Origin of the sequence: Pseudomonas oryzihabitans (assembly GCF_032027545.1) — a bacterium.
Classification (GTDB): Bacteria; Pseudomonadota; Gammaproteobacteria; order Pseudomonadales; family Pseudomonadaceae; genus Chryseomonas; species Chryseomonas oryzihabitans_F.
Genome location: NZ_JAVSJB010000001.1, coordinates 228,763 through 344,105, shown reverse-complemented (window position 1 = coordinate 344,105; position 115,343 = coordinate 228,763). Strand labels below are relative to the sequence as shown.

99 protein-coding genes and 1 pseudogene (2 of these 100 only partly in view) are annotated in these 115,343 nt (G+C 66.5%); 69 read left to right on the top strand and 31 right to left on the bottom strand.

The window, feature by feature from the left end; all coding sequences use genetic code 11:
- The 3 genes from RND78_RS01480 to RND78_RS01470 all read right to left on the bottom strand — a co-directional run.
- Positions 1-441, bottom strand: the start of a protein-coding gene (locus tag RND78_RS01480; RefSeq protein WP_312725432.1) for an efflux RND transporter permease subunit. It extends 2,628 nt beyond the left edge of the window; only the first 441 of its 3,069 coding nucleotides appear in the window; it begins with the start codon at positions 439-441; its stop codon lies off the left edge, out of view.
- Positions 438-1,553 (bottom strand): efflux RND transporter periplasmic adaptor subunit, encoded by a 1,116-nt coding sequence (locus tag RND78_RS01475; RefSeq protein ID WP_312725431.1) that lies wholly within the window; start codon positions 1,551-1,553, stop codon positions 438-440. Before RND78_RS01475 ends, RND78_RS01480 begins: the two co-directional genes overlap by 4 nt.
- 76 nt (positions 1,554-1,629) lie before the next feature.
- Positions 1,630-2,247 (bottom strand): TetR/AcrR family transcriptional regulator, encoded by a 618-nt coding sequence (locus RND78_RS01470; protein ID WP_312725430.1) that lies wholly within the window; start codon positions 2,245-2,247, stop codon positions 1,630-1,632.
- Positions 2,248-2,344: 97 nt separating this feature from the next.
- Between RND78_RS01470 and RND78_RS01465 the strand changes: the two genes are divergently transcribed.
- Positions 2,345-3,796: an efflux transporter outer membrane subunit gene (locus RND78_RS01465; protein WP_312725428.1), complete on the top strand. Its 1,452-nt coding sequence runs from the start codon at positions 2,345-2,347 to the stop codon at positions 3,794-3,796.
- Positions 3,797-3,995: 199 nt separating this feature from the next.
- Here the strand turns inward: RND78_RS01465 and RND78_RS01460 are convergent, their stop codons facing one another.
- A complete protein-coding gene (locus RND78_RS01460) occupies positions 3,996-4,637 on the bottom strand; it encodes a TetR/AcrR family transcriptional regulator (protein ID WP_312725427.1) in 642 nt (213 codons plus the stop codon).
- Positions 4,638-4,762: 125 nt separating this feature from the next.
- Between RND78_RS01460 and RND78_RS01455 the strand changes: the two genes are divergently transcribed.
- From RND78_RS01455 to RND78_RS01425, 7 genes are all read left to right on the top strand, one after another.
- Positions 4,763-6,799, top strand: a complete 2,037-nt coding sequence (locus tag RND78_RS01455) for an NADH:flavin oxidoreductase (RefSeq protein WP_312725425.1) — start codon at positions 4,763-4,765, stop codon at positions 6,797-6,799.
- Between the two features lie 104 nt (positions 6,800-6,903).
- On the top strand, positions 6,904-8,211 hold the full coding sequence (locus tag RND78_RS01450; protein WP_312725424.1) for a Xaa-Pro peptidase family protein: 1,308 nt from the start codon (positions 6,904-6,906) through the stop codon (positions 8,209-8,211).
- A 50-nt stretch (positions 8,212-8,261) separates the two neighbouring features.
- On the top strand, positions 8,262-9,059 hold the full coding sequence (locus tag RND78_RS01445) for an amino acid ABC transporter ATP-binding protein (protein WP_312725786.1): 798 nt from the start codon (positions 8,262-8,264) through the stop codon (positions 9,057-9,059).
- Positions 9,059-9,700 carry an amino acid ABC transporter permease gene (locus RND78_RS01440; protein WP_312725423.1) on the top strand — a complete coding sequence of 214 codons (642 nt, stop codon included), beginning with the start codon at positions 9,059-9,061 and terminating at the stop codon, positions 9,698-9,700. The genes RND78_RS01445 and RND78_RS01440 overlap by 1 nt, the downstream gene beginning before the upstream one ends.
- Entirely contained in the window at positions 9,697-10,356 is a 660-nt protein-coding gene (locus tag RND78_RS01435; protein WP_312725422.1) for an amino acid ABC transporter permease, read from the top strand. Before RND78_RS01440 ends, RND78_RS01435 begins: the two co-directional genes overlap by 4 nt.
- Before the next feature lie 38 nt (positions 10,357-10,394).
- The gene (locus RND78_RS01430; protein WP_312725421.1) at positions 10,395-11,228 is read left to right on the top strand and encodes a transporter substrate-binding domain-containing protein; all 834 of its coding nucleotides are present in this window, start codon (positions 10,395-10,397) and stop codon (positions 11,226-11,228) included.
- A gap of 13 nt (positions 11,229-11,241) precedes the next feature.
- Positions 11,242-12,237, top strand: a complete 996-nt coding sequence (locus RND78_RS01425; RefSeq protein ID WP_312725419.1) for an Ldh family oxidoreductase — start codon at positions 11,242-11,244, stop codon at positions 12,235-12,237.
- 41 nt (positions 12,238-12,278) lie between these two features.
- On the opposite strand, the gene RND78_RS01420 is transcribed toward RND78_RS01425, so the two are convergent.
- Positions 12,279-14,834, bottom strand: coding sequence for an EAL domain-containing protein (locus RND78_RS01420; protein WP_312725418.1), 2,556 nt, complete (start codon positions 14,832-14,834; stop codon positions 12,279-12,281).
- Positions 14,835-15,147: 313 nt separating this feature from the next.
- On the opposite strand from RND78_RS01420, the gene xdhA reads away from it, so the two are divergent.
- From xdhA to guaD, 4 genes are read left to right on the top strand one after another with little or no spacing between them, the layout of a single operon-like run.
- Positions 15,148-16,587, top strand: coding sequence for a xanthine dehydrogenase small subunit (gene xdhA, locus RND78_RS01415; RefSeq protein ID WP_312725417.1), 1,440 nt, complete (start codon positions 15,148-15,150; stop codon positions 16,585-16,587).
- Positions 16,580-18,979: a xanthine dehydrogenase molybdopterin binding subunit gene (gene xdhB / locus RND78_RS01410; RefSeq protein WP_312725416.1), complete on the top strand. Its 2,400-nt coding sequence runs from the start codon at positions 16,580-16,582 to the stop codon at positions 18,977-18,979. Before xdhA ends, xdhB begins: the two co-directional genes overlap by 8 nt.
- Positions 18,976-19,800 carry a xanthine dehydrogenase accessory protein XdhC gene (gene xdhC / locus RND78_RS01405; RefSeq protein WP_312725415.1) on the top strand — a complete coding sequence of 275 codons (825 nt, stop codon included), beginning with the start codon at positions 18,976-18,978 and terminating at the stop codon, positions 19,798-19,800. The genes xdhB and xdhC overlap by 4 nt, the downstream gene beginning before the upstream one ends.
- A gap of 23 nt (positions 19,801-19,823) precedes the next feature.
- Complete coding sequence (gene guaD, locus RND78_RS01400; protein WP_409457003.1) at positions 19,824-21,128, top strand: guanine deaminase; 1,305 nt, start codon at positions 19,824-19,826, stop codon at positions 21,126-21,128.
- 232 nt (positions 21,129-21,360) lie between these two features.
- Here guaD and RND78_RS01395 read toward each other — a convergent pair whose 3' ends face one another.
- On the bottom strand, positions 21,361-22,524 hold the full coding sequence (locus tag RND78_RS01395; RefSeq protein WP_312725414.1) for a pyridoxal phosphate-dependent aminotransferase: 1,164 nt from the start codon (positions 22,522-22,524) through the stop codon (positions 21,361-21,363).
- 234 nt (positions 22,525-22,758) lie between these two features.
- Here RND78_RS01395 and RND78_RS01390 point away from each other — a divergent pair, with 234 nt between their 5' ends.
- Entirely contained in the window at positions 22,759-24,096 is a 1,338-nt protein-coding gene (locus tag RND78_RS01390) for a YjgN family protein (RefSeq protein ID WP_312725413.1), read from the top strand.
- Positions 24,093-25,148: a M48 family metallopeptidase gene (locus tag RND78_RS01385; protein WP_312725412.1), complete on the top strand. Its 1,056-nt coding sequence runs from the start codon at positions 24,093-24,095 to the stop codon at positions 25,146-25,148. The genes RND78_RS01390 and RND78_RS01385 overlap by 4 nt, the downstream gene beginning before the upstream one ends.
- 426 nt (positions 25,149-25,574) lie before the next feature.
- On the opposite strand, the pseudogene RND78_RS01380 reads toward RND78_RS01385, so the two are convergent.
- Positions 25,575-26,677, bottom strand: a pseudogene (locus tag RND78_RS01380) (NADH:flavin oxidoreductase/NADH oxidase).
- Between the two features lie 92 nt (positions 26,678-26,769).
- On the opposite strand from RND78_RS01380, the gene RND78_RS01375 reads away from it, so the two are divergent.
- Together RND78_RS01375 and RND78_RS01370 are read left to right on the top strand one after the other, a co-directional pair.
- Entirely contained in the window at positions 26,770-27,093 is a 324-nt protein-coding gene (locus RND78_RS01375) for a helix-turn-helix transcriptional regulator (protein WP_312725411.1), read from the top strand.
- A gap of 439 nt (positions 27,094-27,532) precedes the next feature.
- Positions 27,533-28,561, top strand: coding sequence for an SGNH/GDSL hydrolase family protein (locus RND78_RS01370; RefSeq protein ID WP_312725410.1), 1,029 nt, complete (start codon positions 27,533-27,535; stop codon positions 28,559-28,561).
- 220 nt (positions 28,562-28,781) lie between these two features.
- Here the strand turns inward: RND78_RS01370 and uraH are convergent, their stop codons facing one another.
- Entirely contained in the window at positions 28,782-29,153 is a 372-nt protein-coding gene (uraH, locus tag RND78_RS01365; RefSeq protein WP_312725408.1) for a hydroxyisourate hydrolase, read from the bottom strand.
- Between the two features lie 217 nt (positions 29,154-29,370).
- On the opposite strand from uraH, the gene puuE reads away from it, so the two are divergent.
- The 4 genes from puuE to RND78_RS01345 are packed head-to-tail and all read left to right on the top strand — an operon-like array spanning position 29,371 to position 32,317.
- Complete coding sequence (gene puuE / locus RND78_RS01360) at positions 29,371-30,279, top strand: allantoinase PuuE (RefSeq protein ID WP_312725405.1); 909 nt, start codon at positions 29,371-29,373, stop codon at positions 30,277-30,279.
- The gene (uraD, locus tag RND78_RS01355) at positions 30,276-30,788 is read left to right on the top strand and encodes a 2-oxo-4-hydroxy-4-carboxy-5-ureidoimidazoline decarboxylase (RefSeq protein ID WP_312725404.1); all 513 of its coding nucleotides are present in this window, start codon (positions 30,276-30,278) and stop codon (positions 30,786-30,788) included. The genes puuE and uraD overlap by 4 nt, the downstream gene beginning before the upstream one ends.
- A 24-nt stretch (positions 30,789-30,812) precedes the next feature.
- Complete coding sequence (gene alc, locus RND78_RS01350; protein WP_312725401.1) at positions 30,813-31,820, top strand: allantoicase; 1,008 nt, start codon at positions 30,813-30,815, stop codon at positions 31,818-31,820.
- Positions 31,817-32,317 carry an ureidoglycolate lyase gene (locus RND78_RS01345; protein WP_312725400.1) on the top strand — a complete coding sequence of 167 codons (501 nt, stop codon included), beginning with the start codon at positions 31,817-31,819 and terminating at the stop codon, positions 32,315-32,317. The genes alc and RND78_RS01345 overlap by 4 nt, the downstream gene beginning before the upstream one ends.
- Here the strand turns inward: RND78_RS01345 and rarD are convergent.
- The 3 genes from rarD to RND78_RS01330 all read right to left on the bottom strand — a co-directional run bounded on the left by rarD (position 32,314) and on the right by RND78_RS01330 (position 34,728).
- The gene (gene rarD / locus RND78_RS01340) at positions 32,314-33,222 is read right to left on the bottom strand and encodes an EamA family transporter RarD (RefSeq protein WP_312725399.1); all 909 of its coding nucleotides are present in this window, start codon (positions 33,220-33,222) and stop codon (positions 32,314-32,316) included. The genes RND78_RS01345 and rarD overlap by 4 nt on opposite strands.
- Complete coding sequence (locus RND78_RS01335; RefSeq protein ID WP_312725397.1) at positions 33,219-34,070, bottom strand: EamA family transporter; 852 nt, start codon at positions 34,068-34,070, stop codon at positions 33,219-33,221. The genes rarD and RND78_RS01335 overlap by 4 nt, the downstream gene beginning before the upstream one ends.
- A gap of 73 nt (positions 34,071-34,143) precedes the next feature.
- On the bottom strand, positions 34,144-34,728 hold the full coding sequence (locus RND78_RS01330; protein ID WP_312725396.1) for a DUF3060 domain-containing protein: 585 nt from the start codon (positions 34,726-34,728) through the stop codon (positions 34,144-34,146).
- Between the two features lie 173 nt (positions 34,729-34,901).
- On the opposite strand from RND78_RS01330, the gene RND78_RS01325 reads away from it, so the two are divergent.
- The 3 genes from RND78_RS01325 to RND78_RS01315 all read left to right on the top strand — a co-directional run bounded on the left by RND78_RS01325 (position 34,902) and on the right by RND78_RS01315 (position 38,377).
- A complete protein-coding gene (locus RND78_RS01325; RefSeq protein WP_295461106.1) occupies positions 34,902-35,792 on the top strand; it encodes a LysR family transcriptional regulator in 891 nt (296 codons plus the stop codon).
- A gap of 66 nt (positions 35,793-35,858) precedes the next feature.
- Positions 35,859-36,410 carry a peptidylprolyl isomerase gene (locus RND78_RS01320; protein ID WP_059226218.1) on the top strand — a complete coding sequence of 184 codons (552 nt, stop codon included), beginning with the start codon at positions 35,859-35,861 and terminating at the stop codon, positions 36,408-36,410.
- Positions 36,411-36,505: 95 nt separating this feature from the next.
- Positions 36,506-38,377, top strand: coding sequence for an ABC transporter ATP-binding protein (locus RND78_RS01315; protein ID WP_312725394.1), 1,872 nt, complete (start codon positions 36,506-36,508; stop codon positions 38,375-38,377).
- Here RND78_RS01315 and RND78_RS01310 read toward each other — a convergent pair.
- A complete protein-coding gene (locus RND78_RS01310; protein ID WP_312725391.1) occupies positions 38,332-38,949 on the bottom strand; it encodes a hypothetical protein in 618 nt (205 codons plus the stop codon). The two genes, RND78_RS01315 and RND78_RS01310, sit on opposite strands and share 46 nt — an antisense overlap.
- Before the next feature lie 119 nt (positions 38,950-39,068).
- On the opposite strand from RND78_RS01310, the gene RND78_RS01305 reads away from it, so the two are divergent.
- From RND78_RS01305 to RND78_RS01290, 4 genes are all read left to right on the top strand, one after another.
- Positions 39,069-39,326: a hypothetical protein gene (locus RND78_RS01305; RefSeq protein WP_312725389.1), complete on the top strand. Its 258-nt coding sequence runs from the start codon at positions 39,069-39,071 to the stop codon at positions 39,324-39,326.
- A 106-nt stretch (positions 39,327-39,432) separates the two neighbouring features.
- Complete coding sequence (queD, locus tag RND78_RS01300; RefSeq protein WP_295461098.1) at positions 39,433-39,789, top strand: 6-carboxytetrahydropterin synthase QueD; 357 nt, start codon at positions 39,433-39,435, stop codon at positions 39,787-39,789.
- A gap of 227 nt (positions 39,790-40,016) precedes the next feature.
- Positions 40,017-41,483: an inorganic phosphate transporter gene (locus RND78_RS01295; protein WP_312725383.1), complete on the top strand. Its 1,467-nt coding sequence runs from the start codon at positions 40,017-40,019 to the stop codon at positions 41,481-41,483.
- A gap of 137 nt (positions 41,484-41,620) precedes the next feature.
- Entirely contained in the window at positions 41,621-41,803 is a 183-nt protein-coding gene (locus RND78_RS01290) for a hypothetical protein (RefSeq protein ID WP_312725382.1), read from the top strand.
- Between the two features lie 110 nt (positions 41,804-41,913).
- Here RND78_RS01290 and RND78_RS01285 read toward each other — a convergent pair whose 3' ends face one another.
- Entirely contained in the window at positions 41,914-42,123 is a 210-nt protein-coding gene (locus tag RND78_RS01285; RefSeq protein ID WP_312725381.1) for a hypothetical protein, read from the bottom strand.
- Between the two features lie 421 nt (positions 42,124-42,544).
- Here RND78_RS01285 and RND78_RS01280 point away from each other — a divergent pair, with 421 nt between their 5' ends.
- The 28 genes from RND78_RS01280 (at position 42,545) to cobA (ending at position 75,969) form a co-directional block, all read left to right on the top strand.
- Positions 42,545-44,776 carry an NADP-dependent isocitrate dehydrogenase gene (locus RND78_RS01280; protein WP_312725378.1) on the top strand — a complete coding sequence of 744 codons (2,232 nt, stop codon included), beginning with the start codon at positions 42,545-42,547 and terminating at the stop codon, positions 44,774-44,776.
- A 129-nt stretch (positions 44,777-44,905) separates the two neighbouring features.
- On the top strand, positions 44,906-45,358 hold the full coding sequence (locus tag RND78_RS01275; RefSeq protein ID WP_312725376.1) for an NUDIX hydrolase: 453 nt from the start codon (positions 44,906-44,908) through the stop codon (positions 45,356-45,358).
- A gap of 1 nt (position 45,359) precedes the next feature.
- Complete coding sequence (gene mnmA / locus RND78_RS01270; protein ID WP_312725375.1) at positions 45,360-46,469, top strand: tRNA 2-thiouridine(34) synthase MnmA; 1,110 nt, start codon at positions 45,360-45,362, stop codon at positions 46,467-46,469.
- The gene (gene hflD / locus RND78_RS01265; RefSeq protein ID WP_312725372.1) at positions 46,466-47,086 is read left to right on the top strand and encodes a high frequency lysogenization protein HflD; all 621 of its coding nucleotides are present in this window, start codon (positions 46,466-46,468) and stop codon (positions 47,084-47,086) included. Before mnmA ends, hflD begins: the two co-directional genes overlap by 4 nt.
- A gap of 87 nt (positions 47,087-47,173) precedes the next feature.
- On the top strand, positions 47,174-48,544 hold the full coding sequence (gene purB / locus RND78_RS01260) for an adenylosuccinate lyase (protein ID WP_058786030.1): 1,371 nt from the start codon (positions 47,174-47,176) through the stop codon (positions 48,542-48,544).
- A 201-nt stretch (positions 48,545-48,745) separates the two neighbouring features.
- Positions 48,746-49,921, top strand: a complete 1,176-nt coding sequence (locus tag RND78_RS01255) for a cupin domain-containing protein (RefSeq protein ID WP_312725366.1) — start codon at positions 48,746-48,748, stop codon at positions 49,919-49,921.
- Positions 49,922-49,932: 11 nt separating this feature from the next.
- Positions 49,933-50,463 carry a histone acetyltransferase HPA2 gene (locus RND78_RS01250; RefSeq protein WP_312725364.1) on the top strand — a complete coding sequence of 177 codons (531 nt, stop codon included), beginning with the start codon at positions 49,933-49,935 and terminating at the stop codon, positions 50,461-50,463.
- Positions 50,460-51,221, top strand: a complete 762-nt coding sequence (locus RND78_RS01245) for a secretin N-terminal domain-containing protein (RefSeq protein ID WP_312725362.1) — start codon at positions 50,460-50,462, stop codon at positions 51,219-51,221. The genes RND78_RS01250 and RND78_RS01245 overlap by 4 nt, the downstream gene beginning before the upstream one ends.
- A 258-nt stretch (positions 51,222-51,479) precedes the next feature.
- On the top strand, positions 51,480-51,893 hold the full coding sequence (locus RND78_RS01240) for an NADH-quinone oxidoreductase subunit A (RefSeq protein ID WP_059226203.1): 414 nt from the start codon (positions 51,480-51,482) through the stop codon (positions 51,891-51,893).
- Positions 51,894-51,903: 10 nt separating this feature from the next.
- Positions 51,904-52,578 (top strand): NuoB/complex I 20 kDa subunit family protein, encoded by a 675-nt coding sequence (locus RND78_RS01235; RefSeq protein WP_059226202.1) that lies wholly within the window; start codon positions 51,904-51,906, stop codon positions 52,576-52,578.
- A 49-nt stretch (positions 52,579-52,627) separates the two neighbouring features.
- Complete coding sequence (gene nuoC / locus RND78_RS01230; RefSeq protein ID WP_312725358.1) at positions 52,628-54,412, top strand: NADH-quinone oxidoreductase subunit C/D; 1,785 nt, start codon at positions 52,628-52,630, stop codon at positions 54,410-54,412.
- Between the two features lie 2 nt (positions 54,413-54,414).
- A complete protein-coding gene (nuoE, locus tag RND78_RS01225) occupies positions 54,415-54,915 on the top strand; it encodes an NADH-quinone oxidoreductase subunit NuoE (protein ID WP_312725355.1) in 501 nt (166 codons plus the stop codon).
- Positions 54,912-56,261 carry an NADH-quinone oxidoreductase subunit NuoF gene (gene nuoF, locus RND78_RS01220; RefSeq protein ID WP_312725352.1) on the top strand — a complete coding sequence of 450 codons (1,350 nt, stop codon included), beginning with the start codon at positions 54,912-54,914 and terminating at the stop codon, positions 56,259-56,261. The genes nuoE and nuoF overlap by 4 nt, the downstream gene beginning before the upstream one ends.
- Before the next feature lie 138 nt (positions 56,262-56,399).
- A complete protein-coding gene (gene nuoG, locus RND78_RS01215) occupies positions 56,400-59,117 on the top strand; it encodes an NADH-quinone oxidoreductase subunit NuoG (protein WP_312725350.1) in 2,718 nt (905 codons plus the stop codon).
- Entirely contained in the window at positions 59,114-60,124 is a 1,011-nt protein-coding gene (gene nuoH / locus RND78_RS01210; RefSeq protein WP_312725349.1) for an NADH-quinone oxidoreductase subunit NuoH, read from the top strand. Before nuoG ends, nuoH begins: the two co-directional genes overlap by 4 nt.
- 10 nt (positions 60,125-60,134) lie before the next feature.
- The gene (gene nuoI, locus RND78_RS01205) at positions 60,135-60,683 is read left to right on the top strand and encodes an NADH-quinone oxidoreductase subunit NuoI (RefSeq protein WP_058793297.1); all 549 of its coding nucleotides are present in this window, start codon (positions 60,135-60,137) and stop codon (positions 60,681-60,683) included.
- Between the two features lie 9 nt (positions 60,684-60,692).
- Entirely contained in the window at positions 60,693-61,205 is a 513-nt protein-coding gene (gene nuoJ / locus RND78_RS01200; protein ID WP_312725346.1) for an NADH-quinone oxidoreductase subunit J, read from the top strand.
- A gap of 25 nt (positions 61,206-61,230) precedes the next feature.
- Entirely contained in the window at positions 61,231-61,539 is a 309-nt protein-coding gene (nuoK, locus tag RND78_RS01195) for an NADH-quinone oxidoreductase subunit NuoK (RefSeq protein ID WP_059226196.1), read from the top strand.
- Complete coding sequence (nuoL, locus tag RND78_RS01190) at positions 61,536-63,383, top strand: NADH-quinone oxidoreductase subunit L (RefSeq protein WP_312725342.1); 1,848 nt, start codon at positions 61,536-61,538, stop codon at positions 63,381-63,383. Before nuoK ends, nuoL begins: the two co-directional genes overlap by 4 nt.
- A gap of 27 nt (positions 63,384-63,410) precedes the next feature.
- The gene (nuoM, locus tag RND78_RS01185) at positions 63,411-64,943 is read left to right on the top strand and encodes an NADH-quinone oxidoreductase subunit M (protein ID WP_312725340.1); all 1,533 of its coding nucleotides are present in this window, start codon (positions 63,411-63,413) and stop codon (positions 64,941-64,943) included.
- Positions 64,944-64,950: 7 nt separating this feature from the next.
- Positions 64,951-66,402 (top strand): NADH-quinone oxidoreductase subunit NuoN, encoded by a 1,452-nt coding sequence (nuoN, locus tag RND78_RS01180; protein WP_312725337.1) that lies wholly within the window; start codon positions 64,951-64,953, stop codon positions 66,400-66,402.
- Between the two features lie 201 nt (positions 66,403-66,603).
- Entirely contained in the window at positions 66,604-68,637 is a 2,034-nt protein-coding gene (locus tag RND78_RS01175) for a M13 family metallopeptidase (RefSeq protein ID WP_312725335.1), read from the top strand.
- A gap of 73 nt (positions 68,638-68,710) precedes the next feature.
- The gene (locus tag RND78_RS01170) at positions 68,711-70,381 is read left to right on the top strand and encodes a bifunctional protein-serine/threonine kinase/phosphatase (RefSeq protein WP_312725334.1); all 1,671 of its coding nucleotides are present in this window, start codon (positions 68,711-68,713) and stop codon (positions 70,379-70,381) included.
- Between the two features lie 63 nt (positions 70,382-70,444).
- Positions 70,445-71,689 carry a nitrate- and nitrite sensing domain-containing protein gene (locus RND78_RS01165; RefSeq protein WP_312725333.1) on the top strand — a complete coding sequence of 415 codons (1,245 nt, stop codon included), beginning with the start codon at positions 70,445-70,447 and terminating at the stop codon, positions 71,687-71,689.
- Positions 71,690-71,965: 276 nt separating this feature from the next.
- Positions 71,966-73,291: a CmpA/NrtA family ABC transporter substrate-binding protein gene (locus tag RND78_RS01160; RefSeq protein ID WP_312725332.1), complete on the top strand. Its 1,326-nt coding sequence runs from the start codon at positions 71,966-71,968 to the stop codon at positions 73,289-73,291.
- Positions 73,292-73,319: 28 nt separating this feature from the next.
- Complete coding sequence (gene ntrB, locus RND78_RS01155) at positions 73,320-74,165, top strand: nitrate ABC transporter permease (RefSeq protein ID WP_312725331.1); 846 nt, start codon at positions 73,320-73,322, stop codon at positions 74,163-74,165.
- A gap of 11 nt (positions 74,166-74,176) precedes the next feature.
- Positions 74,177-74,977 (top strand): ABC transporter ATP-binding protein, encoded by an 801-nt coding sequence (locus RND78_RS01150; protein WP_312725330.1) that lies wholly within the window; start codon positions 74,177-74,179, stop codon positions 74,975-74,977.
- Positions 74,978-75,216: 239 nt separating this feature from the next.
- Complete coding sequence (cobA, locus tag RND78_RS01145) at positions 75,217-75,969, top strand: uroporphyrinogen-III C-methyltransferase (RefSeq protein WP_312725329.1); 753 nt, start codon at positions 75,217-75,219, stop codon at positions 75,967-75,969.
- 4 nt (positions 75,970-75,973) lie between these two features.
- Here the strand turns inward: cobA and RND78_RS01140 are convergent, their stop codons facing one another.
- The 11 genes from RND78_RS01140 to RND78_RS01090 form a co-directional block, all read right to left on the bottom strand.
- The gene (locus RND78_RS01140; RefSeq protein ID WP_312725328.1) at positions 75,974-77,386 is read right to left on the bottom strand and encodes a lipid II flippase MurJ; all 1,413 of its coding nucleotides are present in this window, start codon (positions 77,384-77,386) and stop codon (positions 75,974-75,976) included.
- An 8-nt stretch (positions 77,387-77,394) separates the two neighbouring features.
- Positions 77,395-78,216: an acyltransferase gene (locus RND78_RS01135; protein ID WP_312725327.1), complete on the bottom strand. Its 822-nt coding sequence runs from the start codon at positions 78,214-78,216 to the stop codon at positions 77,395-77,397.
- Positions 78,213-79,613 (bottom strand): O-antigen ligase family protein, encoded by a 1,401-nt coding sequence (locus RND78_RS01130; protein ID WP_312725326.1) that lies wholly within the window; start codon positions 79,611-79,613, stop codon positions 78,213-78,215. The genes RND78_RS01135 and RND78_RS01130 overlap by 4 nt, the downstream gene beginning before the upstream one ends.
- Positions 79,610-80,698, bottom strand: coding sequence for a glycosyltransferase family 1 protein (locus RND78_RS01125; RefSeq protein WP_312725324.1), 1,089 nt, complete (start codon positions 80,696-80,698; stop codon positions 79,610-79,612). Before RND78_RS01125 ends, RND78_RS01130 begins: the two co-directional genes overlap by 4 nt.
- Positions 80,689-81,924 (bottom strand): glycosyltransferase family 4 protein, encoded by a 1,236-nt coding sequence (locus tag RND78_RS01120; RefSeq protein ID WP_312725322.1) that lies wholly within the window; start codon positions 81,922-81,924, stop codon positions 80,689-80,691. The genes RND78_RS01125 and RND78_RS01120 overlap by 10 nt, the downstream gene beginning before the upstream one ends.
- A gap of 7 nt (positions 81,925-81,931) precedes the next feature.
- Positions 81,932-83,245, bottom strand: coding sequence for a beta-xylosidase (locus tag RND78_RS01115; protein WP_312725320.1), 1,314 nt, complete (start codon positions 83,243-83,245; stop codon positions 81,932-81,934).
- Positions 83,232-84,422: a glycosyltransferase gene (locus RND78_RS01110; protein ID WP_312725318.1), complete on the bottom strand. Its 1,191-nt coding sequence runs from the start codon at positions 84,420-84,422 to the stop codon at positions 83,232-83,234. The genes RND78_RS01115 and RND78_RS01110 overlap by 14 nt, the downstream gene beginning before the upstream one ends.
- Before the next feature lie 2 nt (positions 84,423-84,424).
- A complete protein-coding gene (locus tag RND78_RS01105) occupies positions 84,425-86,428 on the bottom strand; it encodes a lipopolysaccharide biosynthesis protein (RefSeq protein WP_312725316.1) in 2,004 nt (667 codons plus the stop codon).
- The gene (locus tag RND78_RS01100) at positions 86,425-87,237 is read right to left on the bottom strand and encodes a polysaccharide biosynthesis/export family protein (protein ID WP_312725314.1); all 813 of its coding nucleotides are present in this window, start codon (positions 87,235-87,237) and stop codon (positions 86,425-86,427) included. Before RND78_RS01100 ends, RND78_RS01105 begins: the two co-directional genes overlap by 4 nt.
- A gap of 6 nt (positions 87,238-87,243) precedes the next feature.
- The gene (locus RND78_RS01095; RefSeq protein ID WP_312725312.1) at positions 87,244-88,155 is read right to left on the bottom strand and encodes a glycosyltransferase family A protein; all 912 of its coding nucleotides are present in this window, start codon (positions 88,153-88,155) and stop codon (positions 87,244-87,246) included.
- A 71-nt stretch (positions 88,156-88,226) separates the two neighbouring features.
- Positions 88,227-89,666, bottom strand: coding sequence for an undecaprenyl-phosphate glucose phosphotransferase (locus RND78_RS01090; RefSeq protein ID WP_312725310.1), 1,440 nt, complete (start codon positions 89,664-89,666; stop codon positions 88,227-88,229).
- 273 nt (positions 89,667-89,939) lie between these two features.
- Here RND78_RS01090 and RND78_RS01085 point away from each other — a divergent pair, with 273 nt between their 5' ends.
- The 3 genes from RND78_RS01085 to RND78_RS01075 are packed head-to-tail and all read left to right on the top strand — an operon-like array spanning position 89,940 to position 93,775.
- Positions 89,940-90,959 (top strand): ligase-associated DNA damage response exonuclease, encoded by a 1,020-nt coding sequence (locus tag RND78_RS01085; protein ID WP_312725308.1) that lies wholly within the window; start codon positions 89,940-89,942, stop codon positions 90,957-90,959.
- Positions 90,956-92,677: an ATP-dependent DNA ligase gene (locus RND78_RS01080; RefSeq protein ID WP_312725306.1), complete on the top strand. Its 1,722-nt coding sequence runs from the start codon at positions 90,956-90,958 to the stop codon at positions 92,675-92,677. Before RND78_RS01085 ends, RND78_RS01080 begins: the two co-directional genes overlap by 4 nt.
- A gap of 3 nt (positions 92,678-92,680) precedes the next feature.
- Complete coding sequence (locus tag RND78_RS01075) at positions 92,681-93,775, top strand: FUSC family protein (protein WP_312725304.1); 1,095 nt, start codon at positions 92,681-92,683, stop codon at positions 93,773-93,775.
- Here the strand turns inward: RND78_RS01075 and RND78_RS01070 are convergent.
- Complete coding sequence (locus RND78_RS01070; RefSeq protein WP_312725301.1) at positions 93,715-94,179, bottom strand: hypothetical protein; 465 nt, start codon at positions 94,177-94,179, stop codon at positions 93,715-93,717. The genes RND78_RS01075 and RND78_RS01070 overlap by 61 nt on opposite strands.
- 35 nt (positions 94,180-94,214) lie before the next feature.
- Entirely contained in the window at positions 94,215-94,658 is a 444-nt protein-coding gene (locus tag RND78_RS01065; protein ID WP_312725299.1) for a GNAT family N-acetyltransferase, read from the bottom strand.
- 351 nt (positions 94,659-95,009) lie between these two features.
- Here RND78_RS01065 and RND78_RS01060 point away from each other — a divergent pair, with 351 nt between their 5' ends.
- From RND78_RS01060 to RND78_RS01040, 5 genes are all read left to right on the top strand, one after another.
- Positions 95,010-95,789: a transporter substrate-binding domain-containing protein gene (locus tag RND78_RS01060; protein WP_059226172.1), complete on the top strand. Its 780-nt coding sequence runs from the start codon at positions 95,010-95,012 to the stop codon at positions 95,787-95,789.
- Between the two features lie 99 nt (positions 95,790-95,888).
- Entirely contained in the window at positions 95,889-96,626 is a 738-nt protein-coding gene (locus tag RND78_RS01055; protein WP_059226171.1) for an ABC transporter permease, read from the top strand.
- On the top strand, positions 96,623-97,333 hold the full coding sequence (locus RND78_RS01050; protein WP_312725294.1) for an ABC transporter permease: 711 nt from the start codon (positions 96,623-96,625) through the stop codon (positions 97,331-97,333). Before RND78_RS01055 ends, RND78_RS01050 begins: the two co-directional genes overlap by 4 nt.
- Positions 97,334-97,370: 37 nt before the next feature.
- Positions 97,371-98,483, top strand: coding sequence for a M14 family metallopeptidase (locus tag RND78_RS01045; protein WP_312725293.1), 1,113 nt, complete (start codon positions 97,371-97,373; stop codon positions 98,481-98,483).
- A gap of 34 nt (positions 98,484-98,517) precedes the next feature.
- The gene (locus RND78_RS01040) at positions 98,518-99,282 is read left to right on the top strand and encodes an ATP-binding cassette domain-containing protein (RefSeq protein ID WP_312725292.1); all 765 of its coding nucleotides are present in this window, start codon (positions 98,518-98,520) and stop codon (positions 99,280-99,282) included.
- Positions 99,283-99,367: 85 nt separating this feature from the next.
- Here the strand turns inward: RND78_RS01040 and RND78_RS01035 are convergent, their stop codons facing one another.
- On the bottom strand, positions 99,368-99,496 hold the full coding sequence (locus RND78_RS01035) for a hypothetical protein (RefSeq protein ID WP_269085513.1): 129 nt from the start codon (positions 99,494-99,496) through the stop codon (positions 99,368-99,370).
- 473 nt (positions 99,497-99,969) lie between these two features.
- On the opposite strand from RND78_RS01035, the gene RND78_RS01030 reads away from it, so the two are divergent.
- Together RND78_RS01030 and RND78_RS01025 are read left to right on the top strand one after the other, a co-directional pair.
- The gene (locus tag RND78_RS01030; RefSeq protein WP_312725287.1) at positions 99,970-100,695 is read left to right on the top strand and encodes a TorF family putative porin; all 726 of its coding nucleotides are present in this window, start codon (positions 99,970-99,972) and stop codon (positions 100,693-100,695) included.
- Between the two features lie 364 nt (positions 100,696-101,059).
- Positions 101,060-102,277, top strand: a complete 1,218-nt coding sequence (locus RND78_RS01025) for an EAL domain-containing protein (RefSeq protein WP_312725286.1) — start codon at positions 101,060-101,062, stop codon at positions 102,275-102,277.
- A 15-nt stretch (positions 102,278-102,292) separates the two neighbouring features.
- Here the strand turns inward: RND78_RS01025 and RND78_RS01020 are convergent, their stop codons facing one another.
- On the bottom strand, positions 102,293-106,654 hold the full coding sequence (locus RND78_RS01020) for a DEAD/DEAH box helicase (protein WP_312725285.1): 4,362 nt from the start codon (positions 106,652-106,654) through the stop codon (positions 102,293-102,295).
- 69 nt (positions 106,655-106,723) lie between these two features.
- Positions 106,724-107,668, bottom strand: a complete 945-nt coding sequence (locus tag RND78_RS01015; RefSeq protein ID WP_312725284.1) for an NAD(P)-dependent oxidoreductase — start codon at positions 107,666-107,668, stop codon at positions 106,724-106,726.
- Positions 107,669-107,875: 207 nt separating this feature from the next.
- On the opposite strand from RND78_RS01015, the gene RND78_RS01010 reads away from it, so the two are divergent.
- From RND78_RS01010 to RND78_RS00995, 4 genes are all read left to right on the top strand, one after another.
- On the top strand, positions 107,876-109,105 hold the full coding sequence (locus RND78_RS01010) for a carbohydrate porin (protein WP_312725282.1): 1,230 nt from the start codon (positions 107,876-107,878) through the stop codon (positions 109,103-109,105).
- Positions 109,106-109,203: 98 nt separating this feature from the next.
- Positions 109,204-110,487: an ergothioneine biosynthesis protein EgtB gene (gene egtB / locus RND78_RS01005; protein WP_312725280.1), complete on the top strand. Its 1,284-nt coding sequence runs from the start codon at positions 109,204-109,206 to the stop codon at positions 110,485-110,487.
- Positions 110,488-110,490: 3 nt separating this feature from the next.
- Entirely contained in the window at positions 110,491-111,453 is a 963-nt protein-coding gene (gene egtD / locus RND78_RS01000; protein ID WP_312725278.1) for an L-histidine N(alpha)-methyltransferase, read from the top strand.
- A gap of 104 nt (positions 111,454-111,557) precedes the next feature.
- Positions 111,558-113,390 carry a putative bifunctional diguanylate cyclase/phosphodiesterase gene (locus RND78_RS00995; RefSeq protein ID WP_312725277.1) on the top strand — a complete coding sequence of 611 codons (1,833 nt, stop codon included), beginning with the start codon at positions 111,558-111,560 and terminating at the stop codon, positions 113,388-113,390.
- Positions 113,391-113,403: 13 nt separating this feature from the next.
- Here RND78_RS00995 and RND78_RS00990 read toward each other — a convergent pair whose 3' ends face one another.
- A complete protein-coding gene (locus RND78_RS00990; RefSeq protein WP_312725274.1) occupies positions 113,404-114,717 on the bottom strand; it encodes a DEAD/DEAH box helicase in 1,314 nt (437 codons plus the stop codon).
- A gap of 48 nt (positions 114,718-114,765) precedes the next feature.
- Positions 114,766-115,343, bottom strand: partial view of a 50S ribosomal protein L3 N(5)-glutamine methyltransferase gene (gene prmB, locus RND78_RS00985; RefSeq protein ID WP_312725272.1) — the 3' portion only. Its footprint extends 337 nt past the window's final position; the window shows 578 of its 915 coding nt (coding positions 338-915); its start codon lies off the right edge, out of view — the gene reads right to left on this strand; its stop codon occupies positions 114,766-114,768.

The window sequence follows — 115,343 nt, the reverse complement described above, 5'->3', positions numbered from 1 at the left end:
GAGCGCGAAGGTGACGTCGGCGTATTCGTCGTTGACCATCGGCCCGATCACCCCGGCGGGCAAGGTCTTGGCCTCGTCGCTGATCTTCTTGCGCGCCTGATAGAACTCCTCCGGTACCTCGGCCGGGGGCGTGCTGTCGAGCAGCGTCAGGGTGGTGAAGGCCAGGCCAGGACGGGTGTAGGTTTCCGCGCGGTCGTACCAGCGCAACTCCTGCAGGCGCTTTTCCAGCTTTTCGGCGACCTGATCCTGCATCTCCTGCGCCGTGGCGCCTGGCCAGGCGGTGACGATGGTCATGACCTTGACCGTGAAGGCCGGATCTTCCGCCCGGCCCAGCTTGAAGAACGACAGTACCCCGCCGACCGAGACCAGCAGGATCAGAAACAGGGTAATCGAGCGCTCACGGACGGCGAGCGCCGACAGATTGAACCGGCTCTCGCTCACGGCTGCTTTCCTTCCAGGGCATCCTTGGCATTCGTGGCCACCCGGATCGCCTCGCCTTCATGGAGCAGATGAGCGCCAAGGGCCACGATCCTGTCACCCTGCTGGAGCGCCCCATCTACCACGGCGGTGTCGTCCGACAGCTGACGAACCTGCACGGGTACCCAGGCAACCTGCTCGGGCGAGCTCTGGATCCGCCAGACTCCGGCGCCCCTGCCTTCGTCATGCAGGGCACCCAGAGGCACCTTCAAGGCATTCCCCCGCTCCACTCCCCCTTCCGGAATACGCAGTGTCACCGTAGTGCCCAGGGGAGCGTTGGCCAGCGCCCCTTCGAGCACATAGCGCGCCTCGAAGGTACGCGTCTCGCGGTCGGTACTATCCGACAACTGCCGCAGCCGTGCCGGTACCGGCTGTTGCGCACTGTCCAGGCGGCTGGCTTGCGCAATGGAACCAAGCGGCGGACGCAGGGTTTCCGGCAGTTGGACAGCGACCTCCCGGGCACCTGCACGAGCCAGGCGCAACACGATCTGTCCAGCGGCCACTACCTGCCCGGTCTCCGCCAGCGTATCGACCACCGTGCCGTCTGCATCGGCTACCAGCACGGCATAACGACTGGCGTTGAGCGCCACCTCGGCCTGGGCTTCGGCCGCCCTGAGCTGCGCCCTGGCGGTATCCGCCGCGGCCTTGATCTGGTCATAGCCGGATACCGAGATCGCCCCGGTCCCGCGCAGGTCCCGGTAACGCGCCTCGTCATCCGCCGCCTGCCGGGCACGTGCCTGGGCGGCCGCGACGGCTTCCCGCTGCGCCTGCAGGGCCAGTTGCAGATCGATGGGATCGAGCCTCAGCAGCGGCTGGCCGCGCTTGACGACCTCGCCAGTGTCCACCAGCCGCTCGGCGATCTTGCCCGCCACGCGAAAGCCAAGATCGCTCTGAACCCGCGCCGCGACGATGCCAGTGAAGGTCCGGCTGGCACTCCCGGCCGACTCCACCGCCGCAGCGCGCACCAGGGGCGGTTGCGTACGCGGATCGACCTGAGTGGGGGCATTGCACCCGGCGAGAGCCAGCGGCACGAGTAAAGTGACCAAGGCCGGGGAAAGCGAGCGGCGCGCGAACATGGAAGCTCCGAGTGGATACCATCAGAGCCCGCAATTTGATACGAGTGACCAAATTAGTCAATAGTCACCCAATATTTTAGGGGGAAAGGCTGCGCAGTACCAGGTTGGCCAGTTGGGTAGGAGCGACCTCGAGCTGCTCGAAGCTGTACTGCAGCATCAGCGGATTCAGATAGGGGCGCAGCACCAGGTAGGTGGCGATCATCACGTCGTCGAGCGGCGTCTTGCGCTCGAATTGGCCCTCGGCGCGTCCCTGGACGAGGATCTCCCTGAGCAGCTCCTTCAGCCGAGCTTCGTGGGTGACGGTGGCGGGCCAACGACCCGAGGAGGCGGAGATGGCGATTTCGTAGAGCTTGCGGTCCTCGGAGAACAGCTTCAGCGTCGCACTTGGAAGGCTCTGGAACAGCTTTCTCAGCTTGTCTGGCGCGCTGCTGGCCGAGGCTACCGCCGCCCTCGCCTCGGCCTCGATTCCCTCCAGGCAATCCATGCAGATGGCCTCGCCTATGGCCTGCTTGGAGTCGAAGAACTTGTAGATGTAGGCCTTGGAGAAACCGATGCTCCGGGCAAGTTCGGACACCGTCGTCTTCTCGTATCCGTAGCGGCTGAAGTGCTCCCTGGCCGCCACGATGATCTGGTGACGGACATCGTGTTCGGCCGGTCCACGGGACGGGCCGGATGAAGCGGATTCGGTAGTCATGAGCAGGTGGCATTCCGGCAGTTGCAAAGGAAACGATGAGTGACCAATATACACAACGGTCACTAAACTCGTTAGGCGTCGCTCAGGATAAAAGCCCATGCGCTCCAGATTCCAGATCATTCTGCTCACCGGCGCCGCCCTGGCGAGCGGCTGTACCGTCGGTCCCGACTACCAGGCCCCGACGCTGCCGCTGCCGACGAGCTACCAGCGGCAACCCCAGACGGCGCCCTTGAGCGATCAGGCGCTGGAGGCCTGGTGGGCACGCTTCGACGATCCGCTGCTGAGCCAGCTGGTGGAGCAGGCCCTGGCGCAGAATCTCGACCTGGCCCAGGCCGACGCCCGCCTCGCCCAGGCGCGCGCGAGTCTCGCCATGGCCCGGGCGGCGCTGCGCCCGAGCGGGGATCTGGAGGGTACGGCCGGGCGCGCCCACCAGTCCCTGGAGACGCCTCTCGGGCGCGTCCTCGCGGCGACCCCTGGCTACGACAGGAACGGGTCATCCTATGAAACCAATCTCGGTGCCAGCTGGGAGCTCGACCTATTCGGCGGCCTGCGACGCGACCGCGAAGCCGCGCGGGCCGACTACCAGGCCACGGCGGCCAGCGCCGACGCCGTGCGCCTCGCCGTGGCCGCCGAGACAGCCGATCTCTACCTGGACATCCGTGGCCTGCAGACCCGCCTGGCCATCGCCCGTCGCCAGGTCGAGACCCAGCAGGGGCTGCTGTCCATGGTCAGGCTGCTCAACGACAAGGGGCTGGCGACCGAACGGGAGCTGCACCAAGCCGAAGGGGCACTGGCGGAGGTCCAGGCCACGGTGCCCGTACTGCAGTCTTCGCTGGAAGTGACCCTGAACGCGCTGGACGTCATGCTGGCAGCGCCGCCCGGCACCTACCGCGGCAGGCTGGCGCAGATGACCCCCATTCCCATGCCGCCGCGCATCGAAACCGCCGGCGATCCCGCGGACCTGCTCAGACGCCGTCCCGACCTGATCGTCGCGGAGCGCCAGCTGGCCGCGGCCAACGCCCGGATCGGCGTGGCCATCGCCGAGTATTATCCCAAGTTCTCCCTGAGCGCCCTGCTCGGCAGCGCCACCACCCTCTCCGCCAGTCATCTCTTCGACCAGGATGCCAAGCAGGCGCTGGCTGCCGTGGGCGTGCGTTGGCGATTGTTCGATTTCGGCCGCATCGATGCGCAGATCCAGGCAGCCAGGGGGCGTGATGCGGAGCTGCTGGCGGCCTATCGACTCGCCGTCCTGCGGGCGACGGAAGACGTCGAAGGCGCCCTTGCCGGCCAGTTGCGCCGCGAAGAGCAAGCCAGCCTGCTGGCCGCCAGCGAACGCGCCTTCACCCAGGCCCGCCAATCCGCGGCCCTCGCCTATGGCAGGGGGGTGGTGCCCCTGATCGACGTCCTGCAGGCCGACGAGCGCCTGCTGCGCACCGCCGATGCGCGGGCTCAGGCACAGACCGCCGCCGCGCGCGCGGCGGTCGCGACCTTCAAGGCACTCGGCGGCGGTTGGCAGCCCTCCTCCGCCAGCGTACTGAGCCTGCGCTAGGCGAGGACGGAGCAGGCCTGAAGCAGCCCCATCCGTGCCGCCGTTCGAAGCGGGGATGTCGGTTCGGCGCGGCACCCCACGCACCGCCGGCCTCACCGAGCGGGCGGTCCACTGGCCGTCGCCCCGGCCGCTCGGTGAGGCTACTCGTCAGGCCCGGGGCGTGGCGACAACGCAGCACGTCCATTCCGGGCAGGCTCGATCAGCCCGCAGGGCGCACCAGTTGGTGCCGGCTGAAGAACCGCTCCAACTCGCGGGGCTCCGGCTCCAGGCCGGTGAAGATCTTCAGGTACTCGGGAATGAAGACGAGCCGGCGCTCCAGAGGCTCGACGGTCTTCATGCTGATGTAGCCGATCTGGGTCAGGTAGATGGAGCGAGCGCGGGTCTCGGCCGCGCGGTCCTCGAAGCCGAAGCGGTCGAACATGACCTTGAGCGCGGCGATGCGCAGGGCGTCGGCCTCGGCGATGTCCTGCGCCACCTCGGCGGACTGCAGCGCCCAGCTGCGCATGGCGAACTCGAACTGGGAATCGAACAGCCGGGTATCCAGCCAGCAGTCGAAGACGTTGAGGATGGCCTCGGTGATGGACTCGGCGTAGGCCTCGGTGCGGGCCACCAGATTGCCGGTGTTCTTGTTCTTCCACTGGTCGATCAGCGCCCTGAGCAGCGCCTCCCGATCCTCGAAGAACCAGTAGAAGCTGGTGCGCGACAGCTTGAGCTTCTTCGCCAGCGGCTGGATGCGCACGGCATCCACCCCGGCGTCCTTGAGGCTTTCATAGGCCGCATTGAGCCAACTCTCCAAGGAGCCGCGCGAGGGTTCGATAACAGCAGGGGCAGGTGCATTCATGGGGCGATGGTACAGCGCACCCTAACTCTCAACAAGCCAAAATGTTCACCACTGTCTTTTTAATTGACACCTATGTACAGAGGGTTTTAAGGTCTCTCCACCTGATGAGCGCTGGTGGACCGGACATGAAGAACGACCCCTTGCTGCAGCCCTATCGACTCAAGCACCTGACCTTGCGCAACCGCGTCATCATCACCGCCCACGAACCCGCCTATCCCGAAGACGGCATGCCCAAGGCGCTCTATCGCGCCTACCACGTGGAGCGGGCCAAGGCCGGCGTGGCCATGACCATGACGGCGGGCTCGGCGGCCATCTCGCGAGACAGTCCGCCGGTGTTCAACAATGTGCTGGCCTACAAGGACGAGGTGGTCGGCTGGCTCAAGGACCTCACCGACGAGTGCCACGAGCACGGCGCGGCGGTGATGATCCAGCTGACCCACCTGGGTCGCCGCACCCGCTGGGACAAGGGCGACTGGCTGCCGGTGGTGTCCTCTTCCCACAGCCGCGAGCCGGCCCACCGCGCCTTTCCCAAGCGCCTGGAAAGCTGGGACATCGAGCGCATCGTCAAGGACTATGCCGACGCCGCCGAGCGCATGGTCGCCGCCGGCATGGACGGCATCGAGCTGCAAGCCTACGGCCACCTGATGGACCAGTTCTGGTCTCCGCTGACCAACGACCTGGACGAGCCCTACGGCGGCTCGCTGCGCAATCGGCTGACCTTCACCTTCGAGGTGCTCAAGGCCATTCGCGCCCGGGTCGGCGACCAGTTCATCGTCGGCCTGCGCTACACCGCCGACGAGGTGGCCAAGGGCGGCCTGACCCAGGAAGACGGCCTGACCATCACCCAGCTGCTCAAGGACAGCGGGATGATCGACTTCCTCAACGTCATCCGCGGCAACATCGCCACCGACGCCGCCCTCACCGACATCATCCCGGTGCAGGGCATGCGCAACGCGCCGCACCTGGATTTCGCCGGCGAGATCCGCTCGCGTACCGGCTTCCCCACCTTTCACGCCGCCAAGATCCCCGATGTCGCCACCGCCCGCCACGCCATCGCCGCCGGCCTGGTGGACATGGTCGGCATGACCCGGGCGCACATGACCGATCCGCACCTGGTGCGCAAGCTGATCGAAGGCCGCGAAGACGACATCCGTCCCTGCGTCGGTGCCAACTACTGCCTGGACCGCATCTACAACGGCGGCGCGGCCTACTGCATCCACAACGCCGCCACCGGCCGCGAGACCAGCATGCCCCACACCCTCGCCAAGGCTGCGATCCGCCGCAAGGTGGTAGTGGTCGGTGCCGGTCCCGGCGGGCTGGAGGCGGCCCGGGTGGCTGGCGAGCGCGGTCACCAGGTGGTGGTGCTGGAACTGGCCGAGCAGGCCGGCGGCCAGGTGCGCCTTACCGCCCAGTCGGAGCGACGCAAGGAGATGCAGAGCATCATCGACTGGCGCCTGGCCCAGTGCGACCGCCTCGGCGTGCAATTCCACTTCAACACCTGGGCGGATGCCGAGCGGGTGCTGGCGGAAGACCCGGACGTGGTGATCGTCGCCACCGGTGGCCTGCCCCACACCGAGGTGCTCGAACGCGGCAATGACCTGGTGGTGTCCAGCTGGGACATCATCGCCGGCGACGTCAAGCCCGGGCGCAACGTGCTGGTCTACGACGATGCCGGCGACCATGCCGGGCTGCAGGCCGCCGAATTCATCGCCCGCAGCGGGGCGCGCACCGAGATCATGACGCCCGACCGCAGCTTCGCCCCCGAGGTGATGGGCATGAACCTGGTGCCCTACATGAGATCCCTGCAAGGGCTCGATACCCACTTCACCGTCACCTACCGCCTGAAGGCGGTAGAGCGCGACGGCGACCGGCTCAAGGCCATCGTCGGTACCGACTACAGCGCCCTGGAAAAGGTCTTCCACTACGACCAGGTGGTGGTCAACCACGGCACCCTGCCCCTGGACGAGCTCTACTTCGAACTCAAGCCGCTGGCGAGCAACGAAGGCGCGGTGGAGTACCAGGCCCTGATCGTCGGCCAGCCGCAGCAGCTCGCCAGCAATCCCGCCGGCCGTTTCCAGCTGTTCCGCATCGGCGATGCGGTGTCTTCGCGCAATACCCACGCCGCCATCTACGACGCGCTGCGCCTGGTGAAAGACCTCTAAGAAGGTCGGCTCGCCTGCGCGGCGAGCCTGTCGTACCCCTTTGCCACTGCCTCTTCGACGTCTCACAAGAACATGCCAGCCCCGGCTGGCCAGACGAGGTCTTTATGCATCATCCAGAGTCCCTTGCCGGCTTCGATCCGGCGGCCGACGCCCGCCTGAGCTTCCGCCAGGACAGTCGCGTCAGCGAGCACCAACTCGCCCCGCTGGACCAGGAGCTGTTGCACGCCCACGCGGCCATCAACCGCCGCGCCCTGCGTCGCTATCGCCTGGCGCGCATTCGCGCGCAGTTGGTGGAGCACGACTACGCCGGCGTGCTGCTGGCCGATCCGATCAACATCCGCTACGCCACCGACACCAACAACCTGGGGCTGTGGGTGATGCACTCACCCAGCCGTTATGTACTGGTGACCACCAGTGGCCCGGTGATCCTGTTCGACTTCACCAGCAGCAAGCACAACAGCGAACACATCGAGACGATCGACGAGATCCGCCCGGCTACGCCCTGGCTGTACTTCCTGGCCGGCCCGCGGGTCGAGGAAAAGGCCAATAGCTGGGCTCAGGAGGTTGCCGAGCTGGTGCTGCACCACGGCAGCGGCAACCGGCGCCTGGCGGTGGATCGCTGCGATCCCTGGGGCGCCACCAAGCTGGTCGACCTGGGCCTGAGCCTGCACGACGCCCAGCCGATGATGGAGCAGGCCCGGTTGATCAAGTCGGCCGAGGAGCTGGCCAGTCACCGGGTGTCCATGGGCGTCTGCGACCTTGCCATCGCCCGGATGCGCGCCAGCCTGCAGCCTGGCATCACCGAGAACCAGCTGTGGAGCATCCTGCACGGCACCAACGTGGCCCACGGCGGTGAATGGGCCGAGAGCCGCCTGCTCAGCTCCGGCCAGCGCACCAATCCCTGGTTCCAGGACGCCACCGACAAGCCCATCAGGGCCGGGGAAATGGTCTGCTTCGATACCGACATGGTCGGCCCCGGCGGCTACCTGTCGGACATCTCGCGCAGCTTCGTCTGCCCCGGCCAGCCGGCCACGGCGCGCCAGCGCGACCTCTTGCAGACCGCGGCCGAGCAACTGACGCAGAACATCAACCTGCTGCGCCCGGGCCTGGGCTTCCGGGAATTCGCCGAGCGCTGCTGGCCGGTGCCGGAAAAATACCGGCACAACCGCTACATGATGATGCTGCACGGCGTCGGCCTGGTGGACGAGTACCCCAGCGTGGCCTACGCCACCGACTTCGCCGACTGGGGCTACGACGGCACCTTCGCCGAGCACATGGTGGTCTCGGTGGAGAGCTTCATCGGCGAACAGGGCGGCCCCGAGGGGGTGAAGCTGGAAGAACAGGTGGTGATCACGGCGGCGGGGGCGGTGAAGCTGTCGCGCACGCCGCTACTGGACCCCGACCTGCACTGATGGCCCCGCCTCCCCGTGGAGGCGCCCTCGAGGAGAGCGAGATGAACCCGATGAGTATCGTCAGAACCCCCGTGTCGTCGGTGCCGGAGCACCCCCAGCAGCGTTCGGCATTCCTGCGCCTGGAAGGCATCGGCAAGAGCTTCGGGCCCTATGAGGTCCTGCAGGACGTGTCCCTGGACATGGCCAAGGGCGAAGTCCTGGCCATCATCGGCCCCAGCGGCTCGGGCAAGAGCACCCTGCTGCGCTGCATCAACCAGTTGGAGCCGCCCACTCGCGGCACCGTGACCCTGGAAGGCCTGAGCCTGCAGGCCGGCCAGGTCTCCCGCCAACAGTTGGTGGCGCTGCGGCGGCGCATCGGCATGGTGTTCCAGTCCTTCAACCTGTTCCCGCACCTGACCGTGCTGCAGAACGTCAGCCTGGCCCAGGTACGCAGCCTGGGGCGCAGTCGCCAGGAGGCGGAGCGGCGCTCGCTGCAGTTGCTGGAGCGCGTCGGCCTGGCCGCCAAGGCCAAGGCCTATCCCAGCCAGTGCTCCGGTGGCCAGCAGCAGCGGGTGGCCATCGCCCGCGCCCTGGCCCTGGACCCGGAACTGATGCTGTTCGACGAACCCACCTCGGCGCTGGACCCGGAGTTGGGCATGGAGGTGCTCAAGGTGATGCAGGAGCTGGCCCAGGACGGCATGTCGATGATCATGGTCACCCACGAGATGCACTTCGCCGAGACCGTCTCCGACCGCGTGGTGGTGATGGCCGACGGGCGCCTCATCGAACAGGGGCCGAGTGCCCAGGTCATGCGCAATCCGCAGCACGAGCGGGTCAAGCGCTTCCTGGCCGCGGTGAGGAATCGCTGATGGGCACCATCCTGCTCGCCCTGCTGCAGGGCATTCCCTGGACCCTGGCGGTGACCGCGACGGCCTTCGCCATCGGTGCCCTGCTGGGCTTTCCACTGTGTGGCCTGCGGGTGTGCCGGAGCAAACCCCTGCGCCTGCTGGCCGCTGCCGTGATCCTCATCCTGCGCGCCATCCCGCCCATCGTCTGGCTGTTCTTCCTCTTCTTCGGCCTGGGCGGCGGCTGGCTGACCCTGTCGCCCTTCGCCGCCGCCACCCTTGGCCTGGGGCTGATCACCGCCGCCCATATGGCCGAGGTCTATCGCGGCGCCCTCACCGGCATTCCCACCGGCCAGTACGAAGCGGCGCTGGTGCTCAATCTCAGCGCCCGACAGCGCTTCCTTGACGTCATCCTGCCGCAACTGGTGCGCATCACCATCCCGGCCGCGGCCACCTATGCCATCGGCCTGCTCAAGGACTCGGCCATCGCCTCGACCCTGGGCGTTACCGACATCAGCGCCGCCGCCTACCAGCAGACCCAGCAGACCTTCCAGGGCCTGCCGGTGTACAGCCTGGCCGCCCTGCTCTACATAGGCCTGAGCGTACCCGTGGCGCTGCTGGCCCGGCGCCTGGGCGATAACCTCGGGCGGAGGCTGCAGCGATGACCGAACTGCTCGCCAACTGGGCCGAATGGTTTCCCGATCTCTGGCACGGCCTGCTGCTGTCGCTGCAGGTGACCGCCCTGGCGCTGCTCATCGGCATCCCGCTGGGCCTGCTGTTCGCCCTCGGCGTGTCCAGCCGGACGCTGCCGCTGCGCTGGCTGACCGTGGTGGTGGTCGAGCTGGGCCGCGGCGCACCGGCGCTGATCCTGTTGCAGTACTTCTACTTCGGCCTGCCCTCGGCGCACATCACCCTCACCGCCTACAGCGCCGCCGCCCTCGCCCTGGCCTACTGCACCGGCGCCTACACCAGCGAGATCCTCAGGGGCGGCCTGGATGCCGTCGCCCAGGGCCAGCGCGAGGCGGCCGAGGTGATCGGCCTCAGTCCATTGGACGCCCTGCGCTTCGTCATCCTGCCCCAGGCCCTGCGCATCGCCATCCCGGCGCTGCTGGGCTTCTCCATCATGATTTTCCAGGCCTCGTCGCTGTGCTTCACCATCGCCTTGCCGGAGCTGGTGAGCCGCGCCTCGATGATCGGCTCCAGTACCTTCCAATACATGCCCGTGCTGGTCCTGGCGGGTTTGCTGTACGCGGCCCTGTGCATTCCCGCAGCCTTGCTGGTGGGACACCTGGAACGCCGCCTGGCCCCGGAACGGGCCTGACTTAGCCCCTGCCGATCATCATCCCGAGGACGACCGCCATGCCTGACGCCATCACCCTGCTCCAGCGCCTCACCCTCGCTACCCTTCTGCTCTGCGGCAGCACCGCCGCCCAGGCCGACTGCAAGCCCGCGCATACCTTCGACACCCTGGAAAAGGGCGTGCTCAAGGTGGCCACCTACGTCTTCCCGCCCTATGCCATTCCCGGCCCCGACGGCCAGGTTGGCGGCGTGGAGGGCGACATCCTCAAGAGCTTCGCCACCGCCGAATGCCTGACCGTGCGCGCCACCACGGTGGACACCGCGGCAGTCGTGCAATCGGTGATCACCCGGCGTGCCGACGTCGGTATCGGCGACTGGTATCGCACCGCCGAGCGAGCCAAGGTACTGGGGCTTTCCGCCCCCACCTTCCTCGACGTCATGGGCATCATCTCCAAGGACAACCTGAGCCGCATCGACCAGCTCGAAGGCAAGCGCGTGGGGACGGTGCAGGGCTACCTCTGGGTGGCCGACCTGAAGAAGGTGCTGGGCGACAACCTGGTGCTCTACCCCAATCCCGTGGCCATGGCCCAGGATCTGGCCTCGGGTCGCCTGGACGTCGCCACCGACAGCTTCGCGGTGGCCAAGACCGCCCAGCAGAAAGGTGCCTATCCGGGGGCCAGCATCAACGTCGCCGTTGGCGATCCGCGGGTCAAGGCCTCGCAGCAGCCCGGCCAGGCCGCCATCCTCTTCGCCAAGCAGAACGAAGCCCTCGGTCAGGCGTTGTCGGCGCATATCCAGCACATGCATGAGGACGGCAGCCTGCGCCAGATCGTCGCCCGCTACGGCCTCGAAGAGAAGATCACCGACGTCGGCGCGCCGCGGCTGATCGAATGAGGCTTCGCCAACCATGAGTCCGTCGCGCCACCATTCGCTGACGAAGCTTGAAGCCGAAACCCTGGTGCGGGCCTGTTGCCTGCGCCAGGGCGCCAGCCAGGCGGTGGCCGACGCCCTCACTGCCGCCACGCTGGCCGCGGAGCGTCATGGCAGGCCTACCCTCGGCTTCGCCCACCTGCTGGATTACCTGGATGGCTTTCGCCAGGGCCGGATCGATCCCTCCGCCGAGCCCGTGCTGACGCGCCCGGCTCCCGCGCTGATCCAGAGCGATGCCCGCCGCGGCATCGCTCAACTCGGTTTCGACCGGGCCTTCGCGGACCTCCAGGCAACGGCCAGCAGCTTCGGCCTGGCCCTGTTCGCCCAGCGGGAGGCCTTCACCTGCGGCGAACTCGGCTACTACACCCGTCGTCTCGCCGAACGTGACCTGGTGGCCCTGGCCTTCACCAATGGATCACCGCTGCTAGCACCTCAGGGCAGTCGCCGGGCGCTCTACTCGACCAATCCGCTGGCTTTCGCCGCCCTGGCCGATGACGGTCGCCTGCTGGCCATCGACCAGGCCTGCAGCGCGACGGCCTTCGTCAACCTGCTGCGTGCCGCCAGAGCCGACGAGCCCATCCCGGAAGGCTGGGCGCTGGATGAGAGCGGCCAGCCCACCCGCAACGCCCGCGCTGCCGTGCGCGGCACCCTGCTGGCCTTCGGCGGTGCCCGCGGCGCCAATATCGCCCTGATGGTGGAGGTCTTGGCCGCCGGACTCACAGGGGCGAACTGGTCACTGGATGCCGGCGATTTTCGCCAGGGTTCATGCAGCCCCGGCGCCGGGCTGCTGGTGGTGGCCATCGCCCCACGCCTGCTGGACGACCGCTTTCCCCAGCGCCTCGGCGCGCAGCTGACCCGCCTCGCCGATCAGGGCGTCCATCTGCCGGGCATCACCCGGGGGCGGGACCGGGCAGCAGAAGTCGCCATCCGCCTACCCGCCGATCTCCACAGTCAGCTCAGCGCCCTGGCCTGAAGCTCGGGCCCCGCGCGCTGCGTGTCTCTTGGTGTCTGCCGCTAGGCTCCATCGACTGCCAAGCCAACCCCCGAGCGTGCCATCGCCCGCTGCCGCAGTTCGGCAAAACTCGCCTGCGACAACGGCCGTTGCAAATGGAAGCCCTGGGCCTGGTCGCACTTGAGATCGGCGATCCGCGCCAGCTGGCCAGCGGTCTCGATGCCCTCGGCCACCACCGTCAGCGACAGCGCCCGGCCCAGGTTGACGATGGCCTCGACGATGGCCGCGTTGCTGGCGCTCTCCTCCATTTGAGCGACGAAGCTGCGATCGACCTTCAGGCAATCGAAGGGATAGGTACGCAGGTAGTTGAGCGAGGAATAGCCGGTACCGAAGTCGTCCATGGACAGGCGCACGCCCAAGGCCTTGAGCTGGGTCATCAACTCCAGGGCGCCGGCGGCATCGCCCAGCAGGACCGTCTCCGTCAGCTCCAGCTCGACCCGGGCCGGGGCGATGCCGGTGCGCTCCAGCACTCCCTGGATGCGAGCGACCAGGTCGTCGCGCTGGAACTCCAGTGGCGACAGATTGATGGACACCACCAGGTGCGGCGCCCAGCTCACCGCCTGGCTGCAGGCGTCCTGCAACACCCAGTCGCTGAGCGCCAGGATCATGCCGGTCTCTTCCGCCATGGCAATGAAGTGCGCCGGTGCCAGTCGGCCGCGCAGCGGATGATTCCAGCGTACCAGGGCTTCGGCGCCCAGCAGGCGCCGGCCGCTGGCATCGAAGCGCGGCTGGAACTCCAGCTCGAACTCCTGGCGCTGCAGTGCCTGGCGCAGCTCGGTCTCCAGTTGTCGCCGCGCCAGGATGCGCTGGTTCATGGTCGGCTCATAGAATCTCAGGGTGTTGCGCCCGGCCGCCTTGGCCTCGTACAGGGCGATGTCGGCATAGCGCAGCAGATCCTCGGCGGAGGTACCGTGCAGCGGCGCCGTGGCGATGCCGATGCTGGCGCCGATGGTGACATCGTGGCCGTTGATCGCCATCGAGCGGCCGATGCCCGCGAGAATCCGCTGGCACAGCCCACTGACCTGATCGGTACCGAGCGCGCCGTTCACCGCGATGACGAATTCGTCACCGCCGATGCGAGCGACCAGATCACCGTCGCGCACGCTGTGGCGGAGCACCCGGGCGACCTGGCCGAGCACCTGGTCGCCCGCCGCATGACCGAGAGCGTCGTTGACCGGCTTGAAGCGATCCAGGTCGATGGCCAGCAGGTGCAGCGGCGGGCAGTCGGTGAAGCCCTCGGCGAAGCGACGCTCCAGATAACGCTGCAGGTGGCGACGATTGGCCAGTCCGGTCAGGGTATCGTGCTGGCTGATGTGCTCGATGCGGGCCTTGGCCTGGATCTCTTCGGTGACGTCGCACACGGTGCCACGAAAGCCGACCAGCCGTTCTTCCCGGAAGATCGCCTGGGCCGACAGCTGGCAATAACGTTGGTTGTCCCGGGCGTCGCGCATCTCGCAGCGCAGGGTCCGCCGCGCCCGTTGCAGGAAGGCCGGCGCCTGGGCCAGCTCGGTCGCCCGTGCCGGCTCGTAGTCGAGCAGCTCGTAGAGCGGCCGGCCCAGCCACAGCTGCGGATGCAGGCCGGTCACGTCGACGAAGCGTTCCGACAGATATACCAGGCGCTGCTCGGCGTCCGTCTCCCAGATCCAGTCCGACGCCGCCTCCGACACCGAGCGGAAGCGCTGCTCGCTCTGCCGCAGGGCCTGCTCGGTCTCCTGCATGTGCCAGGCGGCCCGGGCGATACGCCGGCGCAGATACCAGACCAGCAGCAAGGCGGCACCACAGAGCACCACCAGCAACGGTAGGAAAGTCGCGCGCAGCTCGGCGCCCAAGGCCTGGAAGCGCCATTGCAGCAGCAGTGTGGTACCGAGCTCCGAGCGGACCACCAGACTGGGCGCCGTGGCGCTGGCGTCGTTGGCGGCCGTTATCCGCAGCTCCTGCAAATCGAAGGTCTCGCCCAGCGCCTTCGCCTTGGAGGGCGTGAGCACATCCACGAACACCAGGTACGACAGGCGCTTGAAATCCTGGTAGGACGCCTCCGGGCGGATGACGGCAGCCATCACCAGCGCGGGCTTGCCGTTCACCAGGAAATAGCCTTGGGCATAGCCATTCTGCGGCGAACGGGCGCGGGCCAGGGCGAGCAGCGGTGCCTGGTCGTCACCCAGCCAGCCTTCGAGTTCCAGGGCACTGCGGGCACCCTCGACCACGGCGTAGCGGGTGCCGCCGGTGGGGCCGACGATGAAGGCACCTTCCAAGCCATAGCCGCTGTACAGCGAGGGGCCTATGTTGTCTTCGTCATAGGCCCAGGTGAGGTCGACCCGCTTGTCGGTCCGCACATAGCCTTCGAGCCAGAAGGCGTAGTCGGCCAACACGCTGCCGAGGGTGGTCTGGCGGATGACCAGGGCGCGTTGCGCATCGCTCGCACTGTGCTGGCGCTGCTGTTCGTCGATACGCGCGCAGAGGGTGACCAGCATCAAACTCGCGGCAGCGAAGACCACGGCGATCAGCGCGAAGAAACCCGAAGACGCCTGACCGGCGAAATGATTCAACTTGGCAGACACGACGGAAATCCACGCTGAGGGAGGGGAAAAAGCAGGGCCAGCAGCTGGCCACACCCTTAGCTCTGGATATCGGCAATCGCACTAACGGCTTGATCGTAAAAGTATGCCTTTCGTCGACGCCGAACTGTAGTCTGTTTTGCACTACCGGCGTGCACGTCGCCAATCTCTGCTCCAAGCTGAGCAGGCGATACATCCCCTCCCCGACAGCCTTGCCCAAAAACGACAATTGGCGTCCACTCGCCCGGGGATTTGTTGACCTATCGGTCAGCTTTACTCACCATCGAAGCAACCAAACCTCAAGTGGAGAGCGGCCGTGATCAGGTTTCTGCTGGACCAGGAGCTGCGCGTCGAAGAGCAGCTCGATCCCAATCTCACCGTGCTCCAGTACCTGCGCGAGCGTTGTGGCAAGACCGGTACCAAGGAAGGCTGCGCCTCCGGCGACTGCGGGGCCTGCACCGTGGTCCTCGCCGAACCGGATGGCGACCAGCTGCGCTATCGCACCGTCAACAGCTGCCTGACCTTCGTCGCGGCGCTGGACGGCAAGCAACTGATCAGCGTGGAAGACCTCAAGCACCAGGGCCGCCTGCACAGCGTGCAGCAGGCCATGGTCGACTGCCATGGCTCCCAGTGCGGCTACTGCACGCCGGGTTTCGTCATGTCGCTGTTCGCCCTGCAGAAGAACGTCGCGGCGCCGGACAGCGCCGCCACCCATGAGGCCCTGGCCGGCAATCTCTGCCGCTGCACCGGCTACCGGCCGATCCTGGCCGCCGCCGAACAGGCCTGCACCCAGCGCCAGCCGGACCAGTTCGATGCCCGCGAGCGCCAGACCCTGGAGCGCCTGCAAGCCCTGGCGTCCCTGCCCGAGACCCATCTCGAGGGTGCTGGTCGGCGCAGTCATAGCCCCACCACCCTGGGCGAACTGGCGGCCCTCTACCAGGCGCATCCCGCGGCCCGGCTGCTGGCCGGCGGTACCGACCTGGCCCTGGAAGTGACCCAGAACCATCGTCGCCTGGATACTCTCATCTACCTGGGCAATCTGCCCGAGCTACGCGGCGTGACCGTCAGCGACGACCTGATCGAGATCGGCGCCGCCACCCCGTTGGCCGACTGCGCCGCCGCCCTGGCCGCCGACTACCCGGACTTCGGCGCCCTGTTGCAGCGCTTCGCCTCCCTGCAGATCCGCAACCAGGGCACCCTGGGCGGCAACATCGGCAACGCCTCGCCCATTGGCGACAGTCCGCCGCCGCTGCTGGCGCTCGGTGCCAGCGTCCTGTTGCGCCAGGGCGAGCGCCTGCGTGAGCTGGCCTTGGACGACTTCTTCCTCGACTACCGCAAGACCGCCCTGGAGCCGGGCGAATTCATCCAGGCGGTACGGGTGCCGCGGACGCGCGAGGGCCTCGTCTTCCGTGCCTTCAAGGTGTCCAAGCGCCTGGACGACGACATCTCCGCGGTCTGTGCCGCCTTCGCCCTGGAACTCGACCAGGGGCGGGTCGCGGCGGTGCGTATCGCCTACGGTGGCATGGCGGCCACGCCCAGGCGCGCGGCTCACTGCGAGCAGGCGCTGCTGGGCCAACCCTGGAACGCCGCTACCGTCGAGCACGCCGCCCAGGCCCTGGCCGCGGACTTCGCCCCGCTGTCGGATTTTCGCGCCAGTCGCGAGTACCGCCTGCTGACGGCGCAGAACCTGCTGCGCAAATGTCATCTGGAGACCACCCAGCCCACGCTCGCCACGAGGGTCACCGCCCATGTCTAGCCACCTCCCCGTCCGCACCCCCGAGGAAATGGCCACCGCCTTCGCCGCGGGCCTGGCCACCGGCGTCGGCAAGCCACTCAAGCACGAGAGCGCCGACAAGCATGTGAGCGGCGAGGCGCTCTACATCGATGACCGTCTCGAATTCCCCAACCAGTTGCACGTCTATGCGCGGATGAGCGAGCACGCCCATGCACGCATCAAGCACATCGATCTTTCGCCCTGCTACGGGATACCCGGGGTGGCCCTGGCCATCACCGCCGCCGACGTGCCCGGCCAGCTGGACATCGGCGCCGTGCTGCCGGGTGATCCGCTGCTGGCCGATGGCGAGGTGCAGTACCTCGGCCAGCCGGTGCTGGCGGTCGCCGCCAGCAGCCTGGACGCCGCCCGCCGCGCAGCCCAGGCGGCCATCGTCGAATACGAGCCACTGGAGGCCATCCTCGACGTCAGGGAAGCGCTCAGACGCGAACACTTCATCTCGCCCAGCCACAGCCACCACATCGGCGACGCGGCCGTCGCCCTGGCTGCTGCGCCCCATCGCCTGCAGGGCGAGCTGGCCATCGGCGGCCAGGAACACTTCTACCTGGAAACCCAGGTGGCCTCGGTAATGCCTACCGAAGACGGTGGCATGCTGGTCTATTCCTCCACCCAGAATCCCACCGAGGTGCAGAAGCAGGTGGCCGAGGTGCTGGGCGTCTCGATGAACAAGGTCACCGTCGACATGAGGCGCATGGGCGGCGGCTTCGGCGGCAAGGAGAGCCAGGCCGGCATGCCGGCGGCGCTCTGCGCGGTCTTCGCCCGCCTCACCGGGCGCCCGGTGAAGATGCGCCTGCCACGCTTCGAGGACATGCACATGACCGGCAAGCGCCACCCCTTCCACGTCGAGTACGACGTCGGCTTCGACGATGACGGCCGGCTGCTGGGCATCCGCTTCGAACTGGCGGGCAACTGTGGCTACTCGCCGGACCTGTCCAACGCCATCATCGACCGCGCCATGTTCCATGCCGACAACGCCTACTTCCTTGGCAACGCCCAGGTCACCGGCCACCGTTGCAAGACCCACCTGGCCTCCAACACCGCCTACCGCGGCTTCGGCGGCCCCCAGGGCATGCTGGCCATCGAGAACGTCATGGACGCCATCGCCCGCCACCGCGGCCTCGACCCGCTCGAGGTGCGCCGCCGCAACTACTACGGCAAGGAGACCCGCAACGTCACCCACTACCACCAGGTGGTGGAAGACAACCTGCTCGACGAGATGACCGCGGACCTGGCGGCCAGCAGCGACTACCGGGCGCGCCGCGAGGCCATCCGCGACTTCAACCGGAGCAGCCCGGTGCTGAAGAAGGGCCTGGCGCTGACCCCGGTGAAATTCGGCATCTCCTTCACCTCCTCCTTCCTCAACCAGGGCGGCGCCCTGGTCAACGTCTACACCGACGGCAGCATCCACCTGAACCACGGTGGCACCGAGATGGGCCAGGGACTCAACACCAAGGTCGCCCAGGTGGTGGCCGAGGTCTTCCAGATCGATATCGGCCGCATCCAGATCACCGCCACCAACACCGACAAGGTACCCAATACCTCGCCCACCGCCGCCTCCAGCGGCACCGACCTCAATGGCAAGGCCGCGCAGAACGCCGCCCAGACCATCAAGGATCGGCTGATCGATTTCGCCAGCCGGCACTTCCATGTCGGTGCCGAGGAGGTCGACTTCCGCAATGGCCACGTCAAGGTACGCGACCGCCTGCTCACCTTCGAGGAACTGATCCAACTGGCCTACGTCGGCCAGGTGTCGCTCTCCAGCACCGGCTACTACCGCACGCCGAAGATCCACTATGACCGCGACCAGGCCCGTGGCCGGCCCTTCTACTACTTCGCCTTCGGCGCCGCCTGCTCCGAGGTACTGATCGATACCCTCACCGGCGAGTACCGGCTGTTGCGCACCGACATCCTCCACGACGTCGGCGCCTCCCTGAATCCGGCCATCGACATCGGCCAGGTCGAAGGCGGCTTCGTCCAGGGCCTGGGCTGGCTGACCATGGAAGAGCTGGTGTGGAACGACGCGGGCAAGCTGCTCACCGCCGGTCCCTCCACCTACAAGATCCCGGCGGTGAGCGACGTGCCACCGGACCTGCGGGTACGCCTGGTGGAAAATCGCAAGAACCCCGAGGCCACGGTGTTCCACTCCAAGGCCGTGGGCGAGCCGCCCTTCATGCTCGGCATCTCGGTGTGGTGCGCCCTGCAGGACGCCGTGGCCAGCGTGGCCGACTACCGCTTCCACCCGGCGCTGGATGCACCCGCCACTCCCGAGCGGGTGCTCTGGGGCGTGGAACGGATGCGCCGCCTGGCCGCCGAGGCCCAGGCCGCCGCGGTCCCCGCCACGGAGGAACCGGCATGAACAGCAAACGCGGCTGGCTGGCCCTGCTCGCCGACTTCGAGGCACGGGGCGAGCCTTGCGTGCTGGTCACCGTGGCCGATGAACAGGGCTCCACCCCGCGTGATGCCGGCACCAAGATGCTGGTGGGTCGCCAGGAGCAGCACCTGACCATCGGCGGTGGTCACCTGGAATACCGCGCCGTGGAGATCGCCCGGGAATTGCTCGCCGCCGGCACCCGCCAGCCGCGCCTGGAGCGCTTCTCCCTGGCCGCCAGCCTCGGCCAGTGCTGCGGCGGCGTCACCACCCTGCTGTTCGAACCGCTGCTGGCCCAGGACGTGCCGGTGGTGGTCTTTGGTGCCGGCCATGTCGCCCGGGCGCTGGTGCCACTGCTGGCCGGCCTGCCTTGTGCCGTGCGCTGGGTCGATTCGCGGCCCCAGGAGTTTCCCGAGCCGTTGCCCGCCGGCGTGGAAAAGATCGTCACCGACGAGCCGGTCGACGAGATCGCACTCATGCCGGCCGGCGCCTATTACATCGTCATGACCCACAATCACCCCCTGGACCTGGAGCTGACCGATGCCATCCTCGCCCGTGGCGACCATGGCTATTTCGGCCTGATCGGCTCCAAGACCAAGTGGGCCAAGTTCCGCCACCGCCTCGCGGCGCGCGGCCACAGCGCCGACCGCCTGGCCACGGTGCGCTGCCCCCTGGGCCTGCCCGAAGTCCAGGGCAAGTTGCCCCTGGAGATCGCCATCGCCGTAGCCGGCGAGGTCATCGCCCACTACGGCCGCCAGGCCCAGCAGGCGGACACGCCGCTGCGCCTGGTCACCGCCACCCCCAGTTAGTCGTTCACCCATCCGAGATCGTTATGACCGCCATCGCCCATCGCGCTGCCCTGCTCCACAGCCTCGCCGACCCAGCCGAGGTCGGGCTGGACGCCTCCTACGAATACCATGCCGACGGCCTGCTGCTGGTCGACGACGGCCGCATCCAGGCCATGGGTTCGGCTGCCGACTTGCTGCCCACCCTGCCCGCCGGCACCCAGGTCATCGAGCATCGCGACGCCCTGATCACCCCCGGTTTCATCGACACCCATATCCACTATCCCCAGACCGGCATGATCGCCAGCTACGCCGAGCAGCTGCTGGACTGGCTGGACACCTACACCTTTCCTACCGAGGGCGCCTTCGCCGATCCGGCCAAGGCCGCCGAGGTGGCGGAGATCTTCGTCGGCGAATTGCTGCGTAACGGCACCACCACCGCTCTGGTGTTCGGCAGCGTCCATCCACAGTCGGTGGATGCCTTCTTCCAGGTCGTCGAACGCCTCGACCTGCGCATGATCGCCGGCAAGGTCATGATGGACCGCAACGCCCCGGACTATCTGCAGGACACCGCCGAGTCCGCCTATGCCGATAGCAAGGCGCTGATCGAACGCTGGCATGGCAAGGGCCGGTTGCACTATGCGGTCACCCCGCGCTTCGCGCCGACCAGTACCCCCGAGCAGTTGGAAGCCGCCGGACGCCTCTTGGCCGAATACCCGGACGTCTATCTGCACACCCACCTCTCCGAGAACCTCAAGGAGATCGACTGGGTGACGGCGCTGTTCCCGGAGCGTGCCAACTACCTGGACGTCTATGACCACTTCCAGTTGCTCGGCCCGCGCTCGGTGTTCGCCCACGGCATCCACCTCTGCGACGCCGAATGCCAGCGCCTGCACGACACCGGCTCGGCGGTGGCGCACTGCCCCACCTCCAACCTCTTCCTCGGCAGCGGCCTGTTCGACCTCCAGAAGATGGAGGCCTTCAAGGTCAACGTCGGCCTCGGCACCGACGTCGGCGCCGGCACCAGCTTCTCCCTGCTGCAAACCCTCGGCGAGGCCTACAAGGTGCAGCAGCTGCGCGGTAACCGCCTGCACCCCTTCAAGTCGCTCTACCTCGCCACCCTCGGCGGTGCCCGCGCCTTGCGCCTGGAAGATCGTATCGGCAGCCTGGCCCCCGGCCACGACGCCGACTTCGTGGTCCTCGACCTCAAGGCCACCCCACTGCTGGACTACCGCCTGCAGCAGTCCAAGAGCCTGGAGGAAACCCTCTTCGTCCTCGCCACCCTCGCCGACGACCGCGTGGTACGCGAGACCCATGCTGCCGGTCGCCGGGTACACCACCGCGACGCCTGAACCTGTTGGGCTTCGACATGGAGCCGCCTCAACCCAACCTACCGGTAACCGTAGGTTGGGTTGAGCAAAGCGAAGCCCCACAATCCTAAGTAACTGTGCAATCAAGCCTCAATCCCGTAGCGTGGAAAACCGCGCAGCGTTTTCCACTGTGTAGCCCAGAACGCAAGGCAAAGGTGGATAAGGCAGCGCCGTTATCCACGCTACCAACGCTATTAGCGGCGCGTTCGGCGGATCAGGCGAGCTGCACCAGCTGACCTCCCCGACGTTCCAGGGGCGCGAGCCCGGCCAGCGCTGCCGGATCCTTGAGCACCGCGACGAAGGCTTCGCGGAAGGCCTTCATCTCCTGCGGCAGCCCGACGCTGACCCGCACCCAGGTCGGCCACGCCGGCCAGGTGCGGCCGATGACGATGTTGCGTTTGGCCAGCGCCGCAATTACCTGCTGGCCCGGATGGCCGGTATCGACCATGAAGCAGTTGCCCTGGGAGGCCGTACAGGCGAAGCCCCGTTGGCGCAGCCAGGCCAGGGTCTCGTCACGCGTGGCGGCGTTCTCCTTGCGGCGCTGCGCCACCAGCTGGCGATCCTCCAGGCTGGCGATACCGCCCAGCATGGCGGCGACCGGAATGGCGTTCTCTCCACCGAATACCTCCAACTTGGCCAACAACTCCGGTTTACCCACGGCGAAGCCCAGTCGTGCGCCGGCCATGCCATAGAGCTTGGAGAAGGTCTGCAGGACCAGGACGTCGTCATGCTGGACGGCGAGATCCAGGCAACTCTTTTCATTGCTCAGATGGATGTAGGCCTCATCGATCATCACCACGCTGCCCTTGGGACGATTGGCGACCGCGAATTCGATGCGCTCGCGCGCCGTGACGGTACCGGTGGGGTTGTTCGGATTGCAGATGTAGATGAGCCCGGCCTGGCTGTCGGCCGCGAGCATCGCGGGAATGTCATGGGCGTGGGTGGCATCCAGCGGTACCTCGTGCACCCTAGCCCCCTTGGCTTTGGCGGCCACCATGGCCGCTTCGTAACTGGGGTTGGCCAGTACCAGGCTGCGGGGACCGGTAAAGGCCATCACCGCATACTGAAGAGGTTCGCTGGAGCCGCAAAAGGCATGAACGTGGTCCTTGGGCAGGCCGTGCTGGCTGGCGAACAGCTCGATCAGTTGCTCCTGGTACTCGAAGTGATAACGACCACTCATGGCCGCGCCCCGCTGCATGGCGGCCACGGCCTTGGGCGAAGGCCCAAGGGGATTCTCGTTGTAGTTGATCAGCACCTTCTCCCGCACGGGCGACGCGGACGTATCCGCGGCAGCCAGGCGGGACCAGCCGACCAGCGGAACCGCGGCGGAGGCCAGCGTGGCCAGGCTGACGAAGGAGCGACGAGACATCTCTGACATGGCTATTTCCTTGTATGACGATAACGCTGCGATGGATCGCCTTGCCGTCATGCAAGGTGCGGGCCTAACGATTAGCCAGCTACGCGATTAGCTGCTGGCATCGATAGCATCGCCCGCCCGGGAGGATCAGCCGTCCGGCAACCCGGGACGACCGCATATCTTCTGCGGATGTCACCCCGGGCAAGCACCCTGGCTATAGTCCCGGTACCCAAACCCCTACGAAAGGATGCGTAGATGCCCAGCCCTACCTATAGCGTGGTGTTTTCCGGTCAGATCGCCGAAGGCTTCGATCTGGAACAGGTCAAGCGGCGTTTCGCCGACGCCTACGGCCTGAGCACCGAGCGTCTGGAGCACCTGTTCAGCGCCAAGCCGGTCGTCATCAAGCGCGACATGGGCCGCAGGGAAGCCGAAGGCTACCTGCAGCGCCTCACTCAGATCGGTGCCCTGGCGCGCCTGGAAAGCTCGACGGGCGACGTCGTGGAATCTCCTGCCGGCGCCCTGTCGGTGGCTACCCCCAGCGCCCCGCTAACCCTCGTGCCCCAGCAACCACCTGCAGCGCCGATCCAGGCCAGACCGCAGGTAGGGGACGACGAGCCCCGCCGGCTCCCCCTCGAATTCCACGGCCAGGGCGGTGAGTTCTTCCGCATCTGGATCGTCAACCTGGTCCTCAGCGTCCTGACCCTTGGTATCTACTCGGCCTGGGCCAAGGTCCGTACCCTCAGATACTTCTATGGCAACACCCGGCTGGACGGCAACGCCTTCGAGTACCTGGCCGATCCACGCGCCATCCTCAAGGGTCGCCTGCTGATGGTCGCCGTCCTGGCGGGCTACTATGTGCTCAGCCTCTATGCCCCCCTGGTCAAGCTCTTCGCGGGTCTGATGCTACTGGCCGTCACCCCCTGGATCGTGGTTCGCGCCCTGAGCTTCCATCATCACAACTCCGCCTGGCGCGGCGTGCGCTTCGGCTTCGAGGCGCGCCTGGGCGAAGCCATCAAGGTGTTCATCGGCTGGCCGCTGCTCGGCGTGGTTACCCTCGGCATCCTCTATCCCGTCGCGGTACAACGGCAGCAAGCCTTCATCGCCAGCCACAGCCGCTTCGGCACCCAGGGCTTCAGCTTCCAGGCCGGCGTCGGGCCCTACTACCGCATGGTCCTGGGCATCATCGCCCTGGTCGTGCTCGGCATGATCGCTAATGTCGCCCTCTCGCTGACCGGCTCGCCCAGCGCGTCGATCATCGTGCTGCTGCTGACCTACCAGCTGATCTTCGCCTATGTGAAGGTCACCCTGACCAATCTGTACTTCCGCAGCGCCCGCGCCGGCGTGGTCCGCCTGGGCGCCCACTACGGCCTGGCCTCCTACAGCCTGCTGGTCCTGACCAACCTCATTGGCATGCTGCTGACCCTGGGCCTGTTCTACCCCTGGGCCCGGGTCCGCACGGCGCGCTATGCCGCCGAGCACATCACCCTGGAGGCCGAGGGCGACGTCGAGGCCTTCATCGCCGATCAGCGCGATGGCGCCTCGGCCACCGGCGGCGAAGCGGCCGAGCTGTTCGGTGTGGACCTGGGGCTGTGACGCCCGCCCTGACAGGCTGGTTCTTCGACGGCAGTACCTCCCGGCGCGTCCCCGCGCGCCTGGAGGTGGACGCCGGCCAGTGGGCCGTGACCGCGGACGATGGACAGCGCCTGGCCGGCCCCAGTCCGGTGACGGCGATCACACTCTCCTCCCGGCTGGGCAACACGCCACGCTTTCTCGACTTTCCCGGCGTCGGCCGCTTCGAGACCTCGCACAACGATGCCATCGACGACCTACTGCGGGGCAGCGACGCGTACCAGGGCTTGGCCTATCGCCTGGAGTCCAGCTGGCGCCTGGTCCTGCTGGCGCTGGTCCTGGCGATCGCCTTCGCCTGGGGCGGTATCCGCTACGGTATTCCGGCCCTGGCCGAGACGCTGGCCTTCCGCCTGCCCGCCAGCGTCGGCACCCACCTGGGCGACGGCACCCTGGCCCTGCTCGACCGCGCGGCGCTCAAGCCATCCACCCTGCCCGCTGCCCGTCAGCAAGCCTTGCGTGCACGCTTCCTGGCCCTCGCCCAGGCGACCGACCCCAGCCTCAAGGTGGACATCCAGTTCCGCGACGCCGCCCGCAGCCTGGGCGCCAATGCCCTGGCCCTGCCTTCGGGGACCCTGGTCTTCACCGATCAATTGGTGAAACTCGCCGAGCACGACGACGAGTTGCTCGCCGTACTGGCCCACGAACTCGGCCACCTCGCACGCCGTCATGCCCTACGCCACGTGTTGCAGAGCTCAGGGCTGGGGCTGGTCATCCTGGTGGTCACCGGCGATGTCTCTTCGATCAGCGCCAGTGTCTCGGCCATCCCGGTCGTGCTCGCCGAGCTGGGTTACTCCCGGGCCTTCGAATACGAGGCGGATCGCTACGCCGCCCAGGCGCTGGCGGTGCAGAACATCCCGGCCAGCCGACTGACCGCCCTGCTCGAACGCCTCGAGCGGGCCAGCGACTGTCACGGTAAAGAAGACCAAGAATGTACCGAAGCCTCGCCCGACGGTCGCTGGGCCGGCTACCTCTCCACCCACCCCAGCACCGCGGAGCGCCAACAGGCCTTGCAGTGAGCCACGAAAAAGCCGCCCCAACGGGCCATGGCCTCGACTTCGGTATTTGGGGATGATGGACGCTATTCTTACGGCGATGCTCTGACGGTAGGGGCAACTGGCTTATCGCTGCCATGCCAGTGCGCCGTAGCGACCGCTCTGACTTGGACTATCGCGGCCATGGGCCGCTCCTACAGGGGTTGATGCTGTTGTAGGAGCGGCCCATGGCCGCGATAAAGCAGCAACGACAGAGGACCAAGTTGCGGCCCTGAACAGCCCGACCTTGGCCCCAGGCCGATCAGTTAAGGAAAAACGCCGCGTTCTCGTGAAGAGAACGCGGCGTTTTTTGTGCTCAGCCGGGCGGCTGGACGTGTGAAGGCTGCGCTCAGCACCTCGACTGACGGCTACTCCCCTGAAGGATAGCGTCTCGTCTTGGCAGGAGCCGACTCAGCTGCTGCGATAACGCTCCAGCCAATGGGCATAGGGCGCCGGCAGTACCCAGGACGGCTTGTCGACGCCCAGGGCCTTGGCCGCATGGTAGGGCCAGTGCGGATCGGCCAGGTGAGCGCGACCCACCATCACCAGATCCAGCTGCTCGTCGGCCACTACCTGGTTGGCCAGGGCCGGGGTATCGATGTTCCAGGCCGAGGCCACCTTCAGACCGGTCGCCTTGCGCACCTGCTCGGTGACGGGCGCCAGCAGGCCCGAGCCCCAGGGGATGTTGGCGGTCGGGGTGGAGAAGCCGATGCTGACGCTCAGCAGGTCGAGACCTTCGCGCTTGAAGCCTTGCGCCAGCTCGATGGACTCGGCCAGGGTCTCTTCGTCGCGACCGTCGTACTCGATCACACCGAACCGGGCGGTCAGCGGCAGGTGCTCCGGCCAGACCTTGCGCACCTCGGCCAGGGTTTCCAGCAGGAAGCGACTACGGCCGGCCAGGTCGCCACCGTACTGGTCGTCGCGCTGGTTGGAATGTACCGAGAAGAAGCTCTGCGCCAGGTAGCCATGGGCGAAGTGCAGTTCCAGCCACTCGAAGCCGGCCTCGTAGGCGCGCTTGGCCGCGTCGACGAAGTCCTGGCGGACCCGGGCGATGTCTTCCAGGGTCATGGCCTTGGGTACCTTGGGCAGGTTGGCACCGAAGGCCACGGCGGACGGGGCGATGGTGTCCCAGCCACGGCTGTCGTCGGCGGCGATGTGGTCGTCGCCTTCCCAGGGACGGTTGGCGCTGGCCTTGCGGCCGGCGTGGGCGATCTGGATGCCCGGCACCGAACCTGCGGCCTTGATCGCCTGGACCACCGGCACGAAGGCCTGGGCATGGGCATCGGACCAGATGCCGGCGCAGCCAGGGGTGATCCGACCTTCCGGCGACACCGCCGTGGCCTCGACGATGACCACACCGGCACCGCCCCGCGCCAGGCCTGCATAGTGCACCTGATGCCAATCGTTGATCATGCCGTCGACGGCGCTGTGCTGTATTGGCACATGGGCGGAATGGCGATGCGGTTACGCAGCGTCACGTCCTTGAGGGTGAAGGGTTGGAACAATGCGGACATCTGGGTGGTCTCCAAAGGGATGACGGTTGGTTCGTTAATTCGATACTAATCGAACATAGCATGATCGCCAACCCCCGGTGTATGATTGGCCCATGCGCCCTTTCAAACACCCCAGTCCCGACGAATTCTCCCTCGAGCGCCTGTTCCACGCGCTCAGCGATCCGGTACGCCTGGATATCGTCCGCTACCTGGCCCGGGTGACCGAAGCCACCTGCGGCGAGCTGGATGGCGGTCGGCCCAAGTCAAGCATGTCCCACCATTTCCGCGTCCTGCGCGATGCTGGATTGGTGCACACCCGCAATGCCGGTACCACGCACATGAACCAGTTGCGGCGGGTGGATCTGGACAGCCGCTTCCCCGGTCTGCTCGATGCCATCCTGGCGCAGTCGTCGGTACCGGTCGGCGAGCCTGCCTGACACGAATCCCCTGACAAACCGGGCGGCCATCGCCCATAGCTGCCCGCGAACTTGAAGTCTCGCTCATTCGACCTGCCCGCACAGGTCTGGCGCAGCCTCTGCCCACCTCACTCACGACCGCAGTGTCTTGGTGCACACCCCGTCCTTTCGTCGCCTCGCGTCTGATCCACAGGCAGCTGCTGCGCCTCGTCTGGCTCGGTCGAACCCTGGCTGAAGATCCGCGCCAATCCAGCGTCACCGGGCCTTCTACGACAATCCTTTCACCCCTGGCGACAGCGCCGGCTCGCACGCTTGTCATCACCCGGAAACTGCTCTATTACAAGGCTGAGGGAACTCTCGACGGCATTTTCCCCTCTTCCCGGTATGAAGGTTGCAAAAGTCGTTGGCAGCGCCCATCCAGGGTGCTGCCGGGAGGTGGACTATGCACAGGAATTGGGGATTGGCGAGTGCCTTGGTCAGCGTCGCGGCGCTGCTCGCCCTGGTACCCAGCCCGGAACCCATCGCCGAAGCACGAGGCATCCAGCGGGTGATCGCCTTCGGTGACAGCCTCATGGACTGCGGTACCTTCGGCCACATCTACGCCACCAATCCCGGACGCACCTACCCCCAGGAAATCGCCGAAGCCTATGGCATCGAACTCGGCCCCAACCGACAGGCGGAAGGCTACGGGCATGAGGGCACGATCGATACCGATGGTCTCTGCTACGCCGAAGGCGGCGCCGTGACCGGCAGCTTCACCGAGCCGGGTTTCGACCACAACGAAGCGCCCCTCGCCTTCTCCCAGCAGATTCGCAACTTCGAGATGCAGCACGGCCGCTTCCGCCAGCAGGATCTGGTGTTGGTACAGATCGGCGGCAACGACATCATCGGGCCCTTCTATGACAAGAAGCTCAGGGCCGCCCTGATGGCCGATGCCCCGCTTCCTCCCGACATTCGCGAGCAGGTGGAAACCCGAATCCGGCATACGGCGATGAACGAGGTCAAGCTGCTGCGCTACCTGCTCAGCCTAGGCGCCCAGCGCCTGGTAGTCCTCAACAATACCGACTATGGCAAGGCGCCCTATCTCGAGCCCTGGACCGAGCAGCTCGCCCAGCGTAATCACGACCTGGTGAAGCTCTACAACGAGACCCTGCAGGCCAATCTGCCAGCCAGTGACCGTCTGCTGCTGGTGGACGCCTACCGGGTGATGGAAGAAGTCTTCGCCCATTACGGCAACTACGGCTTCACCCATGCGGAGGGCGATGCCTGCCTGCCCGGCCGGGAGTTCTGCGACCCGGACAGCTACGTCGAGCCAGGTGCCGATCAGGCCTACATCTTCGGTGCGCGGGGACATTTCGCCAGCCGCACCCACAGCATGCTGGCCCAGGTGGTGTTGGAACGCATCGCCCAGACCTGGCCCGCAAGCGCCGCCCACGACAAGCCGCTGCTGATGACTGCGCGCCTGTCGACCGAGCCGACCTACCACTGAGGCGACGCCCCAGACTGGTGCCCGCCCCGGCCTGTTCGCACCGCGGCGAGGCGGAATCTAGTGTGGTGTTTCAGAAGTTCGCGCAAGAATTGGCGAATGATTTTTGTTCGTGGGCTAGGCGCCGCGACGAGTCACAGCAGGGCTATGGCGAGGAGTGGCAACAACGTCCATGGACAAAAAGCGCCGCCAAAATTGTGTAGTTAACTTCTGAAACACCACACTAACTTCCGCGGTAGGTCGAGTAGCTGTAGGGCGAAACCAGCAGGGGCACGTGATAGTGCGCAGTCGCATCGGCGATACCGAAGCGCAGGATCACCGTGTCGAGAAAGGCCGGCTCGTCCAGGGCCACGCCACGCTGTCGATAGTAATCCCCTACGTCGAACTCCAGCTCGTATTGGCCAGGCTGGAAGGTCTCGCCCTGTAGCAAAGGCGCGTCGCTGCGGCCATCGGCATTGGTGCGCAGTTCCCCTAGCGCCTGGCGAGGACCTTCGGCCAGGCGATACAGACGCACGACGATACCCGCACCCGGGCAGCCCGCCGCGGTATCGAGGACATGGGTCGTCAGGTAACCGGAAGAAGAGGAAACGGACATCGGCAGGCTCCTGCAGGAAAAGATGGCCCAGCCTAGCAGCTTTCTCGCCACCGATTGTATACAGCCCGATCTGCTAGCAACCTGCCCCATCGCGCCGATGCAAAGCCTGCCGCCCGATCAGACCGGTCTGACCAGTTAGGCAAGATTCTTGCTGGGACTCGGCAAAGGTCTCCAAACATTGTATACAAAACACCTCGACTGCCAGGATGCCCCTTCCATGACCTATCCCCGCGACCTTATCGGCTACGGCGCCCAGCCACCCCACCCCCGCTGGCCGGGTAACGCCCGTATCGCCCTGTCCTTCGTGCTCAATTACGAAGAGGGCGGCGAACGCAACATCCTGCATGGCGACAAGGAGTCCGAAGCCTTCCTCTCCGAGATGGTGGCCGCTCAGCCGCTGCAGGGCGTGCGCAACATGGCCATGGAGTCGCTCTACGAATACGGCAGCCGCGCCGGCGTCTGGCGCATCCTCGAGCTGTTCGCCAAGCACCAGGTGCCCCTCACCGTCTTCGCCGTGGCCATGGCCGCCGAGCGCCATCCCGAGGTCATCCGTGCCATGGTCCAGGCCGGCCATGAAATCTGTAGCCACGGCTATCGCTGGATCGACTACCAATACATGGACGAGGCCGAGGAGCGCGCCCATCTGCAGCGCGCCATCGAGATCCTCACCGAGCTGACCGGCGAACGCCCACTGGGCTGGTACACCGGCCGCACCGGCCCCAACACCCGGCGCCTGGTGATGGAGGAAGGCGGCTTCCTCTACGACAGCGACACCTACGACGACGACCTGCCCTACTGGGAGCCCAACACCCCGACCGGCAAACCGCACCTGGTGATCCCCTACACCCTGGACACCAACGACATGAGATTCACCCAGGTGCAGGGCTTCCATACCGCCGAGCAATTCTTCCAGTACCTCAAGGACGCCTTCGACACCCTTTACGAAGAAGGCGCCACCGCGCCCAAGATGCTCTCCATCGGCCTGCACTGCCGGCTGATCGGCCGCCCCGGCCGCCTGGTAGGTCTCAAGCGTTTCCTGGAGTACGCCCAGGGCCATGAGGGCGTCTGGTTCGCCCGCCGGGTGGACATCGCCCGCCACTGGTACCAGGAGCATTCGCCGGCATGAGCAGCTTCCAGACCCTGACCCCGAGCCAGCTGGACCGCGCCGCCTTCGTCGCGGCCTTCGGCGGCATCTACGAGCATTCCGCCTGGGTCGCCGAGCGCGCCTTCGATGAGGGCCAACCCCTGCCGGATGCCATCGAGGCCCTGCACCAGCGGCTGTCCGCCCAGGTGGCCCGCGCCAGCCATGCCGAACAACTGGCACTGATCCAGGCCCACCCGGATCTCGCCGGGCGCGCCGCCCTGGCCGGTCAGCTGACCGCCGCCAGCACCAGCGAACAGGCCGGCGCCGGCCTGGATCAGTGTAACGCCGACGAACTGGAGCGCTTCACCCGCTACAACGATGCCTACCGCGCCAAGTTCGGCTTCCCCTTCATCATGGCGGTGAAGGGCAGCAACCGACACCTGATCCTCGCCGCCTTCGAGGAGCGCCTGCCCAATACCCCGGAGCAGGAATTCCAGCGCGCCCTCGCCGAGATCGACCGTATCGCCCTCTTCCGCCTGCAGACCCTCTGACCTCAGCCCGAACACGAGTCCCCCATGAAACGCACCTACGCCGCTCCCTTCGAGAAGTACCTCAACCTCGCCGACGCCCGCCTCGGCACCCGGGTCATCAGCGTCACCGATGACTGGTTCGCCGCCGCCGACCGCATGCTCCAGCCCCATGAGCCGGAGTGGAAGGAAGGCGTCTACGACGACAACGGCAAGTGGATGGACGGCTGGGAATCGCGCCGCAAGCGTTTCGAAGGCTATGACCACGCGGTGATCCGCCTGGGCGTACCCGGCTCGATCAAGGGCGTCGACATCGACACTCGCTGGTTCACCGGCAACTATCCGCCCTCCGCCTCCCTGGAAGCCTGCTTCTGCGCCGAGGGCGATCCGGCCGAAGACGCTGCCTGGACCGAGGTGCTGCCGGCCATCGAGATGCAGGGCAATAGCCACCACTACCATGCCATCGCCGATGACCGGCCCTGGACCCATCTGCGGCTGAACATCTTTCCCGACGGCGGTGTGGCGCGCCTGCGCGTCTATGGCATTCCCCATCGCGACTGGTCGACCCAGGCCGAAGACGAGGTGCTGGATCTGGCCGCCGCGCTCAATGGCGGGCGCGCCCTGGCCTGCAACGACGAGCATTACGGGCGCATGAGCAACATCCTCAACCCAGGCCGGGCCAGCAGCATGGCCGATGGCTGGGAAACCGCCCGCCGCCGTACCCCCGGCAACGACTGGGTGATCATCGCCCTGGGCCACGCCGGCATTGTCGAGGAAATCCTGGTGGACACCCTGCACTTCAAGGGCAACTATCCGGACAGCTGCCAGATTCAGGGCGCCTATGTGCGCGGCGGCACCGACGGCCAGATCGAGACCCAGAGTCTGTTCTGGAAGGAACTGCTGCCGCCGCAAAAGCTGCAGATGCACCAGGAACACAGCTTCCGCGAGCAGGTGCGCGACCTCGGCCCCATCACCCACGTGCGCCTGAACATCTTCCCGGACGGCGGTGTGAGCCGGTTGCGGCTGTTCGGCAAGGTGGCGCGGAGCCAGGCATGAGCCGGCTGCTGCGCATTGAGCCGCTGACCGCCGAGGGCTTCGCGCCCTTCGGCGACGTCATAGAGACCGCGGGCCGCGACTGGTTTCCCATCAACAATGGCTCGACCCAGAGATTCCATGCCTTGGCCCAAGTCGAGACCGGACCGGCCGACGGCACGGCGATCATCAGCATCTTCCGCGCCCGCCGTCTGGAATACCCGCTGACCATCGCCATGCTGGAACGCCATCCCCATGGCAGCCAGGCCTTCGTGCCGCTACGCGGCGAGCCCTTCCTGGTGGTGGTGGCGCCCCCGGCGCCGCAACCGGACATCCAGGCCATCCGGGTCTTTCGCACCGATGGCCGCCAGGGCATCAACTACCATGCAGGCGTCTGGCACCACCCGGTGCTGGCCCTGCGCGACGAGGATGAATTCCTCATCGTCGACCGCGCCGGCACCCTGCCCAACTGCGACGAGTTCTTCTTCGCCACGGACCAGGCGCCGGTCCTGGAGATCTAAGGCTTGGCCGATGCGCGCCTGAGCTGCCTGCGCAGCAGGCGCGCGCTATCCAGGCAGACCCAGGCCACCGCCAGCCAGATCGGGCCGTAGGTCCAGATCGCCCCGGCGGGCAGTTGCTCGCCGAGGATGTAGAGGGCGACGAACACCAGCAGTGCCGGCTCCACATAGCTGAGGATGCCGAACAGGCTCAGCGGCAGCATACGACTGGACGCCAGCATGGCGGCGAAGGCGATGGCGCTGAGCAACCCCAGGCCCGGCAACAGCGCCCACAGCCAGGGCGCCTGCTGCAAGGCCAAGCTCGGCGAGAACCAGTGCAGGGCGAGCAGCGCGAAGGGCAGCAGGCAGCACATCTCCAGCACGAAGCCGGACAGGGCATCCACCGCCATCCACCGGCGCAAGACGAAATATGGCGGATAGCCCACCACCGGCAGCAGGCTGACCCAGGACAGTGCCCCGGTCACCCAGACCTCGTTGATCACGCCCAGCAGCGCGCAAGCCACCGCCAGGCGCTGCAAGGGGCGCAGGCGCTCGCCATAGACCAGGCGCCCGGTCAGCACGATCGCCAGGGGCAGCAGGAAGTAGCCGAGTGACATGGCCATGGCTTCGCCATTCATGGTCGCCCAGACGAACACCCACCACTGCACGCCCATCAGCAGCGCGGCCAGCGGGATGGCCAGGCACAGCCGGGGTTCCCGCACCAGCCGCCTGAGCGTCGCCCAGAGCGCCTTGCCCTCGCGCAGCACCACCACCAGCAGCAATACCATGGGCAACGACCAGACCACCCTTAGCGCCACCACCTGCAAGCCATCCAAGGGCGCCAGCCAGGCGAAGTACACCGGCATCAGCGCGAACAGCACCGACGACAGTACGGAAAGACCCAGCCCCTTGCCCGACAGCACGTTCATGCCCGGCGCCCCACACGGTTGATCATCAGCGACAACAGGATGACGCCGCCACCCAGGAACAGCCTAGGCAAGTCGGCCGGATGCTGCCAGATCAGCAGGCTGACCAGCAGGCCCGCCGGCACATGGGCCTCGTTCATGATCGCCAGGGTGCCGCCGTTGACCCGCAACGAGCCCAGCGTCCACCAGTAGAGTCCGAGCGCCGTGGCGAACACCCCCATCCAGACCAGCACGCCCCATTGCAGCGGGGTACTGGGCAGCCGCGCCGGATTGCCGAACAGCAGGAAGGACAGCGCTGCCACCAGCAGGGCACCGAGGAAGAACAGGCCGAAGTAGCGATGCAGGGCGCCCTGCCCGGCATAGGCATGCCCCAGGTACTTGCACAGTACCTGCCCGGCGGCGAAGGTCAGGTTGGCCACCTGCAGCAACAGGAAGCCCAGCAGGTAGTCGCCGGTCAGCGGCTGGAAGCGGATCAGCGCCGCGCCGCCCACCGCCACGACTGCCGCCAGCAGCGACCAGACGCGGAAGCGACGCTGCCAGGCATCGTCCAGCAACGTCACGTAAATAGGTGTGAGCACGGTGAACAGCAGCACCTCCGGCACCGTCAGCACGGCGAAGCTGCGGTACAGGCATAGGTAGGTGATACCGAACTGCAGGGCCCCAGCGGCCATCAGTCCCAGGGCGAAACGCGCTGGCACGCCGCGCCAGCGGGTAAATGGCAGGAAGAGGACGAAGGCGATAGCTACCCGCACCAGCACGGCGAAGTCGCTGTCGACGCGGCCAGCGAGGTATTCCCCGATAAGGCTGAAGGAAAAGGCCCAGATGAGGGTGACGAGCAGGAGATAAGGCATGACGGCGACGCACGAAAAAGGTGCGCGACCTTAACGCGCCCGCCGCCGGAGGAAAAGCCCCGTTCGCCACGGCTTATCGGTTGGCGTTCAGCCCCGACGGATCGCCACTGGTGATCGCCGCCATCGACTGGTTGGCCTGGAGCACGTTGTCGGCGCCGGAGACCAGCGTCTTCGGCTCGGCCACGCCCGCCGCCCGGGACCAGTACACCTGCTGGTTGGATCCGCCCACCGCGATGTCGGCCGGGCTGAGCAAGGTCAGGCGCGCCTTGGCGCCGTAGCCGTAGGCATCGACCTTGGCCAGGCCTTCGCTGCCGGCCCGCACGTTGGCCTGCACCTGCTGGTAGCCGCCACCGATACTCAGATTGGCCACCGAACCCTTGACCGTGGTGACGCTGCCCAGGCCATGGATGGCCAGCGTCTGCGCACTGTCGACCATCAGGCGATGATGGCTGCCATAGACGGCCACCTCGCCGCACAGGCCTTTCAGGGTGAGGGTATTGCCCTCGCCGGAGAGGGAAACATCCCGGCCCTGGCAATCGAGGGTACGGGTCAGGTTGAGCCCTTCGATCTCGATGGGCTCGGCGGTCCGCTCTTCGGCATGGACCAGCAGGGGAGCGACGAGCAGACAGCAACCCAGCAACGCCTTGAATGACGACATGGTGACTCCTTGTCTCGCTTGGAGTGGGAAAACTCATCGGCTAGCTTCGAACCTCGGGGGCGCGCCCCGTTTGACGAGCACTGCGGCTTTTTTCAATCCCGTGAATCACGCCGCGTTTTCCCATTCCCCGGGGAGGCTCTAACATGCCCGCTTTCGCAGCCACGACGCTCTCGATGAAGACTCCCCGCGTTTCCCTCGACCAATGGCGCACCCTGCAGGCCGTGGTGGATCATGGCGGCTATGCCCAAGCCGCCGAGGTGTTGCACCGCTCCCAATCCTCGGTCAGCTACACCGTCGCCCGCATGCAGGAGCAACTCGGCGTACCCCTGCTGCGCCTGGAAGGCCGCCGTGCGGTGCTGACCGACGCCGGTGCCGTGCTGCTACGCCGTTCGCGGCGCCTGGTGCAACAGGCCAGCCAGCTGGAGGAACTGGCCTATCACATGGAACAGGGCTGGGAGTCCGAGGTACGGCTGGTGGTGGATGCCGCCTACCCCACCCGCCAGTTGCTGCGCTGCCTGCGCGAATTCATGCCGCAGAGTCGCGGCTGCCGGGTGCGCCTGCGCGAAGAGGTGCTGTCCGGCGTGGAAGAAGCCCTGCTCGACGGCTCCGCGGACCTGGCGATCACCGGCCTGGTGATCGCCGCTCACCTGGGTGCCTCCCTCGGTACCGTGGAGTTCGTCGCCGTCGCGCATCCCGAGCACCCCCTGCACCAGCTGCAGCGCACCCTGGTGACCGCTGATCTGGAAGAGCAACTGCAGATCGTCATCCGCGACAGCGGCCGCGCCCAGCCCAGGGACGCTGGCTGGCTGGCCGCCGAGCAGCGCTGGACGGTGGGCAGCATCAGCACGGCGGCGACCTTCCTGCGCGACGGCCTGGGCTTCGCCTGGCTGCCGCGGGATGCCATCCAGAGCGATCTCGACCAGGGCCTGCTCAAGCCCCTGCCCCTGGAACAGGGCGCCCAGCGCTTCCACCCCTTCCAGCTCTACAAGACCCGCCAGCACGAGCTGGGCCCAGCTTCGCAGATCCTGATGAACCTGCTGCGCCAGCACGCCCTGCCGCGCTGACCGTGGCGGGGTGTCCGCCGGATTGCTATCGTTCGCCAGTCGTTTCCGTCCACTCAAGGATTCATCATGTTCAAAGCCCTGCTTGCCGCCTGCGCGCTGTTCGTCGCTTCCACCACCTGGGCCGCGGACAATCCGCACGTACTCATCAGCACCAACAAGGGTGACATCGAGGTCGAACTGGATGCGGCCAAGGCGCCGGTCAGCACCGAGAATTTCCTGGCCTACGTCGACAGCGGCTTCTACAAGGGCACCCTGTTCCACCGCGTGATCCCCGGCTTCATGATCCAGGGTGGCGGCTACACCCGTGACATGCAGGAAAAGCGCACCCGCGCGCCGATCAAGAACGAAGCCGACAACGGCCTGAAGAACCTGCGCGGCACCCTGGCCATGGCGCGCACCTCGGACGTCAACTCCGCCACCAGTCAGTTCTTCATCAATGTCGAGAACAATGCCTTCCTCGACCATGGCTCGCGCGACTTCGGCTACGCGGTATTCGGCAAGGTCGTACGCGGCATGGAAGTCGTCGACCAGATCGCCGGGGTCCAGACCACCCGCCAGGGCATGCTGCGCGACATTCCCCGTGAACCGGTCATGATTCTCGCTGCCAAACGGCTGTAGCCGACCCGTCCTGCCGGACGATCCGCTGGCGGTCGTCCGGTAAACCAGGCGAGGCCCCAGTGCGAGACGCCGTCTCCCCCTCACAAGGACCCCGCATGATCTTTCGCCGCTTCGAACGCATCATCGATGCGTTTCGGGATGCTCCCGACGAAATGCCGCCCACTGGCGTAGGCGCCTTCTATCTCCACTTTCTCAAGCAAGCCTGGCCGGCCTTCGCCCTTCTGTTGGTCGTAGGCCTGATCGGCGCCCTGATCGAGGTGGCGCTGTTCAATTTCATCGGCCAGATCGTCGACCTGGCCGGCAGCGCGCCCAACAGCACGGTGTTCTTCCAGGAGCACGGCGGTACCCTGATCTGGATGGCGGTGGTCACCCTGGTCTTCCGCCCACTGTTCATCAGCCTGCACGACCTGCTGGTGCACCAGACCATCACCCCCAGCCTGACCACCCTGATCCGCTGGCAGAACCACCGCTACGTGCTCAAGCAGAGCCTGGGCTTCTTCCACAGCGACTTCGCCGGGCGCATCTCCAACCGCATCATGCAGACCGGCGTCTCCCTGCGCGACTCGGCGGTGCAGGCAGTGGACGCCATCTGGCACGTACTGATCTTCGCCGTCACCTCGCTGATCCTCTTCGCCCAGGCCGATGTCTGGCTGATGGTGCCCCTGATCATCTGGATCATCGGCTACGTCATCGCCCTCTGGTACTTCGTGCCCCAGACCAAGGAGCGCTCGGCCATCGCCTCGGAATCCCGCTCGCAGCTCTCCGGGCGCATCGTCGACGGCTACACCAACATCTCCACCCTCAAGCTGTTCTCCCATTCGGCCCAGGAGGAGCAGTACGCCCGCCAGGCCATGGAAGAGCAGACCGCAAAGGCCGAGAGCGCGGCCCGGCTGATCACCGCCATGGGCGTGACCATTGCCATCCTTAGTGGCTTCCTGATTGCCGGTACCACGGGCCTTGCCCTCTGGCTATGGCACCAGGGCGTCATCAGCGTGGGCGCCATCGCCCTGGCCACAGGCCTGGTGATTCGCATCAATAGCATGTCCGGCTGGATCATGTGGGTGGTCAACGGCATCTTCGAGAACATCGGCATGGTGCAGGACGGCATGAGCACTATCGCCAAGCCACGCCAGGTCGGCGATGCGCCAGACGCCAAGCCGCTGCAGGTGACCCGCGGCGCGGTGCTGTTCGACGACATCCAGTTCCACTACGGCAAGGGCGCCGGCATCATCGACGGCCTGACCCTGGACGTGGCGCCGGGCGAGAAGATCGGCCTGGTCGGCCCTTCGGGCGCCGGCAAGTCGACGTTGATCAATGTGCTCCTACGCCTCTACGACCTGGAGGGCGGGCGCATCCTGGTCGATGGCCAGGACATCGCCCACGTCACCCAGGAAAGCCTGAGATGCCAGATCGGCGTGGTCACCCAGGACACCTCGCTGCTGCACCGCTCGATCCGCGAGAACCTGCTCTACGGCCGCCCCGAGGCCACCGACGAAGAACTGCACACGGCCCTGCGCAAGGCCAAGGCCGATGACTTCATCGCCCGCATCACCGATGCCCATGGCCGTACCGGCCTGGATGCCCAGGTCGGTGAGCGCGGCGTCAAGCTGTCGGGCGGCCAGCGCCAACGTATCGCCATCGCCCGCACCCTGCTCAAGGACGCGCCCATTCTGTTGCTGGACGAGGCCACCTCGGCGCTCGACTCCGAAGTGGAGGCGGCCATCCAGGAGAGCCTGGAAACTCTGATGGAAGGCAAGACGGTGATCGCCATCGCCCACCGGCTCTCCACCATTTCGCGCATGGACCGCCTGGTGGTCATGGAGCGTGGCCAGATCGTCGAGATGGGCTCCCATGACGAACTGCTCGCCTACAATGGCCTCTATGCCCGCCTATGGCGCCACCAGACCGGCGGCTTCGTCGGTCACGGCGTACCGGGCAGGCAGCGAGTGCGCAGCAGCTCCAGCTGACTTTCCTGGTCCAGGCCGGGATAGAAGCCTTCGATCTTCTGCAGGCCGCCGAACCAGCTGCGCCGTTCAACCACGCAGTCGAACACCGGGCAGGCCGCCTGCCCGGCCTGGCCGCAGTCGCGGTAGTAGGTCAGCAACTGGCTCTTCTGCGCCGTGCCCTGGAAGGGACCATGGCGTTCCTGGAGGAGATAGAAATCGATTTCCGCGGCGCTGCGGTGGTTTTCCCACTGGAACGCCAGGGTGCTGGGGTAGAAGAGCACCAGCAAGGTCGCCAGCATCAACCAGAGAATGGCGGCGGTCACCGGCAGGGGCAATCGCGCACGAAAGCGCCGACCGCCACGGATGACCAGGGCGGTCACCACCGTCACCAGGGCCAGGGCGATGCACAGCGCCGGCAGTCCGGTGATGACTTGCCCGGCTACGCCAATGTCCAGTCCACTGGGCGACGTCGTCGTCCGGTAGCCGATTTCCAGGCGGTCCCAGCCCACGCGGTTACCGATCAGGCCGGCCAGGCCGAAGAGGCCAGAAAGTCCGATGAGGACCCAGAAAGTACGGGAAGTGGAATTACGCATGGGAAACGAAGCCGTCCAGCCAAAGAGCGGGAGACTGCCTAAGGGAGCGGACGAAGGCAAATCAGAATTTTTCCCAACACGTATGTTCTATCGAAGGTATCAGCCCGAGGAGTCCGCCCATGTCGATCGATCTCGCCCGTGCCGTCCACATCGTCGAAAAGGCCTTTCTGCCGTTGCGCGGCGAGGTCCGTGAGGATCCTAGCGATGCCAGCTTTTCCCTGGCGGTGACCGATGGCAGCCGGATACTGGCCTCGGTCGCCCATGTCGCGCGCAGCCAGTACAGCCATGCTGGCCACCTCGCTGCCCTGATCGAACAGACCCGCCTGGAGCTCGCGCACGACGGCCACTCCCTCGAACCCTGGTCGATGCCCGGCTAGAGAGTCGCCCTTCGTCTACCGCCGCGAGGTTCGGCAAGGCGCTGTCGAGCTGGTAGACTGCCGGCCCGCAGCCGCCACACCCCGTGGCCCAACGCGAGTGGTTATCGTGGAAATCTTTAAAGAGTTCATTTTCGAAGCCGCACACTTTCTGCCCAATGTTCCAGCGGGCCACAAGTGCGGACGTCTCCATGGGCATTCCTTCAAGGTCGCCCTGCACATCGAGGGCAATCTCGATCCTCACACCGGCTGGGTACGCGACTTCGCCGACATCAAGGCCGTGTTCAAGCCGCTGTATGAGCGCCTGGATCACCATTATCTGAACGACATCCCGGGTCTCGAAAACCCTACCAGCGAGGTGCTCGCCCGCTGGATCTGGCAGCAGCTCAAGCCACTCCTGCCGGAACTCAGCCAGGTTCGTATCCACGAAACCTGCACTAGCGGCTGCATCTACCGCGGCGACTAGGCTTTGTCTGATAAGCGCCTGCGCTCGGCCATGCTGCGTTAAAAATCCATCTCGGAATGCTCATTTACCACTCGTAAACTCCGCTTCCTCGCTGGATTTTTGCCTTGCCTGACCTTCGCTCGGCTGCTTTTCAGACAAGCCTTAATTTCTTCTTCCCATTCAAGGCGGCGATGGCGGCAGTCATTTTTCTGCCATAATTCGCGCCTGCCAACTGTCGACGTATCCCCATGTTCGAACTTTTCAGCGGACTCCACGCCTGGGTCGCCATCAGCCTCGTCCTGGCCCTGGCCTTCGTGCTGGCCTTTGAATTCATCAACGGCTTCCACGACACCGCCAACGCCGTCGCCACGGTGATCTACACCAAGGCCATGCCGCCGCACCTCGCGGTGTTCTTCTCCGGCATCTTCAACTTCCTCGGGGTGCTGCTCGGCGGCGTCGGCGTGGCCTATGCCATCGTCCACCTGTTGCCGGTGGAGTTGCTGATCAACGTCAACACCGGTCATGGCCTGGCCATGGTGTTCTCGCTGCTCGCTGCGGCCATCACCTGGAACCTGGGTACCTGGTACTTCGGCATCCCCGCCTCCAGCTCCCACACCCTGATCGGCTCCATCCTCGGCGTCGGCGTAACCAATGCCCTGCTGACCGGCATCCCGATGAGCGAAGGCGTGAATTGGCAGAAGGCGATCGACATCGGCCTGTCGCTGATCTTCTCGCCGCTGGCCGGCTTCGTGGTCGCCGGCCTGCTGCTGCTCGCCCTCAAGCGCTGGCGGCCGCTGTCGAAGATGCACAAGACCCCCGAGCAGCGCCGCGAGCTGGATGCCAAGAAGCACCCGCCGTTCTGGAATCGCCTGATGCTGGTGCTCTCGGCCATGGGCATGAGCTTCGTGCACGGTTCCAACGATGGCCAGAAAGGCATCGGCCTGATCATGCTGGTGTTGATCGGCATCGTCCCGGCCAAGTTCGTCCTCGACCTGGACAGCACCACCTACCAGATCGAGCGTACCCGCGACGCTGCCATCCACCTGGGCCAGTTCTACGAACGCCAGGGCGACAACCTCAAGGACTTCCTCGCCGAAGTCCCTGGCAACCGCGACCTGCCCCAGGAATTCCGCTGCGCCCCGCACATGACCCTGCCGACGCTGCAAGCGCTGCTGGCCGATCTGGAAGGCATCACCGACTACCGCGCCATGAGCGACGACCATCGCCAGCAGGTCCGTCGCTACCTGCTGTGCCTGGACGACACCGCGAAGAAGGTCAGCAAGCTGCCGGTGCTCACCGCCCGGGACCGCGACGACCTGAGCCGTCTGCGCAAGGACCTCACCAGCACCACCGAATACGCGCCCTTCTGGGTCATCATCGCCGTGGCCCTGGCCCTGGGCATAGGCACCATGGTCGGCTGGCGCCGCGTGGTGCTGACCGTGGGTGAGAAGATCGGTCGCCAGGGCATGACCTATGCCCAGGGGGTCAGCGCCCAGGTGACGGCAGTGGCCGCCATCGGCATGGCCAACGTCTTCGCCCTGCCCGTCTCCACCACCCACGTGCTGTCGTCGGGGGTGGCCGGCACCATGGTCGCCAACCGCAGTGGCCTGCAGGGCAGCACGGTGCGCAATATCCTGATGGCCTGGGTGCTCACCCTGCCCGCCTCCATGGCACTGTCCGCCGGCCTGTTCTGGCTGGCACACCTGTTCCTTTGATCCCGAGCGCCGGGCGCTGCGCGTGTAGCGCCCGGGCGAACCCCTCGTCGGGAAGCCCCGAACAGGACAACTATTGACGAGTCTAGTGAAATGTGTCCGACAGACACTTTTCCGAGACAGCCGTACGGTGAACGTCAATGAGTCCTGCGACCTACATCCTCCTTCTTGTGCTTGGCTGGCTGGCCCTGTCGCTGGCCGTACTCTGGGCCATGCTGCGCCTGGCGCGCCACGCTCGCCCGTCCCCAACCAGCCGGCCTCGACTCACCCAGAAGATGGGTACGTCTTCGCCGGTGGCGACCCGCAAGCACCTGGCTTGCTGATCCGGTCGAACGCCGGGCACGGGGCTGCCTTCCGATACGCCCAAAGGCATGCGGATGACGGGAAAAAGGAAGATTCTTGTGATTGTTCGAGAAGCGGTGATTCGGACGAATCAGGTGAGCAGGCTGCTTTCCTGAGCACTGCGGCTCATCTGCTCGAGGATCTGGTCGCGCTGCTGCGGGGTCAGGGTGTCCCAGCAGTGATGCTTGACGAACAGGCCGACACCGAAGGCGACATACAGCGACAGGGCGACGATGACGAGCGTTTCCAGCCCGACAATGGCCCAGGAGCGGGTTTTGGACGCATTGTCCTTGGTTTTCATAACGACCTCGTGAAATTCTGAGGGGCGATAGTGTAGTCCCTTAAGCATTTTCCGTGCAGGACCGGTCGTCGATTGGTCAATCCCATTGACCCGCCCAACCGCGTGCCAGCCACTTCCCTTCCCCCTGCAGCTACAGGCGCCCGCCCGGGGAATCCGCCTGAGGCTCCACGAATGCACGCCAGGCGCCGCGCTGGTATACTCCCGCGACTGACGGGTCGCTGCAGGCCTTGCCGGTCCCGCTGCCTGTATCGGCCGACCGTGCAACTTCCGCAGCGACGCTTTGTCGCATCGCACGTCCATCGCCGCCGCGCCTGCCGCGCGGCCCGATAACGCCTTCTTGGGGCGTCTATCGACTCCAGGGTCGATCCTCGCTCGCCCGGCTTCGCGCCACAGCTGTGATAAAGAGGAGTTAAAGCAAGACATGTCCACCACGTCGAAGATCATCTACACCCTGACCGACGAAGCGCCCGCCCTGGCGACCTATTCGCTGCTCCCCATCGTCGAGGCCATCACCGCCTCTTCCGGCGTCGCCCTCGAAACCCGTGACATCTCCCTTGCCGGCCGTATCATCGCCCTCTTCCCCGAGTACCTGAAGGAAGAGCAGCGCATCTCCGACCACCTCGCCGAACTCGGCGAACTGGCTACCACTCCCGAAGCCAACATCATCAAGCTGCCCAACATCAGCGCCTCGGTCCCGCAGCTCAAGGCCGCGATCAAGGAACTGCAGGGCCAGGGCTACGCCCTGCCGGATTACCCGGACGAGCCCAAGGACGACCAGGAAAAGGACGTCAAGGCCCGCTACGACAAGGTCAAGGGTAGCGCCGTGAACCCGGTCCTGCGCGAAGGCAACTCCGACCGCCGCGCCCCTCTGTCGGTCAAGAACTACGCCCGCAAGCATCCCCACCGCATGGGTGCCTGGAGCGCCGACTCCAAGTCCCACGTGGCCCACATGGATGCCCATGACTTCTATGGCAGCGAGCGCTCGGCCACCCTCGAGAACGCCGGCAGCCTGAAGATCGAACTGATCGGCAAGGACGGCAGCAGCAAGGTCCTGAAAGAGAAGACCGCGGTCAAGGCCGGCGAGATCGTCGATGCCTCGACCCTGAGCCGCAAGGCGCTGCAGAGCTTCATCGCCGCCCAGATCGAAGACGCCAAGGCCAAGGGCGTGCTGTTCTCCGTGCACCTGAAGGCCACCATGATGAAGGTCTCCGACCCCATCATGTTCGGCATCATCGTCGGCGAGTTCTACAAGGACGTACTGGCCAAGCACGAAGCCGCCCTGAAGGAAGCCGGCTTCGACCGCAACAACGGCATCGGCGATCTGTACGCCCGCCTGTCCAGCCTGCCGGAAGCCACCCAGGCCGCCATCAAGGCCGACATCGACGCCCAGTACGCCCAACGTCCGGCGCTGGCCATGGTCAACTCCGACAAGGGCATCACCAACCTGCACGTGCCGAGCGACGTCATCGTCGACGCCTCCATGCCGGCCATGATCCGTGACTCCGGCAAGATGTGGAACGCCGAAGGCAACCTGCAGGACACCAAGGCCATCATCCCCGACCGCTGCTACGCCGGCGTCTACCAGGTGGTGATCGAGGATTGCAAGAAGCACGGCGCCTTCGATCCGAAAACCATGGGCAGCGTGCCCAATGTCGGCCTGATGGCGCAGAAGGCCGAGGAATACGGCTCCCACGACAAGACCTTCCAGATCCCTACCGACGGCACCGTGCGCGTGACCGACGACCAGGGCAAGGTGATCTTCGAGCACCCGGTCGAAGCCGGTGACATCTGGCGCATGTGCCAGGCCAAGGACGCGCCGATCCAGGACTGGGTCAAGCTCGCCGTCAATCGCGCCCGCGCCAGCAACACCCCGGCGATCTTCTGGCTGGACCAGAACCGCGCCCACGACGCCCAGGTCATCGCCAAGGTCGAGCGTTACCTCAAGGACCATGACACCAGCGGCCTGGACATTCGCATCCTGTCGCCCGAGGACGCCACCCGGGTATCCCTGGAGCGCATCCGCAAGGGCGAGGACACCATCTCGGTGACCGGCAACGTCCTGCGCGACTACCTGACCGACCTCTTCCCCATCATGGAGCTGGGCACCAGCGCCAAGATGCTGTCCATCGTCCCGCTGATGAACGGCGGCGGCCTGTTCGAGACCGGCGCCGGCGGCTCGGCGCCGAAGCACGTCCAGCAGTTCGTGCAGGAAAACCACCTGCGCTGGGATTCCCTGGGCGAATTCCTGGCCCTGGCCGAATCCCTGAATCACCTGGGCGAGACCACCGGCAACGCCAAGGCCAAGGTCCTGGCCAAGACGCTGGACCAGGCCAACGGCAAGTTCCTCGACAGCAACAAGTCGCCGTCGCGCAAGGCGGGTGAATTGGACAACCGCGGCAGCCACTTCTACCTGGCGCTGTACTGGGTCCAGGCGCTGGCCGAGCAGCACGAAGATGCCGAGCTGAAGGCCCAGTTCGAGCCGGTAGCCAAGTCGCTGACCGCCGATGAAGCCAAGGTGGTTGCAGAACTGAACGGCGTCCAGGGCCAGCCGGTGGATATCGGTGGCTACTACCATCCCGACCAGGCCAAGGCCAGCCAGGCCATGCGTCCGAGTGCCACGCTCAACGCCGCCCTGGCCCAGCTCAAGGGCTGAACCTGAGGGCTGCGCCCGCAGCCTGACTGGGTAATACCCGCGAACCCCGGCTCCGGCCGGGGTTCGCTGCATTTGGGAGCGGCAGACCTTAAGGCGTATACTGCGCGATTACCGATAGCGGAGTCCGAGATGGATTGGCACGCCCACGTCACCGTGGCCACCGTGGTGGAAGACGCTGGCCGCTTCCTGCTGGTCGAGGAAGAGAAACAGGGTCGCCTGGTGCTCAACCAGCCGGCTGGGCATCTGGAGCCGGGCGAAAGCCTGATCGAGGCCGCGCGGCGCGAGACCCTGGAAGAAACCGCCTGGCAGGTGGAAATCCTGGGTGTGGTCGGCATTGGCCTCTACACCGCGCCGAGCAATGGCGTCACCTACTACCGCACCGCCTTCCATGCCCGCCCGCTGAGGCATGAAGAGGGCCGCGCCCTGGATGCCGACATCACCCGTGCGGTCTGGCTGACGCTCGACGAGATCCGTGCCGAACAGGCACGCCTGCGCAGCCCCCTGGTGCTCGACGCCATCGAGAAATACCTGGGCGGACACCGCTATCCCCTGTCGATGATCGTAGATATGAGAGGTTTTTGAAGTGAACGGCACCCGCGTCATCGTCGGCATGTCCGGCGGAGTGGATTCCTCGGTCTCGGCCCTCTTGCTCAAGGAGCAGGGCTACCAGGTCGAGGGCCTGTTCATGAAGAACTGGGACGAGGACGACGGCACCGAGTACTGCACCGCCAAGGAAGACCTGGCCGACGCCCAGGCGGTCTGCGACCGCATCGGCATCAGGCTGCACACGGCCAACTTCGCCGCCGAGTACTGGGACCATGTCTTCGAGCACTTCCTCGCCGAATACCAGGCCGGCCGGACGCCGAATCCTGACATCCTCTGCAACCGCGAGATCAAGTTCAAGGCCTTCCTCGACTACGCCCTGGCCCTGGGCGCCGACCTGATCGCCACCGGCCACTATGTGCGCCGTCGCGACGTCGACGGCCAGACCCTGCTGCTCAAGGGCCTGGATGCCAACAAGGACCAGAGCTATTTCCTCCACGCCGTGGGCGGCGAGCAGCTGGCGCGCACGCTCTTCCCGGTGGGCGAACTGGAAAAGCCCGAGGTCCGCGCCATCGCCGAACTGCATGGCCTGGCCACAGCGCGCAAGAAGGATTCCACCGGTATCTGTTTCATTGGCGAACGCCGCTTCAGCGACTTCCTCAAACAATACCTACCGGCCCAACCGGGCGACATCGAGACCACCGAAGGCGAGATCATCGGTCGGCATCATGGCCTGATGTACCACACCATCGGCCAGCGCCAGGGTTTGGGGATCGGCGGCATGAAGGACGCCGGTGACGAGCCCTGGTACGTATTGAGCAAGGACCTGACCCGCAACGTGCTGATCGTTGGCCAGGGCAATGCCCATCCCTGGCTGTTCGCCGAAGCCCTGACCGTGGGCGAGATGTTCTGGGTCAACGAGCTGGACCTCACCCAACCACGCCGCCTCACCGCCAAGGTCCGCTATCGTCAGCAGGACCAGGCTTGCCAGATCGAGCGCCAGGGCGACGGCTACCGGGTGGTCTTCGACGAGCCCCAGCGCGCCGTCACCCCCGGTCAGTCGGTGGTCTTCTACGACGGCGACGTCTGCCTGGGCGGTGGCGTTATCGAACATTACCAACCTGCCTGCGCCGAGGCTCCCGCCGCATGAATCGCACCCAGGAACAACTCATCGCCCTGGGCGGCGTCTTCCAGGCCGCCGTGCTGGTCGACCAGCTGGCGCGCACCGGCCAGGTCCCGGAAGAATCCCTGGCCTGCCTGCTCGGCAGCCTGCTGGTGCGTGATCCAGGCAGCACCCTGGAGGTCTATGGCGGCAGCGTCGCGCCCCTGCGCGAAGGCCTTGGCGCCCTTTCCAGTACCCTGGAGCGCAATCCCAACAGCCTGCAACGCGAGCCCCTGCGCTATGCCCTGGCGATGACCGCCCTGGAGCGCAAGCTGGAGAAGCGCGGTGACCTGCTCGACCTCATCGGCCGGCGCCTCACCCAGATCCAGTCCCAGGTCGAACACTTCGGTGTGGCCCACGAGAACGTCATCGCTGCCTGCGGGGGTCTCTACGAAGACACCCTGAGTACCTTCAAGCAGCGCATCCAGGTGCACGGTGAGATGCGTTATCTGCAGCAGTCCGCCACCGCCTCGCGGGTACGCGCCCTACTGCTGGCCGGCATCCGCTCCGCGCGCCTGTGGCGGCAGCTCGGCGGGCATCGCTGGCAACTGGTGCTGAACCGCCGCAAGCTGCTCGACAACCTCTATCCCCTGCGCAACGGCTGATCCCGGACTGGCTGGCGGCGGTACTACAGCCCCGGCCTTTGCGTGTAGAATTCCGCCCCTTTCTCCCCCGCTACCAAGAGAATGCCCATGCAGCTCTCCTCGCTCACCGCCGTCTCGCCCATCGACGGCCGTTACGCCGGCAAGACCGCCGCCCTGAGACCCATCTTCAGCGAATTCGGCCTGATCCGTTTCCGCGCCCAGGTCGAGGTCCGCTGGCTGCAGCGCCTGGCCGCCCATGCCGGCATTCCCGAGGTCGCGCCCTTCTCCGCCGAGGCCAATGCCCTGCTGGACAAGCTGGCCACCGAGTTCAGCGTCGAACAGGCACAACGGGTCAAGGACATCGAGCGCACCACCAACCACGACGTCAAGGCCATCGAGTACCTGCTCAAGGAAGAAGTCGCCGGCCTACCCGAGCTGGCCGCGGTGAGCGAATTCATCCACTTCGCCTGCACCTCCGAGGACATCAACAACCTGTCCCATGCGCTGATGTTGCGTGAAGGTCGTGACCAGGTGCTGCTGCCGCTGATGCGCCAGATCGCCGGTGAGATCCGCGTGCTGGCCCATCGCTTCGCCGACGTACCCATGCTCTCGCGCACCCACGGCCAGCCCGCCTCCCCCACCAGCCTGGGCAAGGAACTGGCCAACGTGGTCTATCGCCTGGAGCGCCAGATCGAGCAGATCGCCGCCATCCGTCCGCTGGGCAAGATCAACGGCGCCGTGGGCAACTACAACGCCCACCTGTCCGCCTACCCGGACGTCGACTGGGAAGCCAATGCGCGCACCTTCATCGAAGACGACCTCGGCCTGACCTGGAACCCCTACACCACCCAGATCGAGCCGCACGACTACATCGCCGAGCTGTTCGACGCCATCGCCCGCTTCAACACCATCCTGATCGACTTCGACCGGGACGTCTGGGGCTACATCTCCCTTGGCTACTTCAAGCAGAAGACCGTGGCCGGCGAGATCGGCTCCTCGACCATGCCGCACAAGGTCAACCCCATCGACTTCGAGAACTCCGAAGGCAACCTGGGCATCGCCAACGCCATCCTCCAGCACCTAGCCAGCAAGCTGCCGATCTCCCGCTGGCAGCGTGACCTCACCGACTCCACCGTGCTGCGCAACCTGGGCACCGGCCTGGCCCACGGCGTGATCGCCTACGAAGCCACCCTCAAGGGTATCGGCAAGCTGGAACTCAATGCCGCGCGCATCGCCGAAGACCTGGACGCCTGCTGGGAAGTCCTGGCCGAGCCGGTGCAGACCGTGATGCGTCGCTACGGCGTGGCCAACCCCTACGAGAAGCTCAAGGAGCTGACCCGCGGCAAGGGCATCAGCGCCAGCGCCCTGCAGGACTTCATCGACGGCCTGGAAATCCCCGAGGCGGCCAAGGCCGAACTGCGCCAGCTGACTCCAGCCGGTTATATCGGCAATGCCGCCGAGCAGGCCCGTCGGGTCTAAGAACCTATTCACGATCTGCTGCGCGTCGGCCAAACTGCGTTGAAAAGACCTTCGGAATGCTCATTTACCACTCGTAAACTCCGCTTCCTCAGGTCTTTTCGCCTTGTTTGGCTCTAGCTCGCGAGATCGTGAACAGGTTCTGAGGCTGCTTTCTTTCTCACGCCCGGCACCGCCGGGCGTTTTTCATTGCGCGAGGTGTGCATGAACCCGGATCAACCCCTGCAACTGCTCGGCGGCCTCACCGCCCGTGAATTCCTGCGTGACTATTGGCAGCGGAAACCCCTGCTGATCCGCCAGGCCATCCCGGACTTCCAGAATCCCCTGGAACCCGACGAACTGGCCGGCCTATCGCTGGAAGAGGAAATCGAATCCCGCCTGATCATCGGCCAGGACCGTACCTGGGAGCTGCGTCGCGGCCCCCTACCGGAAGACACCTTCGCCAGCCTGCCCGAACGCGACTGGACGCTGCTGGTGCAGTCGGTCGACCAGTTCGTCCCCGAGGTGGCCGAGGTGCTGGAGCCCTTCCGCTTCCTGCCCAGCTGGCGCGTCGATGACGTCATGATCAGCTACGCCGCGCCCGGTGGCGGTGTCGGCCCGCACTACGATCACTACGACGTCTTCCTGCTGCAAGGGCACGGTCGTCGCCGCTGGCGCATCGGTCAGCCGTGCACGGCCGACAGCCCGCTGATCGACGGCTTGGAGTTGAAGATCCTCGCCGACTTCCAGCAGACCGACGAATGGGTATTGGAGCCGGGCGACATGCTTTATCTGCCGCCGGGCATCGCTCATGACGGCATCGCCGAAGACGAGTGCATGACCTACTCCATCGGCTTCCGCGCCCCCAGCGCCGGCGAGGTGCTCACCCACTTCACCGACTTCCTCGCCCAGTTCATCCCGGAGGACGAGCGCTACAGCGACGCCGGTTGCGCCCCGGCCAGCGAGCACCCGGCCGAGATTCCGCCCGAGGCCATCGAGCGCCTGCGCGGCCTGATGGAGCGCCATCTGAGCGACGATCGCCTGCTGCTGGCCTGGTTCGGCCAGCACATGACCGAGCCGCGCTACCCTGAGCGAATCGCCGGGGAGAACCTCAGCGCCAAGCAGCTGCGCAAGGAACTCAACGAAGGCGCCCTGCTGATGCGCAACCCCAGCGGCCGTATCGCCTGGAGCCGCCTGGAAGACGAGGTGATGGTCTTCGCCAGCGGCCAGAGCCGCCTGTTGCCCCTGCGGCTGCAACCGCTGCTCGACCTGCTATGCTCGGCCGACGTGCTGCACGAAGCCAATCTCACACCCTGGCTGCAGGACGAGGATGCCCTGCGCCTGATCCGCGAACTGCTCCAGCAGGGCAGCCTGATTTTCGCGGGAGAAGACGACGACTGAGAGGAGCTGCCATGGACGAGTCCTTCGCCGATCTGACTCTGGACGGCCTGCCCGAGCCCCGGCTCGGCGAGGACCTCGCCCTGCGCCTCGAAGGCCTGGACGCCTTGCGCGAGCATAGCGTCCGGCTCATCAGTCAGGCCCGCCACCAGCTCTGCATCCAGACGCCGGACCTGGAAGCGCCGCTCTACGACAACGTCGATGTCGAGGCAGCGCTCAAACGCCTGCTGCTGGGCAATCCCCGGCATCAGGTGCGCATCCTGATCAACGACAGTACCTTGGCCATGCGCCAGGGACATCGACTCATCGCCCTGGCGCAGCGCCTGACCAGCAACCTGTTGATCCGTCGTCCGCTGGCGGAGCAACGTCCGGAAGGCGCCTGCCTCATCGTCGACGACCTGGCCCTGCTGCGCCGCACCGGCAACGCACCCAACGGCTTCGTCCGCTATGGCGACCGGGCGGCGGTCAGGACCCAGCAACAGGTCTTCGACCGCCTCTGGGCCATCAGTCAGGCAGAAATGGAATTGCGAAGGATGGTGCTATGAAAAGCCTGCTGGTCCTGTTGCTGTTCCTCACCACCTGCGCCTGGGCCACGCCGAGGACAGAGGTCATTCCGCTGCAATACCGCACGGCCGACGACCTGCTGCCCACCTTGCAGTCGGTACTCGGCGCCGACGGCAAGATCAACGTCTATGGCAACCAGCTGATCGTCAACGCCGAGCCGGCGAAGATCGCCGAGATCAAGAACCTGCTGGCCCAACTGGATACCCAGCCGCGCCGCCTGCTCATCACCCTCGCCACCCGTGCGGGCAGCAGCGGTGCCGGGCAGGACTTCGGGGTGTCCGGTAACGTGCGCTCGCCCCAGGTCCGCATCATCGAAAACAGCACCGACCAACGTGAGGATGGCGCCCAGCGCGTCCAGGTCACCGAGGGCTACCCCGCCTTCATCCGCTTCGGCGAAGACGTACCGGTGACCACCTACCAGACCTCCCCCTATGGGCAGAGCTATGCCCAGACCGATTACCGCCGCCTGGAGCGCGGCTTCCAGGTCACCGCCCGCCTGAGCGGCAACCTGGTGTATCTGGACATCAACAGTGTCGACGATCGTGCCACGCCCAGGCGCCCGGGCACGGTACAGACGCAAAGCGCCGCCACCCGCATCAGCGGCCCCCTGGGCCAATGGCTGGATCTGGGTGGGTTTCGCCAGCAGGTGGAAGAGGATCGCTCGGGCCTTACCCAGTACTACTCCACCGAAGGTCGCAACGACCGTCAGTTGAGCATCCGCGCCGACCTGATCGACTGACAAAATCGGCGAGCGGTAGAACTCTCGTCACGTCGGACAATCTAGGAATCATGCTTCTGGGAAGTCTATTCGAGAATAATTCTTATATTCATTCTCAAATAAATCTTAAGTTCTGTTTAATTTGATTCAAAGCAGTCAAATAGAATCTTTTTAAGCTAATAAATTTACAGAATGAATCGATGGAGCATAAAATCTGTTCGCCTTGCGACACCGTGTCGCACTGGCTGCGCCTGATACCCATAATTAAGGATTCAAAGCATGTCTGAGTCGATCAGCCTACTGACCCACAACTGGAGCTTCGCGGTATTCCTCCTGGGCGTGGTCGGTCTGATCGGCTTCATGCTCGGAGTCTCCAGCCTCCTCGGCAGCAAGGCCGTAGGTCGCAGCAAGAACGACCCCTTCGAGTCCGGCATCGTCCCCACCGGTGGTGCCCGGCTCCGTCTCTCTGCCAAGTTCTACCTGGTCGCGATGCTCTTCGTGATCTTCGACGTCGAAGCCCTCTTTCTCTTCGCCTGGTCGGTGTCCATCCGTGAATCGGGATGGGCCGGCTTCGTGGAAGCCTCCATTTTCATAGCAATTCTGTTGGCGGGTCTTGTCTACCTGTGGCGAATCGGAGCGCTCGACTGGGCGCCTGCGAGTCGTCGCCAGCGACAGGCGAAGTCGAAACAATGAGGCTTTGGCAATGCAATACAAACTCACCCGGATCGATCCCGATGCGGCAGTAGACCGCTATCCGGCCGGCGAGCGGGAAACCGTCGCCGACCCCGTCGAAAGTCAGGTCAACCGCAGCATCTTCATGGGCAAGCTAGAAGATGTCCTGCGGGGCGCGGTCAATTGGGGACGCAAGAACTCCCTCTGGCCGTACAACTTCGGCCTGTCCTGCTGCTACGTGGAAATGACCACCGCCTTCACGGCGCCCCACGACATCGCCCGCTTCGGGGCCGAAGTCATCCGGGCCTCGCCGCGCCAGGCCGACTTCATGGTCATCGCGGGGACGCCCTTCATGAAGATGGCCCCGGTCATCCAGCGCCTGTACGAGCAGATGCTGGAGCCCAAGTGGGTGATTTCCATGGGTGCCTGTGCCAACTCCGGCGGTATGTACGACATCTACTCGGTCGTTCAGGGCGTGGACAAGTTCCTGCCCGTCGACGTCTACGTGCCTGGTTGCCCGCCTCGCCCCGAAGCCTTCCTGCAGGGGCTGATGCTCTTGCAGGATTCCATCGGCGAAGAGCGCCGCCCGCTGTCCTGGGTGGTGGGTGACCAGGGAATCTATCGCGCCGAGATGCCTTCGCAGCGCGAGCAGAACCGCGAGCGCCGCATCCAGGTTACCAACCTGCGCAGCCCAGACGAAGTGTAAGCCCCTTGCGGGCTTGCACGCTGACGACGATCGATAGCGACGGAACATCATGACCGCAGACACCGCTCTGTCCGCCTCTGCGCTCGCCCCTGCCGGCGAAGCGTCGGTGGTTGGCGAACTCCAGGGCCACTTCGGCGCAGACGCCCTGACCCTGCAAGACACCCGTACCGGCATGCCGGTGATCTGGGTGGCGCGCGAAAGAATCATCGAAGTGCTGCGCTTCCTGCGCAACCTGCCCCGCCCCTACGTCATGCTCTATGACCTGCATGGCGTGGACGAACGCCTGCGGACCCACCGCCGCGGCCTGCCCAACGCGGACTTCACCGTCTTCTACCACCTGCTGTCCATCGACCGTAACAGCGATGTGATGCTCAAGGTGGCGCTGTCGGCCAGCGACCTCCGCCTGCCGACCGCGACCGGTATCTTCCCCAATGCCAACTGGTACGAGCGGGAAGTGCTGGACATGTACGGCATCCACTTCGACGGTCACCCGCTGCCCAAGCGCATGCTGATGGCCGACAACTGGCAGGGCCACCCGCTGCGCAAGGACTATCCGGCGCGGGCCACCGAATTCGATCCCTATGCGCTGAACGCCGCCAAGCAGGATCTCGAACAGGAAACCCTGAGATTCAAGCCCGAGGAGTGGGGCATGAAGGAGCATGCGGAGAACTCCGACTTCATGTTCCTCAACCTGGGCCCCAACCACCCCTCCGCCCACGGTGCCTTCCGCATCATCCTGCAGCTGGACGGCGAAGAGATCGTCGACTGCGTGCCGGAGATCGGCTACCACCACCGCGGCGCCGAGAAGATGGCCGAGCGCCAGTCCTGGCATAGCTACATCCCCTACACCGACCGGATCGACTATCTGGGCGGGGTGATGAACAACCTGCCCTACGTCCTCTCGGTGGAGAAGCTCGCCGGCATCAAGGTGCCCTCGCGGGTCGACTTCATCCGGGTGATGATGGCGGAGTTCTTCCGGATCAACAGCCACCTGCTGTACCTGGGTACCTATATCCAGGACGTCGGTGCCATGACCCCGGTGTTCTTCACCTTCACCGATCGCCAGCGCGCCTATAAGGTCATCGAAGCCATCACCGGCTTCCGCATGCACCCGGCCTGGTTCCGTATCGGTGGCGTCGCCCATGACCTGCCGCGTGGCTGGGACAGGCTGGTCCGCGAATTCCTCGACTGGATGCCCAAGCGCCTGGACGAGTACGAAAAGGCGGCGATGAAGAACAGCATCCTCATCGGCCGGACCAGGGGCGTCGCCGCCTACAACACCAAGGAAGCCCTGGAGTGGGGTGTCACCGGCCCCAACCTGCGCGCCACCGGCCTGGACTTCGACCTGCGCAAGGCCCGCCCCTACTCCGGCTACGAGAATTTCGAATTCGAAGTGCCCATCGCCCACAACGGCGACTGCTACGACCGCGGCATGCTTCGCGTCGAGGAGATGCGCCAGAGTCTGCGCATCATCGAGCAATGCCTGCAGCACATGCCCGAAGGCCCGTACAAGGCGGATCACCCGCTCACTACGCCGCCGCCCAAGGAACGCACTCTGCAGCACATCGAGACCCTGATCACCCACTTCCTGCAAGTGTCCTGGGGTCCGGTGATGCCGGCCGGCGAAGCCTTCCAGATGATCGAGGCGACCAAGGGCGCCAACAGCTACTACCTGACGAGCGATGGCAGCACCATGAGCTACCGCACCCGCATCCGGACGCCGAGCTTCCCGCACCTGCAGCAGATCCCGGCCGTCATCCGCGGCAGCATGGTGTCCGACCTGATTGCCTACCTGGGCAGTATCGACTTCGTCATGGCCGACGTGGACCGCTGAGCATGAGCACCGAAACCCTGATCCAAACCGACCGTTTCGTCCTGAGCGACACCGAGCGCTCGGCCATCGAGCACGAGATGCATCACTACGAGGACCCGCGCGCGGCGTCCATCGAAGCCTTGAAGATCGTCCAGAAGGAACGTGGCTGGGTGCCGGATGGCGCCATCCATGCCATCGGCGAGGTGCTGGGCATTCCCGCCAGCGACGTCGAGGGCGTGGCGACCTTCTACAGCCAGATCTTCCGCGTGCCGGTCGGTCGCCACATCATCCGCGTGTGCGACAGCATGACCTGCTACATCGGCGGCCACGAATCCGTGGTCGGCGAGATCCAGCGGCAGCTGGGCATCGGCCTGGGCCAGACCACCACCGACAGCCGCTTCACCCTGCTGCCGGTCTGCTGCCTGGGCAATTGCGACAAGGCCCCGGCGCTGATGATCGACGACGATACCCATGGCGATGTCCAACCCGCGGGCGTGGCCAAACTGCTGGAGGGATACGCATGAGACTGACCTCCTTCGGGCCTGCCAACGGCATCGCCCGTACCCCCGAGACCCATCCCCTGACCTGGCGCCTGCGTGAAGACGGCGCCCCGGTCTGGCTGGAGGAATACCAGGCGAAGGACGGCTACGCCGCGGCACGCAAGGCGCTGACCGAGCTGGCGCCGGATGCCATCGTCCAGGAAGTCAAGGACTCCGGCCTCAAGGGCCGTGGCGGTGCGGGCTTCCCCACCGGCGTGAAGTGGGGCCTGATGCCCAAGGACGAATCCCTCGACATCCGCTACCTGCTGTGCAACGCGGACGAGATGGAGCCCAACACCTGGAAGGACCGCCTGCTCATGGAGCAGCTGCCCCACCTGCTGGTGGAAGGCATGCTGATCAGTGCCCGGGCACTCAAGGCCTATCGCGGCTACATCTTCCTGCGCGGCGAATACGTCGACGCCGCCGCCAACCTGCGGCGGGCGGTGGAAGAAGCCAAGGCCGCCGGCCTGCTCGGCAAGAACATCCTCGGCAGCGGCTTCGACTTCGAGCTGTTCGTCCACACCGGTGCCGGGCGCTACATCTGCGGTGAAGAGACCGCGCTGATCAACTCCCTGGAAGGCCGCCGCGCCAACCCGAGATCCAAGCCGCCCTTCCCCGCCGCCGTCGGCGTCTGGGGCAAGCCCACCTGCGTCAACAACGTCGAGACCCTGTGCAACGTGCCGGGCATCGTCGCCGGCGGGGTGGACTGGTACAAGAGCCTGGCCCGCGAAGGCAGCGAAGACATGGGTACCAAGCTCATGGGCTTCTCCGGCAAGGTGAAGAATCCCGGCGTCTGGGAACTGCCCTTCGGCATCACCGCCCAGGAGCTGTTCGAGGACTACGCCGGCGGCATGCGCGATGGCTTCAAGCTGAAATGCTGGCAGCCCGGTGGCGCCGGTACCGGCTTCCTGCTGCCCGAGCACCTCTCGGCGCAGATGTATGCCGGCGGCATCGGCAAGGTGGGCACCCGGATGGGTACCGGCCTGGCCCTGGCCGTGGACGACAGCATCAACATGGTCTCGCTGCTGCGCAACATGGAGGAGTTCTTCGCCCGCGAATCCTGCGGCTGGTGCACCCCCTGCCGCGACGGCCTGCCGTGGAGCGTCAAGCTCTTGCGCAGCCTGGAGAAGGGCGAAGGCCAGCAGGGCGACCTGGACACCCTGCTGCAGCTGGTCAACTTCCTCGGCCCGGGCAAGACCTTCTGTGCCCATGCACCAGGCGCCGTCGAGCCCCTGGGTAGTGCCATCAAGTATTTCCGCGAGGAGTTCGAGGCCGGTGTACGCAAGATGCCCAGCGAACCGCGTCCGACCGCTTCCGCGACCGTGACCTGAAGACCGGCCCTCATGGGCCGACTTCACAGCTTTCTGGCCGGGCGCGACCCGGCCGGCGCGGCCACTGGCGATCGCCAGGGCAGCGCGAACGTTTTCCCATTAGCCAGACCCGCCTTGCGCGGGTGAGAAGAAAACCCTATGGCCACTATCCATGTAGACGGCAAGACGTACGAGGTCGACGGGGCGGACAACCTCCTCGAAGCCTGCCTGTCCCTGGGGCTCGACATCCCCTATTTCTGCTGGCACCCCGCGCTGGGCAGCGTCGGCGCCTGCCGCCAGTGCGCGGTCAAGCAGTTCGCCGACGAGAACGACACCCGCGGGCGCCTGGTCATGTCCTGCATGACGCCGTCCAGCGACAAGACCTACATCTCCATCGAAGACGCCGAAGCCAAGGAATTCCGCAGCTCGGTCATCGAGTGGCTGATGACCAACCATCCCCACGACTGTCCGGTCTGCGAAGAAGGCGGCCATTGCCACCTGCAGGACATGACGGTGATGACCGGCCACAACAAGCGCCGTTATCGCTTCACCAAGCGTACCCACCAGAACCAGGACCTCGGCCCGTTCGTCGCTCACGAGATGAACCGCTGCATCGCCTGCTATCGCTGCGTGCGCTACTACAAGGACTACGCCGGCGGCACCGACCTGGGCGTCTATGGTGCCCACGACAACGTCTACTTCGGCCGCGTCGAGGACGGTGTCCTGGAGAGCGAATTCTCCGGCAACCTGACCGAGGTCTGCCCGACCGGGGTATTCACCGACAAGACCCACTCCGAGCGCTACAACCGCAAGTGGGACATGCAGTTCGCCCCGAGCATCTGCCATGGCTGTTCCTCGGGCTGCAACATCAGCCCCGGCGAGCGCTATGGCGAACTGCGCCGCATCGAGAACCGCTTCAACGGCTCGGTGAACCAGTACTTCCTCTGCGACCGTGGCCGCTTCGGCTATGGCTACGTCAATCGCAAGGATCGTCCGCGCCAGGCCTTGCTGAAGGACGGCAGCCTGGAGACCGGCATCGACGCAGCCCTGGATCGCGCCGCCCTGCTACTGCGCGGCAAGAAGGTGATCGGCATCGGTTCGCCGCGTGCCAGCCTGGAAAGCAACCACGCCCTGCGCGAGCTGGTCGGCGCCGAGAATTTCTACAGCGGCATGAGCGCCCGTGACCTGGCCAACGTCCGCCTGGTCCTGCAGGTGCTCAAGGACAGCCCCCTGCCCGTCCCCACCCTGCGCGCCATGGAGAAGCACGATGCCGTCTTCGTCCTCGGCGAGGACCTGACCCAGACCGCGGCCCGCCTGGCGCTGTCCCTGCGACAGGCGGTCAAGGGCAAGCCCGAGGCCATGGCCGCGGCGCAGAAGATCCAGCCCTGGCTGAATGCCGCCGTGCAGAACATTGGCCAGAGCGAGCGCAATCCGCTGTTCATCGCCAGCGTCGCCGCCACCCGCCTGGACGACGTCGCCGACGCCCGCCTGCATGGCTCGCCGCTGGAACTGGCCCGCTTCGGCCATGCCGTGGCCCATGCCATCGACGCCAGCGCCCCTGCTGTCGACGGCCTGAGCGACGACGTCGCCGAGCAGGCCCGCTTGCTGGCCGAAACCCTGCTGGCCGCCGAGCGCCCGCTGGTGGTGTCCGGTACCTCCCTGGGCGAGCCCGCGCTGATCGAAGCCGCCGCCAACCTGGCCAAGGCCCTGGCCGCCAAGGGCAAGGCCGGCTCCCTGAGCCTGGTGGTGCCCGAGGCCAACAGCCTGGGGCTGGCGCTCTATGGCGGCGAGTCCGTCGAAGTCGCCTTCGCTGCCCTGGAAAACGGCCAGGCCGATGCCCTGGTGGTGCTGGAGAACGATCTCTATCGCCGCGCCCCTGCCCAGCAGGTGGATCAGGCCCTGGCCCGCGCCCAGGTGCTGGTGGTGCTGGATCACCAGCGTACCGCCACCGCCCAGCGCGCCGACCTGGTGCTGCCGGCGGCGAGCTTCGCCGAAGGCGACGGTACCCTGGTCAGCCAGGAAGGTCGCGCCCAGCGCTTCTTCCAGGTCTATGAGCCGAGCTACTACGATCCTTCCAGCCTGGTCCGCGAGGGCTGGCGCTGGCTGCACGCCCTGCGCAACACCCTGGACAACCGCCCGGTGGACTGGACCCAGCTGGACCACGTCACCGACGCCGTGGCCACCGCTGCGCCGCAGCTGGAGGGCATCCGCGACGCCGCGCCCAACGCCAGCTTCCGCGTCAAGGGTCTGAAGCTCGCCCGCGAACCGCACCGCTACAGCGGCCGCACCTCCATGCGCGCCAACCTCAGCGTGCACGAGCCGCGTGCGCCCCAGGACGCCGACACCGCCTTCGCCTTCTCCATGGAAGGCTATGCCGGCAGCGTCGAGCCGCGTCAGCAGATCCCCTTCGCCTGGTCGCCGGGTTGGAACTCGCCCCAGGCCTGGAACAAGTTCCAGGACGAAGTCGGTGGTCACCTGCGTGCCGGCGATCCGGGCGTCCGCCTGATCGAGCCCCAGGGCGATCGCCTGAGCTGGTTCGCCGTCCCGGCTGCCGCCGTGCGCGGTACCGAAAGTGGCTTCCAGGCCGTGCCGCTGTACCACCTGTTCGGTAGCGAAGAGACCTCCTCCCGCGCCGAGCCGGTGCGCGAGCGTATCCCCGCGGCCTACGTCGCCCTGGCCAAGGCCGATGCCGACCGCCTGGGTGTCAACGAGGGCGCCCTGCTGCGCCTGCAGGTCGCCGGCCAGGAGCTGCGCCTGCCGCTGCAGATCAAGCCTGAGCTGTCGGCCGGCCTGGTCGGTCTGCCCGCCGGCTTCGAAGGGATTCCGGTGGACTTCGCCGGCCTGACCGTGGAAGGACTGCAGGAGGCCGCGGCATGACCTGGCTCACTCCTACCCTCATCGCCGTGGTCATCGGCATCCTCAAGGCCATCGTCATCCTCCTGGCGGTGGTGATCTGCGGCGCGCTGCTGAGCTTCGTCGAACGGCGTCTGCTGGGTCTCTGGCAAGACCGCTACGGTCCTAACCGGGTCGGCCCCTTCGGCGCCTTCCAACTCGGTGCCGACATGCTGAAGATGTTCTTCAAGGAGGACTGGACCCCGCCGTTCGCCGACAAGATGATCTTCGCCCTGGCACCGGTGATCGCCATGGGGTCGCTGCTGGTGGCCTTCTCGGTCATCCCCATCACCCCCACCTGGGGTGTGGCGGACCTGAACGTCGGCCTGCTGTTCTTCTTCGCCATGGCCGGCGTCAACGTCTACGCCGTGCTCTTCGCCGGCTGGGCGAGCAACAACAAGTTCTCCCTGCTGGGTGCCATGCGCGCCTCGGCCCAGACCCTCTCCTACGAGGTGTTCATGGGCCTGTCGGTGATGGGCATCGTCGCGGTAACGGGTTCCTTCAACATGAGGGACATCGTCGAGGCGCAGCACCAGGGCTGGTGGTTCATCGTTCCCCAGTTCTTCGGCTTCTGCACCTTCTTCATCGCCGGCATCGCGGTCACCCACCGTCATCCCTTCGATCAGCCGGAAGCCGAGCAGGAGCTCGCCGACGGTTACCACATCGAGTATGCGGGCATGAAGTGGGGCATGTTCTTCGTTGGCGAGTACATCGGCATCGTGCTGATCTCGGCGCTACTGGTGACCCTGTTCTTCGGCGGCTGGCACGGTCCCTTCCTGGACACCCTGCCCTGGCTGTCGTTCTTCTGGTTCGCCCTGAAGACCGCCTTCTTCATCATGATCTTCATCCTGCTGCGCGCCTCGGTCCCCCGCCCGCGCTACGACCAGGTAATGGCCTTCAGCTGGAAGTTCTGCCTGCCCCTGACCCTGATCAACCTGCTGGTGACCGGCGCTGTGGTGCTCTACAACGCCCAGCCGGCCATCGGCCAGTGAGGTATTCGTCATGATCAAGGAAATCCTGCACATCCTGCACGGCACCTACACCCAGTTGCGCAGCGTGGTGATGATCTTCGGTCACGCCTTCCGCAAGCGCGACACCCTGCAATACCCCGAGGAACCCGTGTACCTACCGCCGCGCTACCGTGGCCGCATCGTCCTCACCCGTGACCCCGACGGCCAGGAGCGCTGCGTGGCCTGCAACCTGTGCGCCGTGGCCTGCCCGGTCGGCTGCATCTCGCTGCAGAAGACCGAAGCCGAGGACGGTCGCTGGTACCCCGAGTTCTTCCGCATCAACTTCTCGCGCTGCATCTTCTGCGGCATGTGCGAGGAGGCCTGCCCCACCACCGCCATCCAGCTGACCCCGGACTTCGAGATGTCCGAGTTCAATCGCCAGGAGCTGGTGTACGAGAAGCAGGACCTGCTGATCTCGGGTCCGGGCAAGTATCCGGAATACAACTTCTACCGGGTGGCCGGCATGGCCATCGCGGGCAAGCCCAAGGGTGCCGCGCAGAGCGAGGCAGAGCCGATCAACGTGAAGAGCCTGCTGCCCTAAGGAGCTGTCGTGGAATTCGCCTTCTATTTCTCCGCCGGGGTGGCCGTCCTGGCTACCTTCCGGGTGATCACCAACACCAATCCGGTGCATGCCCTGCTGTACCTGATCATCTCGCTGCTGGCGGTGTCCATGGTGTTCTTCGCCCTGGGCGCACCCTTCGCCGGGGCCCTGGAGATCATCGTCTACGCCGGTGCCATCATGGTGCTGTTCGTGTTCGTGGTGATGATGCTCAACCTCGGCCCGGTGGTCTCCGAACAGGAGCGCAAGTGGCTGACGCCCAAGGTCTGGATCGGTCCGTCCATCCTCGCCGCCGCACTGCTGGTGGAACTGCTGCTGGTGCTGTCGCGCACCCCGGGTGGCGCCACCATCGGCCATACCAGCGTAGAAGCCAAGGCCGTGGGCATCAGCCTGTTCGGCCCCTATCTGCTGGCGGTCGAGCTGGCGTCAATGCTGCTCCTGGGTGCCCTGGTCGCGGCCTACCACCTGGGTCGCAGCGACGTCAAAGACGGGATCGGCGAGTGAGTCGCCAAGGACTGGAGAACAGCCAATGAACGCCATACCTCTGGAACACGGACTGGCCCTCGCCGGTGCCCTGTTCGCCCTTGGCCTGGTGGGCCTGATGGTCCGCCGCAACATCCTCTTCGTGCTCATGAGTCTGGAAATCATGATGAACGCCGCCGCGCTGGCCTTCGTGGTCGCGGGTAGCCGTTGGGGCGCGCCCGACGGCCAGGTGATGTTCATCCTGATCCTGAGCCTGGCCGCCGCCGAGGCCAGTATCGGCCTGGCGATCCTGCTGCAGCTCTATCGCCGCTTCCACACCCTCGACGTCGATGCCGCCAGCGAGATGCACGGATGAACCTGCTACCCCTCACCTTCGCCTTTCCCCTGGTCGGCTATTTCCTGCTGGCCTTCTCTCGCGGTCGGCTGTCGGAGAATCTCTCCGCGCTGATCGGCGTGGGTTCGGTGGGCCTGGCGGCGCTGGTCGCCGCCTGGGTCGGCTGGAACTTCCACGTCGCGCCGCCCGCCGACGGCCACCTGACCATCGTCCTCTGGCAGTGGATGAACGTGGAGGGCTTCGCGCCCAACATGGCCCTCTACCTGGATGGCCTGTCGCTGACCATGCTCGGCGTGGTCACCGGCGTCGGCTTCCTGATCCACCTGTTCGCTTCCTGGTACATGCGTGGTGAGGAAGGCTATTCGCGCTTCTTCGCCTACACCAACCTGTTCATCTTTAGCATGTTGCTGCTGGTCCTCGGCGACAACCTGCTGCTGCTGTACTTCGGTTGGGAAGGCGTGGGCCTGTGCAGCTACCTGCTGATCGGCTTCTACTACAGCGAGCGCGCCAACGGTAACGCGGCGCTGAAGGCCTTCATCGTCACCCGCGTCGGCGACGTCTTCATGGCCTTCGGTCTGTTCATCCTGTTCATGACCCTGGGCACCCTGGACATCCAGGAGCTGCTGCAGAAGGCGCCCGATGTCTTCGCCAGCGGTGATCCGCTGATCGTGCTGGCTACCCTGGCGCTGCTCGGCGGTGCCGTGGGCAAGTCGGCCCAGTTGCCGCTGCAGACCTGGCTGGCGGACGCCATGGCCGGTCCGACCCCGGTCTCGGCGCTGATCCACGCGGCGACCATGGTGACCGCGGGCGTCTACCTGATCGCCCGGACCCATGGCCTGTTCCTGCTGGCTCCGGAGATCCTGCACCTGGTGGGCATCGTCGGTGCCGTGACCCTGGTGCTGGCCGGTTTCGCCGCCCTGGTGCAGACCGACATCAAGCGCATCCTGGCCTATTCCACCATGAGCCAGATCGGCTACATGTTCCTGGCCCTGGGTGTGGGCGCCTGGCAGCCGGCGATCTTCCACCTGATGACCCATGCCTTCTTCAAGGCGCTGCTGTTCCTCGCCTCGGGCTCGGTGATCCTGGCCTGCCACCACGAGCAGAACATCTTCAAGATGGGCGGCCTGTGGAAGAAGATCCCCCTGGCCTATGCCAGCTTCCTAGTGGGTGGCTCGGCCCTGGCGGCGCTGCCGCTGGTCACCGCCGGTTTCTATTCCAAGGACGAGATCCTCTGGGAGGCCTTCGCCAGCGGTCATACCTACCTGCTCTACGCAGGCCTCGTGGGCGCCTTCCTGACCTCGATCTACACCTTCCGGCTGATCTTCATCACCTTCCACGGCCAGGCGCACACCGAGGCCCATGCCGGCCACGGGATCGCCCACAACCTGCCGCTGGCGGTGCTGCTGGTGCTGTCGACCTTCGTCGGCGCGCTGATCGTGCCGCCGCTGGCCGGGGTGCTGCCGGAATCGGTCGGTCATGCCGGAGGTGAAGCCAAGCATTCCCTGGAGATCACCTCGGGGGCCATCGCCATCGCCGGCATCCTGCTGGCCGCCCTGCTCTTCCTCGGCAAGCGTGCCTTCGTGAGCGGCCTGGCCAAGAGCGCACCGGGCCGCTTCTTCGGGACCTGGTGGTATCACGCCTGGGGCTTCGACTGGCTGTACGACCTGATCTTCGTCAAGCCGTACCTGCTGCTTGCCCGCCTGCTGCGCCGCGACCCCATCGACCAGGCCATCGGCCTGATCCCGCTGCTGGCGCGCGGTGGCAACCTGGCACTGAGCATCACCGAGAACGGCCGTCTGCGCTGGTACGCGGCTTCCATCGTGGGAGGCGCCGTGCTGTTGCTCGGCGCCCTGCTGCTGGCCTGACCCCCTGACTAAGGATAAGTACACGTCATGCTTCTGCCCTGGCTAATCCTGATCCCCTTCATCGGCGGCCTGTTCTGCTTCCTCACGGAGAAGACCGGCCCGCTGGTGCCCCGCTGGATCGCCCTGTTCACCATGCTGCTGGAGCTGGTGCTCGGCCTGTGGCTGTGGGCCCATGGCGACTACAGCCTGGCTCCCGCCCCTGGCGCCGAAACCGCCTGGACCGCCGAATTCCAGATGAACTGGATTCCGCGCTTCGGCATCAGCCTGCACTTCGGCCTCGATGGCCTGTCGCTGCTGATGATCCTGCTCACCGGCCTGCTCGGTGTGCTGGCGGTGACCTGCTCCTGGCGCGAAGTGCAGCGCCACGTCGGTTTCTTCCACCTCAACCTGCTGTGGATCATCGGCGGCGTGGTGGGGGTGTTCCTGGCGCTGGACCTGTTCCTGTTCTTCTTCTTCTGGGAAATGATGCTGGTACCGATGTACTTCCTGATCGCGCTGTGGGGCCATAGCTCCGCGGACGGCAAGAAGAGCCGCATCACCGCCGCCACCAAGTTCTTCATCTTCACCCAGGCCAGCGGCCTGATCATGCTGGTGGCCATCATCGCCCTGGTCCTGGTGAATTACGGTGCCACCGGCGTCCTGACCTTCGACTACGAAGACCTGCTGCAACTGCAGCTGGACCCCCGCCTGGAATACCTGCTGATGCTGGGCTTCTTCATCGCCTTCGCGGTGAAGCTGCCGGTGGTGCCGGTGCACTCCTGGCTGCCGGACGCCCACGCCCAGGCGCCCACCGCCGGTTCCGTCGACCTGGCCGGTATCCTGCTCAAGACCGCTGCCTACGGCCTCTTGCGCTTCGCCATCCCGCTGTTCCCCAACGCCTCGGCGGAATTCGCGCCGATCGCCATGTGGCTGGGCATCATCGGCATCTTCTACGGCGCCATCCTGTCGTTCGCCCAGACCGACATCAAGCGCCTGGTGGCCTACTCCAGCGTCTCGCACATGGGCTTCGTGCTGATCGGCATCTATTCCGGCAGCCCCCAGGCGCTGCAGGGCGTGGTGGTGCAGATGATCGCCCACGGCCTCTCCGCCGCCGGCCTGTTCATCCTCTGCGGCCAGCTCTACGAGCGCCTGCACACCCGTGACATGCGCCAGATGGGCGGTCTCTGGGCGCGGATGCCCTACCTGCCGGCGCTGAGCCTGTTCTTCGCCTCGGCCTCCCTGGGCCTGCCAGGTACCGGCAACTTCGTCGGCGAATTCCTGATCCTGCTGGGTGCGTTCCCGGTGGTGCCGATGATCACCGTCATCGCCACCTTCGGCCTGGTGTTCGCCTCGGTCTACTCGCTGATCATGATCCACCGCGCCTACTTCGGTCCGGCCAAGGCCGAGGGCGCACTGCATGGCCTGAATGCGCGGGAGCTATCGATGCTGCTGTTGCTTGGCGTGCTGCTGGTGCTGCTCGGCGTCTATCCGCAGCCGGTGCTGGATACCTCGGCCGCGAGCATGGCCGGTGTCCAGCAGTGGCTCGGCGAAGCCTTCTCCTCTCTCGTTTCCGCCCGGTAAGAGCGCCATGACCTTTACCTACCAACACCTCATCGCCCTCCTGCCAATCATCATCACCGGCCTCACCGCCGTGGTGGTGATGCTGGGCATCGCCTGGCGGCGGGACCACACCATCATCCCGACCCTGGGCGTGATCGGCCTCAACCTGGCCCTGCTGTCCTGCATCCCGGCCCTGGGTGTCGGCGCCATCGACGTCACCCCGCTGCTGCGCATCGACGGCTTCACCTGCTTCTACATGGCGTTGATCCTGATCGCCACCCTGGCCTGCATGACCCTGTCGCACGCCTACATGGAAGGCTATCCGGGCAACCGCGAAGAGCTGTACCTGCTGCTGCTGATCTCCGCCACCGGCGGTCTGGTGCTGGTGGCGGCGCAGAACGTCGCGGGGCTGTTCATTGGCCTGGAGCTGCTGTCGGTACCGGTCTACGGCCTGGTGGCCTACAGCTACTTCAATCGGCGCTCCCTGGAAGCCGGCATGAAGTACCTGGTGCTGTCCGCCGCCGGCTCGGCCATCCTGCTGTTCGGCATGGCCCTGCTCTATGCCCAGTCCGGCAGCCTGAACTTCGCCGACATCGGCCTGCAAATGGACGCTCCGGCCAGCACCGGCCTGCTGATGGAAATCGGCCTCGGCATGCTGATCGTCGGGCTCGGCTTCAAGCTGTCGCTGGTGCCCTTCCACCTCTGGACGCCGGACGTCTACGAAGGCTCGCCAGCGCCGGTAGGTGCCTTCCTGGCCACCGCCAGCAAGGTGGCCGTCTTCGCCGTGCTGGTGCGGGTGTTCCAGACCATGCCCATGGCCTCCCAGGATGGCTGGCTGCACGACACCATCGCCTTCATCGCCATCGCCTCCATGCTGGTGGGCAACCTGCTGGCGCTGATGCAGAGCAACCTCAAGCGCCTGCTGGGTTACTCCTCCATCTCCCACTTCGGCTACCTGCTGGTGGCGGTATCCTCGGGTGAAGGCCTGTCGATGGAAGCCGTGGCGGTTTACCTGGTGACCTATGTGTTCACCAGCCTGGGCGCCTTCGGCGTGGTTACCCTGATGTCCAGCCCGAGCAACGGCCAGCGTGACGCCGATGCGCTGTTCGAGTACCGCGGCCTGTTCTGGCGCCGTCCGTACCTGACCGCGGCGCTGACGGTGATGATGCTGTCCCTGGCTGGCATCCCGCTCACCGCCGGCTTCATCGGCAAGTTCTACGTCATCACCGTGGGCGTGGAAGCGGGTATGTGGTGGCAGACCGCGGCCATCGTGCTGGGTAGCGCCATCGGCCTGTTCTACTACCTGCGCGTGATGGTCACCCTGTACCTGACCGAGCAGGGCCTGCAGCGCCACGATGCGCCGATGAACTGGGGCCAGCGCGCCGGTGGCGTGATGCTGATCGCCATTTCCATCGCCACCTTCGTCCTCGGCGTCTATCCGCAGCCGCTGCTGCAACTGGCGCAGCTGACGGTGTTCTGATCCAGGGCGTTGGCCACGATCCCCGCTTCGGCGGGGATCGTCGTTTCTGGGCGATCCAGCGGATTTTCAACACCGCATGACCGAGCACGGGCACTTTTCAGACAAAGCCGCTTGCCCTTGGCAGGGCCATCCACGGCCCGCTACCCTGCCGACGCCCTACCCCGCTCCTCATTCGTTCTTTTTCTGGAGACGCTTTCTCCCATGCCTGCGTTGAAACCCCTCACCCTCGCCATCGGCCTGCTGCTAGGCAGCCAGGCGCTCGCCGCCCCCGTCTTCGACGTCACCGAACTGGGTGACCCGGCCACCGCCTGTACCGACCTCGACACCTTCGTCAACCAGAAATGGGTAGCGGCCAACCCGATCCCACCGGACAAGTCGCGCTGGGGATCCTTCATGGCGCTGGGTGAGAAGTCCCTCAACGACCAGCATGCCATCCTGCAGCGGGCGGCCCAGGACGCGGATCGCGCGGTCAAGGGGTCGGTGGAACAAAAGATCGGCTGGCTCTATCGCTCGGGGATGGACGAGGCCGCCATCGAGCGCGCTGGCTTTAGTCCCATCCAGCAGCAACTGGCAGCCATCGACCGGTTGCGTACCACCGCCGATGTGGTGAGCTATCTGCAGCAGAGCTTCGGCCGGGGCGACATGCAGGTGTTCTCCTTCGGCTCCGGTGCCGATTACCAGAACGCCAAGCAGCAGATCGCCTATGCCTACCAGGGCGGTCTCGGCCTGCCGACACCCGACTACTACACGGAGGCCGACTACGCCACGTTGCGCCAGGCCTACCTGGGGCACATCGCCCGGCTGCTGACCCTGACCGGCGTACCCAAGGCCCAGGCCACCGCCCAGGCCGAATTGGTACTGGCCTTCGAGAGCCGCCTGGCCCGTGCCTCGGTCAAGCCGGTGGAGCTGCGCAATCCGGAAAACCAGTATCACTACCTGAGCTTCGCCGAAGCCAACAAGGTGACGCCGCATTTCGACTGGCAGGCCTTCTTCGCCAGCCAGGGCGTCACCGGCCAGCAGGGCTTTTCGCTGTCCCAGCCGGGCTTCTTCGCCGAATTCGATCGCATGCTGGCCGACACGCCCATCGAGCAATGGCAGGCCTATCTGCGCGCCCACGTGATCGACGACGCCGCACCCTGGCTGTCCAAGCCCTTCCAGCAAGAGAGTTTCGCCTTCAACCAGAAGACCCTGAGCGGCCAGCAGCAACAGAGCGACCGCTGGAAGCGGGTGCTGCGGGCGGTCAATGGCGCCATGGGCGAAGGCCTGGGCCAACTCTATGTAAAAGAGCACTTCTCGCCCCAGGCCAAGGCTCGCGCGCAGGAGCTGGTGGACAACGTGATGCAGGCACTCAGGGCGCGCATCGAGAAGCTCGACTGGATGAGCCCGGAGACCAAGCAGAAAGCCTTGGCCAAGTGGGACAGCTTCCTGCCCAAGATCGGCTACCCGGAGCGCTGGCGCGACTGGACCGGCCTGACGCTCGCGCCCCAGGGCTTCTATGCCAACCTGGAGGCTGCCTCGCGCTTCAACTATCACCATGACCTGGCCAAGATCGGCAAGCCCACCGACCGCCAGGAATGGGGCATGTACCCGCAGACGGTCAATGCCTACTACAGCTCCACCGACAACACCATCAACTTCCCGGCCGCCATCCTGCAGCCGCCGTTCTTCTATCCGGACGGCGACGACGCCATCAACTACGGCGGCATCGGCGCGGTGATCGGTCACGAGGCCAGCCATGGCTTCGACGACCAGGGCAGCAAGTTCGACGGCGCCGGCAACCAGGTGGACTGGTGGACCCCGGCTGACCGGCAGGCCTTCGAGGCCCGTACCGGCAAGCTGGTGGAGCAATTCGACAACTATCACCCCCTGCCGGACCACCCGGAGCTGCACGTCAACGGCAAGCTCACCCTGGGCGAGAACATCGGTGACCTCGGCGGCATCAACGCCGCCTACGATGCCCTGCAACTGGCGCTGGCCAAGAAGCCGGCAGAAGCTGCCCGGAAGATCGACGGCTACACCCAGCAGCAGCGCTTCTTCCTCAATTGGGCACGGGTGTGGCGCAGCTCGGTACGCGAGGAACAGCTGCGGCTTTCGCTCAACACCGATCCCCATGCGCCCATGAGATTCCGCGCCATCGGGGCGCCGTCCAACATGCCGGCCTTCGCCCAGGCGTTCAGTTGCAAGACCGGCGACGCCATGGTCCGGCCGGAGGACAAGCGCGTGGAAATCTGGTGATGACCGGGAAAGGCCCGGGCAGCGGGTATCGCTTTTGCATTGCCCGTGCTCTCCCTTGCCCGATGCCTCCTTCATGCCCCTAGAACTCGTCACCGCTGAAGCCACCGCGACCGGCCCGCGCAAGGAAAACCAGGATGCCTTGCGCAGCGTCCAGCCCAGTGCGGCCCTGGCGGCGACCAAGGGGCATCTGTTCGCCTTGGCCGATGGTGTCAGTGGCTGCCCGGACGGTGGCCTGGCCGCCCGCGCCACCCTGCAGGCCCTGGCCCAGGATTACTATTCCACCCCGGAAACCTGGCCGGTGGCTCAGGCCCTGGAACGGCTGCTGCTGGCGCAGAATCGCTGGTTGCAGGCCGCTGGCAATGGCCAGCCGCTGCTGACCACCCTGACCGCCCTGGTGATCCGCGGACGGCGTTTTACCCTGGCCCATGTTGGCGATTGCCGTGCCTATCGCTGGCACGGCGGCAAACTGACCTGCCTCACCGTCGACCATGTCTGGCAGCAAACCGGCATGCAGCATGTGCTGACCCGTGCCCTGGGGCTGGAGACTCACCTGGTGGTGGACTTCCGCGAAGGCGAGCTGGAAGCCGGCGAGACCCTGCTGCTGGTGAGCGATGGCGTCTGGGCCGCCCTGGGCGAGGACAGCATGAGGCACATCCTCGCCGATGGCGTGAGCAACCCGGACGCCACCGCCCAGGCCCTGGTGGCCGGGGCCCTGCATGCTGGTGGCCAGGACAATGCCAGCGCCCTGCTGGTGCGCGTCGACCGGCTGCCCGACGTATCCCTGGCCGACACCCTGGCCAGCGCCGACACCTGGCCGCCGCTGCCGGCCCTCAAGCCCGGCCAGCACTTCGAAGGCTGGAAGGTACTGGAGCGGCTGGGCGAATCGCGCCAGTCGCTGCTCTACCGGGTCCAGGACGACAGCGGTCGCTCCTGGCTGCTCAAGACGCTGCCGGCCAATCTGCAGCACGACACCCTTGCCGGCCATGCCTTGCTGATGGAGGAATGGTTCCTGCGCCGCGTCGCCGGACGCGCCTTCGTCGAGGTGCATCCGCTGCCGCGACGGGCCCACCTCTACTTCGTGCAGCGGGAATACTCCGGCCGCCCCCTGGCGCAGCAGCTGCGCAGCGAAGGCCCCCTGGCGCTGGCCGACTGGCTGGACGTCGCCTCCCGCCTCTTGCGCGCCCTCGGCCAGTTGCACCGGCGCAACATCCTGCACCGCGACATCAAGCCGGACAACCTGCACCGCGGCCAGGATGGCGAGCTGCGCCTGCTGGACTTCGGCCTGGCCTACTGTCCTCAGCTATCCCAGGACCTGCAGGATACCCCCGGCACCCCGAGCTATCGGGCACCCGAGTCCTTCGAGGGAGCCACCCCGAGTCCGGCCCAGGATCTCTATGCCGCCGGCGTGACCCTCTATGAGCTGCTCACCGGCAGCTATCCCTATGGCGAGGTCGAGCCCTTCCAGCGACCGCGCTTCGCCAGCCCCGCCAGCGTGCTGCGGCGGCGCCCCGATGCGCCGACCTGGCTGGACGACTGGCTGCAGCGCGCCGTGGCGGTCGACCCCAGGGAGCGCTTCGAGACCGCCGAGGAAGCCCTGTTGCGACTGGAGCAGGGCGAGCGGCAACCTGCTGTCCGCGCCCTGCCGCTGTTGCACCGCGATCCGCTGCGGACCTGGCAGGGGGTTGCCGCCCTGTCGCTGCTCGGCAATCTGGCGCTCGTACTGGCGTGGCTCTATCGCCACTGAGGCCACCCAGCCTGGAGCAGCTTTTGCAGGCCATTGGCCAGCCTCCTGTCCGAGTCTCGCCCCATGTCCGATCACCAGATGCCCCCTGCCCTGCGTTTCATGCTGGCAGCCCGCCGTTGCGAACTGCAGCAACTGGAGGGCCTTGCCCTGACCTGCGAACTGGTGGAGGGCGCCAGCGCCCTGGTGCATGACCTGCAACGCGAACGCGGCTTCAGCAATATCCTGCTGGGGACGGGCAGCGATCGCTATTGCAGCGCCCTGGAACGGCATTCGGCGACGACGCGCGGCAGCGAGACGCGCCTGCGCGAATGCCTGGACACCCTCGACGCCAGCGTGGCCCAGGATCGCCCGCGCCTGCTCAACCGGATCGCCTGCGTCCTGCATCTGCTCGATGGCCTGCCCGGCCTGAGGCGCGGCATTCTCGACCGACGCCTGGGGATGGAAGAGGCCACTACGGCCTTCTCGCACCTGATCGGCGGCTTGCTGGCGGTCATCTTCGAGGCTGCCGACACGGCGAGCGACCCTGGCCTCAGCCGGGCCCTGGTGGCGCTGTTCAACTTCATGCAGGGCAAGGAACTGGCAGGCCAGGCCCGGGCGACCGGGGTGGTCGGCTTCGCCCAAGGCCATTTCGATGCCGTCCTGCTGGCCCGTCTCGACGACCTGGACAGTAGCCAGGCCCGTTGCTTCGCCGGCTTCCTCGATCATGCCGATCCCCAGGCCCTGGTCCTTTGGCACGAGGTGCAGGATTGTGCTTCGCGGCAGCAGATCGAACGGTTGCGCGGCGTCGCCCAGCGCACCTCGGCGAGTGCCCAGGTGGAGCCGGCGCTGGCCGAACTCTGGTTCGAACTCAATACCCGCCGCCTGGACGCCATGCAGGCCGTCGCCCAGCACCTGGTACTGGAACTCCGCGCGCGCTGCGCGAAGAGCATCGCCCAGGCCCAGACGGACCTGGACAGCCATCGCAAGCTGTCCCGGCGCCTGGCCGAACTCGACCGCGAGCCGAGCACCCCGCGGCTGTTCAGCCTGACCGCCAATCCGCTGGGTGAAGCCCGACCGGGCGAAGGCCAGCCCGGCATCCTCGAGTTGCTGCACGAGCAGACCCGCCGCCTGCACGAGGTGGAGGCGGAACTCCAGGAAACCCGCCGTTCCCTGGTCGAGCGCAAGCTGCTGGAGCGGGCCAAGCAGCAACTCATGCAACAGCTGCAGTTGCCGGAGGCAGGTGCCCACCAGCACCTGCAGCAACTGGCGATGCGTAGCGGCCGACCTTTGCCCGAGGTGGTCCGGCAGCTACTCGGCCACGAGCTGTAGGTCGGCACTGGCCATCATTCAGCATTAGCCAGAGTTCGGCGCTATCCATGCGCCGCCAGGGCGCACCCAGGGGTCAGAACGCCCCGCGACTGTGCGCCCGAGACCGGTAAAAGGTGCGGATCGGCCGGGATTTCGGGCTTGGCACAGTCCCTGCAAAAGTCCTGTCGAGCGCCTGGCGCTCCCACAGCAATCCCCGGACGAAGGTGTCCACGCTCGCAGCCAAGGCCTGCCGAGAGTGGATGCCTTTTTTTGTGCCCGAGAAATAAGGATAGGACGATGGACGACAGCTCCCGTAACGATGACCAGGCCGGTCGCGGACTCCCCCGCCGCAGTTTTCTCAAGCAGTCGCTCGGCGTACTGGGCGCTGGCGCCGCGCTCACGCTGCTGCCGGCTGGCCTGAGGTCCGCCGCCTGGGCAGCCGGCAGCGATGCCGTGGAGACGCCCAAGGCCAAGCTCGGCTTCATCGCCCTCACCGATGCCGCGCCACTGTTCGTCGCCGATGAGCTGGGGCTGTTCGCCAAGTACGGCATGACCGAGGTGGAGGTGCTCAAGCAGTCTTCCTGGGGCACCACCCGCGACAACCTGGTGCTGGGCTCGGCGGCCAATGGCATCGACGGCGCGCACATCCTCACGCCCATGGTCTATCAGTTGGCCGCGGGCAAGATCACGCCCAATGGCCAGCCATTGCCCATGGCGCTGCTGGCACGGCTGAACGTCGACGGCCAGGGGATCTCCCTGTCCAACGACTACAAGGAACAGAAGATCGGCCTCGATGCCAACGGCTTCAAGAGCGCCCTGGCCGCACGCCAGGCCAGCGGCAAGAAGACCTCGGCCGCCATGACCTTCCCCGGCGGCACCCACGACCTCTGGATTCGCTATTGGATGGCGGCCAACGGCATCGATCCGAACAAGGACATCACCACCATGGTGGTGCCCCCGGCGCAGATGGTGGCCAACATGAAGGTGGGCAACATGGACACCTTCTGCGTCGGCGAGCCCTGGAACGCCCAGCTGATCAAGCAGAACATCGGCTACAGCGCCCTGACCACCGGCGAGCTCTGGGCCAATCACCCGGAGAAGGCCCTGGCCCTGCGCGGCGACTACGTCCAGGCCAATCCCAAGGCTACCGTGGCGCTGCTCAAGGCGGTGCTGGAAGCCCAGCAATACTGCGACGTGGCGGCGAACAAGGCGAAGGTCGCCGAGATCTGCGCCAAGCGTCGCTGGATCGGCGCGCCCGCCGAGGACGTGGTCGGCCGCCTGCAGGGCACCTTCGACTACGGCACCGGCCGGGTGGTACAGAACAGTCCGCACCTGATGAAGTTCTGGAACGAACATGCCTCCTTCCCCTACCAGAGCCACGACCTCTGGTTCATCACCGAGAACCAGCGTTGGGGCTATCTGCCCGGTGACCTGGATGCCCAGGGCCTGATCGCCAAGGTCAACCGCTCCGATCTCTGGCGTGAAGCGGCGGCGGCCATCGGCGTCCCGGCCGGCGACATCCCCAGCGGCAACTCGCGCGGCAAGGAAACCTTCTTCGACGGCAAGGTGTTCGATCCCGCCGACCCCAAGGCCTATCTCGCCAGCCTGACGCTCAAGGCCTGACGTCCCCATCCCCCTAGGAGTGCCGCCCATGAACGCCCACACCCGGCCACCCAAGGCCCTCGCGACCTTTCGCCCGCACACCCGTCTGCGTCGCTTCGGCCAGCAGGTGCTGCGCAACGGCCTGCCCCCGCTGGTGGTGGGCGCCCTGCTGCTGATCGTCTGGCAACTGTTGTGCAGTCGCCCCGGCGCGGCCCTGCCGCCTCCGAGCCAGGTGGTCAGCGACACCTGGGAGCTGATCACCCAGCCCTTCTACGACAACGGCGGCAACGACGTGGGCATGGCCTGGCAACTGCTGGCCAGCCTCGAGCGCGTCGCCTACGGCTACCTGATGGCCGCCGTGGCCGGCATCGCCCTGGGCGTGCTGGTGGGCCAGTCGGCCTGGGCCATGCGCGGCCTCGACCCGCTGTTCCAGGTACTGCGCACCGTGCCGCCGCTGGCCTGGCTGCCGCTGTCCCTGGCCGGCTTCAAGGACAGCCACCCCTCGGCGCTGTTCGTCATCTTCATCACCGCCATCTGGCCAATCATCATCAATACCTCGGTAGGCATCCGCAACATCCCCGAGGATTACCGCAACGTGGCACGGGTCCTGCGCCTGAACGGCTGGGAATACTTCCAGAAGATCATGCTGCCAGCGGCGGCGCCCTACATCTTCTCCGGCCTGCGGATCGGCGTCGGTCTGTCGTGGCTGGCCATCATCGCTGCCGAGATGCTGATCGGTGGCGTGGGCATCGGCTTCTTCATCTGGGATGCCTGGAACGCCTCGCGCATCAGCGACATCATCCTGGCGCTGGTCTACGTGGGCGTCATCGGCTTCCTGCTCGACCGGCTGGTGGCCCTCATCGGCCGCCTGGTCACCCGCGGCACCGCGAACTAGAGGAATTCCCCATGGCCCAGCCTTATCTCAGCATCGAGCAGGTCGACAAGAGCTTCACCCGCAACGGCATGACCTCCACGGTGCTGCGCGACGTCAACCTCAAGATCGAACGCGGCGAGTACATTTCCATCATCGGCCACTCCGGCTGCGGCAAGTCGACGGTGCTCAACATCGTCGCCGGCCTGATCGAACCCACCTCAGGCTCGATCCTGCTGGAGAACCGCGAGGTCCGCGGTCCCGGCCCGGAGCGCAGTCTGGTGTTCCAGAACCACTCGCTGCTGCCCTGGCTGACGGTCTACGAGAACGTCGCCCTGGCGGTGGACAAGGTGTTCAAGGGCACCAAGAGCAAGGCAGAGCGCCAGGCCTGGACGCTGCACAACCTGGAAATGGTCAACATGAGCCATGCCCTGCACAAGCGGCCCAGCGAGATTTCCGGTGGCATGAAGCAGCGGGTCGGCATCGCCCGCGCCCTGGCCATGGAGCCCAAGGTGCTGCTGCTGGACGAGCCCTTCGGCGCCCTGGACGCCCTCACCCGGGCGCATTTGCAGGACGAGGTGATGCGCATCCAGAGCGAACTGCGCAACACCGTCATGATGATCACCCATGACGTGGACGAGGCGGTGCTGCTCTCGGATCGCATCGTGATGATGACCAACGGCCCGGCGGCCACCATCGGCGAGATCCTCACCATAGACCTGCCGCGGCCACGGGATCGCATCACCCTGGTGGACGATCCGCGCTACAACGGCTATCGCCACGCGGTGCTGAGCTTCCTCTACGAGAAGCACAGCCACCCCGGCGCCGTGGCCTGAACTTCGCCCCCTTTTGAGGCGTCTTGCCTCGAAAGGGGGCATCTACAGGCCGCCCCCATCCCTCTAGCCCGCGAAAGACGGGGTTATGGCGACTGGCACGAAGTCTGCAAATCCCCAGACAAGATAGGTCTTTCTTCAACGGCGAGGAAAGGCGCTCCAGGACAAAGGCGTCCCAGCTGCTTGCAGCGGGGCGCCTTTTTTTTACCTTGGAATTCTGCTGAACACGAGAGGTGGTTTGGATGAGCGGAAAAGTCTGGTTGATCGGCGCCGGCCCTGGCGATCCCGAACTGCTCACCCTCAAGGCCGTGCGCGCCCTGGGCGAGGCCGAGGTGGTGATGATCGACGACCTGGTCAATCCGGCTGTCCTCGAGCATTGCCCGGGTGCCCGGGTGATTCGCGTGGGCAAGCGCGGCGGCTGCCGCTCCACACCCCAGGCCTTCATCCATCGGCTGATGCTGCGCTACGCCCGCCAGGGTCGCTGCGTGGCCCGGCTCAAGGGTGGCGATCCCTGCATCTTCGGCCGTGCCGGCGAAGAAGCCGAGTGGCTCGCCGCCCGTGGCGTGCACAGTGAGATCGTCAACGGCATCACCGCCGGCCTCGCCGGTGCCACCGCTTGCGGCATCTCTCTGACCCTGAGGGGCGTGGCCCGCGGCGTGACCCTGGTCACCGCCCACACCCAGGACGACAGCGCACCCAACTGGCCCGCCCTGGCGGCCACCGGCACCACCCTGGTGGTCTACATGGGCGTCGCCCGCCTGATCGAAATCCAGCAGGGCCTGCTGGAGGGCGGCCTGGCCCTGACCACCCCGGTGGCCATGATCGAGAACGCTTCCCTGCCCAGCCAGCGCGAATGCCGTTCGACGCTGCAGGACCTGCAGGTGGACGCCGCACTGTTCCAGCTCAAGAGCCCGGCGATCCTGGTGATCGGCGAGGTGGTGGGCCAGGCGGCGCTGCAGCAGGCGCTGAACTTCGCCGACCAGGCCAGCGCCTGAAGTCTCAGGCGCGCCAGGGCTTCCAGCGCCAGGCCAGGGCGCCCAGCAGGACCGCCCCGGCCAGGATGCCGAGCGCCAGCAGAGGCAGGCTGGGCAAGGCGCGCCACCAGTCCCCCAGCAACAGCGCCATGCAGAAACTGCAGAAGGCCAGCAACCCCTGATCGCGCCAGGCTACCTCGCCGAACAGTTCGAGCCGCCGCAGCAGACAGGCGGTAGTGGTCAACAACCCGAACAGCGCCGCCACGGCGATGCCCGCCGTGCCCAGGACACTGGGCAGCACCAGCAGCGCCAGGGCGTTGACCAGATTGCCCGCCAGCTCGCAGCGTAGCGGCAGACGGGTATCGCCGCCGGCATAGGCATAGCGGGCCAGCATGGCATTCCAGGCACCCACCGCCAGGGGCGCCGAAAACCACACCAGCAACAGGGCCAGGCGTTCGCTGCCGGCCTGCGTCGGCAGCAACAGGGCCACCAACGCCGGCGCCGTGGTGACGATACCGACCATGGCCGGCACCGTCAGCAGCACGGCGCACTGCAGCCCCACCCGCAGCAGAGCCAGGCGCGCATCCCAGACACGGCCGCTCATCAGCGCCATGAGAATCTGGTTGAGGCTCATCAGGGCCACCAGCGGCAGGTTGATGAGCTTGCGCGCCAGGTTGACCCAGGTCACCACGCCTTCCCCCAGCCAGGACGCCACCATCCGCTCCAACAGCGCCAGGCCATTGCTGGCCAGGGCGCTGGCCAGCAATGGCCCCAGGCGTGTCGCCAGCTCGCGACCGACGGCACCGGGATCCGGCCAGCGCCAGGGCCGCCAGCCTTCGCGCCAGGCCGTGGGCAGCAGCGACAGCGGCATCAGCAGACTGCCGGCCACGCAGCTCCAGGCCAGCTCCTCGACCGAGACGGCACTGCCGCGCAGCAGCAGGCAGGCCACCGGCGGCAGGTTGAACAGCAGCGAGCCGCAACCGGTGAGGAGGTAGCGTTCGCGGGTGAGCGCTGCCACGCCGAACAGGCCATGCAGCAGCAGTCCCGGCAGGCACCAGGCGAGGATCTTCAGCGCCTCGCCGGCCAGTTCGCCACCCGTCTCGCTGAGACCGGCGCCCACCACGCCGGTCCAGGCGCCGGCGCCCAGAGTCAGCAGCAGGGCCAGACCGGCACCCAGCAACAGCATGCTCGGGGCCAGGGCCTCCAGCCACCGCGCGCGGTCGGTCCCGAGGCGCTGCTGGTAGAGCGGCAGCGCGGCGTTGCTCAGCAGTCCCGCCGCCAGGGCGGTGCGCACCGCCTCGGGCAGGAACAGGGCGACCAGGAAGGCGTCGCTGGTCAGGCCCGCGCCCCAGGCGTGTACCAGCAGCCACTCCCGGGCGAAACCCAGGACCAGCCCGGCCAGGGTGGCCAGCGTCAACCAGAGCGTGGAGCCGAACATGGCGATCCTCAGTGCAGGAAGGTGAACAGGCCCTTGCCACCCACCCGATAATTCAATTCGTGGGGCCGCTCCCCCATCACCTTGGCACCGCTGCCGCCGACGATCTTGTAGGGCGGCACCACCTTGGCCACCACGGTATTGGCGGTGACCACGGCGCCACGGCCGATGTGGGAGCCATGGCCGACCAGGGCACGGGAGGCGATCCAGGCGTAGTCATCGATGCGAATGGGTGCCGACACCGACCAGAACTCCGGCGCGGCCAGGTCGTGGCTGCCGGCGATGATCAGCACATGGGAAGCGATGGCGACGTGATCGCCAATGATCAGCCCGGCGCGGGCGTCCACCTGGCAGTGCCAGGCGATGACGCTGTCCTCGCCCATGCGTAGGTTCTCGATGCCGAGCACCTCGGTGTTGCGCCAGATGGAAGAGCCCTTGCCGATCTTGGCGCCACCCAGGCGCAACCAGGCCAGGCGCAGCGTGTGGCTGGGAAGCTTGTTGATGAAGATGTTGTAGAGCTGCTCCCAGACCCGCAGGGCGCGATCACGCAGGGTAGCCAGGTTGTAGCCATAGAGCGGCACGAAACTGGCGGGCACCAGACGCTTGAGGCGCGCGAACCAGCGTTGCGCCAGGGGATGGGCGATGCGTGGCTCGATGTCCACCGAGCAGATCGAGTAGCGACGGGCCTGGCCCTCGCCTTCCTCGAAGGCCACGTCGTTCGCCAGCATCCACGCCAGCGCCTCGGCCAGCTGGGCTTCGTCCACGCCCAGCGCGCGGGCTTCCTGCGCCAGCTCGGCACGCAGATCCAGGGGTATGGCGACACGATGCTTCATGGTGGGGTCGTCCGTGGCGGGGTCTCGGGGCCGGCGAATTCCGGATGGGCGCGGGCCTGCTGCAGGCTCAGGGCGAGCAGCAGCCAGAACAGCGCGATCAGCACGTTGGTGAAGCTGAAATAGTGATCGAAGAGGCCGGTGAGCAGGGCCGCCGCTACCCCGCAACTGCTGCCCAGCCAGAGGGCATTGTCCCGGGTGACCGCGGGAATGGGCCCGCGCGGCCGGCACTCGCGCCACCAGCGCAGGGTCACCAAGACGAACAGCAGCATGCCGGGAATGCCCATCTTGTAGATGAAGTTGAGCCAGAGGTTGGAGATGCCCAGCAGGCCGCTGCCCGGCACCGGCGGGTCGACCTTGAAGCCGATGCCCAGCGGATAACGGGTCATGACCTCGGGGAAATGGGTGTATTCATCCATCCGCACCTCGGTACTGGCGTTGGTCGCGGAGAACATGGTCGCCAACCGCTCCTGCAGCGGCGGATAGGCGGCCACCAACAGCACGCCGACCAGGATCGCCAGGCCGATGATGCGACCGCTGTAGGGCACCTTGCGCGAGCTCAGCCAGAGCAACACCAGCGCCAGGGCCAGGATGGCGCCTCGCGAGATGCTCAGCAGCAGGCCGGCGCAGCCCAGCAGTGCCACGGCGAAGCCCAGCCAGCGCCGCCAGCCGGTCTGCGTCCAGCCATAGAACAGTGCCAGGGGAATGAACAGCGCCAGGGCGCCGCCGGTGAGGTTGGGATGGACCCAGGGCGAGGCCATGCGCGTGTAGTTGCCGGAGAAGATGTCCTTGACCGCCTCGGGATGGGCGTACTTCAGGGAGGTGAGCAGCGGCAGCATGCCCATGGCGTTGCGATCCTTGAGGAAATAGCCGATGGAGACCACCAGCATCAGCAGGTTGCCCAGCAACAGGGCCACCAGCAGGCGATCGCGGGCGCGCTCGTCGGGCAGCAGCAGGGGCACCAGGAACAGCACCGACAGATTCAGCAGCCAGCGCACCCAGTTGACCGGCCCGCTGCCGGGGGCGGCGATGATCACCTGCCCCACCACGAAGGGCACGGCACTGAACAGCATCAGCGCCAGCAGGGCCCGCTCGGTCGACAGCCAGCGCCACTGCCGGTCGTAGCGGCCGAGAAAGGCCTGCCACGCCACCCCGAGCCAGGTCATGCCCAACAGCGCCTCGCTCACCGTGGTGCGCACCCCCACTTCCACCGTGGTGTAGGGGATCGCGGTGGCCGTCACGGCGAACAGCAGCAGCCCCAGCAAGGGGTGCTGCAACAGCACCAGCAGCAGGACGAACCCGGCGGCGACGATGACGACCTTGGCCACCGGCAAGAAACACAGCAAGGCGCCGAACAACACGCCGAAGACCAGGGCGACCAGGGCGCCGAGCCGACTCACTGCAGCAATTCCTGCAGCGCCTCGGCCAGGCGTGTGGCGTAGGCCGGACCGGCGAAGCGCGCGAACCAGGCCGGCCCTTGCTCGTCACGGGGCGCCGGCGTAGCCAGCTCCACCATCAGGCGGCTCAGGGCCGGTAGGTCGAAGGCATCGAAGCGCGGTGCCCAGGGTGGCGTCACTTCGTCCAGCGACGAGCCCCAGGCGCAGGCCACCGGCGTGCCCATGGCCAGGGCTTCCACCACCGGCAGGCCGAAGCCCTCGGCGTAGGAAGGTTGCCATAGGCGATCGGCGTTGCGGTAGAGGCCCTTGAGCTGGCCTTCGTCGAGGCCGTCCAGGCAGATCAGTCCGGGCAGCCCGCGCAGCTCGGGCGGCAGGTCGACCGCCTGGCCGAGCAGTACCAGGTCCGGCACGGCGGCGACGGCGCGCGCCGCCTGCCAGGCCGCCACCAGCCGGGCGATGTTCTTGCGCGGCTCCCGGGTGCCCACCGCCAGCCAGTAGCCCGGCACCAGTCCGGGGACGTCTGCAGCGGGCTCCGAGGACAGTTCGACCAGATTGGGCAGCAGGCGGATTCGTTGGCTAACCCGTGGAAAAAGCGCGGCGACGTCTGCCGCGGTGAAGGCCGAGGGGGTCCAGATACGGGTCGCCCTAGCCAGTGAATAGGCGATGGAAGACCGGTCGATCAGGCGATAGGCCTTGGCGCGCCAGGCCGAGGCGTGGCGATTGACCTGGGTCAACTGGAAGAGATCATGGATCAGCACTACCTGGCGCACACCGGGTACGCGCCCCAATGGCAGTCCCATGTTGGCGGTCGCGATGTAGACGTCGGGTTTGAGCTCCCGCAGGCGTCCGGGCAGAAAACCCGCCTCGAAGACCAGGCGCTGCCGCGGTCGGTGCTGACCCAGCAGGGGCATGTCCTGGACCGGAGTCTCCACCTGGCCGCGCAGGGGATGACCCACCGGCAGGCAGCCGAAACGGCGCACCGCCACGCCCGGCAACTGCTCCAGGTAGGTTTCCAGCGCCCGGACCTGGCGGCCGATGCCGGAATGGGGCGCGATCAGCGCCGGACGATAATCCAGACCTACGAGCACCTTGCCTTCTCCCATTGCGTCAGGACGTCCGCATAGACGGTTTCCAGCTGGGTGGCCGCGGTTTGCCAGTCGTGCCGGGCACGGGCATAGGTCCGTCCGGCCTCACCCAGGGCCGCCGCTCTGTTCGGCTGGTCGAGCAGGTCCGCCAGGGCCGCGGCCAGGCCGGCCGCGTCGTCCGCCAGCAGCAGCTCCCGTCCCGGATGAACCCCGAGACCAGAGGCGCCCTGCCGAGTACTGACCACCGCCAGCCCCGCGGCCAGGGCCTCGATCACCTTGAGCTTGGAGCCACCACCCTGGCGCAACGGCGCCAGGAAGATCGCCGCCTGCCCCTGGGCCTCGCGCAGATCCGGAACGAAGCCGGACCACTCCAGGCGCAGATCGCTGAAGGTCTGCGGCCAGTGTTCGGGCATGGCATGACCGCAGATCTGCAGGCGCGCCTGCGGAAAGCGCTGCCAGAGCCGCGGCATGATCTCGCGCACCGCCCACTCCACCGCATCCAGATTGGGGGCGTACTCGAAGTTGCCGACGAAGAGTAGGCGCTGGCTGCCGAAATCGGGACTCACGCTGGCGAAGCGGGCGGTGTCCACGGCATTGACCACCACCGGTACCGAACGCCCGGTCACCTGCTCCAGCAACCGCGCATCGTCGTCGGTCACCGCCACCACCTGGTCGGCGGCGCCCAGTACGCGGCGTTCCCACCGCCGGTAGCGCCACTGGTCGTAGTGCACGAAGCCGGCGAGTGCCCGCGGCAGCTGGCCGTAGGTGGCCCCGCCCAGGGCGGATTCCAGGTTGTGCTCCATGAGCACCCAGGGCTGGGTGCGGCTATCGAGCAGCGGCAGATAAGGCTCGCAGCTGTAGCTATGATCGATGTGGACGAGATCCCACGACTCTTCCAGCAACTCGCCGAAGGTCTTCCGGGTGGCCATGGAGAAGCCATTGACGCTCGCCAAGAGCGGACAGGACGACAACAGGATGGCGGCCAGCGTCTGCGGATGGCGCAAGGGGCGTCGCGGCAGGATCACCAGGCGCTCCAGCCAGGGTTCGAGGGCGGCGCGGGCCGTGGCGTCCGGCGGGGTCTTGCTCTGCGCCAACAGGGTGATGCGATGCCCGCGCTGGGCCAGGGCCCGCAGCAAATGGTAGACACGGGTCTTGCCGCCACTGGATAGCGGCCAGGGCAGATAGGGCAGTACCCAGAGAAGGCGTAACTCGCGACAGGCGAAGGTCATGGCAGCCTCATTTCCACGTCAGCAGCTGCAAACTGCCCTTGGCCTGGACGTCGATGCCGGCGGGTCCGCTCAGCTCGCGGCTTTCGCCGGTCAGGGGATCGTGCAAAGTCGCCTGGGTGATTCCCGGCAGATGGACTCGCTCCTGACCGGCCGACCAGAACAGCCAGATACGGCTGCCGTCGTCGCGGCGCCAGGCGATGCTGTAGAGGTCATCGGGCGCTCCGACCAGAACGGGCGGCGTCTCGGGGAGCAGCCGCGACCCGGTGAGGGTCAGGAACCGCTGCAGGGCCTGGTACACCGGCTTGGGGCTGCCATCCAGACGCAGCAGGCCGTAGTGCTGGTCGCGGGCGCTGGCGCGGCTGTCCAGGTCGCTCAGGGCGAAGAGGAAGATACGGTCGTAGTCCAGGGCGCTCATCAACGCCAGGCGGCGCAGGACGAAGTCCGCCTGCCCCTGTTCGCCGATGATGTCCTGCTCTTCCTTGGGCCCGGGATAGCTCGACCAGCCCCACTCGTCCGCCCAGATCGCCGGCGGCTGGATAGCGCGCAACCGGGCATTGAGCAACTGAGCGCGCTCGACGAAGTCGCGAGCCTTGGGATCGTCGCCTTCGGGGTACTGCGAGTACGGGTGGTAGGCGATGACCGTGCCCAGCTGGGCCACCCCGAGCTTGCCCAGAGCCTCGAGCATCAGGCCACCCCGTATCGGCATCTGACTGTAGTAGGCCATGCCACCCATCACCACCTGGCGGCCAGGCGCCTCGGCGCGCAGCGCGGCGGCACTGACCTGCAGTAAGCGGGCATAACGCTCCGGATCCTCGAAGGGTTGCCAGAAGCTGGGCAGGTTGGGTTCGTTCCACACCTGCCAGGCCTGCACCGAGGGATAGCGCTGGGCGAACTTCACCAGGCTCGCGGCATAGAGCGTCGGGTCCCGGGGGGGATAGGCGCCGCGATTGGTGATGCCGAACGGACCGCTGCTGGCGAAGTCCGGGCTACCCACCAGGTACATTTCCGTCTTCAACTTGCGGGCGCTCATGACCTGGGTCAGTTGATCCAGCTCCGCGGTACGCAGGCGGCCCTGCTCCGGCTCCATGATGTCCCAGTGCAGGTCGACGCGGGTCCATTCCAGGCCGAGGTCCTGCAGACGGTCCATCTGCCGCTGGTACTGCTCCGGGCTGAACCAGAGAAAGTGCGCGTTGACGCCGAGGAAATCCCGCCAGACCACCGGCCGTGGCCCCTGCAGCCGTTGCTCGGCCAGTACCTGGGTGGCGCCGAGCAGTGCGAGCACCCAGGCTGCCGCCAAACCACCCCTTTTAATGACGTGCATTGGTGTGCCCTCGACTGGCCTGCTCGAATATCTGGCGGAAACGCTGGGCGGTGAACCGCCACTGGCGCTCATGACCCAACCGCGCGGCCTGCTCCGCCCAGGCGTCCAGGCATGCGGGTTGGTCGACCAGCTCGCACAGGCACCGCGTCAGGGCGGCCACGTCGCCCTGGGGATAGGTGACGCCGTTGCCATGGGACAGCTCCTCGGCGAAGGCACGGGCGTCGGAGGCGATCACCCCCCGGCCGCAGGCCAGGGCCCAGGACAGCACCCCACTGGTGCCCCGCTGGGCGCCGAGGATCGCCAGCTTGCGCGACTCCCGGTAGGGCAGCACCAGCAGGTGATGGGCCTGGATGGTCGGGACGATGGCCTCCTCCGGCACGTCCAACTGCCAGTCCAGGCAATCGTCCAGGCCGCGGCGACTGGCGCGCTCGCGCAGCTCGCCCAGGTAATCGCTCTGGGCGGCGAAGGTGATCTCCGGCGCGGTCCCCCCGGCCAGGGTGAGACGGATGCGACCGCGCCAGTCGGGGCGTTGGGTCAGCAGCGTGGCGAAGGCGTCCAGCAGATCCTCGATGCCCTTACCGCGATAGATGAAGCCGAAGTAGAGCAGCCGCAGGGGCTCGCGGGGTGGCAACGGGACCCAGGGCAGAGCCACGTTGCCATGGGGCACCCGGGAGACCTTGGTCGACGCCAGGCGTAGGCGGCGACGCAGCGCCTCGGCGCCGGTCTCGGTGAGGGTCACCAGTTGCGTCAGACTCGCCGCCAGCGCCCGCTCCTCCCGTAGGGTGAAGGGATCGCCCAGGACGGTGGCCACCTGTGGCCAGGGCGAACGCTGCTGCATCAGCAGGTTCAGCGGCCAGGGCTGTTGCCGGCGCCGCCACACCAGGCGTTCCGGATCGTGCACGGTGACGGTGATGGGTAGCCGCGGATAGCGCTGGCGCAACCGCAGCAGGGTCTCGTACTCCCGTACCCGGCCGCCGCCCAGCTCAGCGTGGACCACGTCCACGCTGAGCCAGTCGAAATCGGTCAGCCGCCGTGCGGGGCGGCCGCCCTGCTCGGGATGGCGCAGTGGGATGAGCACCTCCATCCCCTCCTCCTCCAGGGCCCGCCGGAAGTGCACGGCATAGTCGGCGATGCCGTTGCGCTCCTGCGGAAGGGGCGCCAATAGCGCTATTCGCATGCTTACCCCCGGGTCCGGTGCAGGAAGTCGAGGAGCCGCGACGGCACCTCGAAGCGGCGGAAGTTGACGATGATGCCGTCGGTGCGCTTGAAGGCGGTGTCGAGCATCGCCAGGGTGCTTTCCAACATCGGCACGGTACCCGAGCGCGCCCGCACCACCAGGGCGATGAGGTCGGCCTGGTGCAGATAGAGGAAGGCCTGACTGTTGGCGGCGAGGGCCGAGGCCACCAGCAGCACGACCTCGCCCGGCTGCGGCGCCACGACCTCCGGCGGCGCGTCCTGGGCACTGTCGAGCAGGCGGACGCTGAAGCCCTGGTCACGCAGCAGGGCGGCCAGCTGCTCGGCGACGAAGCTGCAACCTTCACCATGCCGCGCCGAGGTCAGCCCGAGCCTGAGCCCCTGCTCGCGGATCCGCTCCAGCGGCAGTTGACTCAGCAGCCGATAGAGACTGGCGGTGAAGGCCGGGTCGTCGCGCCCTGGATCATCCAGCTCCTGCAGCGTGGTCCACAGCGGTATTCCGAAGCGGGCCTGCAACCGCCCGCCATCGTGGATGCGCTGATCGAGCAGGTAGCACAGGTAGATCACCAGCAGGCCGACCGCGAGGCCCGCCGGGATGCACAGCAGGATGATCAGCAGGCTCTTGGGAAATACCCGGCTGGGATTGAAGGTAGGCTGCTCGATGATGGCGATGTTGCTAATGCGGCTGCTGTCCAGCGCCCGGTCGATCCGCGCCTTTTCCAGGTTGTCGGCATAGAGCAGGAAATTCTGCTGGGCGACCTGCAGTTCGCGCATGACCCGGCTGATCTCCGGCTCCTCGGCCATCACCTTCTCCAGCTCGGTACGCACGCCGTTGATCTGCAGGTCCTGCTGGGCCAGCTGGGCCTTGAGGCTGGCCAGGCGTACGGTGCCGTCGGCCAATTGCTGCCTGAGATTGACCACGATGCTGTTGGGTGCCCGGTTGGTGCTGCTCTTGACGTGCTCCGCCTGCTGGTTCACCTGCTGTCGGAGCTCGGCGATGTTCTGGTCGATCTGCCTGAGCGGCTCGGTACCCGGCAGGAACACCCGCAGCAGGCGCTCGCGCTCGACGATCAGGCCATTGAGCTGCCGCTGCAGGTCCAGGCGATCCGGGTTGAGAGTGCTGGATTCCTCGGTGATCACCTGCTGCGGCAGGGCGGCGATCTGCTGCCGGGCGCTGTTCAGGGAGGTCGAGAGACTGGCGATCTCGGCACTGGTCTGGAAGCGCTCCGCGGTCATGCGCTGCAGGGCGTTGCTCTGGTCATGCAGGTAGTCCTGCACGCTGCTGCTGCCGATCCGGCCCAGGTAGCCGGCGAGCTGCACCTTGAGCTGCTCCACTCGGCTTCCGGTGCTGGCGGTCTGCTCCTGGTAGAAGGCATACAGGCTCTTGCGCTCCAGACTGGCCGTCCGGGATTCGAGGTAGGCATCCACCCACACCTGGAGCAGCCGCTGCGCCACCGCCGGATCGTCCCAGCGCAGGCTGGCGACCATCACCGAGGAACCCGGCTCGTGGGTGACGTTCAGGCGCTTGATCAGCTCGCCTGCCAGTCGCTCCGCGGGACTCTGGGCCTCGGCCAGCCCGAGGCTCTGCAGGACGGCGCGCAGGCCGTCCTTCACCTCATTGAAAGCCTGCTTGAGCTGCCACTTGATGGTCTTCCACAGGCCGTCGGGCCGGGCGCCGGCACTCAGTTGCAGATAGCTCTCGGCCACCTTGAGGGCGATGGGCCGGCCGGTGAAGAGCTGCTCCTCGTCGAGGATGGGATCGCGCTGGGTGCTGGGCGCCACCAGCGTCTGCCGGTCGCTGGCCTCGATCGGCAAGGTATTGTTCAGGCCCGGTTTGACCAGCAGGCGGGCACTGGATTCGTACTGCCGCGGCAACAGGAAGGCACCGAGGATGGCCACCACCACGGTGACGAAGAAGGCCAGGCGGAATTCGCGACGGAAGATGAAGAACAGGCGCAGCAGGTCGCGCAGGGAACGGATCTCGATCATTGGCAGCTCGCTCCCGGACTGCACACCGTCCGGATGTTGGTATTGCCGCTGTTGCTGATGTCACGCTGATTGAGGTCGTAGTTGAGGCCCACACCGATGCCTTTGTTGATGGGAATCAGGCGGGTGAAGTACATGTCCACCGCCTCGACCGCATTGCCGATGCCCGACTTGGGCACGAAGATCAGATCGCCCCGCTGCAGCGCCACCGGCGGCAGGTTGCCGCTGAGCAGGTCGCTGAAGGCGAAGAAATAGCGCCGGTAGTGCCCGCTGGCGTCCCGCCGGACCAGGGCGATGTTGCCGCTGTCGGCGCTGGGCAACAGGCCGCCGGCGCCGATCAGGGCCTGTTCCACCGAGGCGTCGCCATTGAGCTCGTAGACCGAGGGGTTGTGCACCTCGCCACCGACGAAGATGCGGTTGCTCGGCGCCACGGCGATGTTCACCGTGACCCGGGGTTCGCGGTAGAGCTGGGCGCCCGCCACGGTCAGCCGCTGGGAGACCTGGTCCGGGGTCAGCCCGGCCACCGCCAGGCGACCGACGTAGGGATAGTGGATGTAGCCGTCCGGCTGCACCACGAACAGCGTCTGGCGATCCTCTTCAGCCGGACTGCGGGCGTCGCGGGAGATGCGCAGGGTATCGCCCGGCTGCACCAGCACCGGCGGCGCTGGCTGCAGGGCGAGTTGCGCATAGGCGGCATGCCCGGCGTCCAGGGTGCGGGCATCGGGCAGAGCGATCTTGGCCGGGGTGCCGCAGGCGCTCAGCAGCAGGAGCAACGGCCCGAGCAACAGGCCGTGGAGGAAACGACAATTCATGAGAGATCAGGCCCAGTAGGTGGAGAACATGCTGATGCGCCGCTTCACCGCATTGGGCAGCAGTCGTTCCCGATGACCGAGGCGATAGCCGAGCAGCTTGCAGGCGCTGCGCAGCAGGACCTCGGGAATCCGCCAGGGCTTGCCGGCGGCGCGCAGGGCGCGGATCTCCGCCTCGACGAAGCGCCGCCCCTCGCCCGCCGCCCCGCCGAAGGCGGAGGCGATCCAGTCTTCGCGGCCGTAGAAGACGCCGATGTCGAAGTAGCGGCGGAATTCCTCCAGCAACCGGTAGTCGTGGGAATGCCGCACCTGGGCTTCGGCCACATAGTGCACCGCCCAGCCGCGCAGCAGCATGCGCGCCGCGGTATAGGCGTCCTCGCTGCCGATCACGTCGGTGGGAAAGCCGCCGGCATCCTTGAGCGCACTGCGGCGATAGGCGGAAAAGGAGTTGGAGCTGAAGCAGGTCTTGACCTTCAGCTGGGGCGCATCGCTGAGGCGCTTGATGCGGCTCTCGACGGGATAGTTGAAGGTGCGCGCCTGGGCGCCGAGGATACCGGCGTCCAGGTGCGGCAACTGGCGTCCATAAGCGACGCCGATGTCCGGCGCGGCGAACAGCCCGTCCCGTAGATTGGCCAGGCAGTCCGGGTCGGCGGGAATGGCATCCTGGGTGAGGAAGATCAGCACCTCGGCATCCACCTGCCGGCTGGCCCAGCGCCGCGTACCGCCATGATTGAACTGCTGCGGCTGGATCACCTCGACGCGCGCGCCGAAAGCGCGGAAACGCTCTGCCGTGGCATCCTGGGACTGGGTGTCGACCACCAGCAGTTCATCGGGTTGCAGGGTCTGGGCGGCCAGGGCCGGCAACAGGCGGTCGAGATAACGCTCGGCATTGCGAGTCGGGATGATCAGCGCGGTCTTCATCAAGGCACTCCAGTGCGATACGACGATGAAACAACGATCCGGATAATGGGTTGGCGAGGCTGAGGATTGGCTTAATAGGCCGTTCGGCTCCAGAGCAGCGAGAACGGTGTGCGACAGAGGATGTACAGGTCCAGCCAGAGCGACCATTCCTCGATGTAGCGCAGGTCGTACTCGGTGCGGCGCTCGATCTTGTCCAGGGTGTCGGTTTCGCCGCGCAGCCCATTGACCTGTGCCCAGCCGGTCATGCCGGGCTTCACCCGGTGGCGGGCCGAATACTCCATGACCGCCTCCTCGAACCTGAGGCCGGCTGCCTGGGTCGCCGTGGCATGGGGACGCGGCCCGACCAGCGACATGCTGCCGCCCAGCACGTTGAGCAGCTGCGGCAATTCGTCGAGGCTCAACCGCCGCAGCCAGCGGCCCACCCGTGTCACCCGCGGATCGTCCGGGGTGGTCTGGCGCGCGGCCTCCTGGTCAGCCTGGCAGGCGAACATGGTGCGAAACTTCCAGACCTCGATGAGGCGGTCGTTGTAGCCGTAGCGCTTCTGGCGAAAGAGGATCGGGCCCGGTGAATCCAGCTTGATGGCGAGGGCGATCAGCAGCATGGGCAAGGCCACGACGGGCAGGACCAGGCCTGCCAGCAGCAGGTCCTCGCAACGCTTGAACAACGGTGCCCAGCCGCTCAGCGCCTGGCGCGAGACCCGGAAGAGATGAACGCCGGCGATCTCCGCCAGGGGTGACTGGGCATAGCGCAGAGCCACCAGGTCCGGCACCAGCAGCACGTTCACGGGCAGGCGCTTGAGCACCCGGGTCACCTCGTCGATGCGGCGCTCCGCGGTCCATGGCAGGGCGATGAACACCGTATCCAGCCGCAGCGCCTCGATGAGCACGCGCAGGTCCCGGGTACCGCCCAGCCAGGGCAGTCCGGCCAGGTGTTCCGGCAGGCGGTTCACCGAGCGATCGTCGACGATGCCCACCAGCCCGCAGCGGAAGTCCTGGCGGACCAGCAGGTGGTTGGCCAGCCGCAGGCCATTCTCGGTGGCACCGAGGATCACCGCTCGCTGCAGGTAGATACCGCGCTGGGCGAGCCAGTGGTAGGAAGAAAGAATCAGCAGCCGCATCAGCAGCAGTGACAGCAGGGCGCCGAAGAACCACCTCAGCAGCGGCGCGCGCTGTTCTTCCAGGGAAAAGGGATGGATCTGCTGCAACACGAACAGGCAGAGCACGAAGGCAGTCAGCCAGGCCAGGGTCAGCCGCCGGAAGCGCAGCAGGTTGCTGAACAGCAGATCCCCATACAGCCCGGCGGCCTGGAACACCACCAGCACCAGCAGCACCAGCAGCCCATGGGCCTTCCAGTGCTCGCCGACGGGATAGCAGAAGGCACCCACGCCAACCACCACCAGCGCCTGGAGTATCCGGGTAATCAGTACCAGGTAGGCCGCGCGTCCAGCGCAGCCATACCACAGCCGCTGGAAGGCTCCATCCTTGGCACAGGTCGATTCGACACCGTCCATGCTCGCTCCAGAAAATCCTTGCCAACTGGCAGTCCCACGTCGAACGAACCGGGCGTTTACGCCACCGGTCCAAACAGACGACACCAGAAACCGCTATCACCCGGAACGGGAATAACCGATTCACCTCACGCTCAAATTGTGAACCAGTTCCGATATCAAAGCACTATCACGACCGGGTTATTCGTCAGCTATTTGCCGCCTTCTGCCATGAAGCCCCGAAAAGGACGGCAATTTGGCGCCAATTTACCCATACCTCCCTGAGGACGTTTGCCCATGGATCTCGTCATCGCCCGCCCAGACGGCCTCTATTGCCCGCCGGGCGACTTCTACATAGATCCCTGGCATCCCGTGGAGCGCGCAGTCATCACCCATGGTCATGGCGATCATGCCCGGATGGGCAACGGTCATTACCTGGCGACGTCGGGCAGTGCCGGCATCCTGCGCGCCCGGCTGGGTGCCGACATCAACCTTCAGACCCTGGAGTACGGCGAGGTCATCGACCACCACGGGGTGAAGCTGAGCTTCCATCCCGCCGGCCACGTACTGGGTTCCGCCCAGGTGCGCCTGGAATATCGTGGCGAGGTCTGGGTGGCCTCGGGTGACTACAAGGTGGAGCCCGATGGCACCTGCACCCCCTTCGAACCGGTGCGCTGCCATACCTTCATCACCGAATCCACCTTTGGCCTGCCGATCTATCACTGGCGGCCCCAGGCGGAGATCTTCGCCGAGGTGAATGCCTGGTGGCGGGCCAACCAGACCCAGGGGCTGGCCAGCGTCCTCTACAGCTATGCCTTCGGCAAGGCGCAGCGCCTGCTGCACGGCCTCGATCCCGCAATCGGCCCGATCCTCGCCCATGGCGCGGTGGAGCCGCTCAACCGGGTCTATCGCGAGGCTGGAATCCGCATTCCGGAAACCCACTATGCTGGAGACTTCAAGAAGAGCGATCCGCTGCTGCGCCAGGCCCTGATCATCGCCCCACCCTCCGCTGGTGGCAGTACCTGGATCCGCCGTTTCGGCGAGCACAGCGACGCCTTCGCCAGTGGCTGGATGATGCTGCGCGGCACCCGCCGTCGGCGCGGGGTGGATCGCGGCTTCGTGCTCTCCGACCATGCCGACTGGCCGGGCTTGCTGTGGGCCATCGAGCAGACCGGTGCCGAACGGGTGATGGTCACCCACGGTTCGGTCGCCATCCTGGTGCGCTACCTGCGTGATCAGGGCCTGGATGCCCAGGGCTTCACCACCGAATACGGTGAGGAAGACGATACGCCGGTTACCGCGGAGGCCCAGGCATGAAGGCCTTCGCCGAGCTCTATGGCCGTCTCGACGCCACCACCTCCAGCAACGCCAAGCTGGCCGCCCTGGTGGACTACTTCGGCAGTGCCCCGGCCGCGGACGCCGCCTGGGCGGTCTACTTCCTCGCCGGCGGACGCCCGCGCCGCCTGGTGCCGACCCGCCAGTTGCGCGAATTGACCATGGCCCTCTCCGGCCTGCCCGAATGGCTGTTCGAGGAGAGCTACCAGGCGGTGGGCGACCTGGCCGAGACCATGTCGCTGCTGATTCCCACCGCCGATGCCGGCAATGCCGAGGGCCTGGCTTTCTGGCTGGAGGAGTACCTGTTGCCGCTGCGCGGCCTGCCGCCGGAGGAACTCGCCGAGCGCCTGCCGCCGTTATGGGCGCAACTGGACCGGCAGAGCCTGATGGTCTGCATCAAGCTGATCACCGGCGAATTCCGCGTTGGCGTCTCCAAGCTGCTGGTGACCCGGGCCCTGGCGACCCTGGCCGACCTCGATCCCAAGCGGGTCGCCCAGCGCCTGGTGGGCTACACGGACCTTTCCCATCGCCCCACGGCCGAGGGCTACGCCCGCCTGGTCGCCCCGGAGAGCCCCGACGAACATGCCCAGCGCGGCGGCCAGCCCTACCCCTTCTTTCTCGCCCACGCCCTGCAACTGCCGGTGGAGCAATTCGAGGCGCAACTCGGCCCGGCAGCGGACTGGCAGGTGGAATGGAAGTGGGACGGCATCCGCGCCCAGTTGGTCAAGCGCGATGGCCGCCTGTGGCTCTGGTCGCGGGGCGAAGACCTGGTCACCGACCGCTTTCCCGAATTGCAGCCCCTGGCAGCCCTGCTACCCGACGGTACCGTGATCGACGGCGAGATCGTGGTCTGGAAGGAAGACGCCGCCCCCGACACCCTGCTCAGCAGCGAGGAAGTCAGCGAACACCAGGACCAACGCGATCCGGCCGCGCCCATGCCCTTCGGCGTGCAGCCCTTCGCCCTGCTGCAACAACGCATCGGTCGCAAGACCCTGGGCAAGAAGATCCTCGAGGACGTACCGGTCATCCTGCTCGCCTACGACCTGCTGGAATGGCAGGGCCACGACCTGCGCAGCCAGCCACAACGGCAGCGCCGCCGCCAGCTGGAACAGGTGGTGACCGGCTGTGCCAGCCCGTTGCTGCGCCCCTCGCCGCTGCTGCACGGTCGCGATTGGCAGGATCTCGCCCGCCAGCGCGAGGCTTCGCGCACCCTGGGCGTGGAAGGCATGATGCTCAAGGCGCAGGACTCGCTCTACGGCGTCGGCCGCACCAAGGACATGGGCACCTGGTGGAAATGGAAGGTCGATCCCTTCTCGGTAGACGCCGTGCTCATCTATGCCCAGCGCGGCCACGGGCGGCGCGCCAGCCTCTATTCCGACTACACCTTCGCGGTGTGGGACGGTCCGCCGGACAGCTCGGAGCGCACCCTGGTGCCCTTCGCCAAGGCCTACTCGGGCCTGACCGACGAAGAGATGCGCAAGGTCGACGCCATCGTCCGGCGCACCACCGTGGAGAAATTCGGCCCGGTGCGCAGCGTCGAGCCGACCCTGGTGTTCGAGCTGGGCTTCGAGGGCATCGCCCTGTCCAAGCGCCACAAGAGCGGCGTCGCCGTGCGCTTCCCGCGCATGTTGCGCTGGCGCCACGACAAGCCGGTGGCCGAGGCCGACACCCTCGACATCCTGCAGAACCTGTTGCTCTAGGCGATGGGTGACGACGCCCCCGCCGCCGGCGCACCCGGCGCGCCCCGGGAACCCCGCTGGACGCTGGCGCTCGCCTGCCTGCCCGCCCTGGCGGCGATCCTGCTGCTCGGGCTGCTGACCCAGGCCTGGCTGCCCTGCGTGGTGGCCCTGGGCGGCGCCTATACCGTCGGCTTCGGCGCCTACAAGAGCTTCGCCGACGAGCCCCTGGCCCCCATGCTGGTGGCCGCGCTGGGCATGGCCTTTTCCGCCGTGGTGGGCTCGCTGCTGGGCCACTACCTGCCCGCCCTGGTCCTGGCCGGCGCGCTCTGGGCCGCCTGCTGCGCCTGGTTGTTCGCGGTCGGCAACGGCCCCTGGTGGATCACCCAGCAGTGGACCGTGGCCCTGCTGGTGGCCGGCGGCTTTCCGGGGGATGGACAGCAGGCACTGCTGCGCGGCGGCCTGGTGCTCGCCGGGGGCCTGCTGCAGCTGCTGCTCTTCGCCCTGCTGCAGAAGGCGCTCTACCGCTCCCAATGGCGCCTGCACAGCGGATCGCTCAGGAGGCATCTGCACGCCGTCGTGGTGCTGTTCGAAGACAGATTTCGCCTGGGCCGCTACGGTTTCTACGCCGCCGCGGTGGTCGCCCTCTGCCAGATCCTCAGCAGCGTGCTCGACTACGGCCACGGCTATTGGGCACCGATGACCGCCCTGCTGGTGCTCAAGCCACGCCTGGACGATACCTGGCGCCGAGGACTGGGGCGTCTGGGCGGCACCCTGGCCGGCTGCCTGCTGGCGGGCACGGTGGTCTGGATCGACGCCACGCCTGCCGTGCTGGCCGCGGCCTGCCTGGTCTGCGCCCTGGGGGCCTACCTGCTGCAGGACGGCCGCTATTCGCTGCAGACCCTGTTCATCACCGGTACCACGGTCCTGATGGTGGCCCTGGCGGGCGCTCCCGAGGCCAGCGTCGCCCGCGAACGCCTGGGCAGTACCCTGCTCGGTGGTGGGGTCGCCCTGGCCTTCCTCGCCCTCGAGGGCGGCATCGAACGCCGGCTCTCGCGCCTTCAGCGCTGGCGACGGCTGCGCCAGAAGAAGGCCAGCAGACCGGCCAGGGCACCCAGGTAACTGCCGTCATGCATCCAGGCCGCCAACAGAAAGCCGCGGGCGTCCTGGACGCAGGCCGGCACGCGTTGCGCGCTGCCGACGTCCAGGGCCAGCCCGCCGAGCGCCAGGCCGAGGGTCGCCAGGATCACCGCGCCCAGCACTACCCAGGCGGCGCCCTGCCAGAGCAGGCCACCCCCGCCGTTCCGGCGCCGCACCCACCACGAAAGTGCCAGCCCCAGGGGTAGACCTGCCGCCGCCCCTGCCAGCAGGCCGACCTGGGCCACTCGCCAACGCGGCGCGATGGATTCGTCGAGCAGGCCGAACTGCGGAAATTTTAGGCAGGTGAAGTACTCCGGACCGATGGCATAACTCAGTTGGTCGTGCAAGGCACCATAGAGCGCGGCCAGGGCCACCAGCGCGACCAACCGCCTCGCTCGAACGCCCCACGCCCGCCCCGGCATCAGCTCAATTCCCTGTAGAAACTGTGCAAGCCGGTCCCTAGCGGTCGCGGCAGGTAGCCGCAGTGTCGATAGCCGCAACGCTCATAGAAAGCTGCCGCGTGCGCCGTACGCAGATAGGCCACCCTGGCGCCCAAGACTCGTGCATCGGCTTCCGCCCGCTGCAATAGACGCTGGCCTAGTCCGCGACAGCGATGGGCATCGGCCACCCAAAGCACCTCGATTTCCAGCCCTTCCCAGAACACCCTGCCAAGCAGACCGGCAATGACTCCGGTCGCCTCGGTAATGACCAGACGGATGGGCAGGTCGGCTGACTCGTCCGCCAGCCCCGGATGCTGGGCGCTCACGAAGGCCGCAAAGCCTCTCGTCACCGCCTCCGCGTGGATCGAGGTCGCTATGCAAATGTCATTAGCCGTGTCCGCTGTGCCACCTTCTCTGAGCTTCATCTTCCCCCTGTCCCGTTTCCTTTGCACCCAGCCCCCGTGGCCATTGCTACCGGCCAGGTCGGACGTCTCGCTTACATCTTCGGTTTTGCTACCTTTTTGCCCAACCCGCGAGGAATCGCATCTTTTTAGACCCAAAGCAGTGCGTTCGTCCGCACCATGCAGGAAAGCCGCATCCTTCCGGTGCATAATGCGCGCCGCGCTCCACCCCCACCTGCTACTAGATGTAACCAGCGCGGCAACTGCGTACAGATTTGGGACGATTTTCCCCGGCTGGTAAGCTTATTGCTCCCGCGAGGGCACGGGCGCCGTACTGGCGTCATGATTTCATCCACATTCGCACTAGGATCCGACATGAAAAAAAGCTGGCTGACTCTCTCCGCGCTCGCTCTATGCCTGGCCGCCGGTTCGGCGATGGCCAAGGAATGGAAAGAGATCCGCTTCGGTGTGGACACCACCTACCCGCCCTTCGAATCCCAGGCCGCCGACGGCAGCTTCGTCGGCTTCGACATCGAGCTGGGCGAGGCCATCTGCCAGAAGCTGGACGTGAAGTGCAAGTGGGTGGTGAGTGACTTCGACGGCCTGATCCCCGGCCTGCGCGCGCGCAAGTTCGACGGCATCCTGTCCTCGCTGACCAAGACCCCGGCCCGTGCCGAGCAGATCGACTTCTCCGACCTGCTGTGGTCCGGTCCTTCCTCAATGGTCACCAAGGAAGGCGCCAACCTGCAGGCCACTCCGGAAAGCCTGAAAGGCAAGACCGTGGGCGTCCAGCAGGGCACCATCCAGGAGACCTTCGCCAAGCAGAAGCTGGCGCCCAATGGCGTCAACGTCCAGAGCTACCAGAACCAGGACCAGGTCTATGCCGACCTGGTATCGGGCCGTATCGACGTCGCCATGCAGGACATGCTGCAGGCCGAAGGTGGCTTCATGAAGTCGCCCCAGGGCAAGGGCTACGTGAACACCGCCATCCACGACGAGCTGCTGCCGGCCGATACCGCCATCGGTATCCGCAAGGGCAACGACGAGTTCAAGACCTTCGTCAACAAGGGCATCGCGGCCATCCACGCCGACGGCACCTACGACAAGATCCAGAAGAAGTACTTCGGCGACCTGAACCTCTACGATCCCAAGTAAGGTCTGCACGGTCGACGCCCCCGGTGCCACCGGGGGCGTTCTACGTATGGCCACCGGCGCTCGCCGCCCGCGGTCTCACCAGGCGATTCTCCTAGACGCATGCAGAATTCCTTCGACTCCTTCTTGCAGTCCATCGGCTTGGGCGCGTTCAGCCTGCACGGCTACGGCCCCCTGATCCTGGAAGGCACCCTGACGACCCTCAAGCTCGCCGGCTTCGCGCTGGTGGTAGCCGTCATCCTCGGCCTGCTCGGCGCCTCCGCCAAGCTGTCGCGCTTCACGCCCCTGCGCTTCGTTGCCCAGAGCTACACCACCCTGATCCGTGGCGTACCCGACCTGGTGCTGATGCTGCTGATCTTCTACAGCCTGCAGAACTGGCTGGGCGCCCTTACCGACTACATGGGCTGGGACTACATAGACATCGATCCCATGGCAGCCGGCATTGCCACCCTGGGCTTCATCTATGGCGCCTATTTCACCGAAACCTTCCGCGGCGCCATCCTCGCCGTGCCGCGCGGCCAGGGGGAGGCAGCCCTGGCCTACGGCCTGAGCCGCTGGCAGACCTTCACCCTCATCACCTTCCCGCAGATGATGAGATTCGCCCTGCCCGGCATCGGCAACAACTGGCAGGTGCTGCTCAAGGCCACCGCCCTGGTCTCCATCATCGGTCTGGCCGACCTGGTGCGCGCCTCCCAGGAAGCCGGCAAGGGTACCTTCAAGCTGTTCTACTTCCTGATTGTCGCCGGCGTCATCTATCTGCTCATCACCGCCGTGACCAACGCCATCCTCGGCGCGCTGGAACGGCGCTATCACGTCGGCGTGCGGGAGGCCAAGCGATGATCGAACTCCTGCAGCAATACTGGAAACCCCTGCTGTGGACCGATGGCTACCACATCACCGGCCTGGCCATGACCCTCTGGCTGCTGGTGGCCTCGGTGGTGATCGGCTTCATCGTCTCGGTGCCGCTGTCGGTGGCCCGGGTCTCGGAGCGCCGCTGGCTGCGCTGGCCGATCGGCTTCTACACCTACGTCTTCCGTGGCACCCCGCTCTATCTGCAGCTGCTGATCTGCTACACCGGCATCTACAGCCTGGGCTTCGTGCGTGACCAGCCAATGCTGGGCAGCTTCTTCCGCGACGGCCTGAACTGCACCATCCTGGCCTTCGCCCTGAACACCTGCGCCTACACCACCGAGATCTTCGCCGGGGCCATTCGCAACACCCCCCACGGCGAAGTCGAGGCGGCCAAGGCCTACGGCCTGGATGGCTGGCGCCTGTACGTGCACGTGATCCTGCCCTCGGCACTGCGCCGTTCGCTGCCCTTCTACAGCAACGAAGTGATCATGATGCTGCATTCGACCACCCTGGCCTTCACCGCCACGGTGCCGGACCTGCTCAAGGTCGCCCGCGACGCCAACACCGCGACCTTCCTGACCTTCCAGGCCTTCGGCCTCGCCGCGTTGCTGTACCTGGCGGTGTCCTTCATCCTGATCGGTCTGTTCCGCCTGGCGGAGCGCCGCTGGCTGGCCTTCCTCGGCCCGACCCACTGACCCAAGCGGCCGCGCCTGGCGCGGCCCCGGAGTTATCATGCGCCATCTCACCCATCCGCTGGTCGCCCCGGTCCCGGGCACCGAGCGCTGCATCCACAGCTTCCACTTCGGTCCCGCCGACAGTGGCCGCAAGGTCTATATCCAGGCCTCGCTGCATGCCGACGAATTGCCCGGCATGCTCACCGCCTGGCACCTCAAGCAGCGCCTCCGGGCGCTGGAAGCCGCCGGTGAACTCCTGGCGGAGGTGGTCCTGGTACCGGTGGCCAACCCCATCGGTCAGGACCAGCAGGTCGCCGACGTCCACCTCGGTCGCTACGAGCTGGAAAGCGGGCAGAACTTCAATCGCCGCTTCCGCGACATGACCGCCCAGGTGGAGGCCGCCGTGGCCGAGCGCCTGGGTGACGACGCAGCCGCCAACCAGGCCCTGGTGCGCGAGGCCTTCCGCACGGCCCTGGCCGCGGAATCCGCCACCACCCAGCTCGACAGTCAGCGTCTGACCCTGCAGCGCCTGGCCTGCGACGCCGAGGTGGTGCTCGACCTGCACTGCGATTTCGACGCCGTGGCCCATCTCTACACCACACCGGAAGCCTGGCCCCAGGTTGAACCCCTGGCGCGCTACTTCGGTTCGGAGGCCAGCCTGCTCGCCACCGATTCCGGCGGCCAGTCCTTCGACGAATGCTTCACTCTGCTCTGGTGGAATCTCAACCAGCGCTTCGGCGCACGCCTGCCCATGGGCAGCCTGTCCGTCACCCTGGAACTGCGTGGCCAGTTGGACGTACGCGACGACCTCGCCGGCGCGGATGCCGACGCCATCGTCCATTACCTGCGTCACCAGGGATTCCTGTCCGGTACGGCGGCACCCTTGCCACCGCTGCGCCAGCCGGCGACCCCATTGGCCGCTGCCGAACCCGTGGCGACCCGGCAGGGTGGCGTGCTGGTGCTCAGGGCGCAGGTGGGCGAGCAGGTGGAAGCCGGCCAGGTACTGGCCCAAGTCATAGACCCCATCACCGACCAGGTCGAGGACGTACGCAGCGCCGTCGCCGGCGTCCTCTACGCGCGCTCGAATCGCCGCATGGCCACGGCCGGCATGGTGATCGCCCACGTGGCAGGTACCGAGGCCTACCGCAGCGGCTACCTGCTGTCGCCGTGATCCCTACCCTCTTTCAGCTGTGGAATCCCTATCCATGTACAAACTGACCGTCGAAGGCCTGCACAAGCGTTACGGCGACCACGAAGTGCTCAAGGGCGTCTCGCTCCAGGCCAAGACCGGCGACGTGGTCAGCCTGATCGGTGCCAGCGGCTCGGGCAAGAGCACCTTCCTGCGCTGCATCAACTTCCTCGAACAGCCCAACGAAGTGACCATGACCCTGGATGGCGAGACCATTCGCATGGCCGCCGACCGCGGCGCCGTACGGGTGGCCGACGCGGCCCAGCTGCAGAACCTGCGCACCCGCCTGGCGATGGTGTTTCAGCACTTCAACCTCTGGAGCCACCTGAGCGTGCTGGACAACATCACCCTGGCTCCGCGCAAGGCGCTGGGCGTGAGCAAGGCGGAAGCGGAAGAGCGGGCGCGCAAGTATCTGGACAAGGTGGGTCTGCCGGCGCGTGTAGCCGATCAATACCCGGCGTTCCTGTCCGGTGGTCAACAGCAACGGGTCGCCATCGCCCGGGCACTGGCGATGGAGCCGGAGATCATGCTGTTCGACGAGCCAACCTCGGCGCTCGACCCGGAGTTGGTCGGCGAGGTGCTCAAGGTGATCCGGGCCTTGGCGGAAGAAGGCCGTACCATGCTCATGGTGACCCATGAGATGGCCTTCGCTCGAGAGGTGTCCACCCAGGTGCTGTTCCTGCACCAGGGCGTCGTGGAAGAACAAGGGCCGCCAAGCGAGGTGCTGGTCGCACCGCGTAGCGATCGCCTGCGTCAATTCCTTAGCGGCAATCTGAAGTAGCTATAGGTCCTCAGGCCCTTCGCCATGGGTCTGGGGCCTACCGCAAGGCGTGGGCCCTGCGGTTCACGCTGGCAACGGCTGCTGCTTAGCGCCGCTGCTGAGCGCGGCGCTGGGCAGCCAGTCTTTCGCGCTCGCGGCTGGGGATCGGAATAGCCTTCACCAGACCGAGTCGGGCGAGCAGGTCCAGCACCAGGGCTTGTATACGGTCGTTCATGGAAACTCCTCGAGCCAGCGCTCAATCGGGGACAGCCACCACGGGGCAGCGCTCGCTACCCCTCTCGCTACAATATTGAGTCATTCCGGCTCGATTCAATCCGCTGACCCGCGGTTGTTCATCGCCCTGGCCCTGCCCTTTGTCAATAAATATGTCCCCTGGCCCGTTCCAGCGCGGATTGCAGCCGGCCGCGAATACCTACCCTCCCGCTACGCTGATATCAGAACCCATATCAAATTCCGTGGTCGAGCCAGCCATGTCTAGTTCAATTTACCGAGAACTTCCTGACGAGTGGCAAAAAAAAGCGGCGATCGTTCGTTATCATCGAGGGGCAAGAATGGGTTAGCCACCGTATTTCATCCAATAACAACGAAGTCATCGGGGTGTTCTCACCCGGATGTATTCCCTGCTTGTTGTTATCCCTATATCTCTGCCCTTTTCCTCGAATTCACCGGCACGGCAGGAGTGCTTCCATGAACAGATCGTTGCCTTGTCTCATCGTGCTCGGGTTGCTCAGCAGTCCGGTGCTGGCTGCCAGCTGGGGCATGCAGCGCGAGGTCGGGGATTTTGATCTGAAAATGGGCACGACACCTTCGCGCAGCATGGCCCAGGGCCTGGTGACTCCCAGTTCGGCCGGTATGGGTGGCGGTTTCGATCTGACCCACGACAGTGGCCTGTATTTCGGCCAATGGACGACCAACAATGCGTCTTCCGCCGATACGCCCGTACTGGAGATGGACACCTACGCCGGCTACAAGCACAAATTCGCACCCGGTTACGGTTACGAATTCGGGGTGATCAACTACAGCAATCTGATCCAGAACGTCGAACCCAGCCGCGAGCTGTATTCCGGCATGACGGTATTCGGCAAGCGCCTGGGAGCGGCCTTCGCCAATGACCCGGGGCGCCAGAACGCCTCGCTCTATGCCGATCTCGGCACCCTGCCCCTGGTCAAGACCGGCGTATCCCTCAAGTACACCAACTATGTGCTCGACGCCCCGGCGACGGTCGACAGCGGTGGCCTGGTGCGGAGGTTCAACGACTGGTCGGTGAACCTGAGTCGCAAATGGGTGAACACCCTGTTCAACCTCAGCTACAGCGGCACCAGCCTGAGAGGCGCCGACTGTTCGGTGTATTCGGGGCACAACACCTATTGCGACAACGCCCTGATGCTCAAGGCCTCGCATCCCTTCTTCTAGCGTCCGCTCCCTCATCCATTCCCGCTTATCGTTCCGGCGGCCCTTGGCTATTCACAGGTCCGGCCGAATCCGCACCTTGAGCGACACCTGATCGCCTGCCGTCCTGCGATACCTCGCGGGGATTCTCTTTCGCAACCTGCGGTGATCGAGTCGCCGAGGGAAGCAAGCCGCTGGGTGCTCCTGGCGCCCCAGTCGTACTGCGAACCCTGGCCCTTGTCGCCCAAGAAGGGCCTAGCAGAGCGGTTCGTTCTCGATACAGGCCTTGTCGGAATTGACCTGAATTAGCGATCCTAGGCTTCGACGGTGGCTGGACGGGGCCGGCCGCCGCTGTCTGAAGCCAGCCTTTACCGACAAGGAGCGCTGTATGTTGGTCGCTGATCAGCCTCATCCATTACTCAAATTGCTGTCCCACGACATCGGTGAGCGGGAGTTGCGCGAGTCCCTGAGGGTGGTCCGCCAGTATCTGGGGATGGACGTGGCCTTTCTCGCGCGCTTCCGCAGGACGGATCGGGTGCTGGAACAGGTGGATAGTCGCGCGGATTGTCCGATCTACGAAGGCCAGGTCATTCCCCTGACCGAAGGCTACTGCCAGAAGGTGGTCAACGGCGATTTGCCCGAGTTGATCCCGGACACCTCGCGGATAGCGGCGACGCAACAGATACCGGCGACCGCTTCGATTCCCATCGGCTCGCACATGAGCGTCCCCATCCAGGTGAGTGGCCATATCTATGGCACCTTGTGCTGCTTCGGCTTCAAGCCCAATACCAACCTGGGCGAGCGCGACTTGCAGATGCTGCGTGCCTTCGCCGAGATCCTGGCGCTGCGACTGCACGAAATGGGCGGCGACAGGCGCGTACGCCAGACCATGATCGACGAGATCGAAGCGGCCCTCGCCCTGGGCGCGCCCCGCATCGTCTTTCAGCCGGTCTTCCAGCTGGCTGATCTGCGGCTGCACGGCTTCGAATGCCTGTCGCGCTTCGAGGTGGAACCGCAGCGCTCGCCGGACAAATGGTTCGACCAGGCCGCCAAGGCAGGCATGGGTGCGCAGTTGGAAGAACGGGTGCTGCGCAAGAGCCTGGCCTACCTGGAGACCTTCGCCGCGCCCTACGTTCTCAACCTCAATGCCTCACCGGAGCTGGTGACCTCGACGCTGCTGCGACCGCTGTTCGAGCGCGTGCAGGACCTGTCCCGCGTTACCCTGGAGATCACCGAGCACGCCATCATCGAGGACTACGCGGCGCTGGCCGCTGCCCTCTCCCCCCTGCGGCAGCAGGGCATGCGCCTCGCGGTGGACGATGCCGGCGCCGGCCACTCCAGCATGAAGCACATCCTGCAGTTGCAACCCGACATCATCAAACTCGACATGAGCCTAACCCGGGCCATCCACGAAGACCGCAACCGCCGCGCCCTGGCGAAGGGCCTGCTCGGCTTCGCCCATGAAATCGGTTCCAAGGTCGTGGCCGAGGGGGTGGAAACGGCAGGTGAACTCGACACCCTGCGTGATCTGCAGGTGGATTACGCCCAGGGCTATCTGCTGGGCAGACCGCTGGCCGAAGCCGACGCCGTGGCGCTCATCGGCTGAGCCGGCGCGCGCCGTTCAGCCGGTGCTCGGCACCTGGGGCAGCGGGCGACCGGCAGCGCCGCTGTGCGGCCGCTCGCGTCCCAGTTGCTGCAGCGCCCGCCGTGCCCGCACCTGGTCCGCCGGCGGCAGCTCCACCAGCCACCTGACCTCATTGGTGATACGCGCGGCGATGGGCACCCCATCGCGATAGAGCAGTCGATTGCCGGCCACGGCCGGCACCTTGGTACCGGGCAGCAGGGTGCCCAGCAGATTGAGCGGGTCCAGGGCCGACACACAGACCCAGCTGTCGTCCGCCGGACGCTGGCGCCATTCGCGCAGCGGGGCGATGACGGCCGGATCGGCGAACTGCTCGCCGGAAAGTCCCGCGATGAAACGGCCACCCCGGATCTCGCCGCGGGCCTCCAGGCGGTGGCAGGCGCGCAGCAGATCCCGCCAGGGCGGTAGCAGCGAGCTCTCGCGCTGCAGCAGTTGCCAGCAGAGCACCCCGTAGCGCCGCAGCAGCACCCAGACCAGCCGCTCCACCAAGACGTCCGGCAAACGGGCCTCCACCGCCAGTTCGCGCGGATGCAAGGCAGCCCAGCGACCGGCGTCGTCCATGCCACCATAGAGCGGAATACGTCCGCGACGCGCACCGCTGCGGCTGCCACGCTTGGCCGCCGGCAACAGCAGGGCGCGTAGCCCAGCGAAGCTGTCGGCATTGACCGCCCCGGCACCGACCAACTCGCCCAGCGCCGTCTCCAGCTCGCTGCGCAAGAGCCGCGCCTCGCCCAGCAATTCGTCGAAGTAGGAGGCGCCCCGGCGTATCAGCACCTCCAGTACCCGTTGCGCCTTGGGCGTCAACAGTTCCGCCGTGGGCGCCACGGTCAAGGCGCTCCAGTCCGCCAGATGCCGCCGCGGCAGCAGGACGATGGGCGTGCCCTTGACCGGCCCGCCGCCGCCCCGCCCCGGGGTGGGTAGGCGCAACCAGACCGCCCGCCCGGCGCGACAGAGATCGTCGAGACCCGTGAACAGGTAGTCGGGCAGCCGGCTTGGCAGGATCTCGCTTTCCCAGCCGGCAGCCGCTACCTCGAAGCCTTCCAGCTGGCCCACCACCTGTTCCAGCCCTTCCCCGCCCTTCAGGGTCGCCGGTCCGGCCAGGTGGTGATGATCCAGCAGGAATCTCAGGTAATCCGCCAGGGCCACCGGCTCGATGGCTTTGCGCAGCCGGCCCAGGGTGTAGCGATGGATGCGGGCTAGCAGATGCCGCTCGCACCATTCCACCGCCGTGCCTGCCGGCGTGAAACGCCCCTGCAGCACGTAGCCTTCGCGCTGCAGGGCCAACAGCGCCGCCGTGAGGCGTTCCGGAGGCAGGCCGAGGCTGGCGGCCAGGGCGGCCTGGTCGATGGGCCCCAGGGCGGTCAGCCGGGCGCGCAACAACTCGACCAGCGCCGTCTCGGCATCGACGGGTACCGGGAAGCCAGGCGGCGGACTGAGCGCTGGCTCGACAGGGGCTACGGGAAACAGCTGCTGGAACGCCGGTAGACGCTCGGCAGCGATCCATAGCGTCGCCGCGGGCAGGCGCAGCCGTCCCGCGCGCCGGGTCTTGCTCAACTGGAGTGCCTGGGCTCGCCGCGGCGCCACCTCCGCCTCGGTGAGAAAGCCCACGCCCAGCAGGGCCTCGTGCAAGTCATCGGCGGTTTCCAGCCGCGGCCAGGCTTCGTCGCGCACCAGGGCGATGGCGGCCGGATCCAGGGCGCCGAGGTCGTCGGGATCGGCACCGCCGAAGCGGCGATTCTGCACCGCCAGGGTCCGGCGTTCCTCGACCGGGGCATCGTCCAGGTAGGCATAGGGCTTGGCCGTGAGCACCTCGGCCGCCAGGGGCGAAGGTCCGGGCAGATCGCGGGTCAGCAAGGTCAGCTGGCCGGCGCCGATCCGCTCCAGCAGGGCCAGCCAGCCGCGGCTGTCGAGGGAGTCGTGCAGGCAGTCGTCCAGGGTCTGGCGGACCAGTGGGTGGTCGGGCACCTGGCGCTCGCCGGAAAGGTTTTCCAGGCAGGCGACCTGATCGGGAAAGACCGTGGCCAGCAGGTCTTCGCTGCGCATGCGCTGCACCTGGGTAGCGACCTTGCGTCCAGCGCTGAAGCGCGGCAGGGCCAGCGCCGTGGTGGCGTTCCAGCGCCAGCGCACGGCGAACAGGGGGGCGTCGAGCAATGCCTGAATGAGGACGTGTTCCGCGGTGGCCGGATGCAGGTAGCGCCAGACCTCGTCGAGCACGAAGCTGTGGCTGGTGGCCAGCGAGAGGATCAGGGCGTTCTCGGTGGCCGCCGCCTGCAACTCGACATTGAAGTGGCGGCAGAATCTCTTGCGCAGGGCCAGGCCCCAGGCCCGATTGATCCGGCTGCCAAAGGGCGCATGGATGATCAGCTGCATGCCGCCGGCCTGGTCGAAGAAGCGCTCCATGACCAGCGTCTGCTGCGTCGGCAGCGCGCCGAGGGCCTGGCGTGTGCGACCGAGATAGTCCACCAGTTGGCGGGCGGCGCCCTCCTCCAGCTCATAGGCCGCGCCGATACGGGCGATGGCGGGTTCCGGCGTCTCGCCCTTGGCGGGCAGCAGGGGTTCGAGATCCGCCCGCAGGCGGGCCAGGCCGGCCGACAGCTCGTCACTGCGCCCAGGCGCCTCGCCGTGCCAGAAGGGAATGTTGGGCGGCTGGCCCTTGGCGTCTTCGACCCGTACCCTGCTGCCTTCGATCTTGACGATGCGGTAGGCGGTATTGCCGAGCTGGAAGACATCGCCCACCAGGCTTTCGAAGGCGAAATCCTCGTTGACGCTGCCCACGGTATGACCCTGGGGCTCGAGCAGGACGCTGAAGTCGCCACTTTCCGGGATGGTGCCGCCGCTCATCACGGCAGTGGCCTTGCCGCCGCGACGGCCCCGCAGCAGGCCGTTGACCGCATCGCGGTGCACATAGGCCGCGCGGGGACCGCGGCGGTCGCTGTAGCCCTGGCTGAGCATCTCCACCACGGCGGTATAATCGGACTCGCCAAGGTCCGCATAGGGCTCGGCCTGGCGCAACACGGCCAGCAGGCCCGCTTCCGACCACTCCTGGCAGGCCACCTCGGCCACCAGTTGCTGGGCCAGGACGTCCAGCGGCGCCCGGGGGATGTGCAGGGTGTCCAACTCGCCGCGGCGCACGCAGTCGAGCAGCGCCACGCACTCCACCAGGTCGTCCCGCGAGGTGGGGAACAGCCGCCCCTTGGGCAGGCCGCCCACCTGGTGATTGGCGCGCCCGACGCGCTGGAGGAAGGCGGCGATGGAGCCGGGCGAACCGATCTGGCAGACCAGGTCGACGTCGCCGATGTCGATGCCCAGCTCCAGGGAGGCGGTCGCCAGGAGCAGCCGCAATTCGCCGCGCTTGAGACGCTGCTCGGCGTCCAGCCGCTGTTCCTTGGCCAGGCTGCCGTGGTGGGCAGCGACCTGGGCGTGGCCGAGGCGATCCGACAGCTGCCGTGCCATGCGCTCCGCCAGGCGCCGGGTATTGACGAACACCAGGGTGGTGCGGTGCGCCTCGGCCAGTTCGGCGAGGCGGTCGTAGACCAGTTCCCAGGCCTGGGTGGACAGCATCGCCTCCAGGGGAATGGGTGGCACCTCCAGGGCCAGGTCGCGGGCGCGCTGGTGGCCGATGTCGATCACCGTACAGGGCCTGGGCTGCCCCTGGGCATCGCGCCCGACCAGGAAGGCGGCCACCGCGGCCAGAGGCTTCTGGGTAGCGGACAGACCGATACGCTGCAGCGGACGACCCGTGAGGGCCTCCAGGCGCGCCAGGCTGAGCGTGAGATGACTGCCCCGCTTGCCATCGGCGATGGCATGGATCTCGTCGACGATGACGCCGCGCACGCTGGCCAGCAGGCGTCGACCGGAATCCGAGCCCAGCAGTACGTAGAGGGATTCCGGCGTGGTGACCAGCAGATGGGGTGGCCGCCGGCGCATGGCCGCCCGCTCCTTCTGCGGGGTATCGCCGGTGCGCACCGCGGTGCGCAACTCCAGCGGTGGCAACTCCCGGGCCTCCAGGGCTGCACCGATCCCGGCCAGCGGCTCTTCGAGATTGAGGCGGATGTCGTTGGACAGGGCCTTCAGCGGTGATACATAGAGCCAGAGACAGGCCTCGGGCAGGCCGCCGTCGCGCAGCGCCTCCTGCACCAGGCCGTCGAGCACGGCGAAGAAGGCGGTCAGGGTCTTGCCCGAGCCAGTCGGCGCCGCCACCAGCACCGAGGCGCCGGCGCGAATGGCCGGCCAGGCCTGGAGCTGCGCCGCGGTCGGCGCGGGAAAGCGCCCCGCGAACCAGCTACGAGGGGCCTCGTGGAAGTCCGCCAGGACAGCGGTGGCAGGCGTAGATAGGGTCATGGCTCCACTATGGGAGCGGCCCTGTGCCTTCTCAATCCAGCCCGACCGGTGGCGGCTTCGGCCAGGCGGTCAGGCGATGCGATTGCGCAGTTCGCCGCCCTGGAGCATGGCCGCGATATTGGCCAGCATCACCTGCTGCTGGGCACCCTGCGCCGAGGCGGCGTTGGCGGCCACATGGGGGCTGAGCACCAGGTTGGCCTGCTGGCGCAGCCGCTCGGGGACCTCGGGCTCCTTGGCGAACACATCCAGCCCGGCGCCGGCGATCACCCCCTGCTCCAGGGCATCGGCCAGGGCGTCTTCATCGACCACGCTGCCGCGGGAGATGTTGACCAGATGCCCTTCAGCGCCGAGCGCAGCCAGGACCCCGGCATTCACCGCACCCACGGTCTCAGCGCTGGCGCGTACCGCCACCACCAGGACATCGCTCCAGCGCGCCAGCTCCAGCAGGCTGCCGTGATAGGCGTAGTCCAGCTCCGCCCGCGGTGAGCGACTGAAGTAGCCGATCTCCATGTCGAAGGCCTCGCCACGCCGGGCGAGGCGCCGGCCGATCTCGCCGAGGCCATAGATACCCAGCCGGCGGCCAGCCAGGCCCGGCACCTGGGGCATGCGCTCGACGGCATTGCCTTGCCAGCGACCGCTGCGGACAAAGGCATCGCCCTGCAGCAGGCGCCGGGCGCTGGCAAGGATCAGGCCGAAGGCGAATTCGGCCACGGCAGTGGCATTGGCGTCGCCGGCGGTGGTCACGGCGATGCCGCGGGCCCGGCAGGCGTCCAGTTCCACCCCTTCGTAGCCGGTGCCGTAGCAGGCCACCAGGCGCAGGGCCGGTAGCGCGGCCAGCAGGGCAGCACGGGTCGGCAGGCCACCGATGGTCAGCAACGCCACGGCCTGCTCGGCGCCCGCGGGCAGGGCCTCCGGCGTGGCGGAGGAAAAGGGGCCGAGCACTTGGTAGTGGGCTTCGAGCTGGGTGACCAGCCCCTCAGGCAATTGCGGGGCCATCAGCAACGTCGGTTTCATCTTGCAACACTTTCCCTGGCCGAAAACCCAAGCGTCGCCAGCAAAGGCCGGTGACGTCAACCATTCTCTTGAAGCCGTGGGTTCACCGCGCCGCCATCAGGACTGCTGCCTTGCGCCAAGTCCTTGATGAAGATGGCCTTTCACACAACTCCCGGGCTGCGGATCGGGTCCGATCGGCGTCCGCCACACCCAGAGGGATTTTTCCGGATGACCAGAGTTCTTCGCCAGGCCCGTCACGCCTCCTGCTTCGCCCTCCTGGCCGGCTGCCTGCCGTTGACCGCCATGGCATTGGAATTCAATGGCTACGGGCGAGTGGGCGTCGGCGGCTCTGCCGAGGGCGGCAAGCAAAGCTGCTTCCAGCTGCCCGGAGCACCGGCCAAGTACCGGCTCGGCAACGAATGCGAGACCTACTGGGAACTGGAACTGCACCAGACGCTGTACAGGGGCGCCGATGGCACCGAACTCAAGGTGCACGGCATGGCCAGTCTCTACAACGTCTACGACCAGACCCCCACCTTCAGCGGCGACAATGGCAACGTCCGCCTGCCACAGCTCTGGACCAGTCTCAGCCTGCCGGCGCTCAATGGCGGCGGTCTCTGGGCCGGCCGGCGCTACTACAAGCGTCATGACATCCATATCAACGACTTCTACTACTGGAATCCGAGCGGCACGGGCGCCGGCATCGAGGACTACGGTCTCGGCGACAGCGGCCTGCGCCTGAGCTACGCCTTCAGCCGCGAGGACAACATCGACCAGCCGGACAAGGCCAACCGGCATGACGTCAACCTCGGCGGCATCAAGACCAATCCCGGCGGCGAGATCGAACTGGGCCTGTCCTATATCCAGCGCGCTGGCCAGGTCCAGAACGCCCACAGTGGCTGGTCGGCCACCGCCGAGCACAAGCAGGCGCAGTTCTTCGGCGGGGTGAACGTCTTCACCGTGCAGTATGGCCGCGGTCCGGGTACCGGATTGGGCGCCACCGGCAGCCTGACCGCGGACCAGGACTACGAAAGCCTGCGCATCCTCGAATCGCCTCGCTGGCAGCTCACCCCGCGTTTCGGTGGCCAGTTGCTGGCGCTCTACCAGCGCGACCGGGCACCCGGCGATGCCGGCCAGACCTGGTATTCCTTCGGCGTGCGGCCCAGCTACGCCTTCACCCGGTTGTTCAAGCTGCAGGTGGAATTCGGCCACGACCAGATCCATCCCGACAGCGGCGCCACCCGCAAGCTGAACAAGGTCACCGTCGCCCCGACCCTGGCGCTGGGTGGCATGGGTCTGATGGATCGTCCGGAGATTCGCCTCTACTGGACCTACGCCAGCTGGAACCGCGGCGCCCAGGACGCGGCGGCGGCGGGTAGCGCCCTATCCGACAGCGGTGCCTTCGGCGATGCCCGCCACGGCAACAACTTCGGCGTGCAGCTGGAAACCTGGTGGTAGGCCGGCGCAAGCGAGACCGCCCGTCATAACCTGCCGAACTTTGCTTATGCCTCCCGGTCGGTTTCCAGACGACCAAAACGCCGACCAGGGAGCTCCATATGAATCCTCTCGCCCGCGAACTGCCCGCAGCGAGTTCCGCCCCCGCTACCCTGCTCGACCGCTACCGGCGGGTCCGCGCCGCCAGCGAGGCGCTCTGTGCTCCGCTCACCGTCGAGGACTACGGGATCCAGAGCATGGCCGACGTCAGCCCGCCGAAATGGCACCTGGCCCATGTCACCTGGTTCTTCGAGGCATTCATCCTCAAGCCCTTCCTCAAGGGCTACCGGACGCCCAATCCAGCCTACGACTATCTGTTCAACTCCTACTACGAAACCCACGGCAAGCCTTTCCCACGGGCGGCACGTGGGCATCTGTCGCGGCCGGGCGTGGAGGACGTCTATCGCTTCCGTGCCGCGGTCGACGAGGCCATGGCCGAATTGCTCAGTGCCCCGCCCGCCGAACACGCCGCCGAGATCGCCCGGCGCCTGGAGCTGGGGCTGCACCACGAGCAACAACACCAGGAATTGCTGCTGATGGACATCAAGCACATCCTGGCGCAGAACCCGCTGTTCCCGATCTACCGGGCGGACCTAGCCAAAGGCAGCGCAGCCCCGGTGGCGCCCCTGGATTGGGAAAGCCATCCGGGTGGTGTCCGACATGTCGGCCATACCGGCGAGGATTTCGCCTTCGATTGCGAGACCCCGGTGCACCGGCAATTCGTCGATGATTTCCAGCTGGCCGATCGCCTGGTCACCAATGGTGAGTACCTGGCCTTCATCGAGGACAACGGCTACGGCCGCAGCGATCTCTGGTTGTCGGATGGCACTGCCGCGGTCCGCAGCCTGGGCTGGGAAGCGCCGCTCTACTGGCATAAGCTGGACGGCGTCTGGCACCACTTCACCCTCGGCGGCTTGACGCCCATCGATCCTGCCGCACCGGTCTGCCACCTGAGCTTCTACGAAGCCGACGCCTATGCCAGCTGGGCCGGTGCCCGGCTGCCCAGCGAGGCAGAGTGGGAAACCGTGGCGGCGCGCCAGGCGATCGCCGGCAATTTCGTCGAGCAGGATCTTCTGCAGCCCGCCGCCAGCGCAGGCGCTGGCATGCGCCAGCTGTTCGGCGATGTCTGGGAATGGACCGGCAGCGCCTTCCGCCCCTACCCCGGCTTCAAGCCACTGCCGGGCAGCCTCGGCGAATACAACGGCAAGTTCATGTCCGGCCAGATGGTGTTGCGCGGCGGTTGTTGCGCCACGCCCCAGGACCACGTACGCGCCACCTATCGCAACTTCTTCTATCCCACCATGCGCTGGCAGTTCTCCGGTCTGCGCCTGGCCAGAGAGGTCTGACCCATGGCCCTTGCCGTGCGCTTCTTCGATCAGCAACCGGTGGACGTCGCCGACAGCTCGCTGCGGGACGACGTGCTCCAGGGTTTCGCCCAGGCGCAGAAGACCCTGCCGCCCAAGTACTTCTACGATAGACGCGGCTCTGAGCTGTTCGAAGCCATCACCCGCCAACCCGAGTACTACCCCACGCGCACCGAGGAGGCCATCCTGGCGGCGGCCAGTGGCGAGATCGCCCGCCTGGCCGGACGCGACGCGGCCCTGGTGGAACTGGGCAGTGGCGCCAGTCGCAAGGTGCGCCTGCTGCTGGAGGCCATGCGTCCGGCGGGTTACCTCGGCATCGACATCTCCCGGGACTTCCTGCTGGCCAGCACCCAGCGCCTGGCAGCCGACTATCCCTGGCTGGACGTCAGCGCCACCTGCGCCGACTTCTGTCGGCCGATGACCCTCCCCGACAGTCTCGATGGCTTGCGACCCATCGCCTTCTTTCCAGGTTCGAGCATTGGCAACTTCACGCCTGAAGAGGCCGGCGTCTTCCTGCGCAACCTGCACCGGATGCTGCCGGACACGGGCGGCCTGCTGATCGGCGTGGACCTGATCAAGGACCAGGCGCGCCTGGACGCCGCCTACAATGACGCGGCCGGGGTGACCGCCCAGTTCAACCTCAATCTGCTCGAACGCATCCGCCGCGAACTCGATACCGACCTGGACCCGACGCGCTTCCGCCATCTGGCTTTCTTCGATCCCATCGCCTCGCGCATCGAGATGCATCTGGTCAGTACCCGCGACCAGACCGTGCGTCTGGAGGACCGCCGCTTCACCTTCCGCACGGGCGAACGCCTGCACACCGAAAACTCCTACAAGTACAGCCTGGATGGCTTCCGCGCGCTGGCTGAAGATGCCGGTTTTAGACAGCTGCGCGTCTGGACGGACCCCGCCAAGCTGTTCGCTGTCTTCTACTTCGCCGCCTGACCTGCCCGGGAAACCCTCTGCTGTGATGGCCGACGCAAGGGAACTCTCGACCCGATCACGCTCTAAGTAGCAATCTGCTACTACAGCGTATCGGGAAGACGCCCATGGAGCCTGCACCTCTGACTGCAGCCAACGAACGCCAGCGTCTCGCCCTGCTGCGCGACCTGGCCTTGATTGACCGTCCTTCCGACCGCGCCTTCCAGGACATCACCGAGCTGGCTGCCAAGCTGTTCGATAGTCCCTACGCCATGATCTGCTTCCTCGATGGCCAGGATGTGCACTGTCGGGCCACAGTCGGCTGCCGGCCCTTCTCCGTACCCCGGGAAGAATCCTTCTGCATCCATCTGCAAGGTCGGGTAGAGCCCCTGCAGGTGGAGGACACCACCCTCGACGAGCGCTTCGCCCAGCTGCCGGCAACGACAGGACCGCTCAAGGTACGCTTCTACCTGGGCGCCCCCATTCGTACCGCCGAAGGGCTGATGCTAGGCAGCCTGTGCCTCTTCGCCCACCAGCCCCGCGCCGCCCTGCCCGCCGACCGCTTGCTCATCCTGCAACAGCTGGCGGACCTGGCGGCCCAGCACATCGAGTTGCTGCGCACGGGCGCCTACTGGGACCCGGTCACCCAGTCGCCCAACGGCCATCGTTTCATCCAGGACGCGGAAGCCCTGACCCGTGCGGGCCAGGAGGTGATCGCGGTGGCGGCGGACCTGTTCGCCCAGAGCTACCTGAACGATTTCATCAAGGCCATGGGCCAGGCCCATCTCGACGGCCTGGAGCGGGCCATCAAGCAGCATCTACGGCGCCTGCTGCCCAGCGGCCAGCCGCTGTATCGCCTAGGCGTGGCGCGCTTCGGCTTCCTGCTGCACGACACCGACGAGGTAGCCCAGCAGGCCTTGCTGGAAAACCTGCAACAGCAATTGACCGGGGTGATCGACTACAACGGCATCCCGATCCAGACCCGCCTCGGGCTGGGAGTGATGTCCCTGACCGATGATCATCCAACCGACTGGCTGCGCGCCCTGATCGCCACCGCCGACGATGCCCGCGCCGAGATGCGTGGCTGCCGCCACTTCGATCCGCAGCACGACGCCGCCTACCGCCGCGCCTTCGCCCTGCTCAGCGCCCTGCCCCAGGCCCTGCGCAGCGAGGGTCAGCTGAGCCTGGTGTACCAACCGCGCATCGACTTGGCCACCGGGCGCTGCCACAGCGTCGAGGCACTGCTGCGCTGGCAGCATCCGCACCTGGGCCCGGTCAGTCCGGCGGAATTCATCCCCTTGGCGGAACAGACTGCCTTGATCACCGCACTGAGTGGCTGGGTGTTGCGCACCGCCATCACTCAGGCCTACGGCTGGCAACGCGAAGGCCGGACCCTGGGCATGGCGATCAACATTTCCGCCCACGATCTCAACGATCCGGACTTCGCCGACCAGGCCGTGGCGCTGTTGCAGCGCTATCCGGTCAGCCCGCAGCGGCTGGAACTGGAGGTCACCGAGAATGCCCTGCTGGGCGACGACACCCTGATCCATCGCCAGCTCGCCACCCTGCGCGAGCTGGGCATCGGCATCGCCATCGACGACTTCGGCACTGGCTACAACAACCTGTCGCACCTGCGCGAGCTGCCTGCCGACACCATCAAGATCGACGGCAGCTTCGTGCGCGAGCTTCCCCATCGCGACAAGGATCGGTTGATCGTCAGCTCGCTGATCGAACTGTCCCATCACCTGGGCTTCCGCATCACCGCCGAGGGCATCGAGACCGCCGAAGCCCTCGCTAGCCTGCTCGCCATGGGCTGCGACGAGGGTCAGGGCTTCTGGATCGGCAAGCCCATGGCCGAACCTGAGTTGCAGGCCTGGCTGCTGGTGCAGCAACCGGACCTGCAGCGCCCGACGCGCCGAGCACCGGTATTCCAGCTGTTCGACGGCGCGGCCAAGCACTGACCGCTGCTGGACATCACTCCGTCGTACGCTTGCGCGGCGGAGCGAAGCCATCGGCCGAGGTGGGCACCAGAGCACCGGGGCGCCGCTCCGGTTTGGCTTTCGCCTTGGCCTTGCCGTCCTTCTTGCCCTCGGTCTTTTTCTTCTTGACGCCCGCGGCCTTGCCCGAGGCCTTGAGCTTCTTCGGGCCGTTATAGTTGGCCTTGAGGCCCGGCAGGTGGCGGCGTTCGAATCTCAGCTTGAGATAGCGCTCGATGCTGGACATCAGGTTCCAGTCGCCATGGGTGACGAAGGAAATCGCCAGCCCCGCCTCGCCGGCACGGCCGGTCCGGCCGATGCGGTGGACGTATTCGTCACCGCTGCGCGGCAGGTCGTAGTTGATCACCAAGTCCAGGCCGTCGACGTCCAGGCCGCGCGCCGCCACATCGGTGGCGATCAGCACCTTGACCGCGCCGCTCTGCAGCCGCTCGATGGCCAGCTTGCGGTCCTTGGTGTCCTTGTCACCGTGCAGCACGAAGACCTTGAGGCCCTCGGCGATCAGCCGCCCGGTGAGACGATCGGCCTGCACCTTGGTGTTGGTGAAGACGATGGCCTTGCGATAGGTCTCGTTGGCCAGCAGCCACTGCAGCAGGCGCTCCTTGTGCGGCGTCTCGTCGGCCAGGATCACCTGCTGCACCACGGCTTCGTTCAGCTCACCGGTGCGGTCCAGCAACAGATTCTGGGGATCGCGCAGGACCTGCTCGACCACCTGGCGCAGGGCGTTGCCGCCACCCGTGGCGGAGAACAGCAGGGTCTGGCGGCCTTCGCGTTCGCAACTGGCGGCGATCTGCAGCACGTCCTCGGAGAAGCCCATGTCGAGCATGCGGTCGGCTTCGTCCAGCACCAGCAGCTCGATGTCCTTCAGGTCGACGTTACCGGCGTTGCGCTGCTCCAGCAGGCGCCCCGGGGTAGCCACCAGGATCTCGGGATTCTTGCGCAGGCCGGCAGCCTGGACACGGAAGTCCTCGCCGCCGATCACCAGGCCGGCCTTGAGGAAGGTGAACTGGCCGAAGCGTTCGATTTCCTTGGCGGTCTGCTGGGCCAGCTCGCGGGTCGGCAACAGGATCAGGGCACGGGCGCCGGACCGGGGCTTGGGATCCTTGAGCAGGCGATCCAGCAGCGGCAGCAGGAAGGCGGCGGTCTTGCCGCTGCCGGTACGGGCGGTGACGCGCAGGTCATGACCTGCCAGGGCCGGGCCCACGGCAGCGGCCTGGACCGGGGTGGGCGTCTTGAAGCCCAGGGTGTCGAGGGCCTTGAGCAGGCGCTCGTGCAGAGCGAGTTCGGTAAACACGGATAGACCTCGGTAAAGAAAGGCGGCCGCCGCGGCGACCACGGGTGATCAGGGGAGCAGACGGCTGCGGAACAGCGCCTGGTGCTCGCGGCACTGGGCGGCGGCGAGCAGGAAGACGCCATGGCCACCGCGCTCGAAGTCGAGCCAGGTGAAATCGACCTCCGGATAGAGGGCTTCGACATGGACCTGGCTGTTGCCCACCTCGACGATCAGGATGCCCTGCTCGGTAAGATGATCGGCCGCTTCGGCGAGCATCCGTCGTACCAGGTCCAGGCCGTCGTCGCCACAGGCCAGGCCCAGTGCCGGTTCATGCTGGTACTCGGCCGGCATGTCGGCGAAGTCCTCGGCGTCGACGTAGGGCGGATTGCTGACGATCAGGTCGAAGCGCTGCCCCGGCAGACCGGCGAAGCCGTCGCCCTGCACGGTGTAGACACGATCCTCCAGACCGTGCCGCTCGATGTTCTGCCAGGCCACTTCCAGGGCCTCGTAGGACAGGTCGCCAAGGGCCACCTCGGCCTCGGGGAAGGCATAGGCGCAGGCGATGCCGATGCAGCCCGAGCCGGTGCAAAGATCGAGGATGCGCGCCGGCGTGGCCGGCAGCCAGGGTTCGAAGCGGGCATCGATCA

Excerpts from the sequence above, each read along its gene's own strand:
- RND78_RS01390 (WP_312725413.1), top strand. The coding sequence starts at position 22,759 with ATGCCCAGCCCTACCTATAGCGTGGTGTTTTCCGGTCAGATCGCCGAA.
- RND78_RS01055 (WP_059226171.1), top strand. The coding sequence starts at position 95,889 with ATGCAGAATTCCTTCGACTCCTTCTTGCAGTCCATCGGCTTGGGCGCG.
- RND78_RS01250 (WP_312725364.1), top strand. The coding sequence starts at position 49,933 with ATGGACGAGTCCTTCGCCGATCTGACTCTGGACGGCCTGCCCGAGCCC.
- RND78_RS01310 (WP_312725391.1), bottom strand. The coding sequence starts at position 38,949 with ATGCGTAATTCCACTTCCCGTACTTTCTGGGTCCTCATCGGACTTTCT.
- RND78_RS01075 (WP_312725304.1), top strand. The coding sequence starts at position 92,681 with ATGGGTGACGACGCCCCCGCCGCCGGCGCACCCGGCGCGCCCCGGGAA.
- nuoF (WP_312725352.1), top strand. The coding sequence starts at position 54,912 with ATGAGACTGACCTCCTTCGGGCCTGCCAACGGCATCGCCCGTACCCCC.
- RND78_RS01015 (WP_312725284.1), bottom strand. The coding sequence starts at position 107,668 with ATGAAACCGACGTTGCTGATGGCCCCGCAATTGCCTGAGGGGCTGGTC.
- nuoI (WP_058793297.1), top strand. The coding sequence starts at position 60,135 with ATGATCAAGGAAATCCTGCACATCCTGCACGGCACCTACACCCAGTTG.
- RND78_RS01160 (WP_312725332.1), top strand. The coding sequence starts at position 71,966 with ATGGACGACAGCTCCCGTAACGATGACCAGGCCGGTCGCGGACTCCCC.
- RND78_RS01455 (WP_312725425.1), top strand. The coding sequence starts at position 4,763 with ATGAAGAACGACCCCTTGCTGCAGCCCTATCGACTCAAGCACCTGACC.
- nuoM (WP_312725340.1), top strand. The coding sequence starts at position 63,411 with ATGCTTCTGCCCTGGCTAATCCTGATCCCCTTCATCGGCGGCCTGTTC.
- RND78_RS01120 (WP_312725322.1), bottom strand. The coding sequence starts at position 81,924 with ATGACCTTCGCCTGTCGCGAGTTACGCCTTCTCTGGGTACTGCCCTAT.
- ntrB (WP_312725331.1), top strand. The coding sequence starts at position 73,320 with ATGAACGCCCACACCCGGCCACCCAAGGCCCTCGCGACCTTTCGCCCG.
- RND78_RS01095 (WP_312725312.1), bottom strand. The coding sequence starts at position 88,155 with ATGAAGACCGCGCTGATCATCCCGACTCGCAATGCCGAGCGTTATCTC.
- RND78_RS01105 (WP_312725316.1), bottom strand. The coding sequence starts at position 86,428 with ATGATCGAGATCCGTTCCCTGCGCGACCTGCTGCGCCTGTTCTTCATC.
- RND78_RS01135 (WP_312725327.1), bottom strand. The coding sequence starts at position 78,216 with ATGAAGCATCGTGTCGCCATACCCCTGGATCTGCGTGCCGAGCTGGCG.
- nuoG (WP_312725350.1), top strand. The coding sequence starts at position 56,400 with ATGGCCACTATCCATGTAGACGGCAAGACGTACGAGGTCGACGGGGCG.
- RND78_RS01110 (WP_312725318.1), bottom strand. The coding sequence starts at position 84,422 with ATGCGAATAGCGCTATTGGCGCCCCTTCCGCAGGAGCGCAACGGCATC.
- RND78_RS01010 (WP_312725282.1), top strand. The coding sequence starts at position 107,876 with ATGACCAGAGTTCTTCGCCAGGCCCGTCACGCCTCCTGCTTCGCCCTC.
- RND78_RS01245 (WP_312725362.1), top strand. The coding sequence starts at position 50,460 with ATGAAAAGCCTGCTGGTCCTGTTGCTGTTCCTCACCACCTGCGCCTGG.
- RND78_RS01435 (WP_312725422.1), top strand. The coding sequence starts at position 9,697 with ATGACCGAACTGCTCGCCAACTGGGCCGAATGGTTTCCCGATCTCTGG.
- RND78_RS01375 (WP_312725411.1), top strand. The coding sequence starts at position 26,770 with ATGCGCCCTTTCAAACACCCCAGTCCCGACGAATTCTCCCTCGAGCGC.
- RND78_RS01445 (WP_312725786.1), top strand. The coding sequence starts at position 8,262 with ATGAGTATCGTCAGAACCCCCGTGTCGTCGGTGCCGGAGCACCCCCAG.
- nuoH (WP_312725349.1), top strand. The coding sequence starts at position 59,114 with ATGACCTGGCTCACTCCTACCCTCATCGCCGTGGTCATCGGCATCCTC.
- RND78_RS01140 (WP_312725328.1), bottom strand. The coding sequence starts at position 77,386 with ATGTTCGGCTCCACGCTCTGGTTGACGCTGGCCACCCTGGCCGGGCTG.
- RND78_RS01100 (WP_312725314.1), bottom strand. The coding sequence starts at position 87,237 with ATGAATTGTCGTTTCCTCCACGGCCTGTTGCTCGGGCCGTTGCTCCTG.
- RND78_RS01295 (WP_312725383.1), top strand. The coding sequence starts at position 40,017 with ATGTTCGAACTTTTCAGCGGACTCCACGCCTGGGTCGCCATCAGCCTC.
- nuoC (WP_312725358.1), top strand. The coding sequence starts at position 52,628 with ATGACCGCAGACACCGCTCTGTCCGCCTCTGCGCTCGCCCCTGCCGGC.
- nuoK (WP_059226196.1), top strand. The coding sequence starts at position 61,231 with ATGAACGCCATACCTCTGGAACACGGACTGGCCCTCGCCGGTGCCCTG.
- nuoN (WP_312725337.1), top strand. The coding sequence starts at position 64,951 with ATGACCTTTACCTACCAACACCTCATCGCCCTCCTGCCAATCATCATC.
- RND78_RS01060 (WP_059226172.1), top strand. The coding sequence starts at position 95,010 with ATGAAAAAAAGCTGGCTGACTCTCTCCGCGCTCGCTCTATGCCTGGCC.
- RND78_RS01465 (WP_312725428.1), top strand. The coding sequence starts at position 2,345 with ATGCGCTCCAGATTCCAGATCATTCTGCTCACCGGCGCCGCCCTGGCG.
- egtB (WP_312725280.1), top strand. The coding sequence starts at position 109,204 with ATGAATCCTCTCGCCCGCGAACTGCCCGCAGCGAGTTCCGCCCCCGCT.
- RND78_RS01345 (WP_312725400.1), top strand. The coding sequence starts at position 31,817 with ATGAGCCGGCTGCTGCGCATTGAGCCGCTGACCGCCGAGGGCTTCGCG.
- egtD (WP_312725278.1), top strand. The coding sequence starts at position 110,491 with ATGGCCCTTGCCGTGCGCTTCTTCGATCAGCAACCGGTGGACGTCGCC.
- RND78_RS01335 (WP_312725397.1), bottom strand. The coding sequence starts at position 34,070 with ATGCCTTATCTCCTGCTCGTCACCCTCATCTGGGCCTTTTCCTTCAGC.
- RND78_RS01285 (WP_312725381.1), bottom strand. The coding sequence starts at position 42,123 with ATGAAAACCAAGGACAATGCGTCCAAAACCCGCTCCTGGGCCATTGTC.
- RND78_RS01440 (WP_312725423.1), top strand. The coding sequence starts at position 9,059 with ATGGGCACCATCCTGCTCGCCCTGCTGCAGGGCATTCCCTGGACCCTG.
- RND78_RS01065 (WP_312725299.1), bottom strand. The coding sequence starts at position 94,658 with ATGAAGCTCAGAGAAGGTGGCACAGCGGACACGGCTAATGACATTTGC.
- RND78_RS01450 (WP_312725424.1), top strand. The coding sequence starts at position 6,904 with ATGCATCATCCAGAGTCCCTTGCCGGCTTCGATCCGGCGGCCGACGCC.
- RND78_RS01050 (WP_312725294.1), top strand. The coding sequence starts at position 96,623 with ATGATCGAACTCCTGCAGCAATACTGGAAACCCCTGCTGTGGACCGAT.
- RND78_RS01330 (WP_312725396.1), bottom strand. The coding sequence starts at position 34,728 with ATGTCGTCATTCAAGGCGTTGCTGGGTTGCTGTCTGCTCGTCGCTCCC.
- RND78_RS01275 (WP_312725376.1), top strand. The coding sequence starts at position 44,906 with ATGGATTGGCACGCCCACGTCACCGTGGCCACCGTGGTGGAAGACGCT.
- RND78_RS01280 (WP_312725378.1), top strand. The coding sequence starts at position 42,545 with ATGTCCACCACGTCGAAGATCATCTACACCCTGACCGACGAAGCGCCC.
- RND78_RS01025 (WP_312725286.1), top strand. The coding sequence starts at position 101,060 with ATGTTGGTCGCTGATCAGCCTCATCCATTACTCAAATTGCTGTCCCAC.
- xdhB (WP_312725416.1), top strand. The coding sequence starts at position 16,580 with ATGTCTAGCCACCTCCCCGTCCGCACCCCCGAGGAAATGGCCACCGCC.
- RND78_RS01030 (WP_312725287.1), top strand. The coding sequence starts at position 99,970 with ATGAACAGATCGTTGCCTTGTCTCATCGTGCTCGGGTTGCTCAGCAGT.
- RND78_RS01080 (WP_312725306.1), top strand. The coding sequence starts at position 90,956 with ATGAAGGCCTTCGCCGAGCTCTATGGCCGTCTCGACGCCACCACCTCC.
- purB (WP_058786030.1), top strand. The coding sequence starts at position 47,174 with ATGCAGCTCTCCTCGCTCACCGCCGTCTCGCCCATCGACGGCCGTTAC.
- uraH (WP_312725408.1), bottom strand. The coding sequence starts at position 29,153 with ATGTCCGTTTCCTCTTCTTCCGGTTACCTGACGACCCATGTCCTCGAT.
- RND78_RS01425 (WP_312725419.1), top strand. The coding sequence starts at position 11,242 with ATGAGTCCGTCGCGCCACCATTCGCTGACGAAGCTTGAAGCCGAAACC.
- uraD (WP_312725404.1), top strand. The coding sequence starts at position 30,276 with ATGAGCAGCTTCCAGACCCTGACCCCGAGCCAGCTGGACCGCGCCGCC.
- RND78_RS00995 (WP_312725277.1), top strand. The coding sequence starts at position 111,558 with ATGGAGCCTGCACCTCTGACTGCAGCCAACGAACGCCAGCGTCTCGCC.
- RND78_RS01150 (WP_312725330.1), top strand. The coding sequence starts at position 74,177 with ATGGCCCAGCCTTATCTCAGCATCGAGCAGGTCGACAAGAGCTTCACC.
- RND78_RS01020 (WP_312725285.1), bottom strand. The coding sequence starts at position 106,654 with ATGACCCTATCTACGCCTGCCACCGCTGTCCTGGCGGACTTCCACGAG.
- RND78_RS01170 (WP_312725334.1), top strand. The coding sequence starts at position 68,711 with ATGCCCCTAGAACTCGTCACCGCTGAAGCCACCGCGACCGGCCCGCGC.
- RND78_RS01115 (WP_312725320.1), bottom strand. The coding sequence starts at position 83,245 with ATGCACGTCATTAAAAGGGGTGGTTTGGCGGCAGCCTGGGTGCTCGCA.
- RND78_RS01325 (WP_295461106.1), top strand. The coding sequence starts at position 34,902 with ATGAAGACTCCCCGCGTTTCCCTCGACCAATGGCGCACCCTGCAGGCC.
- nuoL (WP_312725342.1), top strand. The coding sequence starts at position 61,536 with ATGAACCTGCTACCCCTCACCTTCGCCTTTCCCCTGGTCGGCTATTTC.
- RND78_RS01430 (WP_312725421.1), top strand. The coding sequence starts at position 10,395 with ATGCCTGACGCCATCACCCTGCTCCAGCGCCTCACCCTCGCTACCCTT.
- RND78_RS01085 (WP_312725308.1), top strand. The coding sequence starts at position 89,940 with ATGGATCTCGTCATCGCCCGCCCAGACGGCCTCTATTGCCCGCCGGGC.
- RND78_RS01475 (WP_312725431.1), bottom strand. The coding sequence starts at position 1,553 with ATGTTCGCGCGCCGCTCGCTTTCCCCGGCCTTGGTCACTTTACTCGTG.
- RND78_RS01235 (WP_059226202.1), top strand. The coding sequence starts at position 51,904 with ATGCAATACAAACTCACCCGGATCGATCCCGATGCGGCAGTAGACCGC.
- RND78_RS01320 (WP_059226218.1), top strand. The coding sequence starts at position 35,859 with ATGTTCAAAGCCCTGCTTGCCGCCTGCGCGCTGTTCGTCGCTTCCACC.
- RND78_RS01255 (WP_312725366.1), top strand. The coding sequence starts at position 48,746 with ATGAACCCGGATCAACCCCTGCAACTGCTCGGCGGCCTCACCGCCCGT.
- RND78_RS01035 (WP_269085513.1), bottom strand. The coding sequence starts at position 99,496 with ATGAACGACCGTATACAAGCCCTGGTGCTGGACCTGCTCGCCCGACTC.
- RND78_RS01395 (WP_312725414.1), bottom strand. The coding sequence starts at position 22,524 with ATGTCAGAGATGTCTCGTCGCTCCTTCGTCAGCCTGGCCACGCTGGCC.
- guaD (WP_409457003.1), top strand. The coding sequence starts at position 19,824 with ATGACCGCCATCGCCCATCGCGCTGCCCTGCTCCACAGCCTCGCCGAC.
- RND78_RS01090 (WP_312725310.1), bottom strand. The coding sequence starts at position 89,666 with ATGGACGGTGTCGAATCGACCTGTGCCAAGGATGGAGCCTTCCAGCGG.
- RND78_RS01305 (WP_312725389.1), top strand. The coding sequence starts at position 39,069 with ATGTCGATCGATCTCGCCCGTGCCGTCCACATCGTCGAAAAGGCCTTT.
- rarD (WP_312725399.1), bottom strand. The coding sequence starts at position 33,222 with ATGAACGTGCTGTCGGGCAAGGGGCTGGGTCTTTCCGTACTGTCGTCG.
- RND78_RS01045 (WP_312725293.1), top strand. The coding sequence starts at position 97,371 with ATGCGCCATCTCACCCATCCGCTGGTCGCCCCGGTCCCGGGCACCGAG.
- RND78_RS01040 (WP_312725292.1), top strand. The coding sequence starts at position 98,518 with ATGTACAAACTGACCGTCGAAGGCCTGCACAAGCGTTACGGCGACCAC.
- RND78_RS01240 (WP_059226203.1), top strand. The coding sequence starts at position 51,480 with ATGTCTGAGTCGATCAGCCTACTGACCCACAACTGGAGCTTCGCGGTA.
- hflD (WP_312725372.1), top strand. The coding sequence starts at position 46,466 with ATGAATCGCACCCAGGAACAACTCATCGCCCTGGGCGGCGTCTTCCAG.
- puuE (WP_312725405.1), top strand. The coding sequence starts at position 29,371 with ATGACCTATCCCCGCGACCTTATCGGCTACGGCGCCCAGCCACCCCAC.
- RND78_RS01290 (WP_312725382.1), top strand. The coding sequence starts at position 41,621 with ATGAGTCCTGCGACCTACATCCTCCTTCTTGTGCTTGGCTGGCTGGCC.
- RND78_RS01165 (WP_312725333.1), top strand. The coding sequence starts at position 70,445 with ATGTCCGATCACCAGATGCCCCCTGCCCTGCGTTTCATGCTGGCAGCC.
- RND78_RS01460 (WP_312725427.1), bottom strand. The coding sequence starts at position 4,637 with ATGAATGCACCTGCCCCTGCTGTTATCGAACCCTCGCGCGGCTCCTTG.
- RND78_RS01470 (WP_312725430.1), bottom strand. The coding sequence starts at position 2,247 with ATGACTACCGAATCCGCTTCATCCGGCCCGTCCCGTGGACCGGCCGAA.
- nuoE (WP_312725355.1), top strand. The coding sequence starts at position 54,415 with ATGAGCACCGAAACCCTGATCCAAACCGACCGTTTCGTCCTGAGCGAC.
- cobA (WP_312725329.1), top strand. The coding sequence starts at position 75,217 with ATGAGCGGAAAAGTCTGGTTGATCGGCGCCGGCCCTGGCGATCCCGAA.
- xdhC (WP_312725415.1), top strand. The coding sequence starts at position 18,976 with ATGAACAGCAAACGCGGCTGGCTGGCCCTGCTCGCCGACTTCGAGGCA.
- RND78_RS01315 (WP_312725394.1), top strand. The coding sequence starts at position 36,506 with ATGATCTTTCGCCGCTTCGAACGCATCATCGATGCGTTTCGGGATGCT.
- RND78_RS01175 (WP_312725335.1), top strand. The coding sequence starts at position 66,604 with ATGCCTGCGTTGAAACCCCTCACCCTCGCCATCGGCCTGCTGCTAGGC.
- alc (WP_312725401.1), top strand. The coding sequence starts at position 30,813 with ATGAAACGCACCTACGCCGCTCCCTTCGAGAAGTACCTCAACCTCGCC.